This window comes from Flavobacterium sp. HJSW_4, assembly GCF_042436695.1.
GTDB lineage: Bacteria > Bacteroidota > Bacteroidia > Flavobacteriales > Flavobacteriaceae > Flavobacterium.
Genome location: NZ_JBHNPP010000003.1, coordinates 230687 through 321653 on the forward strand (window position 1 = coordinate 230687; position 90967 = coordinate 321653).

Here is a 90967-nt window from a genome sequence, read left to right on the forward strand (position 1 = left end):
GATAAAATTGTAAAGTCTTTTGTATTTGGTAATTATTTAAATTGATAGTATTGAAAAAAGTTATAAAAAAAGGAATTAAATTTTTAGTAAGCATTTTAGTTTTATGTCTTGTCTATAGCTTTTCTTTGAAAAATTATGATGCATATTCCGGAGAGGAAACTTTACAATATTGGAAGAAAAATAAACAACTTTTTGAATCTGTTAATCAAAATCAAAACTTATCTTTTAAAAATTTAGATCCTTATTTGCTACAAAATAATCTTTTTTTGCTTGGAGAATTTCATGGTGTAAAAGAGACTATTAAAATCGATGCCGATCTTATTAAATATTTGAATCTTAAAGTAGGTATGCGATCTCATTTAGCTGAAATTGATTTTAGTCAGGCGTATTTTCTCAACCAATATTTGAATACCGGAAATGAAGAGTTGTTAGATTATGTTTTAAATACGTGGATAATTTATCACGGTCACAACAACAAAGATTATAGGGAAAAATGGATTGAAATTTATAAGCTAAATCAGTCTAATTTACCAAACTTAAAAATACAAGTTTACGGAATTGATAAGATTCAGAATTTAAAACTAACTCAAAAGCATTTGAAAATTTTATTGAAGAAAATAAATTTTTCTGATAATTTTCCCATACAAGATTCATTATTTATTAATTGGGCGAAAGAAAAATTGCCCAAAATGATTTTAGATGCAAAAAATGAAAATAATGAAAATAATGATGTTATTAAAGATCTTTTGTTTATTCAAAAAAACTTAATGGAATTTAATTCAATTTCTAGAGAAGATATTCTGTATTCTAATTTTAAGGCTTTATGCGAAAGATATAATCTTGAAAATGAAAAAATTTACGGCTATTTTGGAGAAGCTCATGTTTTACAAAAACAATTAGGTAAAAAGAAAGATTTTGGCGTTCTATTAAAGGAAGATAAATACTTTGGAAACAAAACCTATACAATAATCTCTAGATATTTAGATTGTAACATGTCTGCACCTTCTAAATATTTGCCTTTCTTTTTAAAAAGCGGAAAAGAACACACAAAATTAGGTATAACCTGCGATAATCCTTTTCTTCTTTATCATAGCGGCATAGCCGAGTTAAAAGAATTAACCAATAGCAATACTAATACCTTTTTTGATTTGAATCAAGAAAACTCTCCATACAGAGAGTCAAATAGATTGATTAAAAGTTTCGGTTTAATGAGTATCGTTTCAGGAATGGGAATCGAAAACAAAAACTGCTCAACCAGCGATTATGTTCAAGGGCTATTACTAATTAGAAATTCAGATTGGGCTCAACCTATTGAATAAGCTTCGGTGATTTAAAGCAAAAAACTCCAAAATCTTAAGACTTTGGAGTTTTGTAATTCTGTGGGCGATGAGGGGTTCGAACCCCCGACCCCCTCGGTGTAAACGAGGTGCTCTGAACCAGCTGAGCTAATCGCCCTATTTTACTAGGTTGCTATCGTTTGTGATTGCGAGTGCAAATATACAGCTAGATTTTATATTTCCAAGCCTTTTTTGGAAAAATGTGAAAAATAATTTCAATAAAATATTTAGAAATCTATTTTTCAAGGAATTAAAAAAGTGAAAAAATCTGTAATTTCTAAATTTTAGTTAAAAATTGAATCCTCCAAAGCTAATTCAGAATATTCTTTTTGTATTCATTTGCTATAGTCATACCTTTGCGCACCTTAATTGTATATTCAAATGGCAAGATTTCAAGAAAATGATTTACCGAAAGCTAAATTAACCTCTAACTCCCTTCAAAAAGCACTCAGAATTTTTAAATACGCTAAAAACCACAAATGGAAATTCTTCTTAGGTTTGATTTTCTTATTTTTAACAAGTGCCACTGCCCTAGCCTTTCCTAAATTAATGGGAATGTTGGTAGATTGTGTTACCAACAAAGATCTTTCTAGAGCAAACGAAATCGCAATGGGATTAATGGCGATCTTAATTCTTCAAGCCATTTTTTCTTTTTTTAGAATTTCGTTATTTGTCAATTTTACAGAAAACTCACTTTCAAACATTCGTTTTGCTTTATATGAGAATCTTATAAAATTACCAATGTCGTTTTATTCTCAGAAACGTGTTGGAGAACTTAACAGCAGAATTAGTGCTGATATTTCGCAATTGCAAGATACTTTCAGTACCACAATCGCTGAATTTTTACGTCAGTTTATTCTAATTATTGGAGGTTTTATAATCTTAGGAAATATTAGTCCAAAATTAACCTTAATGATGTTGGCAATTGTTCCTATTGTGGCGGTTGCTGCTGTAATTTTTGGAAGATTTATTCGTAAATACGGAAAGAAAACACAAGATAAAGTTGCCGAAAGTCAAGTTATTGTTGAAGAAACGTTGCAAGGAATTAGTAATGTAAAAGCTTTTGCTAACGAATGGTATGAAATTCAGCGTTATAAAAACAAGATTAGAGAAATTGTAAAAATTGCCATCAAAGGCGGTCAATACAGGGGGTATTTTGCTTCATTCATTATTCTCTGCCTTTTTGGATGCGTTGTTGCTGTAGTTTGGTACGGAATCACTTTAACGATCAAAGGCGAAGTTGAAGGTGTTGGAGATTTAATCTCTTTTGTATTGTATACGACTTTTATTGGCGCTTCTTTTGGTGGTATTGCCGAAATGTATGCGCAGATTCAAAAAGCGGTTGGTGCAACAGAACGTGTTTTCGAATTATTAGAAGAAACTCCGGAGGAAATTAATGCTAAGCCAAGACTTTCTGCAGTTGAGAAGATAAAAGGAAATGTAGCTTTCAATAATGTTGCTTTTAGTTATCCGTCAAGAAAAGAAGTTCAAGTTTTAAAAGATGTAAATTTCAATGCCGAATTTGGACAGAAAATAGCGATCGTTGGACCAAGTGGTGCCGGAAAATCTACGATTTCTTCTCTTCTTTTACGTTTCTACGATATAACTTTTGGAGAAATATTAGTTGACGGAAAAAATATTTACGATTATGATTTAGAAGATCTTCGCGGAAATATGAGTATCGTTCCTCAAGATGTAATTTTGTTTGGTGGAACAATTAGAGAAAATATAGCTTACGGAAATCCAAATGCTTCTGAAGAAGAAATTATTACAGCTGCAAAACAAGCCAATGCTTTCAATTTTATTGATGGATTCCCTGAGAGATTTGAAACTTTAGTTGGAGAACGCGGTGTGAAGCTTTCTGGAGGCCAACGTCAGCGTATCGCAATTGCAAGAGCATTGCTTAAAAATCCAAGTATTTTGATTCTAGATGAAGCTACATCGTCTTTAGACAGTGAAAGCGAAAAACTAGTTCAAGAAGCGTTGGAAGTTTTAATGGAAGGAAGAACAAGCATTATCATTGCGCACCGTCTTTCTACAATTAGAAATGCAGATAAAATCTTGGTTTTAGATAGTGGAAAAATTTCTGAAGAAGGAACGCACCAAGAATTAATAAACTTAGAAAACGGAATTTATAAAAACTTAAGTAATTTACAATTTAGCAACTCTTAAATGTAAATTCAAAAAAAAACTCCAATCTTATCGATTGGAGTTTTTTTTATCTGCAAACTGAGACAGAAAACTGAAAACTAAAAAATTATTTCCCTTTTCTTCTCTTACGTTCTGCTTTAATCATAGATAATTCGCGGCTTGTTTGCCCTGCTACTGAAGTATTTTCTTCAGCACGACGAATTAAGTACGGCATAACATCTTTTACAGGTCCGAATGGTAAATATTTAGCATCGTTATAGCCGTTTTCTGCCAAGTTATAGCTAATATTATCACTCATTCCGTATAATTGACCGAACCAAATTCTAGGATCGTTTTTAGCGATTCCTTTTTGAGCCATCATTTCCATTAATTTGTATGAACTCAATTCATTGTGAGTTCCTGCAAAAATGGCCATTTTGTCGATGTGCTCCAACATATATTCTACAGCACTATCATAGTTAACGTCTGTCGCTTCTTTAGAAACGCAGATCGGAGAAACATAACCTTTTTCTTGCGCTCTTTTATTTTCTTTTTCCATGTAAGCGCCACGAACCAATTTCATTCCGATGTAGAAACCTTCAGCTTTTGCAACTTCATGAAGTTTTTTCAAATAATCTAAACGATCCCAACGGTACATTTGTAACGTGTTAAATACAATCGCTTTTTCTTTATTGTATTTACGCATCATATCGGTAACCAATTCATCAGCAGCATCCTGCATCCAGCTTTCCTCACCATCAATTAATAAAGCAACATCTTTTTTATGCGCTTCGCCACAAACTTTATCAAAACGAGCCACTACTCTATCCCATTCTGCTTGTTCTGTTGGATCAAGAGTTTGTTTTTCTCCTAATTTCTCATACAATTCGAAACGGCCTAAACCAGTCGGTTTGAAAACTGCAAACGGAATTGCCAAACGTTCTTTAGCAAAATCAATAGTTCTTAAAGTCATTTCTAAAGCAGCATCAAATTGCTCTTCTTCTTCTTTTCCTTCAACAGAATAATCCAAAACAGACGATACTCCTTTTGTAAACATTTTGTCTACAACAGTAAGACAGTCGTTTTCGTTTACACCACCACAAAAATGGTCAAAAACAGTTGCACGAATTAATCCTTCTACTGGTAAATGAGCTTTAATTGCAAAATTAGTTACAGCAGTTCCAATTCTTACAAGAGGTTCGCTGTCAATCATTTTGAAAAGGAAATAAGCTCTATCAAGCTCAGTGTCGCTTTTTAGTGAAAACGCAACTTGAGTGTTGTCGAATATCTTTTCCATTAAATTTATTTTTTATGCAAATATAGAGAGTGTTTTGAATATTCTTTATCAAACGGCATCATATTTTTGTATATTATTAATAAGAATGTCAAAAGCATCAATTTATGACGTAAATGTTTACTACATAAAAGAATTTTATCTTAATTTTAAAGAAGCAAACCCGCATTTTACACAAATTAGCCTTAAAGTTTGAATATTATTAAGCTAAAAATGCCTTATTTTGCGCTTTAAATTAACTAAAAGAACTATGCAATCTATTCAAGCCAATAATTATCTCGTACATTTTAATGAGAGTGCTTACGAAGCTTTAAATAAACATTTAAGAGAAAGTAAATATTCTAATATATTTATAATTGTTGATGATCAGACTAATGAATATTGTTTGTCTAGGTTTATTCCACTTTTAGAAACTGATTTAGCAATCGAAATCATTGAATTTGAAGCTGGAGAAGCAAACAAAAATATAGAAACTTGTATCGAGATCTGGAATATCTTGACTGAACTTGGTGCCGACAGAAAATCTCTTATTATTAATTTAGGTGGTGGCGTTGTAACAGACTTAGGTGGTTTTGTTGCTTCTACATTTAAAAGAGGAGTAGATTTCATTAATATCCCTACTACTTTATTATCTATGGTTGATGCTTCTGTTGGAGGAAAAACAGGGGTTGACTTAGGAAATCTTAAAAATCAGATTGGAGTGATCAATGTGCCTCAAATGGTATTAATTGACACGCAATATTTAGAAACTTTGCCGCAAAGCGAAATGCGTTCTGGTTTGGCTGAAATGCTAAAACATGGTTTAATATATGATGCGCCATATTGGAGACAGTTTTCAGATTTAAAGTCAATTGTTTTTGATGAATTGGATCAATTAATTTATCGTTCTGTTGAAATTAAAAATGAAATCGTTATTCAAGACCCAACAGAGAAAAACATTCGTAAGGCTTTAAATTTCGGACATACTTTAGGACACGCAATTGAAGGTTACTTTTTAGAAAGTGAAGAAAAGACGACTTTGCTTCATGGAGAAGCTATTGCTGTCGGAATGATTTTGGAAAGTTATATCTCACTTCAAAAAGAATTAATTTCTCAAGAAGAATATAGAGAGATCAAAGCTGTAATTAAAGACATTTATGACGATGTAATTTTTGAAGAAAAAGACATTGATCCGATCTTAGAATTGCTAATTCACGACAAAAAAAATGAATACGGTTTAATTCAATTTGCATTAATTGAAGGAATCGGAAAAATAAAAATTAACCAATCCGTTGAAAATAAATTGATTCTAGAAGCGTTTGAGGATTATAAATCTTAAACTTTTTTTAATCAAAAGCATTGCATTTGGTATATATTATTTTTTACATTTGCCCCATGAAAACAAACAAGCAGCAAAGGCATTTTAGCTCTTACCGAAACAGACTCAACAGTTCTTTATTAAGAATGTTGAACCGTTTTTATAATAGTAAAAGTCCTTTTTGTTTTGATGTTTTCCAATGTACAAAAGCGGAGCATGAAAAGCTTCCGATTATATTTGCCAATATTAGAGTTTGAATTTAAGATTACGTCCCAAAAAAGCTAAAATTAAATACAATTACAATCTCTAAACATTGATAAATAAATGAATACAAAATATTCTGATCTAATAAACCAAACATACTACTTTCCACAAGCGGAATTTAAACTGAACAAAGACAACTTACAATTTCATAATATTGATCTAATGAAGTTGGTTGAGCAATATGGCACGCCATTAAAGTTTACTTACTTGCCTCAGATTTCTGAAAACATCAATAAAGCAAAAGCTTGGTTCAGAAAGTCGATGGAAAAGAATAAATACGACGCAAAATACTACTACTGTTATTGTACGAAAAGCTCTCATTTTGAATATATTATGAATGAAGCTTTCAAGAATAACATTCACATCGAAACTTCATCTGCTTTTGACGTGAACATTGTTGAGAATTTGTTAGAAAATGGAAAAATCAACAAAAGTACGTATGTAATTTGCAACGGTTTCAAAAGAGATGAATACATTACTAATATTGGTAGATTAATCAACAACGGACATAAAAACACTATTCCGATTATTGATAACTACGAAGAATTAGATTTGCTTCAAGCAGAAATTAAAGGAAAATTCAAAATTGGAATCCGTATTGCTGCCGAAGAAGAGCCTAAATTTGAGTTTTATACTTCAAGATTAGGTATTGGTTACAAAAACATAGTTTCTTTCTATAAAAAACAAATTCAGGAGAATGATAAATTAGAGCTGAAAATGCTTCACTTCTTTATCAATACCGGAATTAACGATACGTCATATTACTGGAACGAGCTTGTAAAATGTATTAAAGTTTACATTGCTCTTAAAAAAGAGTGCCCTACTCTAGACGGTTTGAACATTGGTGGTGGTTTCCCTATTAAAAACTCACTTGCCTTTGAATATGATTACCAATATATGATTGATGAAATTATCAATCAGATTAAAATTGCTTGTGATGAAGCTGAAGTAGATGTTCCAAATATTTTTACGGAATTTGGTTCATTTACAGTAGGTGAAAGCGGTGGTGCAATCTATCAGATTTTGTATCAAAAACAACAAAATGATAGAGAAAAATGGAATATGATCGACTCATCTTTCATTACCACTTTGCCAGATACTTGGGCTATAAATAAACGTTTTATTATGCTGGCTATCAACCGCTGGAATGATACTTACGAACGGGTTCTGTTGGGAGGTCTGACTTGTGATAGTGACGACTATTATAACTCTGAGCAAAACATGAATGCAATTTACTTGCCTAAGTACAATAAAGAGAAACCTTTATATATTGGATTCTTTAATACTGGTGCTTATCAAGAAACAATTGGAGGATACGGCGGTTTGCACCACTGTCTGATTCCACAGCCAAAACATATCTTAATTGATCGCGACGAAAACGGAATTCTGGCAACAGAAGTGTTCTCAGAACAACAGACTTCAGACGATGTTTTAAAGATTTTAGGCTACAAAAAAAAGTTATAAAAAAACGGCAGGTTAAGTAAAAGAAGTTATTTAAAATTCTTAATTTGCATTAACATCCAAAAAGGTTAAACTTTTTAATTCAAAAAAAAAACAAAAAAAATGAAAGGACCAATCAGTCAGTTTATTGAAAAACATTACTTGCATTTTAACTCTGCTTCATTAGTAGATGCTGCAAAAGCATACGAGCAGCAATTAGCTGATGGTGCTAAAATGCTGGTAAGTATGGCTGGCGCAATGAGTACAGCAGAAATTGGTAAAATTTTCGCTGAAGTAATCAGACAAGACAAAGTACATATTATTTCATGTACTGGAGCAAACTTAGAAGAAGATATCATGAATTTAGTAGCTCATTCTCACTATGAGAGAGTTCCTAACTACCGTGATTTAACACCAGAAGACGAATGGGCTTTGTTAGAAAGAGGATTAAACCGTGTTACAGACACTTGTATCCCTGAGCATGAAGCTTTCCGTCGTTTACAAAAACATATTTACAAAATTTGGAAAGATGCTGACGATAAAGGTGAGCGTTACTTCCCACACGAATTTATGTATAAAATGTTGTTGTCTGGCGTTTTAGAAGAATATTATGAAATTGATCTAAAAGATAGCTGGATGTATGCAGCTGCAGAGAAAAACTTGCCAATTATCGTTCCAGGATGGGAAGATAGTACAATGGGTAATATCTTTGCTTCATACGTAATTAAAGGAGAATTGAAAGCATCTACCATGAAATCTGGAATTGAATACATGACTTTCCTTGCGGATTGGTATTCTAAAAACAGTTCAAACGGAATTGGATTCTTCCAAATCGGTGGTGGTATTGCGGGTGACTTCCCTATCTGTGTAGTGCCAATGCTATACCAAGATATGGAAATGCATGATGTTCCATTTTGGAGTTATTTCTGTCAAATCTCAGATTCAACAACTAGTTATGGTTCTTACTCTGGGGCAGTTCCAAATGAAAAAATCACTTGGGGTAAATTAGACATCAAAACCCCTAAATTTATTATTGAATCGGATGCTACGATTGTTGCTCCGTTAATTTTTGCATATTTATTAGATTTATAAAATAATTTATGAAAAGAGTTATAGTAGACTACGCCAAACTTACCAATGAAATTTTAAACCTTTTGGTTGAAAAATTTCCTGATGGTTATGATGATTCGGATGTAATCCGTTTTAGAAATGCTAAAAACGAATTGGTTGAAGCTGTAGAAGTTCGTACTGAAGATACAATTTACTTGGTAAAAATTAGTACTAAACTTGCTGACAGAATTGAAAACTACGATGAAGATGATGATTTAGATGTTGATGTAGATGCAATTGCACCAGTTAAAGGTATGGATCTTGATGATGATATCAGCAACGACGATGACGAAGATGATGATAATCTTGACAAACCTGATTCTGATGGCGGTGACGATGATGAGGATGATGACGATGACAAAGCAGATACTGATTATGACGAAGAAGACGAAGACGATGAAGATTAATTCATTTTCTTTTGAATAAATTAAAAAGGAACTCTTTCGAGTTCCTTTTTTTGTGAGAGATCACCACTAAACTAAATGAATTATTTATTTTAAAGTTTGTAAGATTATTTTTATATTTAAATCTTTAAACTAAGAAATACAAGCCTATGACTTCAGAGATTTTACACGCAACATTAAAAGAAAATTTTGGTTTCGAAAAATTTAGACCCAATCAAGAAACCATTATTACAACTATATTATCTGGTCAAGATGCTTTGGCAATTATGCCAACTGGTGGAGGAAAATCTATATGTTTTCAACTTCCGGCTCTAATTTTACCAGGAATTACGATTGTAATTTCTCCACTAATTGCTTTAATGAAAGATCAAGTCGATAGTTTAAAAACTAACGGAATTTCAGCTTGTTACATTAATAGTTCACAATCCTCACAAGAACAGCAATATTATATAGATAATTTAAAATCAAATCATTTCAAATTAGTTTACATCGCACCTGAAAGTCTTTCTTATTTAGATATGGCTTTTAATGAATTGAATATTAGTTTGATAGCAATAGATGAAGCGCATTGTATTTCATCTTGGGGTCATGATTTTAGACCAGCTTATACAAATTTAGGTTATTTGAAAAGCCGCTTCCCTTCTACTCCAATCTTAGCATTGACTGCTACAGCCGACAAAGCAACGAGAACAGATATATCCAAACAATTAAACTTAAAAAATCCGAAGACATTTATTGCTTCTTTTGATCGTAAAAATTTAAGTTTAGAAGTTCGTCCTGCTCTAGATCGCGTAAAACAGATTATTGATTTTATTGAAAATAAACCCAATGAATCTGGAATTATTTATTGTTTGAGTCGTAAAACGACAGAAGAACTTGCTGAAAAACTGAAAAAAAACGGAATTCAAGCTAAAGCATATCATGCGGGTTTAGATAATGAAACGCGTGCAAAAACTCAAGATCAATTTATCAATGATGATTGTCAGGTTGTTTGTGCAACAATTGCTTTCGGAATGGGAATTGACAAATCTAATGTTCGCTGGGTAATTCATTATAATCTTCCAAAAAATATAGAAGGATATTATCAAGAAATTGGACGCGCCGGCCGAGATGGTTTGCCAGCTGAAACAGTTTTGTTTGAAAGTTACGCTGATGTAATTCAATTGCAGAAATTCGCATCAGATGGATTGAACTCTGATATTCAGCTTGCGAAATTAGATCGAATGAAACAATATGCAGATGCTGTAAGCTGTCGCAGAAAAATTCTACTTTCTTATTTTGGAGAACTGGTAATTGAGAATTGCGGAAACTGCGATATTTGCAAAAATCCTCCAACTTTTTTCGATGGGACGATTCTCGCTCAAAAGGCTTTGTCTGCAATTGTACGTTTAAAAGAATCTGAACCACTTGCTGTAATTGTCGATTTTTTAAGAGGCTCGAGAAACGCGTATATCTATGAAAAAAATTATCAAGAGCTAAAAACGTACGGAATTGGCGATGACGTTTCTTGGTACGATTGGAATCAATATCTTATTCAGTTAATTAATTTAGGATATTGCGAAATTGCCTTTCATCAGCACAACAAAATCCTCCTTACTCCATTCGCAAAAAAAGTTTTGTTTGAAGGAGAAAAAGTAAAATTGACAACGGTTGTGAAAAAAGTAATTGATAAAAGTGAGATCAAGGAAGCAAAACCAAAGGTGGTTAAAAATTCTCTTTTTGAAACACTTAGAAAATTACGCTCCGAAATTGCTAAAGAAGAAGAAGTTCCTGCTTATGTCATATTTAGTGATGCTTCATTAAGACAAATGGAAGTTTTAAGACCAATGTCTGATGAAGATTTCCTTGCTGTTGAAGGTGTCGGAAAAGCTAAGCTAGAAAAATATGGCGATACTTTTATAAATGCAATTATTGAATTTCATCGAAATAAATCGGTTGTCAAAAAAGAGAAAAAAGATAATACTTATAAAAAAACGTTGGAGTTATTTGAGAACGGAATTTCTGTAACAGAAATTGCCGAACAACGAAATTTAAGCCAAACAACTATTATTTCTCATTTAGCAAAATTATATGTTGATGGTTATGATTTAGATTTAAGTCAATTTGTTTCTGAAGAAGAAATTTCGCAAATAGCAAAAGCGCAAATTGAATTAGAAAATCCTAATGCTTTAAAGCCTTATTTTGATCATTTCGAAGAAAAAATGTCTTACGATAAAATCAGGTTTGGTTTAGCATTCATTGAGAAAAAAAATCAAAAAGCATAAAAAGCTTCGACTCCGCTTAGATAGACATATGATAATTGATAAATACTATTTTTTATCAGGCTGAGCAGAGTCGAAGCCTCATTTATAAAAGCAAAAAAGCTGTACCTTTAAGTACAGCTTTTTTTATATAAGCATATTTTACAAATATCTTTCTTCAAAAACTTTTTGATGATGCTTGGCATGTCCAATAATTACAAAACCTAAAGCTCGAACAGAAATAGGATTATTAGAAGCAGTTCCAATTCTCTTAAGCTGTTCTTCAGATAAACTTTTATAAAATAGTAAAGTTGAATGTCTTAGAGCTGAAAACTCAGTAAGTAATTCTTGAATACTTCTTTTGTTTGAATCTGTATTATCTGCATAATCGTTTTCTTCAAAACTTGGTAAAGGCGTTTTATCGTTTCTTGAAAAACGTAAAGCACGATAAGAAAAAATTCGTTCCGTATCGATAACATGCTGAATAATATCTTTGATTGTCCACTTCCCTTCCGCGTAGCGATAATCAAATTTATCCATCGGAATATTTTGAACAAAGCGAATAAACTCGTGAAGAGAAATTTCCAATTCTTCAATCAGAATTCCATCTCCTGCTGCTTTCACATAAGTACCAAAATGACCCGAATATTCATTTTCCAATAATTCTGTTGCTCTCATTTTTTATATTTTTAAGCTGAATTTCTACTTGCATTAGTATTTCCGAAAAGAGATCTCGTTACGATTTTTTCATAAACTTTAATCAATTCCTCGTCTGGAGTTTGCTCTTTATTCAACTCATTGATTCTCAATAAAGCATATTGCTGAATTGTCAATAAAGGTAAAACGATACGCTCTCTAATTTGAATTGAAGCAATACCATCAGGATAATTTTCCATCAAAGTTTTGTGATCTGCAATTTTCAATAAAAGGCGTTTTGTTTCTGAGAATTCATCGTAGATAATCTGCCAGAATTCACCAAACTCAGGATCTTTTCTCATGTACGCAGTCAATGGCAAGAATGATTTTGCTAATGACATCATACTATTTTCAAGTAATGTCTTGAAAAATAATGAATTGTGATACAAATCGCTTACTTTGTCCCATTGTCCAGTTTCTTCAAAATGTTTTAAAGCTGAACCTACTCCAAAGAATCCAGGAACGTTTTGTTTTAACTGACTCCAAGATCCTACAAACGGAATTGCTCTTAAATCTGCAAAATCTAAAGATTCAGATTTGCTTCTTTTTGAAGGACGGCTTCCAATGTTTGTTTTAGAATAGTATTTCAACGTACTCATTTTCTCTAAGTACGGAATAAACTTCGGATGATTTTTAAAACTTAAATATTTCTCATAACCTAAATTGGCTAAATCTGTCAAGATTTGAGTTTCTTCAGCGCTCAATTCATTTTTCTCTTTACTAAATACCTGATTTGTAACACCGGCACTCAATAAGTTTTCAATATTATAACGGCAAGAATCTAAAGTTCCAAAATTAGAGCTAATAGTCTGACCTTGAACCGTAATCTGAATTTCGTTGTTCTCAATTTTTGGTCCAAGAGATGCGTAAAACTTGTGCGTTTTTCCACCACCACGAGCTGGAGGTCCACCACGTCCGTCAAAGAAAATGGCTTTAATTCCGTATTCTCTAGAAATTTTAGTCAATGAAATTTTAGCTTGGTAAATACTCCAGTTTGCCATTAAATATCCACCATCTTTAGTTCCGTCAGAGAATCCAAGCATAATCGTTTGCTTGTTTCCTCTCGCTCTCAAGTGTTTCGCATATTCTGGATTGGTATACAATTGCTCCATAATAGTATGTGCATTTTGTAAATCATCTACAGATTCGAAAAGCGGAATAATATCAACAGTTGGTTTTTCCCAATCATTCAAACGAATCATGGCAAAAGTTTCCATTACATTTAAAGCACTTTCGTTATTACTAATGATATAACGATTTGCACCTTCTTCACCATTATTTGCTTGAATAGTTTTAATTGCTTGAACTGACTCTAAAGTTAGTCTTGTAATTTCATTTTCGAAATCAGCAGGATTTAAATTTCCTTTAACTTTAGATAAAACTTCAATTTTTTCGTTTTCTGTTAAATCAAAATAGTTTTTAGGAAAAATATCTGAACCCGAATTTAAATAATAATTGACAACATCCTTGAAAACCGCATTGTGAATTTTACTATTCTGACGAATATCTAAAGTCGCAAAATGGAAACCAAATAAATTGATTTTTACCAGAAATGCTTCCAATTCGTCCAAATATAAAGATTGATGTTTCTCAATAATTATAGTTCGAATTTTGTCTAATTGGGTAAGTAATTCTTCTAAAGTAATAAAAATATCACCTTTAGAATAGAACACAGAACGATAAAGTTTATTTTCAAGTTCGGCTACCAAAGTATCTACGCCTGAGAAAGTTAACTTACGTTTTAAATTTCTCATTTCTACATAATAGCATTTCAAAATTGAAGTACGCAAACGGTCTGCAACTTTAAGCGTAATATCTGTAGTAACAAAAGGATTTCCGTCACGGTCACCTCCTGGCCAGAAGCCAAGTTTTATTAATTGGTTTTGGATTGGATTTCCTTCTAAAATGTTTTTCTGCAAATAATGTACAATTTCTCCAGCAGTAGCATAAAACACATTTTCCAAATACCAGATTAAGCTTACCGCTTCATCGTAAGGATTTGGTTTTTCATTTTGAATGAAAGGCGTTTTACCAAGTTGTGCTAGTAATTGTTTAATTTGAAGTAAATCGTTCTGACGAATTGCTTCAGTCAAATCATTTATAATTCCTAAAACAGGACCAGGATAAAACTGAGTCGGATGTGCTGTTAAAACCGTACGAACATTGAAATTTTCTAAAAATTCACTTAATTCGTCATCTTTTTCTTTTGCATCTGATTTTTCTTTAATATCACGAAGAGATCCACGTCCTTCCATGTTGTTTACTTCTGGAAAAGCAGCATCTTCAATTGCATCAAACAATACAATTTGGCGCTCTATATATTGAATAAATCGAAACATTAGATCGATTTTTTCAGCTTCAGAAGCATTACTTAAGAATTTATTAGAGAAAAAATCGACAATTTCTTTTGGTGTTTCTTGTTTTTTAAAGCCCGTTTCGCAAGTTTCTGTAAATAAAGGAAGTAAAACTCCCGTATTATCTATGGAATCAAAAGGTAATGTTATAAAAACACTATTATAAATGTGGTATTTTGAGAGAACATCTTGATTAAAACGTTCAATTTTTGGCAACGTATACATAATCGTGTTATAGTTGGTTGGTTAATTAGTCATAAAAAAACCCCAAGAATAAACTTGAGGTTATATTTTAATATAGCATTCAAGAAAAGTTATTACATATTTTTGAAAATAGTATGCATCAAACGCTTCTTATCGTTTATACTTTCCTCTAATGAAATCATTGTTTCTGTTCTGTAAACACCTTCGATATCGTCAATCATAAAGATAACTTCTTTCGCGTGTTTAGTATCTTTTGCTCTAATTTTGCAAAAGATGTTGAATTTTCCTGTAGTTACAGACGCTACAGTTACGAATGGAATTTGATTAATTCTTTCTAAAACAAATTTAGTTTGAGATGTATTATTAAGAAAAACTCCTACATAAGCAATAAATGAATAACCTAATTTATCGTAATCCAAGGCTAATGAAGACCCCATGATGATACCGGCATCCTCCATCTTTTTAACTCTAACATGTACTGTACCAGCAGATATCAATAGTTTTTTTGCAATGTCAGTAAACGGAACTCTCGTATTGTCTATTAACATATCTAAAATCTGGTGATCTACTTCATCTAAACGAAATTTACTCATAATTGTTTAATTAATATTACTAATTGCTATTACAAAGTATAAAATTATATATAAAAAACAACAAATTCACATAAAAATTAACTTTTTATTAATCCGTTAACAAATTTAACATTTTTATTTAAATAAAAATTTGCTTTCTGACCCGTTTTAGGAAGATTTTGGAAATCGTCCGAATATTCTGCGCCTTTTGCATCGTATTCGTAATGCCCAAAATAATTTTCCAACTCGCCTACTTCAACAATGTAAGCGTTAAAATGAATCTTATTTTCGATTAATTCTTCTTTGTATTGAGCGACAAAATTCGTAATAATTTCGATACCATCATAATTTATTTTGACATTTTTATATATAAAATCATAAAAAACCACATTATTTTGTGAAATATTCAAATATTCACCAAATCTGTTATCAACTAAATCGTTTTCGAAAATAAGTTTAAAGCTTAAAATTAACGAGAAAAATATGTATTTCCTTGTAATTTCGCGCTCATAGTCGCCTGGAAAGTGTCCTGCCTCAAATAAGATGGTTGGAACTCCCAAAAATTGAAAAGTGTCTCCTATACAATTAATATTGAACGAGTCATCAAAACGGCCGACCTGTCCCGGAATGTATTTTTGAAGCTCTTCGTTGATTCCAGCAATGATATTTATGGCTTTTAATCTGTTATCGTTTACTTCTCTCTCCTCATTATAAGAAGGAGCTAAAAAAGATACTGTTGCTGGTTTCCCAGTTCTACCTGCCCCAAAGATGGTGCGCTGATCGTGAAGATTAAAACAAAAATCAGGTTTGAACTTCTCAAATGCTTCGCGCAGAACTTTACTTTCGGGCTGTGTTAAGTCTTGTGAATCTCGATTTAAATCTATTTCGTTTGCATTTGCTCGTGTATAAAGTCTTGCTCCATCTGGGTTTAAAATCGGAATACAGTAGAATGTGAAAGTATCTAGCATTTGCTTAGCAAAATCAGTATCGTCATTCAATAGATTAATGAAATCAAATAAAGCTTTCGTTGTAGTACTTTCGTTTCCGTGCATTTGTGACCACAAATAAGCGCGCGTTTTTCCTGTTCCAATTTGGTAACTATATATAGGTTCACCCAAAACAGATTTACCAATAATCTCTACCTGACCATTAGTATTCAACTTATCTAAAAGCGGTTTAATATGATCTAGCGTAAGATACCTTCCAGATATTGACTGTTCTTTGTATTGTATAAAAAGCTGTTCTAAATTCATTGTGTTTTGATTAGTTTACAAAAGTAAATATCTTTATTTTTACAATTGTAAATTTAAAAAATATTTTGAAATTTAGATTTGTAAACAGTTTTATAAAGTATTTATTAGTTAAAGCTTTAAGTTGTTTCAATAGAGTAAATTAACTTATATAATAATCGATAAATATATTAATTTCAGTAAATTATAAATATTCATCTAAATTTTATATTTAACATAAAACTAAAGTACTATTAAAATTGCAACAACAGGATTGAAGTGTTATTTATTTTTGTTTACATTTGTAAATACTATAATTTAAAACATAAATTTACAATGGTAAACATAGATGATTTTGTAAAAAGACTCGAAACCATACTAGATTATTATGGTTTAAATGCTTCTGCCTTTGCTGATAAAATTGGAGTACAGCGTTCAAGCATGTCGCATCTTCTATCTGGAAGAAACAAACCAAGCTTAGATTTTGTAATGAAAATTCTAGAAGTTTTTCCAGATGTCGATTTATATTGGATTTTAATTGGTAGAGGAAATTTTCCTAAAAGCAATGATGAAGATTTCGAAATTCCACAATCTTCTACTCCTATTCAATCCAATCAAAATAGTGGTGCAGATTTATTTTCTTCTGTTGGAATAAATGAAGAAGAAAAAAGAGAAACAAAAAAAGCATCAGCTCCAAAAAATGTAAATATCAATTTGGAAGATGATGAAATTGAAAAAATCGTCTTATTTTACAAAAATGGCACTTTTAAAGCCTATTCTCCGTGACGCAAAAATTAGCGAGTATTTGAGTATTGGTTCAGAAAATTTTCAAATACGCGATTCTCACGCGTTTGAAAAAATCCTTAAAAATTATAATTTTACTCCATTTTCAGGAATTTTACCCAAAACTCCTTTGTAGTGTTTTTTCAAAATTTCGAAATCGGCTTCATAATTTCCAGTCGGAAAAAATGGCTCTCCAAAATTTACTTCTTTTTTACCCCAATTAAAAGTTACGGGAACAATCGGAACATTCGCTTTAAGCGCAATAAAATAAAATCCTGTTTTAATTTCTTTGACTGCTTTTCTAGTTCCTTCTGGAGCTACAGCCAAACGAAAGATTTCTTTTCTTTCAAAAATAGCAGCAATTGAATCTACTTTGTTCAATCCTCCAGAACGATCTAAAGGTTCGCCTCCAACATTTCTGAAATAATAACCAAACGGAAATCGAAATAATTCCTTCTTTCCTACCCAATTCATTTGTAGACCAGAGATTCCACGAGTAAAAAGTCCGATATAAAAATCATGATTACTCGTGTGAGGCATCACCATTAGTATACATTTTTTAACTTCGGCATTTTCTAGACCTACTATTTTCCAGCCCATTAGCTTGAAAAATATGAATTTGTATAATTGTTTTTTCATTAAAGATTCAATATTTGGTGCAAAATAAAAGATTTAATGGTAAATTTGAGTAAAAGCATAAAAAATGATTCAAAAAATTTTCAGTTACATAATTCCAATAAAAATATTTAAGAAAAAATCAGCTAGAAGTAAAATGATCGAAGTCACCTGGGCAAATGGTGAATTAGTATTGGATACTGAAAACACAAATTATTCATACGGAAGTTTGCAACGTATATTAAGGTACGGTTTACGAAATATAGGTTACGACAAAATTTTAGGAATGGAGCACATTCTGTTATTAGGAGTGGCCGGCGGAAGCGTAGTAAAAACATTAGTAAACGAGATAGAATACAAACAAAAAATAACTGGAGTAGAAATTGATCCAGATATGATTCAGATTGCTAATCAATATTTTAATCTTAACGAAATTAAGCAGTTAGAAGTTGTTATTGATGATGCTTTTGAATTTGTTTTAAAAACAAAAGAAAAATACGATCTTATAATAATTGATATTTTTGAAGATACGAACATGCCTAACTTTTTGTTTGAGAAGTTTTTTGTTGACAGAATCTGCACGATTTTAAAAGACAATGGTTTTGTTTTATTCAATACTATGATTTTAGACGAAGCGCATAATGTTCGAAACAGAAAGTATGTTTCAGAAGTAAATCCCAAATTATTTCAAACCAAAATGCTTCCTCGAATTGAAGTACACAACGAATTAATAATTATAAATAAAGTTGCCTAATTTTATGAAACCCCTAACCTCAATCTTAAATTCTCAGCCGCCTACTAAAGTTATTGATGCCTCAATTAATGTTTCAGAATATACGCCGTTAAATTTATCGGTTGCAAATAAAGAATTAGTAAGTCGAAAATTGGACACTTCAGAAGATTTTGAAAGATATATTTCAAATTTTCTAAAAGAAAATAACGCGAAAGTTGCATTTGGCGGTTATATCGAGGGTCGATTTTTATATCAAAGAAGTCCCATTTTCTTAGATGCCTCAAAGCCTGAACGTAATATTCACATCGGTTTAGATTTATGGGCAGAAGCAGGAACAGCAGTACTTGCCGCGCTTGACGGAAAAGTTCACAGTTTTAAAAATAATGTTGGTTTAGGCGATTACGGACCTACTATTATATTAGAGCATGAAGTAGAAAACGAGAAATTTTATACTTTATACGGACATTTATCGTTAGAAAGTATAGAAAATTTAAATATCGGAGACCAATTTAAGAAAGGCGAAAAGATTGCGACTTTAGGAAATGCCTCAGTAAATGGAGATTACGCACCTCATGTCCATTTTCAGATTATCCATAATATTGGTGATTATTGGGGAGACTATCCAGGTGTCTGCAATACAAAAGACCTAAACTTTTATATCGAAAATTGTCCCGATCCTAACTTATTATTAAAAATTACTTAAATAGTTATGAAGAAAGCAGGATTGATTATATGTTTGTTATTATTAATTGGATGTAAATCGAAAACAGTAAGTAGAGATACGGAAGATTTGAAAATTAAAAAAGTTTCTAACGCAGAAGTAAATGCAAATCAGCAGCGAAAAGCGTATGATTTAGGTAAGAGAGTCTTAGAAACTTGTAATACTTCAAAATTTAAACCTTTTAATGAAACTGAAGTAACTAAATCGGTTATGGAAAACACTACAGAAGAACGTTTAACCAAAACCTGCCAAAGATTTAGACAATATTATGGAAGCTTCATAGACTTAAAATTAGATGGAGTTTACAAAACCAAACATGAAGTCATTTACCGCTATCATGCATTGTACACTAAAAAAGTGGCCAATAAAGAATTACGCATTTTTGTAAATGAAGATAATCTTATTTCTGCCATAAAATCAATGGATTGGGATGAGAAATTTGATGCCAAATTAGCCGATCAATAAATACTATATATATGAATTTTAAACTACCGCTACTCCTATTATTATTTATTTCAACTTTTGCTTCAGCGCAGCAAACTATCAGTGTAAAAGGTTCAGCTCCTTATCCAGCGACGCAAGAATATACTTTTATCTGTGATAAATATGCTTACTCTGGCGAAATCAATGTTCAAATAGCAAAAACGGATAAAGGAGGTGTTTTAAAATTAACCGTTTCTACAGCAAGCGATAAAGCAAAAATTGCAGGTGGAGTTTATGTCGATTTGACTAATGCAGATGTTATTGCCTGTACAGACAAAAATGTAAAAGAATCTGCAGATGGAAAAACAACTGCGTACTATTATTTTACACCTGCAGAATGGCTTAAGCTTAAAAAGACTGATATTTATGCCATAAGGTTTATAATTGCCGGCGGACCAGATATTTCAGGTAATCTTACGGGACATTTTACAGCTTATAGCAAAGTGAAATATTTTTCAACTGCATTTGATAAGTCTAAAAAAACATTTGATACAGCGAAAGAAATTAGTGTTTTATAATGATTTTTTAATCTAATAAATCTTATATTTAACATAAATATATTTCTTATGAATTCAAATGAAGCCTTAATTACAAAATTCTATACCGCTTTCGCGAATGCTGACGCCAAAACAATGAGTGAATGCTATCATCCGAAAGTTCATTTTATTGATCCAGCTTTTGGTTTATTGAAAGAAGAACAGGTTTCTAAAATGTGGGAAATGTTGCTTTTAAAAAGTAAAGGAAATTTAAAAATTGAATTTTCAAACGTAAAAGCAGATGACTCTATAGGTTCGGCAAATTGGACTGCTACTTATAATTTTAGCAAAACCAACAGAACAGTCGTCAATAAAATCGTAGCCGAATTTATCTTCCAAGATGGGTTAATAATCAAACATACAGATAGTTTTGATGTCTGGAAATGGTCAAAACAAGCTTTTGGTCTGACAGGATATTTATTGGGATGGACAGGATTTTTCCAGAAAAAAGTTCAAACACAAGCACTATCAGCACTCAAACAGTTTCAGAATATCAAATAAACAGGATTTAAATATCACTATCAGCCTTACGCTCGATTATAATTATTTTGTTACTTAATTTTACTAAAAGTGTTAATTCTAAATACTGATGAAAGAAATCGTACACAAAAAATTAAATCAATTACAGGCAACTGCAATTTGCGGGAATGATATTAGCTCTTCTTGTCTATATGTTTCAGCTTTAACCATTTTGTATGCAGGCCAATACGCATGGATTTCGCTTCTAATTGTTGCTGTAGTATTATTTCTTTTCAGAAAAATTTACGCTGAAGTTGTTGGCGCAATTCCCTTAAATGGTGGAGCTTATAATGTTTTATTGAACACTTCAACAAAACGATTGGCATCTTTAGCGGCTACTTTAACGGTTCTATCCTATATGGCAACCGCTGTAATTTCAGCCTCTGAAGGAATGCATTATCTGCACGGAATTTTTGAAGGCCTAAATGTTACTATCGCTACAGTAGTTGTCTTGGTTCTCTTTACCGGATTAGCCATTTTAGGAATCGGTGAATCTGCATTTGTGGCCGTCATTATTTTCATGACACATATAGGAACCCTGACCCTGCTTGTTTTAGCATCAGCTTGGTTTGTTTTAACTCATGGTTTAGACACTTTTCATATCAATTGGCAAACTCCAATTGCTTCAGGAAGCATACAGACAGCGCTTTTTCTTGGTTTTTCTGCAGCAATGTTAGGAATTTCAGGTTTTGAAAGTTCGGCCAATTTCGTTGAAGAACAAGAACAAGGTGTTTTTTCTAAAACACTTCGCAATATGTGGGGAATCGTAAGTTTCTTCAATCCCATAATTGCGATTTTATTAATTAGTATAATTCCGTTAACAGAAGTTGGAGAAAATAAAGAATCTCTTCTAGCTCATTTAGGCGAAACAACAGGTGGCTCATGGCTTGCTTGGTTAATCTCTATCGATGCCGTTATGGTGCTTTGTGGAGCTGTGCTAACTTCATTTGTAGGTGTCTCTGGACTTTTAAACCGAATGACATTAGATCGAATTCTGCCAAACTATTTTCTAAAGCAAAACAAAAGAGGATCTCATTATCGAATAGTTTTAAGCTTCTTAATTCTTTGTATTTCAGTTCTTTTTGCTACAAGCGGACATTTAGAATCATTAGCAGGAGTTTATACTTTTTCATTCTTAGCCGTTATGGCGCTTTTCGGAATTGGAAATCTACTCCTGAAATACAAACGAAGAAAACTCCCAAGACCAGAACGCGCAAAAGGTATTGCAGTTGTAACGGCTGTGGCTTTTGTAATTGCCGCATTTTTCGGTAATATGTTCCTCAATATCAACTCGTTTTACACCTTTTTGCAATACATGGTTCCAGCCTTAATCTTTATCGGAATTATGCTGAATCGCGTTACTTTAATACGTTTATTGATCGAAGCTTTAGAATATTTCTATCAGCCACTGCGTAAAATGGTGATTCTGAGTAATCGTTATTTAGAAAAACTTAGTTCAGAAATCAATTCACAAGAGTTTGTTTTCTTTACAAAAGGTGACGATATAACAATCTTGAACAAAGTTTTGCAATACGTTGAAGACAACGAAACTACAAAGAAATTAAAAATCGTTCATGTCAAAAAGGACACTGTAGACAACGAAGCGCTCAAAAAAGATCTTGAAGTTTTAGATCGTGCTTATGGCGCTTTAGATATTGAATATATAGAAATCGACGGCGTATTTGGCCCAGAAATGATCGACGAACTTTCTGAGAAATGGAAAATTCCAAAAAACTTCATGTTTATCGGATCTCCAGGAAACCGATTCTCTTACCGTGTAGCCGATCTTGGTGGCGTACGATTAATTATGTGATTTTTTTAGAAGCACAAATTTCTATTTTCTTAAGAACATCTGTCCCGCTATCCGTTTCAATCTTTTATGCCGAACCCCGGCACAAAAGGATTTTCACTTCTATCGGGGCTAAACCAGAAGTCTATTTTTCATAAGAAACATAAAATACGCTTAATTATCTTCGTCAAAGCTTAAAACTTTGACGAAAATTGGTTTCATAAGTTAGCTTTGTGATCTCAAAGATAACTTACATTCACCTCAAAAAAACTTCCAAAACTCTGCGAAAATCCTTTGCGATCTCCGCGCTAAAAAAAAGCCACAGATTCAAATCCATGGCTAAATTTATTTAGAAACTTTTTTTAAGACTTAAACCAGCTCTCAACCAATTCATCTTCAAAAGAAGTCGCATCTTTATGAATAAACTCGTTTCGATTTTTATCATAAGAATAATCCAAAGCCCAAGTTTTATGATTTGCCGCTAATTCTTTTATACTCTTACACACAAAAGCAATTTCAGCATCAGTAGTCGTTGGGTGAATCGACATTCTAATCCATCCCGGTTTTTTAATTAAATCACCAATTGTAATCTCATTAACCAATTTATTAGAAGTTTCCTGATCAACATGCAATAAATAATGACCATAAGTTCCTGCACAACTGCATCCTCCTCTAGTCTGAATTCCAAAACGATCATTCAAGATTTTAACACCTAAATTGAAGTGAAGATCATCAATAAAAAACGAAATTACACCAAGACGTTCTTTATGTTGCCCAGCTAAAATTTTAATATTTTCAATTGGCTCTAGTTCAGAAAAAACATAATCAACGATTTCATGTTCACGTTGCATAATGTTCTCAATTCCCATTTCTTCTTTTAATTCAATGGCAAGCGCAGTTTTTATAACTTGAAGAAAACCTGGAGTTCCGCCATCTTCACGATCTTCAATATTATCAATATATTTGTGTTCTCCCCAAGGATTTGTCCAACTTACAGTTCCTCCCCCAGGACAATCAGGAATCATATTGTTGTATAATTTCTTATTGAAAATTAAAACACCAGAAGTTCCAGGCCCGCCTAAGAATTTATGCGGAGACATAAAAACAGCATCCAAATATGATTCTGGATCAGCAGGATGCATATCAATTTCAACATAAGGGCCAGAACACGCAAAATCTACAAAACAAACACCATTATATTGGTGCATCAATTTTGCTGCTTCGTGAAAAGGAGTTCTTAATCCCGTAACATTTGAACATGCTGTAATAGAAGCAATTTTGATCGTTCTATCTTTATATTTTTCTAATAAAACTTCAAGATTTTCTAAATTGAAAAGCCCTTTATCGCAAGATGGAATAATCTCAACATCTGCAATAGTCTCCAACCAAGAAGTTTGATTAGAATGGTGCTCCATGTGCGAAATAAAAACAATTGGCTTTTTCTCAGCAGGAACATTCGTAAAGCTTTTCAAGTTTTCAGGAATTTTCAATCCTAAAATACGTTGGAATTTATTGATAACTCCCGTCATTCCAGTTCCATCCGTAATTAAAACATCATCATTATTTGCATTAGCATGACGCTTAATAATATGTCTTGCATGATGGTAGGCTTTTGTCATAGCAGTACCAGATACAGTAGTTTCAGTATGTGTATTGGCTACAAAAGGGCCAAATGCATTTAGCAGTTTTTCTTCAATCGGACGATATAATCTTCCGCTGGCAGTCCAGTCGGTGTAAATTATTGATTTTCTGCCATAAGGTGACGTAAATTCTTGGTTTATACCGACAATATTCTTTCTAAATTCCTGAAAATAAGTTTCCAGTGTCATGGTACTATTTTTGCTATCCATTAGTTGTGCCTTGTGTTTGACTGCAAATATATAGTTTTTTTATAAAATTGCGAATTTATCAATACTAAACTTCAAACACTACATTACCGTTTGGTATTTTTAGTTAAAAGAACTTTTTTTTAATAAATTATCATAATATCCTATCGAATTAATAGGCATTAAATTTAAAGAAAGCATTATTTATGGGAAATTTATCAGTTGCTACCTTTGGTGGCGGATGTTTTTGGTGTATTGAAGCTGTAATTCAGCGTTTAAACGGTGTAGAATCCATAAAATCGGGTTATTCAGATGGGTTTATTAAAAATCCGGCTTATCGCGAAGTATGTACAGGAAGAACAGGACATGCAGAAGTGATTCAAGTGACTTTCAACCCTGACATAATTTCATATCATGACTTAATTTTCATATTCATGACAAGTCACGATCCGACAACTTTAAATCGTCAAGGTGGAGATAGCGGAACGCAATATCGTTCTATCATTTTATATCATAATGATGAACAAAGAGAAATTGCTGAGAAAGTATTTGAAGAAGTACAACCAGCTTATGCAGATCCGATTGTGACACAATTAAAACCTTTTGAAGTATTTTATGAAGCCGAAGATTATCATCAAAATTATTATAATGAAAATCAAGAAGCTGGATATTGCCAAGTTGTAATTGATCCAAAAATTCAAAAACTTAAAAAAATGTATGCTGATAAATTAATCAGCTAATTTTAAGTTTCGCTACAGGTTTAAAATATTTATAATCCTTTAAATCTGTGGCAAAAAAGAAAGAAAAACTAAAATGAAAAATCTTAAAATAAAAAATCGTTTTACTGCCGAATTACCAGCAGATCCAGATTTGACCAATGAAATTCGTCAAGTTAAAAATACGTTGTTTTCGTATGTAAATCCCATAAAACCTTCAAATCCAAAATTGATTCACGCTTCTGAAGAAGTTGCTGAATTAGTTGGGATTTCTAAAGATGAAATTCAATCAGAAGAATTTCTAAATGTTGTTTCTGGAAAAGAAATTCTTCCAGAAACACAACCGTATGCCATGTGCTATGCAGGACACCAATTCGGAAATTGGGCTGGACAATTAGGCGACGGGCGTGCAATCAATTTGACAGAAGTTGAAAACAATAATCAGTTTTACACGCTCCAATTGAAGGGAGCTGGAAAAACTCCATATTCTAGAACTGCAGACGGTTTGGCTGTTTTACGATCTTCTATTAGAGAGTATTTATGCGCCGAAGCCATGCATTATTTGGGTGTTCCTACTACTCGATCACTTTCACTTGCTCTTTCTGGAGATCAAGTTTTAAGAGATGTTTTGTATAACGGAAATCCTGCTTATGAAAAAGGGGCTATTGTTTGTCGTGTGGCTCCATCTTTTATTCGTTTTGGAAGCTTCGAAATGCTAACAGCTAGAAATGAGCTGAAAAACTTAAAACAATTTGTAGAATATACCATTCAGCATTATTTTCCTGAAATAAAAGGAGAACCAAAAGAACAATATTTACAATTCTTTCAAAAAGTTGCTGATGCAACCCGCGAGATGATTTTGCATTGGCAACGTGTCGGATTTGTGCACGGAGTAATGAATACTGATAACATGTCGATTCACGGAATTACAATTGATTATGGTCCATACGGATGGTTAGAAAACTATGATCCAAATTGGACTCCAAACACAACAGACAGCCAAAACAGAAGATATCGTTTCGGAAATCAGCCTTCAGTTGCCCAATGGAATTTGTTTCAATTGGCTAATGCGCTCTATCCTTTAGTTAACGAAGCTGCTCCTTTAGAAAAAATCTTAGATTCATTTATTACAGATTTTGAATCTGATTATAAAGAAATGTTTTTAAGTAAATTAGGAATCTTTACTTCAAGTGAAGCTGACGAAAAAATAATTAAAGGATTAGAGGAAATTTTGCAATTATCAGAAACTGATATGACGATATTTTTCAGAAATCTAAGTCAGATTAAGAAAACGGATTCTGTTGAAGATGCCATTAAAAAAATCGAATATGCATTTTATATTCCTGAAGAAATCAAAGAGAATATTCTAGATGCTTGGCAAAAATGGTTCACGGTTTATTTGAAAAGGCTTAATTTGGAATCACTTTCAGATGAAGAAAGAGCTTCAAAAATGAATCAAATTAATCCAAAGTATGTACTGCGAAATTATATGGCACAATTGGCTATTGATGCCGCAGATAAAGAAAATTATGCTTTAGTTGATGAATTATTTCAGCTTTTGAAGAACCCATACGATGAACAGCCAGAATCTGAAAAATGGTTCGCAAAACGTCCAGATTGGGCAAGAACTAAGGTTGGATGTTCTATGTTGTCTTGCAGTTCTTAAAGTTTTTTAGCCACGAATTTCACCAATTTCCACGAATAAAATTAAAATTTGTGCAATTCGTGAAATTCGTGGCTTATTTTTTTATTTGGAGCTAATATAATCCACAATCAGATTAGCATGAATTCTTGAGTTTTCAATAAACCATTTATGCGTCTGCATTCCACCGCAAACTACTCCTGCTAGAAATAAACCTTCAACATTAGTTTCCATTGTTTCAGGATTGTACGACGGAATTTTCTCCTCATCATCAGAAAGCATAATTCCCATTTTTTCTAGGAAACTCAAATCAGGTTTATAGCCCGTTAACGCGAGAACAAAATCATTTTCGATCGTAACCTTTCCTTCTGGAGTTTCAATCTCTACTTCATTTTCTCGAATTTCAGTAATATTCGACTGAAAATAAGCTTTAATGCTTCCTTCTGCAATACGATTTTCAACATCAGGTTTTACCCAATATTTCACACGATTATTAATTTCGTTTTTACGAATTACCATTGTAACCTCTGCTCCTTTTCTCCAACATTCTAAAGCGGCATCTACAGAAGAATTATTGGCGCCTACAACCAAAATCTTTCTAAAAGCATATTCGTGTGCTTCTTTGTAATAATGGCGAACTTTCGGCAGGCTTTCTCCTAAAACATTCATTTCAATCGGAATATCATAAAAACCGGTTGCGATTACAACGTTCATAGCTTCATAATTTTGTTTGTCAGTTGTGATCTTGAAGATTTCGTTATCCTTTTTTACATCAAGAACTTTTTCAAATAAATTAATATTGAATTTAAAGTAGCGATGAATATTTCTATAGTATTCCAAAGCTTCTTGACGTCCAGGTTTTGGAGCTAAACAGTTAAATGGAATCTCACCAATTTCTAATCTTTCTGCAGTAGAGAAAAAGGTCATATACAACGGATAATTAAAAATACTATTAACTATCGCGCCTTTTTCTATAATTAAATAATTTAAATTTTTCTTTTGAGCTTCTATCGCACAAGCCAGACCAATTGGCCCGCCTCCAACAATAATAAGGTCGTAATTTGATTCTGTCATTTTATTTTTGCCAGTCTTTATATGGATTTTTGCTTAAATAAGCATTGTAATATCTTTCGTCGTTTGTTACTTCCTCACCAAGCCATTCTGGTTTTTCAAAAACTTCATCTTCGGAGTTTAACTCAATTTCAGCCATTACTAGACCTTCGTTTTCGCCATAAAACTCATCTACTTCAAAAACATGGCTTCCAGATTTTATTTCGTAACGTGTTTTTTCAATTTTACCCTTTTCGCATAACTTTAATAATTCCTGAGCTTCCTCTAACGGAATTTCGTTTTCCCATTCAAAACGGGACATACCGCCGCTATGGCTTATCCCTTTTATGGTTATAAAGCCTTTATGTCCTTTAATTCTAACCCTAACTGTACGTTCAGGAGCAGAACTTAAATAGCCCTGAGCAATATTATTCTGAGCAAAAGCTTGTTTCTTGAAATCATCAGATTTTAGAAGAAACTTTCTTTCTATTTCGACCATTTTAAATGTAGATTATTTTTTATGCAAGTTACTCATTTTAATCAAGCCTTTCAGATTATAAAAAATGAAAAATATGTTAATTCGTTTCCTTTATCAAAAGTAAGAGGCATCAAAATAACTGATTGTTAACATCTTGCAATTATTATTTTAAGTAATTTTGATAGCATCTAACACCTCATTAAACATCTAGTTATGAATAAAAAACATTTTTTCATAACTAAAATATTCTAAAATATAACGATCATGAATGTACCTTATGTAATACCAATAGCACTAGGTGTAATCTGCGGGATTTTAGGTTACATACTAGGAAAAATTACTTTTAAGAATGATAATGCTCTTTCAGCATCGCTTCAAGCTGATTTAGATGTTTGTAAAGCGCATACAAAAAACTTGAACACGAGAATCTTAAGACTGGAAGCAGAACTCGCTGTTAAAAACAAAACAGAAATTCCGACAATAATTCCCTTTGAAGCTACATTGGCCGCAACTGCTTTAGGTAAAAAAATAAAAGAAAATGACTTAAAAATAGTGGAGGGAATCGGCCCTAAAATAGAATCTCTATTTATTCAAGCAGGAATAAAAACTTGGCAAAATCTTTCTCAGGCTTCAACTGAAAAATTACAATCCATTTTGGATGCTGGCGGAGAAAACTACGCCATGCATAATCCAAGCACTTGGGCTCGACAAGCATTAATGGCATATCAAGGAAAATGGTTGGAATTGAAAGATTGGCAAGATAGTTTGTTGGGCGGGAAAGAGTGAAAAAAAGATTCTAAGATGCTAAGGTTCTAAGATACTAAGTCTTAAAAGGATCAAAAGTTAAGATTTTATCAATTTTGACAAATAGAAATAAAATCTTAGCACCTCAGAAACTTAGCAACTTAGAATCTCAGAGGCTTAGAATCTTGACCACCCCTTAGAAGCATCATACCATAACTGGCCATTTTTTACTTCAAGTGGGCAATCTATATTATTAGTATATAAAGCTCCGGTTCCTAAACCTTGTGGCATATCTGAATTTAAAGTGAATGTCCATTGTGCGATTGCATTCAATCCGATATTGCTTTCTAGTGCTGAAGTAATCCACCAGCCAATGTTATACTTTTCAGCTAAAGTGATCCATTCTTGTGTGCCAAGAAAACCGCCAATAAAACTTGGCTTTAAAATAATATACTGCGGTTTGATTTCTTGGAGTAATTTTTCTTTTTCTTCTAATGAAAAAACTCCAATAAGTTCTTCATCTAATGCAATTGGAAATGGAGTTTGTTTACAAAGTTCGGCCATTTCTAGAACTTGACCTTTTTTAATTGGCTGTTCTATGCTATGAAGCTGGAATTGATTTAATTGATTTAATTTATCTAAAGCTTCTATTGAAGAAAAAGCACCGTTAGCATCGACTCTAATTTCTATTTCTTCTGGTGAAAAATGGCTTCTGATAAACTGCAATAATTCTAATTCTTTATTGAAATCAATAGCCCCTATTTTTAGTTTTATGCAATTAAAACCGTCTGCTAATTTTTCTTCAATCTGCTGTTTCATGAAAGCAGCTTCACCCATCCAAACCAATCCGTTTATGGCAATTGATCTTGAATTATTTGTAAAATCTGATGGAAATAAAATGTACGGATTTTCGCTTTTAAGAGATAAAAAAGCCATTTCTATTCCAAATTGGATCGAAGGAAATTCTAGTAATGCATCCCAAAGCGCTTTTTCTCCTAAATGAATATTATCGCATGCCCATTTTAGTTTTTCTTCGTAATCTGGGCGATCGTCTGCACTTAAGCCACGTAGTATTCCGCACTCTCCTATTCCTTTTTTACCATTTTCTTCTAGCGCTATAAACCAAGTTTCTTTTTCGGTCATGATCCCTCTAGACGTTCCAGACGGACGTTTGAATTCTAGTAAATATTTTTGGTAAGATGCGTTCATTTTTTTTAGGTGCTGAGATGCTAAGGTTCTGAGGTGCTAAGTTTTCTTTAAGTCTTTAAAAGCGCTTCGCTCTTAGTTATATAGTTTTAAGATTTTTTCAAAATCTTTTGATGGCAAACCTGCTTTTTCAAAAGCTTGAAAATCGAGTTTTGTTTTTTCAATCCAGCTTAAACTGTCTGTTACGTTTTGATTTTGATACTTTTTGTAAATCGCTTTGGCTGCGCTATAATCGTCGCTTACCAAATAAGTATGCGCTAAATTTAATTTGACCAATAATTCTGTATCATCCAATTTCTCACCTTCCTGAAGCACTTTTAATGCTTTTGCATATTGCTTCGTCAAAATATAGCAATAACCTAACGAATTGTAATCTAAAGCAGTTGCTTTGCCTTCGCTTACAATGGTATTCAATTTTGGAATTGCCTCATTGTATTTTTGAATTTTGATTAAAGAAGCTATTTGCATTCTTAAATCATTGAATACATTTTTAGATATATCGGCATCTTGGTAACAGCTGTTTCCAAAATCTTTATAAACTTTTGTTTTTTCTACAGCCAATAATTTCTGAAACTCATCATAACGATATTGTTTCATGATTTTGTTTAAAATACAAACACAGAAATCATCTGAATTGGCCATTTTTTGTGCCATTGTAGAAGTTTTGCACAAGCTAATAATTTCGTTTTTATTGTCTTGATTCCAACCGCGGCTTAGTTTTGTGTCAACCCACGGCACTACTTCTAACACCACTTTCTGACTCAAAATCCAGTTTTTGCTTTCAAAACCAAACCAAATCGTGCTGATGTTTTCTTTTAAACAAGAAGATCTGTTAACAGATAAACGTTTAGCGTCTTTACTTACTGGTTCTGCTTGAGAATAGCAAGCTTTATCGATTTTACCATCTGCAACATATTTTTTAGCATTTTCATCAGAGGTAAAAATCGAATAGGTACATTCATCATCACCTGAAATTTTTGACATCAGGAAAACAGCACCTGCAGATCCTTGACTTATGCCTGTTGGATCTGGAATAGCTTTTAAAACAGAGACCAAACTATTGGCCATTTCTTGATTTTTGTCTAAAAGTGTGATTCTATATACAATTTCTGTAGTTCCAACGGGTAAATCTTCTGTTGGTATAGAAATTCTATCGCGCGCAGGAACCATAATTTCTTTGGTTGTTGCTCGCTCTTTGTCCCAATAACCATCTTTTTGCGCAAATGCGTTAAAGGAAACTGTAATAAGTAATGATAAAATAATTTTGAAAGTTATACTGCGTGATGATGCTTTAAGTGCCACGGATTTACAGATTAAAATGATTTTTTACTTTAAAAACTCAAAATTCAAATAACATAGATTATGCCAAATAACTTTCTTATGGAATCGAGTACCCTAGCCCCGATGGAGGCGGTATCCTTTTTAAGGCAATTTTTCTTTGCCTTAAAAAGATATAGCCGAGAGCGGGATTAGCTCCTTATAATTCAATAGAATCTCCGATTGGTAAAAGCATTAAATCTTTTCCTTTATCAAAAAATTTACGGATTGATTCTTCGTGATTGATTTCAATATAACCAAAAGTATCGTAGTGATATCCTAAAACTTTGTCACATTCTACAAAATCTGAAGCAATAATTGCATCTTCAACATCCATTGTGAAGTTGTTTCCGATTGGAAGAATTACTAAATCTAATTTTGTACGAAGCGGAATTAATTTCATATCGTAAGTCAAAGCAGTATCTCCAGCAATGTAGATATTTTTGTGTTCTCCTTCGATTACAAAACCTCCAGGATTTCCTCCGTATGTACCATCAGGAAAGCTGCTTGAGTGAATTGCGTTTACATATTTTACTTTTCCGAAATCAAATTTCCAGCTTCCACCGTGATTCATTGGGTGCGAATTGAATCCTTTTTTTGCGTAATAGCTTGCAATTTCAGCATTAGAAACGATAACTGCTTTTGTGTTTTGAGCAATAGCTTCAACATCTAAAACGTGATCTCCGTGAGCATGCGTCAATAAAATATAATCTGCTTTTATTGTGCTAAGGTTGATTGTTGCTGCTTGTGGGTTTCCAGTAATAAATGGATCCACAATAATATGTTTTCCTCCTACTTCAATTCCTAATGAAGCGTGTCCGTAGTATGTAATTTTCATTTGTTACTATTTAAATTAAACATTTGTTTTTATCTTCCTCCTAAAAAGAGGTTTACAATAATGTCTGAAATCAATGAAATCATACATACTGTAAGCAATATAGAAAGCAAAAATGTGCTTAATGCCAGTTTTTTCAATTCTGGATCTAATAATTTTGGATCTTGATTTTTGTAAACCGTGATTAAATGTTTTGTCAATGGAATATACGCCAGTAAAAACAAGTATTGATCGAAGTTATAATCACTCAAAATAGCGAAAATAACCACCAAAAGCATTGCACCGCCAATCAAAGTATAATGGTATATTTTAGCTTTTTCAGCTCCCATTTGTACTACAATTGTGTTTTTACCTGCTTTTTTGTCTGATTCCTGATCACGCATGTTGTTTAGGTTTAAAACCCCAACACTTAATAATCCGATTGCTACTGCTGGAAGAATTAAAAGCGGATCAACTTCTTTTGCGTATAAAAAGTTTACTCCTAAGGTGCTTACCAATCCGAAGAAAATGAAGACGAATAAATCTCCTAATCCTCTGTAACCATAAGCTGAATTACCCACAGTATATTTAATTGCCGCTACAATAGCTGCGATTCCTAACAATAGGAAAAAGATTGAATATCCGAAATTGTCTTTTCCGAAAGCAAAATAAATCAATATAATTGCAGACAATAAAGTCAAAAACGAAGTAATAATAATGGCTTTTTTCATTGCCTGAGGCGTAATAACACCACTTTGAATAGCGCGTTGTGGTCCTACTCGATCTGCGTTGTCAGTACCTTTTACTCCGTCGCCATAATCGTTTGCAAAATTGGATAAAACCTGTAATCCTAGCGTTGTCAATAGAGCAAAACCAAAAACTTTCCAGCTGAATACTTCTGTTGGAGTGTTGATCGTTTCTGTTGGATTTGACAAAGCATAAATACTTCCAACTATAATTCCGGAAACTGATAAAGGTAATGTGCGCAGTCTTGCGGCTTCAATCCAATGTTTCATTCTATTTTTTAGTTTATATGGTTTAAAGTTTCAGGTTTCAAGTTTATCACAGAACGTGTAACATGAAACTTGAAACCTGGAACAATTTTATTTAATTATGGTAACCACTTATTTTCACCAAAGTTTGGTTTTCTTTTTTCTAAGAAAGCGTTTCTTCCTTCTTTAGCTTCTTCGGTCATGTAAGCTAAACGTGTTGCTTCTCCTGCAAAAACTTGTTGACCAACCATTCCGTCGTCTGTTAAGTTCATTGCAAATTTTAGCATTTTTATAGATGTTGGCGATTTTTGAAGAATTTCCTGCGCCCACTCGTAAGCAGTAGCTTCTAACTCATCGTGAGGAATTACAGCATTTACCATTCCCATTTCAAAAGCTTCTTGAGCAGAATAATTTCTACCTAAAAAGAAGATTTCACGAGCTTTTTTCTGACCTACCATTTTAGCCAAATATGCCGATCCGTAACCACCGTCAAAACTTGTTACATCTGCATCAGTTTGTTTGAAAATAGCGTGTTCTTTACTTGCAAGCGTCATGTCGCAAACTACGTGCAAACTATGTCCGCCACCTACAGCCCATCCTGGAACAACCGCGATAACAACTTTAGGCATAAAACGAATTAAACGCTGTACTTCTAAAATATTTAAACGGTGCTGCCCGTCATCTCCAACATATCCTTGATGCCCACGAGCATTTTGATCTCCACCACTGCAGAAAGAGTAAACTCCGTCTTTTGTTGAAGGTCCTTCAGCAGAAAGTAAAACAACTCCAATTGAAGTGTCTTCTTGTGCATCGTAAAAAGCTTGGTATAATTCTGAAGTAGTTTTAGGACGGAATGCATTTCTAACATTTGGTCTGTTAAAAGCGATTCTCGCTACTCCATTGCATTTTTTATAAGTTATATCTTCAAATTCTCTGGCTGTAATCCAATCCATTTTGATTTTTTGTTTAAATAATTATACGGTAAAAATAAAGCATTTTTACTACTTTACCTACTCAATACGTCTTAAGTCTTTGCTAAATTGGCTTCCAATGTTAACAATTGGTATTTACTTACAAAAAATAACATTTTTTAACATTAGTTTAGAAAAATAATAATTAATTTTACACCCTAGAAATCAATGAGATACAATTCATTTCAAAGATTTCAGATTGATTTTCTTTCACTGATTTATTAACCTAAAAAATGATTTTTTTGAGAAAATTTAAAAAATTTGTCGCTCATTTTTTTAGGGTTTTAAGCAATAAACCTCAATTAAAGGAGCAAATGATTTATGTGTTTGTCGAAACTTCAAAAAGAAAAAAGTAACACCTAAGGTTAAATGTTAGAATTGTCTATTAATTAGTATAGAAATGATAACGAAAAGAGGAAAAAGTACTAATTCACCACTTTCTAAAAGTTATTTTATCAACCAATGGATGAGCCGTGAAATTCTCTTTTTTGATTTTAAGATAGGTGCATTGATTATTTAAAAGACATACCGTCGATGGAGCGATTTCTAAAATTTGTAAAGCTATTGTTCTGAGATGGATTCGAATTATTTTATTTCTGTTTTTTTTTAATTACAATTTTTTTTAAAACTGAATAAAAAGCGAAAGGCTGCCTGTAATGGGCAGCCTTTTGTGTTATACTAATTTTGCTGGCGCAAAATAAATCTCAAATTTTAATATTGGAATTTCTTGATCTTTACTCCTTCACAAGATAAATCCCGTCTTCTTTAATTTCAATCAGTTTTTCTTTATACAAAGAACCAATTGCTTTTTTAAATGATTTTTTACTCATCTTCAAAACTGTCTTAATGTCTTCTGGATGAGAATTATCGTTTAAACGAAGAAAACCTCTGCTGGCTCTTAATTCGCTTAATATTTTTTCTGCATTTGGCTCAATACTCTCAAAACCTTGAGCTTGAAGCGCAACATCTATTTTGTTGTCAGGACGAATGTTTTTAATATAACCACGCATTCTGTCTCCAGTTCTAATTGCATCATCATAAACTTCGTCTTTGTACAAAAGTCCTTTATGACGTTCGTTTATAATCACATTGATTCCCATATCGGTAATATGCGAAACAATTAAATCAACTTCTTCTCCTTTTTCAACAGTTAATTGATCGTTATTCAAAAACTGATTTGTTTTACTTGAAGCTACCAAACGATTGGTTTGTTTGTCCAAATATAAATAAACCAAATAGCGTTTTCCTTTTTCCATTGGGCGCGCCTGTTCTTTAAACGGAACCAGAATATCTTTTTCCATTCCCCAGTCCATAAATGCACCAACATTATTGATGTAGTTTACTCTCAAAAGTGCAAATTCATTCAGTAAAATGTACGGAACCAAAGTTGTAGCAACTGGTCGCTGTTCGTGGTCTAAGTAAACAAAAACGATTAATTCTTCTCCAATTTCAAATACTTTTGGCACATATTTGTTTGGAAGTAAAACATCGTGAACTCCATCTGGATCATTTTCAGGATCTCCTAAAAACAAACCAACTTTGGTATCACGTAATATAGTTAAGGTGTTGTATTTTCCTATTTCTAGCATTTTAATATATTTCTAAGCAGTCAAACTGCTAAGTTTCTGAGGCGCAAAGGTACGAAGTTTGAAGCGGTACAAAGAAATTAATTTTAACAAAACTTAATTTGTAGGTAAAAATTAAAAAATCCCTTTATATACAGATGTTATAAAGGGATTTTAGGTTATGGTAAATTTTACTTTTTAATGTAAGTATTTGAAATACTGCTTCAAAATCTGATCATTCTCAAATGTCGGCGTGAAAATTTCTAAAATGCAAGGAGCTTCATTTGAATTATATAAAGACTGTATTCCATTTTCTAATGACTGGACATCTTGCGCTGTGAAATAATTCAATCCGTACATTTTTGCTAAATGCTCCGCTGTCAGCTTATGTGATGTTTCGAAATAAGTATTGAAAACTGGTTTTTCTTGGTGTCCAGGCAAAATTCTAAAGATTCCCCCTCCTCCATTATTAATCAAAATAATTTTGAAGTTTTTAGGAATATAAGAATTCCATAAAGCATTGCTGTCGTATAAAAAGCCAATGTCTCCGGTAACAAAAACGGTTTGCTTGTCGTTTCCAACCGCAGCACCAATTGCTGTAGAAGTGCTTCCGTCGATTCCGCTTGTTCCTCGATTACAGAAGACTTCAATAGAAGCATCAATATCGATTAATTGCGCATAACGAATAGCAGAACTATTGCTTATTTGTAGTAAACTATTTTTAGGCAACGATTCAATTATTTTTTCGAAAACCTTGAAATCTGAAAAACCTATTTTACTCAAATATTTTTTTCTTCTTTCAAGTCTCGTTTTGTAAACTGTATCAATGTTTTTGAAATAATTACTTTTTACAAAAGATGTTTTTGAAAATAGATCTTTAAAAAAATCATTTGGCTGCATTACAAAATGTTTTGTCAATGCATCAAACGTATCATAAGCACGCAAAGTGTCAATATGCCAATGCTGTTTTGGTTTGTATTTTCTAAGGAATCCTTTAATTCTTTTTGAAACCACCATTCCGCCAAAAGTCACTAAAACTTCTGGATTAAATTGCTTAAAATCAAAATCATCGAAAGGTGTAATTAAAGTATCAATTGAATTGATAAAACTTTCGTGATGAAGATTTGAAGTCGTTTCTGTAAGCACTACAACTGACGGATCTGAAGCAAGATTCTCGATAATTTCTTGATCGATGCTATTGGCTTCATTTACTCCAACCAAAATCAATTTTCGCTTTGCATTATCCCAAATAGAAACAAATTCTTCACTATTTTCTATCGTTTTTGGAGAATTATCCGTTTCTGGATTTGTTATTTTTGATTGTACTGAAAGCTCTAGTGTTGTTTCATATAAAGGTTCTTCAAAAGGCGCATTAATATGGACTGGCCCTTTTTTTAGAATAGCTGTTTCAATTGCCAAATTGATTTTCAAGTCATTTTCTTCAGATGCTTCTTCGGTTAAATTGGCATTGAAAACAGAATGATTAGCAAAAACATTTTCCTGACGAATCGTTTGTCCGTCACCAATATCTATTTTGCTTTGAGGACGATCTGCCGAAATCACAATCAATGGAATTTGGCTGTAGAATGCTTCTGCAAAAGCTGGATAATAGTTTAATAAAGCTGAGCCTGAAGTACAAACAATTGCAGTTGGCTGTTTGGTTTGCTGCGCAATTCCTAAAGCAAAAAAAGCGGCACATCGCTCGTCTGCAATACTGTAACAGGTGAAGTTTGGATTTTGCGCAAATCCGATAGTTAACGGTGCATTTCTAGATCCTGGAGAAATTATAATATTAACAATGCCTTTGGCAGATAAAATTTCGATAATGCTTTGTGCAAGCGCTATTTTGGGGTAAATCATTCCGGTCGTGTATTACTTTTTTCAAAGAAAAACCTTTGTCTAATTTTTCTTCTTCTTGCTTACAAAGTTACAAACTTCGCACTTGATTTATATTATAATTAGGAATATATTAAGGCTGTTTCTCAAAAAAGGGAATATATTTGTAAAATCGAATAATTACCAAAAGCCAGACCTAATATGCGTTTTTTACTTATACTATTTTTATCTGTTACTTTTCAAACCATAACTTCTCAGAATCAATTTGTTCCTGTTGATGTTCCGTATCAAACGGCTTTAGAAAATGCTAAAAAAGAAGGAAAACCGCTTTTTGTTATGCTTTACGCTGATTGGTGTCCACATTGTAATTTAATGAAAACCGAAGTTTTGAGTGATCCAACAGTTATGGATTTTTTGAATAAAAATTTTGTCTGCACTTATAAAAATATTGAAAAGGAAGAAGGAATTGCTTTAAAGAATAAATTCAATACCAAATCGCTTCCTACTTTTTTATTTATTGATGGTAATGAAACGCTAATTTATGCTTTAAAAGGCGAAATGAAAAAGCCTGAATTTCAGAATGAACTAAATAATGCTTTAAATCCGAAGATGCAATTGCCTCATTTAGAGAAGCAATTTCTTGCCGATCCTAGCAATTCAGATAAATTCTTTTATTATTTAAACACTTTAAGAAAAGGAAAAGACAGAACAGAATTATCAGTGCCAACACACATTTATTTGAACACACAATCTGACAGACAATTGGTTAGCGAATTGAACTGGCGCGTAATTGCTAACGGAGTTACCGATATTAAATCTAGAGAATTTCAGTATGTTTTAAACCATCAGAAAGAATTTGCTGCAGTAGCTTCTCAAAGTCGTATTGATCGTAAAATTGAAAGCATTGTAAACGAATTGCTTCGACCTTTGGTTGACAATTTAGACACTGTAAACTATTATAAACAAAGAGAAATAGCTAAATCTATTAGATTGCAAAAAACTGATTCTTTGGTTTTTAAATATGATTTAACCTTGGCTGAAAGAACCGAAAAATGGAATTTTTATAAAAAAGTTACTCTCGAAGACACTCAGAAATTGGTTTGGAACGATGCAAGTTTCTTAAAAGATATCGGAAATACTTATTTCAAACACATTAAAGACACTGAAAGTTTGAAAAAAGCAATTTCTTGGGTTGATCGTTCTTTAGAATTAAATGATTCTTATGATGGTAACTTGCTTGAAGCCAAGCTTTACAACAAAATAAAAAACAAGAAAAAGGCTTTAGAATATGCCAATAATGCCAAAGCCATAGCCAAAGAAATGGACTGGAATTCTAAAGAAGTAGACACTTTATTAGCTGAATTGAATACCAAATAACTACAATAATTACCAATGAGCATTATTTTAAGACCTGCAACAACAAACGATTTACAAAAAATTCTAGAAATTGTAAATCATTCCATTTTGCATACTACTGCAAATTATAGCTACGAAACTCAAACTTTAGAAGTTCAGACAAAATGGTTTGAAGATAAAACGGCCAAAAATCTTCCTGTTGTTATAGCCGATTTAGATGGCGAAGTGGTTGGTTTTGGAAGTTACGGGCAATTTAGAGAAAAAATAGGCTATCAATATACCGTAGAACATTCTGTTTATGTGGTAGATAATATTATCGGAAAAGGAATTGGTTCTAAACTTTTGACTGAATTAATTCGTTTAGCAAAAGAACAAGGATATCATGTTATGATTGGCGCGATTGACGCTGATAATGCTGGAAGCATTGCTTTTCATGAAAAATTCGGATTTGTTGCTACAGGTACAATTCGCGAGGTTGGCTACAAATTTGACCATTGGTTAGATTTGGTTTTTATGCAATTAATTTTATCCTAACCGCAAAGAGCGCCAAGAATTACGCAAAGTTCGCAAAGTATTTAAAAACTCTGTCCCTTTGCCTCTTTGTAACTTTGAAACTAAAAAAAAACTCAAATTTTGAATATTCAAAATTTGAGTTTTTTTTATGTCTTAGCTTTTAATCCAATTGATTACTTCAGGATCTGTTGGTAAAGTTTTTGGTTTAATTACCTTTACCAATTCACCTTTTTCGTTGATTAGGTATTTTTGAAAATTCCATTCTACTTCAGAATCTTGCAAACCGTTTTTCGATTTTTCAGTTAAGAATTTGTACACATCGCACATGTCGCTTCCTTTAACTGAAACTTTACTCATCATTGGGAAAGAAACTCCGTAATTCTGTTGGCAGAATGATTCGATTTCTTTATTTGATCCTGGCTCCTGAGATGCAAAATTGTTTGCAGGAAAACCAACAATTACAAATCCTTTATCTTTATATTCTTTATAAATAGCTTCCAAATCTTTGTATTGTGGAGTTAGTCCGCATTTTGAAGCCGTGTTGACAATCATGATTTTTTTACCTTTTAAAGAGGCAAAATCAAAAGTGTCTCCTGATAAATCTTCTACTTTGAATTGATAAATTGTTTCTTTTGCCATGGCTTTATCTTTTTTAGATAATTTGTTTGTACTGGTTTGAGCATTTAATCCTGTCGCCGACAACATAACTGCTCCAAATAGCATCAATAATATTTTTTTCATCTGATAATTTTTTATAAAATTAGCTAAAATCCATTTCACAAAAACTATTTTAAGTCTTTAATTTTTGCCAATCAAAAGTTAAATAAAAAATGAAGCCTAACGTTAATCAGACGTTAGGCTTCTCCCCATACAAACAAATCAAACCATGAATTAATTATTATGCAATCTTTTATAAGTTATAGTTGATGACTCGGTTATTTCGAAAATTTCTTTAACCCCCATATGTCAAACGTCTTTCAAAAAAATATTTTATTGGCTTGTATGATGTAGAATTTAAATTCTAAAATAATCGCGAGACATATTAAAAAAATCTTCTGTTTGGAAGTCCGAGTGCATCAACTATTTAATATTTTCAATTCTTGATATTTGTAACGCTTGCTAAAGCATCTTTCAAAAAATCTTTCTCTGTAAAAACAGTCAGTGTCAAAACTGTTGTTAATCCAACTATTAATATTTTGACTATTATTTTGCTATCCATATGTCTTTAATAATTATTATAACAACAGTTTTTGAATTTAAAATAAAGGCATGTAAGATCTTTCTTGGCTTATTAAATACATTTACGTAATTGGATTGTTTTTGGTTTTAAAAAAAGTAAAAAAAAATGCACTTTTTTTGCGAACCCTTTATTTACTTAGGTTTTGGACTATTAAAAAAAATAAAAAAGTGAGGAAAAAATAATTTAATTTTATAACAGGTTAACATATAATGCTTCAATTTCTAATGTTTAAACTTAAAAATACCAATCTATGAGTCAAGAAGAACTGCTAGTTTTAATTTACAAAAAGGACGAAAAAGCTTTCACGCATTTGTACGATATGTACTCAAAAAGTTTATTTTCAGTAATTCATGTCCTAATCAAAAATCGCGAAGAAGCTGAGGATGTACTTCAGGATGTTTTTGTCAAAATCTGGAAAAACATTGATTCTTATAACGAAAGCAAAGGACGATTTTATACTTGGATCTTAAATATCGCTCGAAACACATCGATCGATAAACTTCGTTCTAAAGATTTTAATAACAGCCAAAAAAACCTTTCATCAGATAATTTCGTAAATCTATTAGATGAGAGCAATAAATTGAGCCATAAACTTGATGCAATCGGAATTCAGGAATTTGTAAAAAAACTGAAACCAAAATGTATCGAAATAATCAATTTATTATTCTTTAAAGGATATACCCAGCAAGAAGCTTCAGAAGAATTGGCGATGCCACTGGGAACTATCAAAACGCAAAATAGAAACTGTATTAACGATTTACGTAATTATTTAAAGATATAATGGAAGCACAAGAATATATAGAATCAGGAATTTTAGAGCTGTACGTGTATGGCTTATTAAGCGAAAAAGAAAATCTAGAGATTGCCGCACTAACAAAAAATAATCCTGATGTAGACCAGGAAATTATTTCGATAGAAAAGGCTATTATAGCTCTTTCGTCTAGCTTTTCTCCTTTCCATTCTGTGGAGAACTTTGAGAAAATTAAAGCTCGCCTGGAATTGAAACACGGAAAAGTAGTTGAAATGAAACCCGCTTCAAACTGGTCACAATATGTGGGTTGGGCAGCGGCAGTACTTTTACTGTTAGGTTTAGGATACCAAACTTTAGAATTAACAAAAACAAAAGAAGCTATCTCTACTGTTGGAAATGAGAAAAATAAAATAGAAAGAGAGTATGCCTATTTAGGAGAGCAAAATAAGGAAATCCAGAAAAACTTAAACATTGTAAGAGATGTTAAAAATACAGGTGTAACCCTTGGCGGTCAAGCGGTATCTCCAAAATCTTATGCAAAAGTATACTGGAACCAACAAACTAAGACTACTTACATTGATGCGGCTGGTTTACCAACTCCACCAAAAGGAATGGTTTATCAAGTTTGGTCTTTAAAATTGAGTCCGGTTCTTACGCCGACAAGTATTGGTTTATTGGATGATTTTGAAGGAAATTCTCAGAAAATCTTTGCTGTAAGCCAAACCGATTCTGCTGAAGCATTTGGAATTACGTTAGAGCCTGCTGGCGGAAGCCCTACTCCAACAATGACACAGCTTTATACTTTAGGAAAAGTTTAAAAATCAGAGTTTTATAAAAAGTTAAAAACGCGTATTAGAAATAATATGCGTTTTTTTATTATTTTTAATTGACTAAAAAAACAAATCATGTCTGGAACTTTTCTTTTAAGAATAGCTGTTGCCATAATACTTCTCACACATTCTGTTTTTGGAATGTTTAATAATGGTATTAATGATTTTGGAAATTTATTTCTAAACCAAATCGGTTTTGCTCCTTTTGGTGTATTTCTGGCTTGGAGCATCAAATTATCTCATGTTGTTGCTGCAATTCTTCTTTTAAGCAATAAATACATCAAAGCGGCTGGATTTGTAACGATTTTTGTTCTCGTTATGGGAATTATTTTGGTCCATTTTAAAGAAGGCTGGTTTGTTGTTGGCGGCGGAAGAAATGGTGTGGAGTACAATTTCCTTTTAATAATTGTTTTGTTTGCAATAATGTACCCGAACGGTTTAAAAAAGAGTCAAAATACTAATCTTTAAATTCGGTTTTAGAAATGGAAATAGAATGCAAAAATTGTCATCAGATTTTTAAAGGTCATTATTGCAACAACTGTGGCCAGACTTCAGAAACTCATAAAATAAATGCTCATTTTTTGTGGCATGACATTCAGCATGGTTTATTGCATTTTGATAAAGGAATTCCATATTCGCTAAAACAATTATTTACTAGACCAGGGCATTCTGTCCGCGAATTTATCGAAGGCAAAAGAGTTCATCATTTTAAACCTTTGTCTTTGGTTGTTCTTTTAGCAGCGTTATATGGGGTTTTATATCATTACTTTCACATTAATACTTTTCCTGAGTCTGACGGAAAATCAGTAAATTATCATGAATTTAATGAATGGATGGCAACGCATTATTCCTGGGTAATCATTGCAACAATTCCTATTTATACGATTGGAACTTATACCGTTTTTAGAAAACAAGGATATAATTATTTTGAATTTTTCGTATTAAATACTTTTAAAGCATCACAACGCCTTTTTGTCCAGATTTTAACGTTTCCTATATTGCTTTATTTGAATGGAACACCTCAGATTCAAAAATTTTCATCTTTAACTTATTTTATCGGACTAATATTAATTTTTTGGACTAATATTCAGTTCTTCAATAAAATATCAAAAACAAAGGCATTCTTTTTAAGCATCTTAAGTCATATGATATTTTTGATTTGCTTTTTTATAATTGCAGTCATCGTATATACTGTTATAGAAAATTATTAAACTATTAGCTTTAATTTTTCATATAAACCTTTTTCGCCACTTGCCGTAATTAATACCGCTCTTGAATTCTCGATTCTTCTAATCCAGTTTAATTCAAACATTTTATTTAAAAATGCTGCAGCTAAGGAGCCCGAAAAATGATGCTTTCGTTCGCTCCAATCCAAACAAGGCTTTGCAAAAAAGCGTCTTTGTTTTTTTAAAGCTTCTAAATCGATTCCTAAACTTGCAAAAAAGAGTTCTCCTTTTTCAGTAACAACAAATGTCTTATTGTCTAATGCAATATATTCGTGTTCTATAAATTTCTCGGTAATTTCAACTCCAATTTTCCCTGCCAGATGATCATAACAAGTACGACAATATTTTACTCCTGAATTATTATCGATCACATTCTTTCGTCTATTTTGCGGTATTAAACTAGCAATACCTTCAATAACAGTTGCTATTTCCGGATTCAATAACTTATAATATTTATGTCTTCCCTGACTTTCAACTGTTAGTAAATCGGCTTTAATCAGTTTCGATAAATGAATACTTATGTTTTGTGGTGAGGTTTCAGCAATATTTGCCAATTCAGTTGCAGTGTAAGCTCTGTTGTCTAACAATGTCCATAATATTACAGATCGCACAGGGTCACCAATTAAGGTGCTTATTCTTTTAATTTCATCATTCATATTGCAACAACCATAGTTAAGTTTCAATTTAAGTCTCAAAGTTATTTCTATTTTATTTTTGTTTAAAAAAATATGAGAAAAAACATTACATATCTTTTCTTGGCGCTAAGCTATTTCATCTATGCACAAACAGAAAAATCTATCCTTAATTCAAAAAAAAACAATTTCTATGGAAATATTAAGAACCCAAAGTCATATTCCCGAACTAAAAATAGCGCTTAACCACCTAGCTCCAGAAATGCCAGCAAAGAATTATCCTGTACTTTTTCTTCATGGTTCATCATTTCCTTCTTCACTTTCATTTGGTTTTGAAATGAATAATTCATCATGGATGAAAAATTTATCTGAAAACGGATATGATGTTTATGCGCTTGATTTTCTAGGTTATGGTAATTCTGATCGATATCCCGAAATGAAAAAACCTTTAACAAAAGTTGTTGGAAGAGCGGTCGATGCTTTTGAAGATGTACAAAAAGCAGTAGATTATAATCTTGAAAGAACAGGAAAAAATAAAATTTACTTGATTGGGCACTCGTGGGGAGGCTCAGTAGCAGCCTTATATGCTTCTAAAGTTCCCGATAAAATAGAAAAGCTAGTTTTATTTGCTGCAATAACTGTAAAAAATGAGGATTCGGAGATTGAAAAAGTAAATGCTTCAAGTGAAGAAATGAGTCCGTCTCAACGAATAAATGCCATGAAAAGTTTGACTCCTTCTGATAAAGAGTGCCAATTAGAACCCGAAATATTTGAAACATGGGGAGAAAATTGGAGAAAAAGCGATCCTTTAGCTTTGAATTTAAAAAATTCAGTTGTTAAATATCCTTCAGGACCTTCAGCTGATGTTGAAGATTTGTTACATAATAATCCTTATTATGATCCAAAAAAGATTACAGCGCAAACAATGATTATCAGAGGTGAATGGGATAAATATCCTAATAATAATGACGCAGAGGGCTTGTTTCTATCATTAGAAAATGCAAAATCAAAAAAATATGTTGTCATACAAAAAGGCACTCATGTTATGCAACTTGAAAAAAGTCGAATTGATTTGTATAATGAAACACTTCATTTCTTCAATGATGAAAAATTCATTTCTGATAAAAAACAACATGATATTGCAGTAATTTTTGAAGTTATTCCGAATAAAGATTGCAAAGAAAACTATCTTGAAATTGCCAGTAATCTTAAGCCTCAGTTAGAAAAAATAGAAGGTTTTATTTCAATTGAAAGGTTTTATAGCATTTCTAATCCCGACAAAATATTATCATTATCATTTTGGAAAGATGAAAAAGCAATTCAAGAATGGCGCAATCTTGAGAATCATCGAAATGCACAATCAAAAGGTAGAGATTTTATTTTTAAAGATTATCATTTAAGAATTGCAAATGTGGTCAGAGATTACGGAATGTTTGATCGAAATGAAACACCAACTGACAGCAAAAAAGCCCATCACTAAAAAACAAAAAGGTTCAACATAAAGTTGAACCTTTTTTATTTGAATTAATAATTATTGTGAATTATTATTTCTTTACTTTTTTAGTTTTATAGTATTTTCTATACTTAGGATAAGTAATAGCTCCAATTACAGTAATTGTAATCAAGCAATAGTAAATCCAGCTTAATGAATGCGCTTCACCACTTGCATAAGAGTGTAAACCAACTAAGTGGAAGTTTACTCCATAATATGTAAACAAGATCGAAACAAAAGCATACATCGTCATTAAGTTAAAGAACCATTTTCCTCTTAAAGCTGGTACAAAACGAGCGTGAATTACAAATGCATAAATCATGATCGAAATTAAAGCCCAAGTTTCTTTTGGATCCCATCCCCAGTAACGTCCCCAGCTTTCATTTGCCCATTGTCCTCCAAGGAAGTTTCCAATAGTTAACATGATAAGACCAATTGTAACGGCCATTTCGTTAATATAACTTACCTCTTTAAGATGTAAATCCATTTTGGCTTTGTTTTTATCATTCGTAAAGAAAATCAATACTAGGCCAACAAATCCTAAAATCATTCCTAAAGCAGTTGGACCATAACTTCCAACAATCACGGCAACGTGAATCATTAACCAATAAGAATTCAAAACTGGCTGTAAGTTTGCAATTTCTGGATCGATCCAATTAAGGTACGCCGCCATTAAAATCATTGCTGTAACGAATGCTGATGAAGCAACAGTTAATTTTGATTTTCTATCAAAAGCCAATCCGAAGAACATCGTTGACCAAGCTACATACACTATAGATTCGTAAGCGTTACTCCAAGGTGCGTGACCAGAAATATACCAACGAGCTATTAATCCTATTGTATGAACAACAAATAACAATCCTACAAAAACATGGAACCCATTTATAACATAACGAATCCACTTTTTCTCAAAAAAGATATTGATAATTGTAAACATCAACATAAAAATTGAAACTGTAATGTACCAATAAGGCAACACCTTGAAAACGTCATATTTATTATATGCTATTTCGGCATCAATTTTCTGTTCACTTGGTCTTACTTTAGCTCCAAATTTCTTTTGAAAACCATTTATACTTTCTACTAAATTATCTGCTGTATCGAAGTTTTTTTCGATAGAACCGTTATTTAAAGCACTAAAGTATAATGGAAGAATTTGTTTCACATAAGTAGAATCCATTCCTTTAAAACCAGCACTTTCACGTTCTAAATAAGAAACCCATTTATGATTTGGATCATTTGGAATTGGGAAGATTCTTAAAATGCTTCCGCTTAATGCAGATTCCATTAAGTTTACTTTCTTATCTGTTTCAATAAAGTCTTTTTCAAAACTATTTGGATTTCCTGCTTTATAAGCAGCATCTAAATAAGGAGATAACTTATAATTTCCTTGCTCATCAAAGAATTTTACAAACGGTGCAAATTTATCTTTAGAATCAATTCCGATAATTTTACGAATACTATCATTTTTAGTATTAATATAGATAATTGGAACTTGAATCCAAACCTGAGCATACTGCGTCATAGATAAGAAAACCTGATCAGAATTCATTCCGTTATAATGATCATCATGACTTACTTTACGAAGTAATTCAGATGAAAACGTATTAATCGGCTTCATTCTTCCTCCAGCATCCTGAATAATCAAACGACCAAATTTTGCTGCGTGTGATTCTGGCGCTTTATAAATATTCAATAAAGAATCTAATTGTTTCTTGCTTGGTGCAGCTGTAACGTGATTAGCATGATCATTTGGATCTGCACTATGATTATGTTCGTGTTCATGAACATGCCCTGGAGTATGAACATGTGGCGCTTCTTGAGCAAATCCATTTAAACCAATCAATAAAAATAAAATAGTGATTAGCTTTTCTTTTTTCTTCTGAATCGCTTCCAATTTCTTTTTCAAATCGCCAAAACGAGAATGTTTAGTAAACATAATTGCCATTAAACCAATGTATAATAGAAAATAACCTAAATAAGTAATATTAGTTCCCCAAAAATCATGGTTTACAGATAAAACAGTTCCTTTTTCGTCTGGATCAAATGAAGATTGGAAGAAACGGAATCCTTTATAATCTAAAACGTTATTCATAAAAATATCTGCATCAAAAGTTTCTGTAGAATCCTGAACAGTCACTTTACTTTTGTATGAAGAATAACTTTTTTCTGTACCAGGATATTTCTCTGCGATAAAGTCGTTCAAACGAATTTTAAATGGTAAAACATAAGCTTTACTTCCGAAGAATAAAGAATATTCTATATTACCGATTTTAACCGTTTTAGCTTCTCCAACCTGACCTTTGTTACCAAAAACCATTACTTCTTTTTCTTGCCCTTCAGCTTTAACTTTAACAACCAAAGCATCTGTATGAGATTTAGCTTTAAAGTCATTATTAGATTCATAATCCACTTTTCCTTTCAATGGTGGCTCTGGGAAAACAATTCTAATATCTCCAATGCTGTACAAAGAACGCATCATTAAAGGCTGTACGTTGTCTTTAGTAACTTTTCCTTTAAACTGATCTGCCATTCGCATAAACTCACCTTCAAAAGGAGTTTGAATAGTGTATTCTTTGCCAGTTGTATTGATGTTAATTGCTCCGTCAGTTGGCTTATTTAAAGCGAATAAAACATTGTGAATGTTCTGAACTTCACCCTCTTTTAGGTAATGTTCTTCACGTCCGCCCGCTCCTGCTTCAACTAATTTTAAGTATAAAATTCCGTTTGGATCTGGTTTTACAACTTCTTTAGCTCCCATGATGTAATTTGAATACGTAATTTCAAAAGGAGTTTCGTCAAATTTACCTGAAAGAGAAAAGTCATTGTTAGTCACAGGGGAAAGCAACAGATTTTTCTCGAAAACTCTACGTTTCATTTCGCCTTTATATTCACCGTCAACAAAAACAGTCAAGAATGTTTTATCTGAATAAACTTGATTTTCTGCAGCGCCTTCGCGAATTGGCATCATTCCTTCGTAACTAATATAACGAGTAATAAAAGCTCCTAAAATGATAAAAACAAAGGCAAGGTGAAGTAAAAGAGTTGCCCATTTTTCTTTTTTATGCAGTTGATATTTTTTGATATTTCCGAAGAAATTAATCATAAAGATGGCCATAATTGCCTCAAACCACCATGTATTGTAAATTAGTATTCTAGCCGTATCGGTATTGTATTTACTTTCGATAAAAGTTCCAACACCCATTGCAATTGCGAATGTTAAAAAAAGAACGGCCATTAAACGTGTAGAAAACAAAAAAGAGAATATTTTTTTATCCATTTCTTAGGGATTACATTGTATAAAAGTGCGACAAAAGTACTTAAAAATGTTGATTAGCAGGCTCTGGCTTTTGTTAATAAAAACCAAAAATAAAGACTATTTTTCAAACAAATTGATAATACAGAAAGTTTAAACTTACAAAATAAATCAATTTTTATTAAACAATGATTTTTATCAAAAAAGTGTTATAATTCAAACAAAAAAGAGAACAATAAAAACTTCGAAAAACCATTATCAATAATCGATAGACTCTTAACATTAAAAAAATAATACTAATTTTGCTTTCATGATTCAGATAACAATAATCGGTTCCGGCAATGTTGCGCAGCATTTGATAAATGCTTTTTCTGCTAGCAAAATTATTGAAATAAAACAGGTTTTTTCGCGAAAGAAAGAAGCCTTACTTCATTTGATTGATTCTGAAAAGATTGTAACAGATTTTCAAGCATTAGAACCTGCTGATTTGCATATCATTTCAGTTTCAGACAACGCGATTACAGAGGTTTCAGATCAGCTTCCTTTTAATAATCAATTGGTTGTTCATACTTCGGGAACATCTTCAATAGAACTTTTAAATCCAAAAAATCGTCGTGGCGTTTTTTATCCGCTTCAGACATTTTCTAAGAATAAAGAATTAGACTATTCTGTTGTTCCTTTCTGTTTAGAAGCAGAAAATACAGCCGATTTCAAGCTTTTGGAAACCATTGCAAAAAGCGTTTCAACAGCCGTTTATTCAATAAGTTCAGAACAACGTAAAGCGCTTCATGTCGCAGCTGTCTTTGTGAGCAATTTTACTAATCATTTATACCAATTAGGACACGAAATCTGTGAGGAAAACCAAGTTCCTTTTGCTGTTTTAAAACCTTTAATTCAAGAAACAGCAGACAAAATCAATACGCTTGATCCTATTGATGCGCAAACAGGTCCTGCAATTCGCCACGATTCTAATACAACCGATGCGCACATGGCCTTTTTACAAGACGAAAACAAAAAAAATATCTATAAAATCCTAACACAATCTATACAGCATAATGGGAAAAAGTTATAAAGAAATAATGAATGACATCACAACGTTTGTTTTTGATGTAGATGGCGTACTTACAGACGGTTCTGTTTTTGTAACCAATGAAGGCGAAATGTTAAGAACAATGAATATTCGTGATGGTTACGCAATGAAAGCAGCTATTGAAAGCGGTTATCATGTTTGCATTATTTCTGGAGGAAGCAATGAAGGCGTTCGTGTTCGTCTACGTAATTTAGGCGTTAACGATATTCATTTAGGAACTCCTGACAAAGTGAAAACTTTTACAGCTTACTGCGAAACCAACAATATCAAACCTGAAAATGTATTGTATATGGGAGACGATATTCCTGATTTTCATGTTATGAAATTAGTTGGACTTCCAACTTGCCCGCAAGATGCGAGTCCAGAAATTAAAACGTTATGCCGATACATTTCACACGTAAAAGGCGGACGAGGCGCAGCAAGAGACGTAATCGAACAAGTGATGAAAGTACAAGGAAAATGGATGGATTATTTTAACGGAAAACACGATTAAAGTTTTCAGTCGCAGTCACAGTTTTCAGTTAGCTATAAACCTTTGAACCATTGTTTCCCCAAAACCTTTGTACCTTAGAAAAATGAAATTTCTCAAACTTATTCGTTATAAGAACCTTTTAATGCTTGCTTTTATGCAGCTGCTTTTTCGTTATGCCTTTTTAAAACAACAAAATGTTCCGTTGGCATTAGCTGACTGGCAATACGGATTGTTGGTTTTAAGCACTGTTTTATTAGCTGCTGCAGGTTATGTAATTAATAATATTTACGATGTAGGAACAGATAGCATCAACAAACCAAACGATGTTGTTGTTGGAAAAGGAATTACAGAAACTGCTGCTTACAATATTTATATAGGTTTGAACATTTCTGGTGTTGCAATTGGTTTTATTCTTTCGAATATTATCATGAGACCGACTTTTGCTTCTCTTTTTATTTTAATTGCTTCACTTCTATATTTTTATGCTACGAGTTTAAAACAAATTATGATTTTAGGCAATTTTGTAGTGGCTCTTCTTTTAGCAGCAAGCGTATTAATAATTGGAGTTTTTGATCTTTTTCCTGCGACAACAGGCGAAAATCAAGCGCAAATGGCAAGTCTTTTTTCTATTTTAACCGATTATGCTTTATTTGCTTTTATAATTAATTTTATTCGTGAAATTGTAAAAGATATTGAAGATGTAAATGGCGATTATAACATGGGATTGAATACTTTGCCTGTTGCAATTGGAGTTAACAGAGCTGCAAAAATTGCTTTAGGTCTTACTATTATTGCGTTTATCTTATCTGCGCTGTATTGCAATACTTATTTCATGCAAAATAAGCTTTACATTACTGTATTTTATTCTTTTGCAACAGTTTTAGCTCCGTTGCTTTATTTTGTTGTGAAAATATTCAGTGCAAAAACTCAAAAAGAATTTCATCACTTAAGTAACATCTTAAAACTCATTTTGTTCTTCGGAATTTTATCAATCTTGGTTATTGCCTTAAATATCAAATACAATGCTTAAAGAAAAACTAAAAAAATATAAAATCATTTTAGCTTCGGGTTCTCCTCGCAGACAGCAGTTTTTTAAGGATTTAGATCTTGATTTTGAAATTCGTTTAAAAGATATTGAAGAAATTTATCCGCCAGAATTGAAAGCAGCTGAAATCACCGATTATCTTGCTGAATTAAAGGCAAATGCTTTTGAAGGCGAATTGGCAGCAAACGAAATCTTGGTTACAAGCGATACAATCGTTTGGCATCAAAATAAAGCTTTAGGAAAGCCAAAAAGTGCTGAAGAAGCTTTTGCAATGATCAAATCGATGTCGAATACAACGCATGATGTAATCACTTCAGTTTGTTTTAAAACGAAAGACTCCTCTACTCTTTTGCACGATATTACCAAAGTAACTTTCAACGATTTGTCTGACGAAGCTATTTTATATTACATCGAAAACTATAAACCTTACGATAAAGCTGGCGCTTATGGCATTCAGGAATGGTTTGGTTTTATGGCAGTTGCAAAAGTTGAAGGCTCTTATACGAATGTTATGGGACTTCCGACAGCCAAAGTTTATGAATTTTTGACTACATTAGTGTAAAAAATTTATTTATGTTTTCTGTTAAAGAGTATAGCCGAGAGATAATTGCCACAATCGTTCTTATTGTTGTTTTGATTGTGCTGCGAATGGTAATCGCCAAATTAATAAAGCGTTTTGCTTATACAAGCCAATTGTTTGAACATCGTACCAATTTGGTTATCAAGTATATTAATATTTTGATGAACATTCTAGTAGTAACAAGTTTAATTGTAATTTGGGGAGTTCAAACAGAAGATATTTTTATTACGATTTCTTCTATTGCAACCGTAATTGGCGTTGCTATGTTTGCACAATGGTCTATTTTGAGCAATATTACTTCTGGAATGGTTTTGTTCTTTTCTTTTCCTTTTAGAATTGGAGACACAATTAAAATACACGACAAAGATTTTCCTATTGAAGCTGAAATTGAAGACATTAATACTTTTCACGTAAGTTTAAAAACAAAAGAAGGAGAAAAAATTGTTTTCCCAAATAATTTACTCCTTCAAAAAGGAATTTCTATTATTCCTGCAAAGTATGAAGAACGCGAATTTTTTGATTAAAATGTAATGGGAATTTTATAACGGGCACGAGAAAAGCTAGAACGTAAAATGACAAATAAAGCGTAATATTTGTTATATAAATTCAGCTAAATAAAATCAAAATGACTCGGCCCATAACATTACCCTTTTATGCAAAACTTTCCTTTATTCTTGTTACTTTAATTTGTTTTGCATTTATTTTTTGCATCGGAAAAGATATTCTTACGCCCGTTTTAATGGCGTTTCTTTTTGCAGTTTTACTGTTGCCAATCTTTACTTTTTTAAACACAAAACTTAAATTTCCAAGGCATCTTGCCGCGATTATTTGCCTGGCTATATTTATATCTATAATTGTAGCAGTCCTAGCTTTTATTTCTTATCAAGCGACTTATATGGCAAATGATTTTGATACGATAAAGAAAAACGCAAATTCCTTTATTCTTGAAATTCATAAATTTATAAGAGAAAATTTCCAAGTAAGCATTGGCGATCAAAAGAAATATTTAGATTCTGTTACCCAAGACTCCGTTAAAACTGGACAGGCAAAACTAGGTTCGTTTATAGTTTCTATAAGTGATGTTCTTTTAGACAGCACTATTATGATTGTTTACACCTTTCTATTTTTAATTTATAAAGAACATTTTAAATTATTTTTTGCCAAATTAATAAAACAAGAACATCATGCTGTTTTACAGGATATTTTGTCTCAGATAAAAGTTTCGATCAACAATTATATCGTGAGTTTAATTATTGAAATGATTGTTGTTTCAGTATTGACGAGTTTAGGTTTGTGGATCATTGGCGTAAAATATTTCATCCTTCTCGGATTGATTACAGGAATTCTGAATCTGATTCCTTACATCGGAATTTTTGTTGCTGGAGTTATTACCGTTTTGGCTTCATTAACAGGATCTGGCGAAATTTCAGTAATTGTCGGAATTCTTATTGTTAATATTATTGTTCAGTTTATTGATAATAATCTGCTTGTGCCTTTAATTATAAATTCTAAAGTAGAAATAAATGCTTTTGTTTCCATCATGGGAATCATTATTGGAGGTGCCGCCGCAGGAATTGCAGGAATGTTTTTAGCAATTCCGCTTCTAGCAATTCTTAAAATTATTTTTGATCGAATTGACTCGCTTTCTGCTTGGGGATACCTTATGGGAAATCATGTTCCGCGGAAATTTGTCTGGAGAAAAAGAAAAATCACAACAGAAAATTAAAAATAACGTTATGCTAGCATAACATTTATTTATTCCTTATATTCATATAAACTTAAAACTATTAGAAGAAAACTACCGAATGTCTTTACACAAAAAAATACTGTTTTTTATTTTGTTGTGCTTTTGTTTACAAAGCGGATATGCTCAGGTAGATAAAACAAAAAAAGAGCCAAAAGCACAAAAAGACACTACAGAAATATATACCAAAATCAGGAATTATTCTAAGAAAAATAAGTTTACGCAAACCATGCATAAATTGTTCTTTAGGTCTAAAAAGCCAAAGAAAAAAGATGAATTGCTCGTGCCTATCGATTCAACCAATTACGAAGGGAAAATTATTCGAAAGATCGATATTATCACTTTAGATCCTTTTGGACATTCTGTTGCTGATACAATGCAGGTGCCCAAAAATTGGGGAGAAAGAATGGGTAATCGGCTTCATTTGAAAACCAAGAAGTTTGCTATTTATAATTTATTGCTTTTCAAGAAAAATACTCCGTACAATACCTATAAAGTTCTCGAGACAGAGCGTTTGATTCGTGCACAGCGTTATGTTACAGCAGTTCGAATTTCCAACCAAACTGTTGGACAAGCTTCAGATTCTGTAGATGTTACGATTCGTGTTTTAGATTCGTGGAGTACAATTCCGAGATTTTCTATTTCTAGCAATCAAATGTCGATTGGTTTTAAAGAAAAAGATTTTTTTGGAACTGGACAGCAATTAGAATATCGTTTCACCAATCGTTTTGATGATGGACGAAATGGTAATGAAGCAACATATACAGTTCCAAATATTAAGAATACTTATATTGGTACTGTACTTCATTATAACATGGATTTAGACAATAACTATATTAAAAGTATAGATGTTGAGCGAGACTTCTACTCTCCTTTAACTAAATGGGCGGGCGGAATTTATGTTGATGAAAGTTTTAGAAAAGATACGCTTCAAGCGCCAGATATGACATTTGCCTATCAGCCAAAAAAATATACGTCGCAAGATCTTTGGGCTGGATATGCTTTTAAAATGTACGAAGACCAACATAAAGCGATAACCAATCTAATTACAACAGCGCGTTTTTTGAATGTCAATTACACCGAATCACCTTCAGAGATTTATGACCCAAATCATTTTTATTCTTCTGAAAAGCTAATTCTAAGCGGAATTGGATTGAATACTCGAAAATTTATAAAAGACAGTTATATTTTTAGAAATGGACAAACAGAAGACGTTCCGATTGGACGAATTTACGGTGTCACTTTTGGCTATCAATATAAAAACACTTTCTGGCGGCCTTATGTTGGAGCGCAGTTTTCTTTTGGAAATTATTATCGATTAGGATTTCTAAGTATGAATTTTGAAGCGGGAACTTTTTTCCATCAATCCAAAACATATCAAACTTCATTTTTGTTTGAATCCAATTATTTTACAAAATTATATAGCGTCGGAAATTGGAAAATTAGACAATTTATAAATCCGAAAGTTGTAATCGGAATCAACCGAGATGATATTATTGGAGATCAATTAAATATTAATGAACAAAACGGAATCGCCGGTTTCAACAGCTATTTGTATGGAACGAGTAAAGCCGTTTTGTCATTGCAGACACAGACTTATTCTCCGCATTCTTTATTAGGTTTCCGTTTAAACCCATTTTTCAATTATTCTATTGCAGTTTTAGGAAGCCCAGAAGTTGCTATGACAAAAAATAAACCTTATTCTAAATTAACTGTCGGATTGCTAATCAGTAATGACTATTTGGTTTTCAGTTCATTCCAACTTTCACTTTCATACTATCCAAGTATTCCGCAACAAGGAGATAATGTTTTCAAAACAAATACTTTTGAAACTACCGATTATGGGCTTCAAAGTTTTGAACTTGCAAAGCCTAGAGTTGTCAATTACAAATAATTTTTTTTCTTTTTTTTCGAAAACTTTAAAAAACAATAAAGAAACCTAACATTCAATAATTTAAAGGGTTTTAGCTGTTTTATCTATTCGTTGAAATGCATTTTTATTCGACAAAATACATCTGCTTTATTTTTTTGGCACAGTATATGAATATCCCTATTCAAGATTAACATTTTAAAATTAAGAAAAGATGAAAACGATAAAATTAGCAATCGCCGGATTATTTCTAATGGTTGCAAACGCCACAGAAGCCCAAGTATCCGTAAACGTAAACATTGGAACTCCACCAGCTTGGGGACCATCGGGATATACAGAAATGGAATATTACTATCTTCCAGATGTTGAGGCTTACTACGATGTTCGTGCTTCTCAATTCATCTATTTCGGAGGAGGAAAATGGGTAAGAGCAAGATACTTGCCTAGACAATATAGAAACTATGATTTGTATGGAGGATACAAAGTAGTTTTGACAGATTATCACGGTAGAACACCTTATACTTATTTTGATCGTCATAGAGTGAAATATTACAAAGGATACCATGGAGCTCCTCAAAGACCATACAAACCAAGACCTGTATATGGTTACAGTGAGCGTCGTAACTACGATCGTAAAGATTACAAACACTACGACAAACACGACAAACATGATAAACACCATGACAGACATGATCATGACGACCACGATCACGGACATGGGCACGGAAGAAGATAATGCTAAATTACTAGCAATCAATGCAAGAGAGTATCAATAAAATGATACTCTCTTTTTTTTATGATTTGTTTAATCTAATCTTTTGTTAAAATGTTGTATATTTAATATAAATGATTGTGTTGCAATAAGTTTCGTCAGAGAAACCTCATATGTAATGCTTTTATGATATATATTTGCGCCGAATTTTAAAACCAAAAAAGAAATTTATGAAAAAGAATGTTTATTTGCTTTCATTTTTAGCAATGTCACTGTTAATAGGTTGTGACGATAACAATGACAACAAAAACGATGGACAGTCGTCAAATAACATTACCATTACCTCAGATCAATCTACGCTTAACCAAAGACTTGACTTAACTAATTCTGGGGTAATTTCGATCGAAAATGGATCTCTAACAGGTAAAGCTGCAGAGACAGCCAGCACTTCTTTTCCTCTTGTTCAAATTGCCGAAGTAAAACCGCCAGTTGATGCAAACGGAAGAACATTACAAGCAAGCCACGTTACAGTAAACGGAAATTATGCCTATGTTTCTTATATCATGAGAGGCGATGCTTATTCTGGAGCTATTGACGTGATTGATGTTTCAGATCCGTATAAACCAAAATTGGTTACTTCTGCCCTAATTCCAAGTACTGATATTACATCTTTAACTTTCTCAGGATCAAATTTAATTATCGGAGCTGCGAAAGATGTAGATAAAGATACTCAACTAGCAGGAAATCCGGCAATTGTATTTAACATGGAGTTAAGTTCAGGATTACTTACAGATAAATTAAAAACAAATTATTTAGAAAGCAGAGTTACAACAGACGTTGCGGCTAATGCTTCTAATTATTTTGCTGTAACGGGAGATAATGGAAGTTTATTCAAAATAAATAGTTCTACAAAAGCACTTGCAGGAAAAGCTGCTATGGCCGATCTACGTTCTATTGCTTTAACAAGTGATAAAGTAGTGACTTTGAGCGGAACTAAAGGAGTAAATGTTTACAATCAGTCGACTCTTGCATTGCAAAAAAGTTTTACAACATCTGTAGATGTTAGCGGAGCAAAAAGAACAATGGATGTTGATGGAACAAAACTTTTTGTTTCTGAAGGTCCAAACGGTCTTGGCGTATATGATATCAACAGCGGGTCAAAATTGCAAACTATCGGAATTACAACTGCTGCTGAAGACAATGTGACAAATGCTGTTTCTTTCAATGATGGTTATGCATTTGTGGCTAATGGAGCTTTGGGACTTAATGTTTATCAATCTACAACACAGCTTAATTTATTAGGTTCTGTTGGAATTGCAGGTTCTTCAAACTACGTAAAATCTAGCGGAAATTACATTTATGTAGCAAGCGGAACTGGTGGTTTGAAAATCATTAAAATGGAAAAACCAAGTACTACTTTTGCAAGCTGTTTAACTTACGGTTTGTATAACCAAGGTAGAGATTTGATTTTAAATTCTAATGAAGTTAAATCGTACCAAGGAGCAACAGCTATTAATTCTGCAATTGTAAATTCTGGAGCAATTTTAACACATTGCGGTTCTATTGCAATTCTTAGCAACTTGACTTTAAATAGTAATGGTACTTTCAATATGAGAGGAAGTTTATCTCAAGGTAAATACCAACAATCTTCTCCAACACAATTAATTATCAACTCTGGTGCAAAATTAGTTGTTGAAGGTTCAGTTGTAATCTGGGGTGATTTAACATTGAATAGTGGTGCTCAAATTGAGTTTGTTGGTAACACTTCTTCTATTACTATTTATGGAAAAGTAACAAAAGGTACTGGCGTAACTATCAAAGGAAACTACGTTGATACAGAAAATAAATTGAAATAAGCAGAAACGGCATCAAATATATATTTTAGAAAAAGCTGTCAGATATAAACTGGCAGCTTTTTTTGTTTTATTCTTAAAATATTGTTCAAATAATCAATCATTAACATTTCATTTAAATACTGTTCCGTAAAATAATTAGTATTTTTGAGGCACTTTCAAAAAAAACATTAACCAGAATATGCGAAAAATACAGGTTCAAATCTTTCTTTTATTTTTTATAGGTTTTCAAATTTCATTTGCACAACAGCCACAAAAACTAAATTCAGTTGAAATTTACAATCAAATCAAGAAACTAAACTTTTTAGGTTCAGTATTGTATCTTGCGGCGCATCCTGATGACGAAAACACTAGGATGATTTCGTATTTAGCGAATGAAATGAATGCGAGAACGGGTTATTTATCTCTAACTCGAGGAGATGGCGGACAAAACTTAATTGGCCCGCAATTACGCGAATTACTTGGCGTAATCAGAACTCAAGAATTAATTGAAGCTCGAAAAATTGATGGCGGAGAACAGTTCTTTTCGAGAGCAAATGATTTTGGTTTTTCGAAAAACCCTTCAGAAACTTTAGATATTTGGGACAAAGAAAAAGTTCTTGCTGATGTAGTTTGGACAATCAGAAAATTTCAACCAGACATTATAATCAATAGATTTGATCATCGTTCACCAGGAACAACACACGGACATCATACTTCTTCTGCGATGTTGAGTGTTGAAAGTTTCAAATTAACAAACGATCCTAAAGTTTATCCTGAACAATTAAAATATGTTACGCCTTGGCAAGTAAAACGTCAATTCTTCAATCCTTCTTGGTGGTTTTACGGAAGCCAAGAAAAATTTGATGCTGCTAATAAATCAAAATTTACAAAACTAGAAACAGGCGTTTACTATACTGGAATTGGAAAATCAAACCAAGAAATTGCCGCTTTAAGCCGAAGCCGTCACCAATCGCAAGGTTTTGGTAGCACGGGAGTTCGCGGTGAAGAAACAGAATATTTGGAACTAATTAATGGTGAAAATCCAAAAGAGCGCGATAATTTATTTGATGGAATCGATACAAGTTGGAATCGTGTTAAAAACGGAAAACCAGTTGGAGATTTAATCGCTACAATTATTTCAAAATACGATTTCAGCAATCCATCTGCAAGTATTCCAGATTTAGTTAAGGCTTACGCTATGATTCAAGCTTTAGAGGACACGCACTGGAAAACGATTAAACTTTCTGCTATAAAAAATATCATTGCATCATGTTCTGGTTTGTATCTTGAAGCTGTCGCTAATGAGCAAGAAGCAACTCCAGGAAGCACAATTAAATTGAGTCTTGAAGCTATTAATAGATGTGCCGTAGGAATGCAATTAATTAGTGTGACGACACTTCCAGACAATCAAACTACAGCTCAAAATATTATTTTAAAGAATAATAACGATCAGAGAATCAATCTGCAGATACAGCTTCCGAATAATATTGAATACACTCAGCCGTATTGGCTAAAAGAAAAAGCTTCGGTTGGAATGTACACGGTTTCTAACCAAGAAATCATTGGAACTCCTGATATTATAAGAGATGCAAAAGTGGTTTTTAATGTAAAAATCAATGATGTTGAAATTCCGTTTGAGCGTACTGTTGTTTATAAATACAACGATGGTGTAAAGGGAGAAATGTATAATTTCCTTGATATTGTACCAGAAGTTACGACTTCTATTTTAGAACGAGTTTTAATTTTTGGAAACACAAAAAGCAAAATGGTTCCTGTTAAAGTTCGCGCAGGAAAAGACAATATAAAAGGAAATTTGCAATTAGAATTACCTAAAAGCTGGACAGTTTCTCCAAAAGAAATTCCGTTTGCTTTAGACAAAAAAGGCAACGAACAAATCTTTTATTTTGAAGTAACTCCGCCTGTTAATCCAGAAGAAGTTACAGCAAAAAGTGTTGCTATTGTAGACAATAAACGTTTTGATAAAGATCAAACCAATATTGAATTCAGCCATATTACTAAACAAATGGTTTTAAAACCAGCGGAATCAAAATGCATTAGAATTGACTTGAAGGTTTCTGGTGATGCTATTGCTTACATTATGGGCGCTGGAGACGAAGTTCCAGAAAGTTTGACCCAAATGGGATACAAAGTTTCGATTTTAAAACCAGAAGAAATTACACCTGAAAAATTAGATTCTTTCAGCACCGTAATTACTGGAATTCGTGCTTACAATACCGTAAATGCTTTAGCAAACAAACAAAATATACTTTTCAATTTTGTAAAAGGCGGTAAAAACATGATTGTTCAATACAATACAAACGGAAAATTGGTAACAGATAAAATCGCTCCATATCCGTTGAAATTGTCAAACGATCGAGTAACAGAAGAAAATGCTAAAATTACATTCTTAGCACCAAATCATCCCGTTCTAAACACGCCAAACAAAATCTCTGAAAAAGATTTCCAAGGTTGGACGCAAGAACAAGGTTTATATTATCCAAACGAATATGATCCTGCCTTCACTCCTATTATCTCATCGCACGACAAAGGAGAATCTGCTAAAGATGGAGCTTTGCTTGTCGCACCTTACGGAAAAGGATATTACATTTACACTGGTTTGAGTTTCTTTAGAGAATTACCAGAAGGTGTTTCTGGAGCATACAGATTATTATCGAATATTATTTCTCTAAAACAACCAATTGAAGCTCCTAAACAAGATTTAAAGCAATAAAATATGGAAGCTAAAAAGACAAAAAAATGGAAAAAAAGCTACACTTATGTTTTGGTAGCTAATGCAATTTATATTGCTATTTTTTTCTTAATCATGCAATTATACTCATAACCTATGCAGCTATTTGACTGGATCGTACTTATTGTCACTTTATTATTTATTGTTGGATACGGCTCTTGGAAAACTCGAGGCAGTAAAAACGTAGAAGATTTCATTTTAGGAAATAACGAAACGCCTTGGTATACTGTCGGGCTTTCAGTAATGGCTACACAAGCCAGTGCCATCACATTTTTATCTACCCCTGGACAAGCTTATCATGACGGAATGGGTTTTGTGCAGTTTTATTTTGGTTTGCCAATTGCGATGATTGTCATTTGTTTGACTTTCATTCCATTATATCATAAAAGCAAAGTTTTTACCGCTTATGAATTTTTAGAAAGAAGATTTGATGTAAAAACACGTTCGCTTGCAGCTATTCTATTTTTAGTGCAAAGAGGTCTAGGAACTGGTTTGACGATTTATGCTCCGGCTATTATTTTATCTGCTCTTTTAGGATGGAACTTAACCGTAATGAACATTATAATTGGTGTTATGGTCATCATTTATACTTTTTCGGGAGGAACAAAGGCGGTGAACGTTACGCAAAAACAACAGATGTTTGTAATTATGTCTGGAATGTTTATCACGTTTTTCTTGATTTTGCACTACTTGCCAAACGATATGACTTTCAACAGCGCGCTGCATATTGCTGGTGCTAATGACAAAATGAATATCGTTAATTTTTCTTTTGATCCTGAAGAAAAATATACTTTTTGGAGCGGTATTACGGGTGGTTTCTTTTTGGCTCTTGCTTATTTTGGAACAGACCAATCTCAAGTTGGACGTTATTTATCAGGAAAATCAGTTCGTGAGAGTCAAATGGGATTAATAATGAACGGACTTTTAAAAGTTCCGATGCAGTTCTTTATTCTGTTGACGGGAGTTATGGTTTTTGTCTTTTTTCAATTCAATCCGGTTCCTTTAAATTTTAATCCAAATAATAAAATAGCGATTGAGAAGTCGGCTTATAAGCAAGAATATCATGTTTTAGAAGAAAAACTGGTTAAACTTTCAGAAGACAAAAAGGTTATCAATTTATTGTATATCGATCAGTTAAACCAAGATTTTGACAATCCGATTTTACGTAAAGAATTGGTTGCTTTATCAAATAAAGAAAAAGATCTTCGCGATAAAGCTAAAGAAATTATTTCGAGGGCTGATAGTCATACAGAAACCAATGATAAAGATTATGTCTTTTTCCATTTTATTCTTAACTATTTGCCAAAAGGTCTAATCGGATTGTTATTGGCCGTTATTCTTTCGGCAGCAATGTCTTCAACAGCTTCTGGATTAACTGCTTTGGCTTCTACAACGGCGATTGACATTTATAAACGAAATCAGAAAGAAGAAAAATCAGAGAAACATTATTTGAATGTAACTAAATTTTTTACTCTATTTTGGGGAGTTATAGCGATACTTTTTGCTTGTGTTGGAACTTTATTCGAGAATTTAATTCAGCTTGTAAATATTATTGGTTCTATTTTCTACGGAACAGTTTTAGGAATATTCCTTGTCGCTTTTTACACCAAACGAGTTCAGGCAAAGCCAATGTTTATTAGCGCGATAATTAGTCAGCTTACCATTTTTGTCATTTATTATTTTATGATTTACAGCCAAGAAAAACTGGGTTATTTGTGGTTAAATTTCATCGGAGCTATTTTGACGATTGTATTGGCGGTTTTAATTCAGTTTTTGTTTTTTAAAAAAGACGACATAAATAACAGTCTAGAATATTAAAATTTCTATCTTTCAATTATAAATTGATAGAGAAAAATGAAAATTAAATTTTGTCTGGTATTTGCTTTTGCAATTACAATATTAAACGTTCATTCGCAAAAACTTAATGTTGCAAAACTTGACAGTTTATTTAAAGCTTTAAATGATAAAAACCTTTTTATGGGAAGCATTTCCATTTCTAAAAATGGAAATCAGATTTATTCAAACGCTATCGGTAAAGCAGATATAGCAGATAATATACCTTTATCAGCGAATACTAAATTTCGTATTGGTTCTACAACCAAAATTTTCACTTCAGCTTTGGTATTAAAAGCTGTTGAGCTAAAGAAAATCAGTCTTGACCAGACTATTCATTCGTTTTTTCCAACAATTGTAAATTCGCAAAAAATTACTATCCGCAATTTACTAAATCACAGAAGCGGAATTCATGAACTTTTAGCGGCAGATGAATTTGCTAATGGATATACCGAAGCAAAGTCACAAGAAGAAATGATTTCAATTTTAAGCAAATTTCAAAGTGATTTTGAACCCAATACAAAAGCCGATTATAGCAATTCTAATTATTATTTGCTTACTTTAATTCTCGAAAAAACGTATAAAAAAACGTATTCAGAACTATTAGAAGAACAAATAATAAAGCCTTTAAAGCTAAAAAACACCTATTTTGGAGGTAAAATTAATATTCAAAATAACGAATGTTACTCCTATTATTTCTCTAATAAATGGGAAGAAGATACAGAAGGAGATATGTCGGTTCCTTTAGGTGCAGGTGCAATCGTTTCGACTCCATCTGATTTAACTCTTTTTATTGAAAAACTTTTTCAGGGAAAAATCATTAGTCTTAAAAGTTTAAAACTGATGACTCAGATTCAAGATAAATACGGAATGGGAATTTTCGCTCTTCCTTTTTACGACAAAAATGGATTCGTTCATCGCGGTCAAATCGACAGTTTCAGTTCTGTTTTATCTTTTTTTCCTGAAGAAAAGTTAGCTATCGCAATAATTACAAACGGTTCTGTTTATGATAAGAAAAAGATTTTAATAGCGGCATTGAGCAATTATTTCAACAAACCTTATTCTATTAATTTTGAAGGCTACGAACCTGCTAATGAAGATTTGGAAACCATAGTCGGTACTTATAAAAGTCCTGATAGCCAACAAAAAATCATTATTTCGATCAATAATAAAAGATTATATGCAAATTTCACCAATCAATCTCTTTTTCTTTTAGAACCATTATCAAAAAATAAATTTGAAAATATCTGGGAGGGAAATAAATTTGATTTTGGACTCAAAAACGAAATAATTTTTGAAGCTAATGGAAAACAAATTAAATTCTATAAAATCTAAAATTCAATAGATTAGCAATTTCTTTAGAATGCGATTCGCGTTTATTTTAAGTAAAAAATATTATTTTAGTGTATCGCAAGATTGCTATTGTAACTTCTAAAATCATCATTATGAAAGATTCAAAAAAATACAGCAACAAAACCAAAGCTGCTTTTGTTCTGCTAATCGTGATGCTGATTATTTTACTTGGAAATTTTAATACGCTCCGAAATTCCAAAAATGTAAATGATAATATCAATGCGATTTATAAAGATAGATTGGTTGTAGCGCATTATATTTTCCAATATTCTAAAGAACTTCATTTTATAAAAGCGGAAGCTGAGAAACTGAATCTAAGCGACAACATCAAAAAAAATGAAATCATTCATACGCTTGATATCATTCATAATATTGACGATTTGTATGCTAAAACAGTTTTAACGAACAAAGAGAAACAGTATTTTGACGCCTTTTTAAGTTCATGCAAAGAAATCAACAAGCAAGTTGAAAATAAAAATTGGGACAAAATAGCCAATTCTAGTACCGAAGCTTTAAAAACATTAGAGGCACTTTCTCAAATTCAGATTGAAGAAGGAAAAGATAAACTTGCCGTTGCAAATGCAATGTATAGCAGAAATAATGTACTTGGCCAACTTCAAATTGGGCTTCTTATTATTTTAGGAGGAATTACTTTTTATCTTTTAATAAAGAAAATCAAGAAGACGGTCAAAATTCCTGAGCCTCCGAGTTTGAATTAATTTTCTTAACCGCAAAGACGCAAAGAGATACGCAAAGTTCGCAAAGTTAATTTACCCATAGCTTTGCGAACTTTGCGTTTAAATAGGCATGCCATATATAAAACCTTGCGTGCTTTGCGGTTAAAAAAAACAGAAAAAAGAACAAAAAAAAATCCAAAGCCCGTCGACTTTGGATTTTCATATTTTAAAAATTGGAATTTAATAATTCGAAAGAATTATTATCTGCTCCACTCAGCGATACTGTCTTTGTTCAATTTTACGTAATCAGCATTGTTTGCTGCCTCAGCAGATGCTAAAGAAACTTTTGCTGTTTCAATTGCTCCTTTTTTATCACCTTGTTTTGCTTGAATCAACGATTTTAATCTTGAAACATAATATGGTTTATCAGAACTCATATCAAGAGCTTTGTCTACGTAATTTCTTGCTGTTTCGATATTTCCGTTTGATTGGAATAAATATTGAGAAGCATTAAAATAATCGTTCCAAGTTGGACCTGCTAAAGCTTTATCAATACTTGCTACAGCAATTTTAGCCGTTGGAACTTCAAATTTTAAAGCAACATGAGAGTTTTCCCAAGCGATGTCTAAATATCCAAAATTTGGATCTAAACCGTTAATACCGATTGTAAATGTTTCAATAGGAGTTGGTAATGCTTCTTCTTTTACAGTAGTTTTTAAAGCTACATAAGCATCGCTCCAGTTTTCTGGCAATCCCCAGTTATCTGTAGAAAGATAGAAAATGACATCCCAGCTTTCGATTCTAGGAACTGTATAAATTGCATATTTTCCTTTCTTTAGTGTTTTCCCGTCAATTATTACGTCGTCACTAAAATTAATGATTGTATTTTCGTTAGCTCCTGTTCTCCATAATTTTCCAAACGGAACTAAATTTCCGAACACAGCTCTTCCTCTTGCTCCCGGTCTTGAATATGTAACTTCAACATCGGTTAGACCAACAGTTTGTTTAATATATCCTTTTGGACTTGCTTGCGGTGTTTTTACTTGTGCTTCTGATGCTAATGGTGCTAAGATCAGGGCTAAAGCAATAAGTAGTTTCTTCATTATTTTAAGTTTTATTTTTTTCAAATTTACAAATTCAATCAGCTACAAATGTTAAATTTTATATAATTCAAGCCTTTAGCTGTGATATTTTTTTTGCATTTAATTCGTTAAAATGATCAATAACCAAGTCAGCTTCTGATAAATCCTGATGATGTGAATGCTCGCTCTTGTATCCTACACAATAAATTCCTGCACCTTTTGCCGCTTTTACACCATTTGTGCTGTCCTCAATTATAATACACTCTTCTTTTGGCGCCACAGATAATGAAGCCGCATGAATAAATATCGCTGGATTTGGTTTCGATTGAGGAAAATCTTCGCCACTTACAATATGAGTAAAATACTGGTGCAGATTGAATCTTGTAAAAACACGATCGATCGTTACTTTTGATGCAGACGAAGCTAAAATCAATTGCATACCGTTGTTGTACAAATCTTTAATTAAATCTTCAACACCGTCTAAAAGATATAAATCCTCTTTAGTATCAAACGCATCATTAAAAATAGTTCTTTTTCTCTGAATCAAATCTTCCACTTCCTGATCTACAGTTGGAAAATAACTTTTTAAAGTTTGAAAAGTATTTCGAGTCGAAAATCCTGTAAATGTGGTGTACATTTCTTCTGGGACTTCGATATTCAATTCTGAAAATTGTAAATAATAAGCATAACGATGAACTGGCTCTGTGTCAACAATTACGCCGTCCATATCAAAAATTACTGTTTTAATCATTTTTTTTAGAGGTACTAAGGTTATGAGGGACAAAGGTTCAAAGGTTTGCTCTCTTTATGTTTTAACTTTGTCAAAGTTTCTTTTTTAAAGGAACAAAGGTTCAAAGATTATTTTTTACTGAAAACTGAGACTGTGACTAAATTACTTCGAAAGTATATGTCTAATCACTGTTTCTGCAGCGTGTAAGCCGAATAATCCTGGCATGTAGCTATTTGTTCCGTAGAAAGATTTTTTGAAGTTTTTTCCGTCTGTCAATTTTAAGCTTTTTTCATCTTGAATTTCAGAAGAGAAAACTACTTTTAATTTGTTAATTTTTGCTTCTTTTAAACGCTTACGAATCGTTTTAGAGAAATAGCAGTTAATTGTTTTAGAAATATCTGTAACTTTTACTTTAGAAGCCAACATTTTACCGCCAGCGCCCATGCTGCTGATGATTTTTACTCTTTTGCGTTTTGCGGCAATAATCAGATTTAATTTTGGAGTAATACTGTCAATGCAATCTAAAACATAATCAAATTCTGGAGAAACGATTTCAAAAGCACGTTCTGGAGAAAGAAATTCTTGAACACGAGTTAGATTTAATTCTGGATTAATATCCATCAAACGATCGCCTACAATTTTAATCTTTGGCTGACCAACTGTTGAATGCAAAGCTGGCAATTGACGGTTGATATTGGTAATATCTACAACGTCTCCGTCTACAATCGTCATGTTCCCCACTCCTGCTCTTGCTAAAAATTCTGCTGCAAAAGATCCAACTCCTCCCAGTCCAACGACTAAAACATTCGATTTTTGTAAATTTTCTAATCCTTCTTTAGTAAACAAAAGCTCTGCTCTTTCTGTCCATTCTGCCATTATATTCTTTTTTGTTGTTTTTAGTTTTTATATTTTTTGTTTCAAGTTTAATGTTTCAAGTTTTACTGGTTTGTCACATTTTACTATTCAAATAAACTTTTATAATTACTTGAAATAATTCCTTGTAATTCTTTTATATCTAATTTTTTATATTCCGAAGCTAATTCATAAACATCCTTAATCGATTCTTGAATTGTATCAGTTTCTAAGAAAAAACGATCATTTGGAACATTCAGAAAAACCGTTTTTAAATCTGGATTTTTCAATAAATATTTTCCAAACGAAAGATAAAATCCAGCGGCGATTAATTGTTCTGCAAGCTGATTATTCTTTGAAAAACCATGAATAATCATTGGAACTTTTATCTTCATTTTTTTCTTAATTGCCATTACTTCCTGAAAAGCTGCAACACAATGAATTACTACAGGTTTATTGAATTTTTCTGCTAATTCTAATTGTTTCTCAAAAACCGAAATCTGCAAATCAAACGGAACTTCGATTCTTTTATCTAAACCACATTCGCCAATTGCCAAACAATTTTTAGTTTGCAGTTTTTCTTCTATAATTTTCAAATCTTCATCAATTCGATTTTCGTCAATGTACCAAGGATGAATTCCGATAGAATAAAACGGAATCGTTGCATCAAAATCTTTTGGATACTGATTAACCAACTCTAAAACACTAGATTGATTGGTAAATTGATGTGTATGAAAATTAAAATATTCCATTAATGAAAATCTTTTACCCCTGCTTTAATTGCAATTTTCAAATCATTTTCTAGAGGAACAAGCGGACAAGAATACTTATAATTATAAGCACAATACGGATTGTAAGCTTGATTAAAATCGATTGCTATTGTATTCCCTTTCGGAACTTCTAAATCAATATAACGGCCGCCAATATAGCTTTCTTTACCAGTTGTTAAATCTGAAAAAGGTAAGAAAAGATGATTTTTATACTGTTCCTGAACTAGCAATTCTAAACTTTGGTAAACTGCTAATTGATAAGGCTTTCCATTTATTTTAAAATGTAAAGTTCCGTATTTAGTATATTTTGGAGTACGAGTTCCAGATGTTTTCATTTCAAAAGCTTTTCCGCCTTTAGCTTTCACCAAAGTAGCGTTTACAAAATAAGTTTCAGAAATAGGGAAAAATTCTAAGCTTTTAAAAGTCTTCAAATCTTCAGCCATTAATGGACTCGTCTTAGGATCAGCATATTCAGAGTTAATTTTCTTTTGGAATTTTTGAGCATCGGCTTTATTAAACTTTTTTTGAGCAAAGCCAAAATTAAATACCAACAATAAAGCTAGGGCGTTTATAGTTTTCATCTTAGAAATTTTATGCAAAAATAGTTCAAAATCAACAAAACAACAACCACTTAACGAGACAAAGTTTGCTAACTTTGTGACGATAATTTATCACACAAAATGCTTAAAAACGCGCTTACCCATTACATTAACAACTTCAGAGGTTTTACCAGAGAAGTTTGGATTCTTGCCATCATCACTTTTATTAACCGCGCTGGAACAATGGTTCTCCCTTTTTTATCCAAATATTTAAAGGAAGATCTTCATTTTAGCTACAATCAGGTTGGATGGATTATGGTCGCTTTTGGATTAGGATCAATGTTGGGTTCTTGGCTTGGAGGTAAACTATCAGATAAAATCGGGTTCTATAAAATCATGATTTTTAGCTTATTCACCAGTGGAGTTTCCCTCTTCTTTGTACAATATATTACTACTTTCTGGGCGCTTTGCGGTGCCATGTTCGTTCTTATGACGATTGCCGATATGTTTCGCCCAGCGATGTTTGTGTCTCTTGGTGCTTATGCGAAACCAGAAAATAGAACTCGTGCGCTTACATTGGTGCGTCTTGCAGTAAATTTAGGTTTTGCCGCAGGGCCAGCACTTGGAGGTTTAATTATTATGGGAATGGGTTATTCTGGCCTTTTCTGGGTTGACGGAGCTTCTTGTATCATTTCGATTTCGATTTTTGCTTTATTAGTAAAAGAAAAGAAAAAAGCAACTCACGACGATAAAACTGAAAGTGCTACTAATGTAAAATCGGTTTTTCATGATAAAATTTTCTGGGTTTTCTTGTTCGTAAGTTTCATTACAGCGATGATCTTCTTCCAGTTATTTACGACTCTTCCTTTATATCATAACGAAAAATTTGGCTTAAGCGAATTCCAAACAGGTCTTTTAATGACCTTAAACGGATTATTAATCTTTACTCTCGAAATGCCAACGGTTGGATTTTTGGAACGAAAAGCTTTTCCAAAAATCAGAATCATTGTTATTGGATCTTTTGTGATGGCTAGCAGTTTCTTTTTGCTTCTCATTAATTTCTGGGCAGGAATTTTAGTCGTAAGCATGGTTTGTATTTCTATTGGAGAAGTTCTTACTTTTCCATTTTCCAATGCTTTTGCATTAAGTCGCGCGCCACGCGGACAAGAAGGCCGATATATGGCACTTTATACTATGAGTTTTAGCCTTGCTCATATTATTAGTTCTAAACTTGGATTTGAAATTATCACCCGATTTGGCTACCAAATCAATTGGCTTTTTATGGCATGCATTGGCGTTGTTGCAACCGGATGTTGCATTTGGATTAAAAATGCCTTACTCAACGAGAAGATCTCTTAAAAGAAACTTTTAACTTTTTAAAACCCTATAATTCAATTTATTACCATTAAATTTGAATAGCATTTCTGCGCTCAAAATCGAAAGCAAACTTAATTTTTAGTTAAATAACTATTTTTATAGTTGTGTAACTAAAAAAATAGTTGTACGTTTGAATTATAAAATTAAGATGATGCAGAAGTTAACAAACAAAGAAGAAGAAATCATGATGATTTTATGGAAGCTGAAAAAAGCTTTTGTAAAAGAAATTCAAGCAGAAATCACAGAAGATCAGCCACATTACAACACATTGTCTACTATTGTGCGTAATCTGGAAGAAAAAGGATATGTTGGTCACAATGCTTTTGGAAACACACATCAATACTTTCCAATCGTAGCAATTGAAGATTACAGAAAAGGATTTATGAAAACCGCAATCGATAATTACTTTAATAGTTCTTATAAAAGCATGGTTTCCTTTTTTGCTAAGGAAGAAAAAATTTCAGCAGATGAATTGCGTGAGATTTTATCAATGATCGAAAATAAAAACGAAAATAAATAATCGGCTTATGGAAGCACTTTTCATTTACATCGCCAAATCAAGCAGTTTAATGCTTATGTTTTATTGCGCTTATTATTTCTTACTTCGCAAAGAAACATTTTTTAACAGCAACAGATGGTTTCTATTATCTGGTTTGATTGTCTCAGTAATTTTACCATTATTGACTTACACAAAAGTAATTTGGATAAATGCTTCTCCCGATTTAAATACAAATTTTCAAAATGCATTATTAAATAAGTCGCATCAAGAATCGGCAGATTGGAATTGGAATTATATCATTCTTGGGCTTTACGGCCTTGGGCTTTTGATCTTCATTATAAAATTGGCAATTGATTTTTACAGTTTAAATTCAATCATTAAAGGAAAAAAAATCAAACAGCAAGCCGATTTCAAATTCATAGATATAAACGAAAATATTGCGCCTTTCTCCTATTTCGAATACATTGTGTACAACTCATCACTGTATACAGCTTCAGAATTAGAAAGCATACTTGAGCATGAAAAAGTGCATAGCGATCAAAATCATACTTTAGATGTATTGATTTCTAGAATATTCAGCATTATTTTCTGGTTCAACCCAATCGTTTGGTTTTACAAAAAAGCAATTTCTCAAAATCTTGAATTTATTGCTGATAGTGAAGCCTCTAAGAAACTTTCAGACAAAAAAGCTTATCAGTATACGCTTTTAAAAATAACAACACATGAGAATTGTGTTGCAATCACTAATCATTTTTATCAATCATTAATCAAAAAACGAATCGTCATGTTAAACAAAAATCAATCAAAAAAGAGAAATTCATGGAAGTATTATGCTGTAATTCCAGCTTTGGCAGCCTTTGTATTATTATTTCAAATTGAAGTAGTTGCAAAAGAAAGACAGCAGAATGTAAAAGTAGTTTCAAAAGAAATCGAATCTGTTGATGTCTACAAAATTTGGAAAAGTTCTTCAGATTCAGATTTAAAAGAAATTAAAGAGAAATTAAAATCAATTCACAATATTGATTTAAAATACTCGGATATCAAAAGAAACGCTGAAAACGAATTAACATCAATTAAAGTTGATGTAATTAATGGAAAAGACAAATCTCAATCAATCCAAACAGGAGATAAAACCATTAAAGGCTTTGGAATAGTTGTCATTACAAACAAAGACGGAAAGAAAAAAGCTGGCATTCAGACTACTGATGAAAAAATCGCTGTTAGCAAAAAACTAACCATAAATGACAAAACCAACACTACAGAAATTAAAAATGTAAATACTAATACAGACACCAATGTTAACGTTAATTCTACTACTAGTACAAAAACTAACAGTGATACTAATTCAAATACTAGCGCTACTGTAATTATAAATAAAGACAATAACACTAAAGTTATTACGTCTGACGAAGGCTCAACTGTTGCTGTTTCAAATGGCACAAAAACTAAAGTAAAAATAGGTTTCCCACTTGTAATTGTAAACGGAGAACAAATGCCATCTAGTTTTGATATGCATAGTATTCCAAATGAAAATATCGAATCTGTAAATATTTGGAAAGGAGATAACGCAACTGCTAAATACGGAAGCAAAGCTGCTAATGGAGCAATTGAAATTGAAACTAAAAACTAATTACTTTTCTAATTTTAAATAGACAAGAAATGCAAAAACTAACCAACAAAGAAGAAGAGATCATGCATATTTTATGGAAGCTTAAAAAAGCTTTCGTAAAAGAAATTCAAGCAGAGATTTTAGAAGATCAGCCACATTACAATACTTTGTCGACCATTGTTCGTAATCTGGAAGAGAAAGGTTATGTGGCGCACAATGCTTTCGGAAATACGCATCAGTACTATCCAGCCGTTAGCATCGAAGATTATAGAAAAGGTTTCATGAGCACTGCAATTGATAATTATTTTAATAGTTCATACAAAAGCATGGTTTCTTTTTTTGCTAAAGAAGAAAAAATCTCAGCAGATGAATTGCGTGAAATCTTAAATATGATCGAAAATCCAAAAGAAGGTAAATAATCAAAATAGTTATGGAAGCACTTTTCATTTTTATCCTAAAATCAAGCGGGTTACTAGCAATGTTTTATTTTGCTTACATTTTGTTACTTCGCAAAGAAACTTTTTTCAACAGCAGCCGTTGGTTTTTACTAGCTGGATTAATTACTTCAGTAGTACTACCTTTTGTAGTTTACACGAAAGTGATTTGGGTTGAGGCTCCGCCAGCACCTGCTCCAGATCCGATAATTACGACTACTACAACGAATTTAGAAAATGTTCCTTCAAATTATGATGTTGCTTTTTATAAAGCTCATCATGTGCCTACAACTGTATCTGTTGTTGAAGAAGAAAATTTTGAAATTAATTGGAGTTTAGTTTTAGCGGTCACTTACGGAATGGGATTCTTAGCTTTTATGATCAAATTTGCGCTTGATTTCTACAGTCTTAACTCTGTTTTAAAAGGAAAAAAGATTGAACAGCAGGAAGATTTTAAATTTATTGATGTTAATGAAAACATCGCTCCTTTCTCCTATTTTGATTACATTGTATATAACTCATCACTATATACATCGGCAGAATTAGAAAGTATTTTGGAACACGAAAAAGTGCACAGTGACCAAAAGCATACTATTGACGTTTTGATTTCGAGGATCTTTTGTATTCTATTTTGGTTTAACCCAATTGTTTGGCTTTACAAAAAAGCTATTTTACAAAACCTTGAATTCATTGCTGACAGCGAAGCTTCTAAAAAAATTGCCGACAAAAAAGCGTATCAATACACGCTTTTAAAAATAACAACGCATGAAACTTGCGTTGCAATCACCAATCATTTTTATCAATCATTAATCAAAAAACGAATTGTCATGTTAAACAAAAATCAATCAAAAAAGAGAAATTACTGGAAATATTCGGCCGTAATTCCTGCTCTTGGTGCTTTTGTTCTTTTATTTCAAATAAGAACTATTGCACAAGAAAAGAAACAAACTGAAGTTGCAAGCATCCAAAAAGACACCATCAAAGATACTGAAGAGACTATCAAAATAACAAAAAACACTACTGACAAAGAATTGAACGAATTGCCAGGAAAGTTAAAAACAAACCATAATCTTGATGTTGAAATTTCGGATGTAAAAAGAAATACCAAAGAAGAATTGACTGGGATTCAAATCAAAGTAAAATCGGATTCTGGTAAAAAACAAACCATCAAAATTGACGGTGACGAAGCTATTAAAGACTGCGAATTAGCAATTGGAACTGATGAAAATGGAGCGAAATCTATCAATATTAATACAGATAGAAACCTTAGAATGCCAATGATGATTAGAAATGAAAAAGTTATTGTTCGCAATCATGGAGAGTCTGATGTTGTAGCTCCAGTTCCTCCAACTCCGCCAACGTTCCCTGCTGGCCCAATGCCTCCTGTTCCAGCAATTGACATGTCAAGAATGCCTAGACCTCCAGTTGCTCCTAAAAATCCAACTGACAAAGTAGCAATGGCTAAATTTGAAAAAGATATGGAAGCTTTTGGAAAACAAATGGAATCATTTGAACCGCAAATGAAAGAATACGAAAAACAAGTTGAAGCTATCATGTCGCAAAGAGCTGAAGTTTATGAAAAAGAAATGGCGAAATACGAAATTGCTATGGAAAAATTCAGCGCAAACATGGAAAAATTCAACTATAATTTTAATTTCAAATTTGGAGATGATTCTAAGGACTATGAAGAGAATATGAAGCAATACGAGCAAGACATGAAGCAGTATGAGCTTGATATGAAACAACATGCTAAAGAGATGAAGCAGCACGCAAAGGACATGAAACTGCACGAGAAAGATATGAAGCTTCGTGAAAAAGAAATGAAAGCTATGGAAAAAGAGAATAAAAAGGCTTAAATTATTTAATTCGAATTTAAAAACCAGTGCCAAAACACTGGTTTTTCTATTTAATGCATCAATCAAAATTTAAAACACCACACATGAAAAAATATATTTCAATTTTATTTTTGTGCATTAGCTCATTAATTCTTGCACAGAAAAATACAGCTGAAAAAAGTATTTTCATTGCCATGGATAAAACCGCCTCTATCCTTTCTCAAAAATCAAAAGCAAATTCGATTTCAATAGGTGTTATCAAAAACGGAAAAACTTATACCCGACATTATGGCGAAATTGATAAAGGAAAAGAAAACATCGCCAATAACAATACTGTTTTTGAAGTCGCATCTATAACCAAGCTTTTTACAGGATTGCTTACCGCACAAGCTGTTTTGGAAGGAAAACTAAATCCAAATGACGATATCAGAAAATATATCTCAGGCTCTTATCCAAACTTAGAATACAATGGAACACCAATAACAATTAAAGATTTGGTTTCTTTTAGAACTGGCTTTAGCAAAGATTTGCCCGATACTGAAGAATTACGAAAAAACCGAAACGACAGCAGTTATTTAGCATTCAAAAAAATAGACGAAACATACAGTCGTGAGAAATTCTTTGAAGATCTGAAGAACATGAAATTAGATACTTTACCTGGAACTAAATTCAAATACAGCAACGGAAGTCTCAATCTTACGGCTCATATCTTAGAAAACGTTTATCAAAAAAGTTATGAAACGCTTTTGAAAGAAAACATTTTTTCAAAACTCGATATGAAATCAAGCGGAATTAATCTAAGCTCAAATACTGCTATTGCAAATGGCTATAATCTTAAAGGAGTTTTGATGCCAACCATTTCCGATAATCTTTGGGGAGCCGCCGGAATGCTAAAATCTACTTTAGGTGACTTGACTAAATTCATTGTTTATGAATTAAATACTAAAAATAAAATTGTTCAAGAATCACAACAAAATCTCCTAAATAGTCCAACAACTTGGAACGGTTATTTCTGGGATTATATTCAAGTCGATGAAAACGGAAAAAATTGCTGGAAACACGGAGGAGCTTTCGGAACTCAAAATATGCTTGTTGTTTATCCCGAACGTCAATTAGGAATTTCAATTATTGTGAATATAAGTGATGAAAATACTGCAAACGCACTTGGAGAAGCTATTGTTCGACTTTCTAACGATTTATTGAGCGAAAACAAAAAACAAACTGGTATTTACGGCTACAAAATCGTTGATGACAATGTTGTATTTGTTTATGAACACGATAAAAACTTAGATCCTAATTTAGTTAAAAGTGTTTCGATTGCAGGTTCGTTTGACAAATGGAATCCAAATGATCAGAATTTTCAAATGATTCAGAAAAGCAAAAATACATTTGAATTGTCTGTTCCTAAATCACAATTTGAAAAAGATAAAATGCATTTTTTCAAATTTGTAATTAATAAAACTGGATGGATGGAAGCTCCAAAAAATGCCATAAACCGAGAAACCGATGGCGACGAAAATCTAATTCTAAGAATTTAAATACTTTACATTTTACTACTTAAAAGACTTTGTTTCAAACGCAAAGTCTTTTTTTATATCTTTGAAAAAACAAATCTACTATGTATAAATTATTAGCTAAACTAAATAAACTACTTTTGCCAAGCTTTACCAAACAAGGTCTAGATATTTCAAAAGCAAAGAAATGGCAAATGGCTATTATTGGTTATCGCGCTTATGTCACCAAAAAAGCCTTAGGCAATTAATTTACAATACATTTTATTTATCCGACAGCAATAAATCTTTTACGATTCTGTCTTACTATTTATGAAAAACAGAGAAATCAGCCTACCTCCTGTTCCAGCAGTATTATTAGCAATTATTAGTGTACAATGCGGAGCTGCAATTGCAAAAACTTTATTTCCTGCAATTGGCGCAGCAGGTACAGCATCTATACGTATTGGAGTTTCAGCAATAATTTTGTTATTGGCCTACAGACCAAATTTTAAAACTGTAACTGCACAGCAATGGAAAATTGTAATTCCGTATGGCCTAGCTTTAGGCGCAATGAATTTGATTTTTTATTTTGCAATAGAAAGAATTCCGATTGGTTTAGCCGTTACCTTAGAGTTTGTTGGACCGTTGTTACTCGCTATAGCGGGCTCAAAACGAATGGTTGATTATTGTTGGGTTTTGCTGGCAGCAATTGGTATTTTGTTGATTGCGCCTTGGACAAACGATCGCTTAGATCCTATCGGAATTATATGTGCACTTTTGGCAGGAGCTTTTTGGACAGCATATATAGTCTTAGGAGGTAAAATTTCAAAAATAATGAACGATGGTTACGCCGTTTCAACAGGGATGCTGTTTGCCGCACTTTTGGTCTTGCCTTTCGGCTTTCTAGAAAGCGGATTAAACAATCTTACTCCGAAATTATTCGGAATGGGAGTTGCTCTTGCGCTTTTATCGAGTGCTATTCCTTTTACTTTAGAAATGAAAGCTTTAGGAAAACTTCCTCCGCGTACTTTTAGCATTTTAATGAGTTTAGAACCGGCCGCGGCTTCTATTTGTGCTTTTATTTTTCTACAAGAAAATTTAAGTTTCTACGAAATCTTAGCTGTAGTTTGTGTAGTAATCGCTTCAGCAGGTAGTACTTTAACAGCTAAAAAATAAACTGAAAAAATTTCAAAATAAAAAATCCAAATCCCAATTAAGCTTGGAATTTGGATTTTTGTTTTTTGGAGCTTTATATATTATTTTTTAGGAAGTAAAACAGCATCAATAACGTGAATCACACCATTTGACTGATTAACATCTGCAATTGTAACTTTCGCTTTATTGCCATTTTCATCGCTAATATATAAGTCTTTTCCTTTCATCCAAGCAGTGATCGTACCACCAGCAACCGTTTTAATGCTTGCTTTGCCTTTACCCTCTTTAATTGCTTTTGCAATATCAGCTGAACTCCATTTTCCAGCTACAACATGATAAGTCAAAATTCCTTGAAGCATTTTTTTATTCTCTGGTTTCAATAATGTTTCTACGGTTCCTTTTGGCAATTTATCAAACGCTGCATTTGTTGGAGCGAAAACAGTAAACGGACCAGCTCCTTTTAATGTTTCAACTAAATCTGCTGCTTTTACTGCCGCAACCAAAGTGGTATGGTCTTTTGAATTGACAGCATTTTCAATAATATTTTTATTCGGATACATCGCTGCACCACCAACCATAACTGATTTTTGTGCATTTGATGTAAATGCAAATCCTAAAGCTAAAACTGCAAGGGCTAAAAATTTTTTAGTTTTCATATTTAATGATTTTAAGTTATAAGCTCATTTACGCAGGAAAAATTGTTTTGGTTTTAAATTAAAAATATTTTCCTCGAGAAAACGTCACTTAATACCTTAAATCTTCAACAAAATCAACGCTTTAGAATACTTAAAAAATTTCTAAAAATTTTAAGAATATTTAATTTTCGCTTCTGTTTTATTATTAAATTTAAATCAAAACTCATCGATATGAAAAATATGCCAAAGAAAGTCAGAAGCAAAAAACTAAGTTCTAGAGTAGATTTAACTGCAATGGTCAGTGTTTCATTTCTGCTGATTATATTTTTTATGGTTGTTGGAGAATTATCGAAGCCTAATGGGGCAAATTTGAATCTTCCAGATCAAGATGGAATAACATGTGGCCTAATTGGGCATATTAAACCGAATCGCTTATATACGATTTTACTTGATGATAACAACAAAGTAATCACTTATTCTGGAATTTTATCATATCCGCTTGAAAATCCTAAAGAATTTGAGTTTGGAAAAAAAGGTATTAGAGAAGAAGTTTTGCTTAAAAAGAAACAAATACAGGAATATATGACATCTGTAGGAAAACCTAAAAGCGGGATAATTGTTGTTATAAAACCAAGCTCAAAAAGTAATTTTCAAAATCTAGTTGACATTTTAGATGAAATGACAATTTCAAAAATTGATAATTATGTAATTGAAAATGAATTTAGCATTGAAGAAGCAAAATTATTAGCCTCAAATTAAACCTATAAAATTTAAAATCATGCAAAACCTTCCAAAAAAAGTCAGAAGTAAAAAACTAAGTTCTAGAGTAGATTTAACTGCAATGGTCAGTGTTTCATTTCTGCTGATTATATTTTTTATGGTTGCAACTGAATTACGAAAATCCAAAGCTATGGATTTAAGTTTACCAGATTATGACGCCTATACATGTGGATGGACAGGTGGATGCGGAGAGAATAGATCTTATACGATTTTACTTGGAGAAGAAAACAAAATAGTATCTTATATGGGATTTTTAGAGGTTCCCAAAATTGCTCCGAAAAAATTTGAATATGGCAAAGATGGAATCAGGAAAGAGCTTTTAAAACAAAATAAAAGAATGCTTGATTACTCTGCGCAATTAGGAAGACAAGGAACAGGAATGGTTGTTATCATTAAACCTAGCAAAAAAAGTAACTTCAAAAACTTGATAGATATTTTAGATGAAATGGCAATAGCAGATATAAGTACGTATGTAATAGTAAATGATTTTACTCCAGAAGAATCCAAATTACTAGCTTCAAAATAAATTCAGAAAATATCATTAAAAAAAGTTCTCGATTCCAATCAAACTGACAGAACTTGAAACGTCAAACTTTAAACAAAAAAATAAAAAAGTCCCACATTTCTGTGGGACTTTTTTTAATTCTTAATGAATTTCATACTCGAACTTCCTTTATCCGATTTTACTTTTATAAAGTAATTACCAGTTCTAAGGTTTGAAATATCAATATTCGAGGTTGTTTTTGCGTTAGGAATCGCAATTACCAATTGCCCTAAAATATCATAAATTTCAAATGAATTTATTTCAATACTTTCGTTCTGTGAAATATTTAAAAGCTGATTTGCCGGATTCGGATACAAACTTAAATATCTAGAGAAATTGAAATCTTCAGTTGATAAAACACTTTTAAATGTTGAAGTTGCTTTATTAGTCAAAATAGGAAAATTATAATCAAAATAAATATTTGCATCGTTAGTAAACGTATCCCCTACTTGTAATGTTGATTTTGTTTTTATTTTAAAAGCAATATAACCATCATTATTCGCATCATCAAAAGGTAGATTAATTCCTTCAAAAATAAACTCCACTTTGTTTCCTTCCGAAATTTTAGTTATAAAAGAATGACTAGAACTTGTTGTAATTAGTGATGAAATATGAAATTTAGATAAATCAATCATATCTTTTACAACAATATTTTGTGCCATGTAAGTTCCTGTGTTTTCAAAACGAATCATGTAATGCACATACTCCCCTATTAATTTTGAAGTAATCACCGAACCTTCTAGACACGTTTTATCATTTGGATCGTAAGAACCTACAACAGTCTGATTTAAAGAAAATGTATTATCTAAAGGTGTTTCATCGTTGTCTTGCGATGAGATAACGGCTGTGAATTTTAGAATATCTCCATTATTTACTGCAGGTGTACTTGTTGGTGAATTTACTTTTACTGTTAAAATAATTTCTTTAGATTCATATGGTCTCAGGTTTCCAAAATTCCATAATAGATTATTTGTCGCTTGCGAAGATGTTGCCGGACTTGCTAAAATTACATCTAAAACAGAATCATCAAAAGTAAGATTTACTGTTCCAGATTGCGCTACATTTCCTTTATTCTTGTAAATAAGCTTGTAAGACGCGTTAAATCCTGGTCTGGCTGGATCGATTGGTAAAACGGCTACTTCTACGTCAGAATGTGTGCCATTTGGTGTAATACAAAATTTTTGATTCAAAGGACTTGTCTGTGCTGGAAAGTCAACATTTATAACTGATGGCGTAATCAAAAAATAAGTAGGATTTTCTAAAACAGGTGTTATAGAATGCGTTCCTGCTGGTAAGGCAATAGAATAATTATTTCCATTCGCTATATAACTTGAAGTGTCAGTTCCGTTAGATATATTAAGCTTTAAATTTGGCAAACTTAAATCTTGAGTATCACAACCGTTATTATCTGCATCTATTTTATTATCCCCTGAAACAATAAAATATTGCCCAACTGGATTAAATGAGCAATAGGCATTTACACTACAGTTGGTATACCCATAATCATTTAAAAGACTTTGAACTTGCGGCAATTGGCTTTCATCTGCACAAACGTATAACAAGTTTGGGTTTTCAGAAAAATTTAAATTTTTAGCTTCGTTACTGCCATTTCTTATATACAAAAAGTTAAGCCCATTGTTAGAGCAGTTAAGCTCTTCCAATTTACCCAAATCACTTACATCCAACATTTTCAATTGGTTATAAGAACACTCTAATTTTGTTAAACTTGGTAATTGCGCTAAATCTAAAGCTGTAATCTTGTTGTTTATACATCTAAAAGCTTTAAGCTTAGGCAATCCATTTATATTTAAATATTGTAATTGATTAATACTGCAATTTACATATTCGAGTTTTTCTAAACCATTCAAATTTAATGATGAAATAGCATTTCCATCACAATAAAGCTCAATAAGATTAGCTGAACCGCTTACATTAAGGCTCATTAATTGATTAGAATAACACTGTAAATAAGCAAGATTATTTAAGCCACTAAGATCTAATTGTAACAGTTTATTATAATTACATGATAATGAATAAAGTTTTGTTAAGCCATTCACTTTTAGCGATGTCATCTGATTACTACCGCATTCCAAACCTTCTAGGTTTATCAAACTTGTGACATCCAATGTAGCTAATTGATTTCCTCCACAATATAACTTTTTAAGTGCAGTTAATCCTTGTAGGTTTAAGACGCTCAATTTATTATTTGTAGCTCCAATTTCAGTCAGATTAACTGCCCCATTTATACTTAATGTTCCTAGTTTTGGATTTCCTGTGATTTGAAGGTATTTCAAATTCGTTAGTCCATCAGCTACTATTGTGGCTAACTCTGGTAAATTTTCAATTAGTAAATATTCTTTGCTTTGAATATTAGAATATTCTAGATAGACCAATTTCTTTAAGACATTAAAATCAATATCATTCATAATTGGATTATTACTGCAATTTAAATACTGAAGATTAGTAAAATATTGCAATCCTTGTAAAGAATTAATATTCTGATTGCTAATATCTAAAAAACTTACATTAAGCGCTTCATTAAACTCTATTTGAAAATTAGAATTTGTATCTACATTAAGCGCAAATAATCTCATTTTTAGGTTAATATCTGGAATGTCAATGATTTGTGCATTCGCAACATTAAAAAAGCATAAAGTCAGAACAAAAAAGTAGAGTTTTTTCATATGTGGTATTTTCATACAAAAATAACTTTTAAAGATAATAACACAACTTTTTTTGTTAAAATAATCTAAAATTAAAAACGATTGAATAAAAAAAAATCCCACATTACTGTGGGACTTTCTCTTTAATTCTTAATGAATTTTATACTTGAATTTCCTTTATCTGATTTTACTTTTATAAAGTAATTACCCGTTTTAAGCTTTGAAATATCAATATTCGAAGTTGTTTTTGCATTTGGAATCGCAATTACCAATTGACCTAAAACATTATAAATCTCAAAAGATTGTATTTCGATACTGTCGTTCTGCGAAATATTTAAAAACTGATTTGCTGGATTTGGATATAATGCAAGGTACTTTGAAAATTCAAAATCTTGAACTCCCAATGTTTTAAATGTAGAAGTTGCTTTATTGGTTGAAATTGGAAAATTATAATCGAAGTAAATATTTGCCTCATTTGTAAAAGAATCTCCCACAACAAGTGTTGGTTTAGTTTTGATTTTAAAAGCTACATAACCATCATTATTTGCATCGTCAAAAGGAAGATTGATATTTTCGAATATAAATTCTACTTTGTTTCCTTCTGATATATTAATTACAAAAGAATGGCTTGAACTGGTTGTAATTAAACTTGAAATATCAAATTTAGATAAATCAATCATGTCTTTTACAACAATGTTTTGTGCAGCATAAGTTCCTGTATTCTCAAAACGGATCATGTAATGTACATATTCGCCAATTAAACTTGGTGTAATAACTGTTCCTTCTAAGCAGGTTTTGTCGTTTGGATCATAAGAACCAACAACAGTTTGATTAAAAACAAATGTATTATCAATTGGAGTTTCATCTGTCACAGCACCTGCTATTACTGTTTTAAATTTTAATATATCATCAATATTTAATGCTGGCTTTTCTATTGGAGAATTTGCATTTAGAGTAAATTTAATTTCGCGCGTTTCATATGGCAATAAATCAGCAAAATTCCAAGATAACTTATTAAAAGAATTAGTCACTGGTGTAGGTTTTGCAGTAACGAAATCTAAAACAGCATCATCAAAACTTAAATTTACTGAGCCAGATTGTATAGTATTTCCTTTGTTTTTATAGACAATTTTATATACAGCATTAAAACCTGGTCTTGCGGGCTCTAATGGTAATAAAACAACTTCTAAATCCGGATGAACACCGTTTGCAGTAATACAAAAATCTTGAGTAAGTGGACTGGAATCTGTTGGAAAAGTAACTTTAACAGTCGTTGGATAAACATTAAAATAAGCTGGGTCTTCTAGTATTGGAGTAACATCATAAGATCCCGATTTAACATAATAATTGTAATCACCATTTTCATCAGATGCAGAACTGTTTGTTGTGGTTTGATTTGCAATATTAACTTTCATATTTTGAAATTTAATATCTCCATTGTCACATCCATTATTATTTAAATCTAATGTATTATTACCTTTAATTGCATAAAACTTACCTCCTGGTTTAAATGTACAATACGAATTGACATTACAATCCTTAATATTTGCTAATAATAGTTGTGACTGTATGGCTGGAATTTGAGATTCATCGGCACAAATATATTTTAAATTGGGATTTTGAGTAATATAAAGTCGATTTTCATTTATTCCATTTTTTATCATTAATGATGACAATTGGTTTGCAGTACAGTCAAGATGGTTTAAATCGGTTAAATTACTAAGATCCAAAGATGTTAAACTATTTGAAGAACAAATAAGTTGTTGAATTTTTGTTAAACCACTTATATTTAATGAAGTTAAACCATTACCCTGACATTGAATATATGTTAATTTTGATAAATTACTAACGTTAAGCAATTTAATCTTATTAAAATAACAATCTAATACTCCCAAATTTACAAAATACTCAATTCCAAGTAAAGAAGAAATATTACTTTCATTCAAAGTCAAAGAATAAACATTCAATGCTTCGCTCATTTGTATTTCTTTATCATTATTGGCATCAATTTTAAAATAAGAACCAGATAAATTTCTTGCAACATAATTTTGATTAGTTGCAGATAATAATTTTGCTTTAAAAATCGGATCTGGAAAATTAATAATTGCATCACTACAAGCACCAACACAACTACAACTAGAATCTAATAAAACATTATTTAAACCACTTAAATCTATGCTTTTTTGAATAACATTAAAATCTATAATATCTGCACAAATATGTTTAAGGTTTGAATTCCCAGTTATGTTTAATGTCATCAAATCCTGAGAAGGATTATTATTTTTAATAAAAATATCAGTTAAAATAGTATTATGTGCACAATCTAACTCTTTTAGAACAGGTAAATAGGAAACATCTATTTTTGAAGCTTTTGTACTTTGACATACAAGTTTTTGCAAATTATTTAACCCCGTTAAATCAAAAGTTACTATTGGATTTGCAGAAAAATTAAGCGTTTGCAAATTTACAAATGGTAAAAAATTAAAAGAAGTAATTTTATTCCCAGAAAAATTTAAATCAATTAAATTTGTTGTAGAACCAGTGTTTAAAGAAGTTATATTATTATTACTGCATTTAATGGATTTTATGTTTGTACCATTTAATAAATCCAAAGATGTAATAGCATTATTTGAGCAATCAATAGTTAATAAATTAGAAGCGTTTTTCATTTGAAAAACAGATAAATATTGATTAATATTACATTTAACATTGTTAAGATTTGTAAGTCCATTTGCATACAAACCAAACAAATTATGATTATTATTAATATTTAAAGTCTTTAAACTAGCTAAATTATCAATTTTTAATGATGATAAAGAACTGTTCCATTGTACAGTCAAATTTTCTAAATTAACCAAACTGGTTAAATCTATTGTTCCTCCAATTTGAGTGTTATCAATAGTTAAACTTTTTAAATTGGTAAAATACTGAATTGTATTAATTGACTTAACATATGGAGCGATACTCATTGTAGTTACTTGTAATGCTTCAGAAAATTGAATTTCACCATCAAAATTTAAATCAATAGTTGTATTATTTAAAATAGAGTTTTTAAAGTTTTCATCATCAAAACATATTGTTCCTGCCACACATTGAGGTACAGCACTACAAGAATTTACTACTGTAACATTAGACATTCCATATTCTACCAATTTATTTTGAATTAATGAAATATCACTTTGATATGCACAAATAGAGTTTAGATTTAAATTATTATTAAACTCTAGAGAACTAAAAGTGTTATATAGTCGATTTAAAACTAAACTTGAAATGTTATTATTTGAACAGTTTAAACTAGTTAATGCGTTTGTATCTGAAAAATATAATGCAGTCAAATTATTATAACTACAATTAACATTAACGATATTATTGGTATTATCTCTTTTAATAAAATTCAATTGATTATTAGAACAATCAAGAGTTGACAAAGAAGTCAGATAAGTTAAAAGCAAAGATTTTAATTGTGAATTATTATTTATTTTTAAAATCCTTAATGAACCAAAATAGGAAAGGCTTATTTTAGTTAAAGAAGTATTTTTAATACTCAAGTTTTTCAATCCTGAAAAAATATTAGAGTCAAAACCTTCTAAAGAGCTGATATTTCCATCCAAATATAGATTGTTAATTACACTAGCTTCACTATAATCAATCTCATTATCATTATTTGTATCAGCATCACTATCAGCTATGCCATCATTATTATTGTCGACACAATTTGTAGAAATCAAAATATTTTTTAAAACTGCATCAGGAAAATTAATAACCTGCGCACTCAAACCGTTAAAAAAGCATAAAGCAGTAACTAATAAGTAAAGTTTCTTCATAAGTGGTATTTTCATACAAAAATAATTTTTTATGACAATAACACAACTTTATTTGTTAAAATAATCTAAAATTAAAAACGATTTAATAAAAAAAAAGTCCCACATTACTGTGGGACTTTCTATTTATAAAAAAGCTAAGAATTATTTTTTCTCAGTTTTTTCCATTTTAGCTTTTAAAGCAGCTAATACATCATTGTTATCTCCTAAAGTCGCAGCTGGTGCGTTAGTAGATGCAGATGTAGTAGTTTCAGCAGCAGCTTTCACGTTTTTCTCTTCTTCTTCTCTGAAGATAGCAGTGTGAGAAGCAACAACTCTTTTGAATTCTTTGTTGAATTCGATTACTTTGAAATCAGCTGTATCACCTTTTTTCAATTTCTTTCCGTCTTCTTTTTCAAGGTGACGAGTTGGAATGAAAGCAACGATATCATCTCCGAATTCTACAGTAGCTCCTTTGTCAACGATTTCAGAAATCTCACCGTTGTGGATAGTTCCTACAGCGAAAGAATCTTCGTATTGATCCCAAGGATTAGCAGTAGTTTGTTTGTGACCTAAAGATAATTTACGTCCTTCAACATCTAATTCTAATACAACAACATCAAGTTTTTCACCAACGTTTACAAACTCAGATGGGTGTTTGATTTTCTTAGTCCAAGATAAGTCAGAGATGTAGATTAATCCATCAATTCCTTCTTCTAATTCTACGAAAATACCAAAGTTTGTGAAGTTTCTAACGATACCTGTATGTTTAGAACCTACTGGGTATTTAGAAGTGATATCAGTCCATGGATCTTGAGTTAATTGTTTGATACCTAATGACATCTTACGATCATCTCTATCTAAAGTTAAGATAACAGCTTCAACAACATCTCCAACTTTTACGAAATCTTGAGCAGAACGTAAGTGAGTTGACCATGACATTTCAGAAACGTGGATTAAACCTTCAACACCTTCAGCAACTTCGATGAAAGCACCGTAATCAGCGATTACAACTACTTTACCTTTAACTTTATCACCAACAGTTAAGTTAGCATCTAAAGCATCCCATGGGTGAGCGTTTAATTGTTTCAATCCTAATTGAATTCTTGTTTTCTCATCATCGAAATCAAGGATTACAACGTTTAATTTTTGGTCTAATTCAAGAACTTCACTTGGGTGGTTGATTCTACTCCAAGAAAGGTCAGTAATGTGAATTAATCCGTCAACACCACCTAAGTCAATGAACACACCATAAGAAGTAATGTTTTTAACAACACCTTCTAATACTTGTCCTTTTTGTAATTGACCGATGATTTCTTTTTTCTGTACTTCAATATCAGCCTCGATAAGAGCTTTATGAGATACAACAACGTTTTTGAATTCGTGGTTGATTTTTACCACTTTGAATTCCATCATTTTGTTTACATATACATCGTAGTCTCTAATTGGCTTAACGTCAATTTGAGATCCTGGTAAGAACGCCTCGATACCGAATACGTCAACGATCATACCTCCTTTAGTTCTACATTTAACAAAACCGTTAACAATTTCTCCAGTTTCATTAGCTGCAATAACTCTATCCCAAGATTTGATAGTACGTGCTTTTCTGTGAGATAATACTAATTGACCTGTTTTGTCCTCACGGATGTCGATTAATACTTCAACTTTGTCACCTACTTTTAAGTTTGGGTTGTAACGGAATTCATTTAAAGAAATAACACCTTCAGATTTAGCATTGATATCAACGATAACGTCTCTATCTGTAATTCTAACAACAACTCCTTCAACTACTTCTTCTTGATCTGTAGCGATGAAAGTTTTTGATACTAGTTCTTCAAACTCTTGTAAGTTTTTCTCATCTACTGCATCAATTCCTTCTTGGAAGTTATGCCAGTTAAAATTTGCTAAAAACTCTTCTTGTGATTTTAATTGTTCAGACATGCTGATAAAAAAATTTGTATTCTGTTTTTCTCGAGTTTCTCTATGCGATAGAAAATACAGAAGTTGTTTTACATAAATGGTTGATTCCTAATGGAAACTCTTCTCTGCCAAAAGGACTGCAAAATTAATACATTTTTCTGAATTAACAAAACAAAACCGATATGATTATCAATATGATAATAAGAAGCAGAAGATTTTCGGTTTTTTAAGAAGTTTAGTCCCGCTATCCGTTGCAATCTTTTGTGCCGAACCCCGTCACAAAAGGATTTCCACTTCTATCGGGGCTAGATTAGAAAGTTTTGTTTTTATAAGATATCTAAAAGCGTTAATCTCACATCACAGATTTAAAAAATTGGCAAATCTTTAATGCTAAATAACAATGTTTCTATTTAATCTTATTTAAAAAAATCAGCCCAAATCTGATCATACTCAGCTCTATTAAATTTCATTTTACTATCTGAAAATGGGCCTAACTGTTGTAGCATATAAACTTTAACCTTCTCATTCATTCTAACACAAGGAGGATGATAAACCTCTAGATATTCATTATCACTTCGATGTTTGAATAATAATTCTCGAATTTTATAATAATCTTTCTCCACCAACATCTTGAATGCAAAACATCTAACAATAGGTTTTTCACATTCTGTCATTAAAATTAAATCACTAATACTTGTTTGCTCACGAAATTTGATAAAACTTTGACGCTTCTCAATTCCTAAATATAAATAAACATTATCAAGCCTGAATTCATTGTAATCATTCTTCAATTTCTCCTTTTTTAAAATCGTGTCAAGCTTAACTGTTGGCTTAAAATCTTGTTTTCTGCTACAGCTAAATATTAAAAATAAAAGAACAAAATAAGTTAATCGAGTAATATTCATCTCTTTAGTTTTAAAAGCTTTTTTCGTTTTTAGTTAAAATATCTGTTTCCTTAAAAGAAAATAAAAAGCATCACAAAAACAACAATGATGACAACAACCGCCATTACAAAAGCTGCAGAGTTTAAATCTTCTCTTCGCTTCTCATAATCCACTTCGAAATTATTTGGATTTATGTAATACAAACTAAAAGCTTTAGAATGAACTTTTAAATCTGGTCTAAAGTGCGCGAGACCTAACAACAATCCTCTAACTAATTCCAGTTTATTAGAATAAATCGTACTAAAAATATGATTTCCTGAAAATGTTTCTTTATGAACTTCTACTTTATCATTTTCTAAAACAAACCAGAAAAATGTTTCTTGACTATACTTGCCACTTCCGACCATTTTAGAAAAAATATCATATTTTAAAAGATCTGCATCCGAAGAAGAACTTACTCCTCTTATTTCACCTTTAAAATCTTCAACTTTCTGAAAATCATTCCAAAGTATAACTTTTATAACCTTTTTATTAAACTTATTTATATAATGAATACCTAGGTTATCAATTATTGTAGTCGTATGCTTCATTGTTTTTCTAACATGAAGTACTATTAATACAATGACGAGAAACATCAGAAAACTAATAACTAAAATATTTTTATCGGCCTCAACTAAAAACGGAAGTGCAAATAATATAAAAGCGACAAAAATAGCTGTAAAAACAATCATTATCCCATAACCATAATTATGGATCTTTGAAGACTTTGATTCTACAGATTCGAATGTAGGAAGGTTTGTTGTTTGATTGATCATATTTAAATTAAAACACTAAAATATTCAAAGTTCACAAATAAAAAAAATCCTATTTCCAAACTGAAAATAGGATTCAAATATTTTAAAAGAATTATTTAATGACTTAAATTCTCAATCTCTTTAGGATCGTGTTTATGCTTAAATAAAACAGCAAAAGCAATAGCAATCACCAAAGCATAAGCCGCAAATGACAACCAGATGGTATGCCAGTCTTTCATCAAAATTGGATTTGTAAAAATTCCGTCTGCAGAAATTGAGTTCCCTTGACTTTTTACAAACTCAATCATTTTTTCATTTGTAGCGTCTGTTTGCAAAAATCCAGCTAATTCAGTTGTATTGGCAAACGATTTTGTAAAGAAACGATCAATTGCCCAACCTGAAGTCAAACTTCCTAAAACTGCTCCTACTCCATTGGTCATCATCATAAATAAACCTTGTGCAGAAGAACGAATTTTAGAATCTGTATTGCTTTCTACGAATAAAGAACCTGAAATATTGAAGAAATCAAATGCCATTCCGTAAACAATACAAGACAAAATAATCATCCATAATCCACCAATTGGATCTCCAAAAGCAAATAATCCGAAACGAAGAACCCAAGCCAGCATACTAATCAACATAACTTGTTTGATTCCGAAACGTCTCAAGAAAAACGGAATTGCCAAAATAAATAATGTCTCAGAAACCTGAGAAATCGACATAATGATAGTCGAATATTTAATTACAAATGAATCTGCATATTTTGGAAAATGCTTGAATTCATCTAAAAACACATCTCCGTAAGCATTTGTCAATTGAAGCGCTCCTCCTAAAAACATAGAGAACACAAAAAACAAAGCCATTTTATAGTTTGCAAACAATTTAAAAGACTCTAAACCAAAAGTCTCTGTCCAAGTTGCATTTTCTTTAATTAAACGTTGTGGTTCACATTTTGGCAAAGTAAAAGCGTAAACTCCAAGAATTAAAGCTCCAACTCCAGCAATATAAAACTGATATTCAGTCGCTTTGCTTCCACTTAAATTCGTAATCCACATGGCAACAATAAAACCAATTGTTCCCCAAACACGAATTGGCGGAAAATCTTTTACAATATTTTTATTGTTTAATTTAAGCGAAGTGTAAGATATTGAATTACTTAAAGCGATTGTTGGCATATAACAACACATTGCCAACAGCATTACAATAATAAAAGTATCTGGTGTAGTAACTTGCGCAATTGCAAATAAAACTACTGCGTATAAAATATGAAGAACACCGTAAAGCTTTTCAGCATTTACCCATCTGTCAGCGATGATACCGGTTAATGTTGGCATAAAAAGCGAAGCGATTCCCATAGTTCCGAAAACTAGTCCAAATTGCGTTCCTTCCCAGTTTTTTGTGCCAAACCA

79 protein-coding genes and 1 tRNA gene (1 of these 80 only partly in view) are annotated in these 90967 nt (G+C 32.0%); 48 read left to right on the forward strand and 32 right to left on the reverse strand.

Going from position 1 to position 90967, the window contains the following annotated elements:
* Both ACE01P_RS04360 and ACE01P_RS04365 read left to right on the forward strand, forming a co-directional pair.
* Nucleotides 1-13, forward strand: the final stretch of a protein-coding gene (locus ACE01P_RS04360) for a hypothetical protein (RefSeq protein WP_379694629.1). The gene continues 509 nt to the left of window position 1, outside the view; 13 of the gene's 522 nt are visible here — the last part of the coding sequence; its start codon lies off the left edge, out of view; its stop codon occupies nucleotides 11-13.
* A 37-nt stretch (nucleotides 14-50) separates the two neighbouring features.
* Nucleotides 51-1319 carry a hypothetical protein gene (locus ACE01P_RS04365; RefSeq protein ID WP_379694632.1) on the forward strand — a complete coding sequence of 423 codons (1269 nt, stop codon included), beginning with the start codon at nucleotides 51-53 and terminating at the stop codon, nucleotides 1317-1319.
* A 61-nt stretch (nucleotides 1320-1380) separates the two neighbouring features.
* Here ACE01P_RS04365 and ACE01P_RS04370 read toward each other — a convergent pair.
* Nucleotides 1381-1455, reverse strand: a tRNA-Val gene (locus ACE01P_RS04370).
* A 263-nt stretch (nucleotides 1456-1718) separates the two neighbouring features.
* On the opposite strand from ACE01P_RS04370, the gene ACE01P_RS04375 reads away from it, so the two are divergent.
* Nucleotides 1719-3509: an ABC transporter ATP-binding protein gene (locus ACE01P_RS04375; protein WP_379694634.1), complete on the forward strand. Its 1791-nt coding sequence runs from the start codon at nucleotides 1719-1721 to the stop codon at nucleotides 3507-3509.
* Nucleotides 3510-3594: 85 nt separating this feature from the next.
* Here ACE01P_RS04375 and ACE01P_RS04380 read toward each other — a convergent pair whose 3' ends face one another.
* Nucleotides 3595-4764 carry a proline dehydrogenase family protein gene (locus tag ACE01P_RS04380; RefSeq protein ID WP_379694636.1) on the reverse strand — a complete coding sequence of 390 codons (1170 nt, stop codon included), beginning with the start codon at nucleotides 4762-4764 and terminating at the stop codon, nucleotides 3595-3597.
* Between the two features lie 247 nt (nucleotides 4765-5011).
* Between ACE01P_RS04380 and aroB the strand changes: the two genes are divergently transcribed.
* The 5 genes from aroB (at nucleotide 5012) to recQ (ending at nucleotide 11540) form a co-directional block, all read left to right on the forward strand.
* Nucleotides 5012-6079 carry a 3-dehydroquinate synthase gene (gene aroB, locus ACE01P_RS04385; protein WP_379694637.1) on the forward strand — a complete coding sequence of 356 codons (1068 nt, stop codon included), beginning with the start codon at nucleotides 5012-5014 and terminating at the stop codon, nucleotides 6077-6079.
* Between the two features lie 303 nt (nucleotides 6080-6382).
* On the forward strand, nucleotides 6383-7786 hold the full coding sequence (locus tag ACE01P_RS04390) for an arginine decarboxylase (protein ID WP_379694639.1): 1404 nt from the start codon (nucleotides 6383-6385) through the stop codon (nucleotides 7784-7786).
* A 99-nt stretch (nucleotides 7787-7885) separates the two neighbouring features.
* Nucleotides 7886-8854, forward strand: coding sequence for a deoxyhypusine synthase family protein (locus tag ACE01P_RS04395; RefSeq protein WP_095931202.1), 969 nt, complete (start codon nucleotides 7886-7888; stop codon nucleotides 8852-8854).
* 8 nt (nucleotides 8855-8862) lie between these two features.
* Nucleotides 8863-9279: a DNA primase gene (locus ACE01P_RS04400; protein WP_379694642.1), complete on the forward strand. Its 417-nt coding sequence runs from the start codon at nucleotides 8863-8865 to the stop codon at nucleotides 9277-9279.
* 146 nt (nucleotides 9280-9425) lie between these two features.
* A complete protein-coding gene (gene recQ, locus ACE01P_RS04405) occupies nucleotides 9426-11540 on the forward strand; it encodes a DNA helicase RecQ (protein ID WP_379694644.1) in 2115 nt (704 codons plus the stop codon).
* A gap of 138 nt (nucleotides 11541-11678) precedes the next feature.
* Here recQ and ACE01P_RS04410 read toward each other — a convergent pair whose 3' ends face one another.
* From ACE01P_RS04410 to ACE01P_RS04425, 4 genes are all read right to left on the reverse strand, one after another.
* Nucleotides 11679-12194 (reverse strand): DinB family protein, encoded by a 516-nt coding sequence (locus ACE01P_RS04410; RefSeq protein WP_379694647.1) that lies wholly within the window; start codon nucleotides 12192-12194, stop codon nucleotides 11679-11681.
* Nucleotides 12195-12205: 11 nt separating this feature from the next.
* The gene (locus tag ACE01P_RS04415; RefSeq protein WP_379694650.1) at nucleotides 12206-14791 is read right to left on the reverse strand and encodes a phosphoenolpyruvate carboxylase; all 2586 of its coding nucleotides are present in this window, start codon (nucleotides 14789-14791) and stop codon (nucleotides 12206-12208) included.
* Between the two features lie 92 nt (nucleotides 14792-14883).
* A complete protein-coding gene (locus ACE01P_RS04420) occupies nucleotides 14884-15363 on the reverse strand; it encodes an Lrp/AsnC family transcriptional regulator (RefSeq protein ID WP_007805990.1) in 480 nt (159 codons plus the stop codon).
* Nucleotides 15364-15440: 77 nt separating this feature from the next.
* Nucleotides 15441-16595 carry a M14 metallopeptidase family protein gene (locus ACE01P_RS04425; RefSeq protein WP_379694653.1) on the reverse strand — a complete coding sequence of 385 codons (1155 nt, stop codon included), beginning with the start codon at nucleotides 16593-16595 and terminating at the stop codon, nucleotides 15441-15443.
* A gap of 312 nt (nucleotides 16596-16907) precedes the next feature.
* On the opposite strand from ACE01P_RS04425, the gene ACE01P_RS04430 reads away from it, so the two are divergent.
* Nucleotides 16908-17357 carry a helix-turn-helix domain-containing protein gene (locus ACE01P_RS04430; protein ID WP_379694655.1) on the forward strand — a complete coding sequence of 150 codons (450 nt, stop codon included), beginning with the start codon at nucleotides 16908-16910 and terminating at the stop codon, nucleotides 17355-17357.
* Nucleotides 17358-17441: 84 nt separating this feature from the next.
* Here the strand turns inward: ACE01P_RS04430 and ACE01P_RS04435 are convergent, their stop codons facing one another.
* Complete coding sequence (locus ACE01P_RS04435; protein WP_379694658.1) at nucleotides 17442-17993, reverse strand: 1-acyl-sn-glycerol-3-phosphate acyltransferase; 552 nt, start codon at nucleotides 17991-17993, stop codon at nucleotides 17442-17444.
* A 64-nt stretch (nucleotides 17994-18057) separates the two neighbouring features.
* Between ACE01P_RS04435 and ACE01P_RS04440 the strand changes: the two genes are divergently transcribed.
* The 6 genes from ACE01P_RS04440 (at nucleotide 18058) to ACE01P_RS04465 (ending at nucleotide 22774) form a co-directional block, all read left to right on the forward strand.
* Nucleotides 18058-18723, forward strand: coding sequence for a spermidine synthase (locus tag ACE01P_RS04440; RefSeq protein ID WP_379694661.1), 666 nt, complete (start codon nucleotides 18058-18060; stop codon nucleotides 18721-18723).
* Nucleotides 18724-18727: 4 nt separating this feature from the next.
* The gene (locus ACE01P_RS04445; protein ID WP_379694663.1) at nucleotides 18728-19405 is read left to right on the forward strand and encodes a peptidoglycan DD-metalloendopeptidase family protein; all 678 of its coding nucleotides are present in this window, start codon (nucleotides 18728-18730) and stop codon (nucleotides 19403-19405) included.
* A gap of 6 nt (nucleotides 19406-19411) precedes the next feature.
* Complete coding sequence (locus ACE01P_RS04450) at nucleotides 19412-19888, forward strand: hypothetical protein (protein ID WP_379694665.1); 477 nt, start codon at nucleotides 19412-19414, stop codon at nucleotides 19886-19888.
* An 11-nt stretch (nucleotides 19889-19899) separates the two neighbouring features.
* Complete coding sequence (locus ACE01P_RS04455; protein WP_379694667.1) at nucleotides 19900-20424, forward strand: hypothetical protein; 525 nt, start codon at nucleotides 19900-19902, stop codon at nucleotides 20422-20424.
* Between the two features lie 48 nt (nucleotides 20425-20472).
* On the forward strand, nucleotides 20473-20943 hold the full coding sequence (locus tag ACE01P_RS04460) for a nuclear transport factor 2 family protein (protein WP_379694670.1): 471 nt from the start codon (nucleotides 20473-20475) through the stop codon (nucleotides 20941-20943).
* Between the two features lie 88 nt (nucleotides 20944-21031).
* Nucleotides 21032-22774: an APC family permease gene (locus ACE01P_RS04465; protein ID WP_379694672.1), complete on the forward strand. Its 1743-nt coding sequence runs from the start codon at nucleotides 21032-21034 to the stop codon at nucleotides 22772-22774.
* A 338-nt stretch (nucleotides 22775-23112) separates the two neighbouring features.
* On the opposite strand, the gene ACE01P_RS04470 is transcribed toward ACE01P_RS04465, so the two are convergent.
* A complete protein-coding gene (locus ACE01P_RS04470) occupies nucleotides 23113-24600 on the reverse strand; it encodes an aminotransferase class V-fold PLP-dependent enzyme (protein ID WP_379694674.1) in 1488 nt (495 codons plus the stop codon).
* 182 nt (nucleotides 24601-24782) lie between these two features.
* Here ACE01P_RS04470 and msrA point away from each other — a divergent pair, with 182 nt between their 5' ends.
* Nucleotides 24783-25316, forward strand: a complete 534-nt coding sequence (msrA, locus tag ACE01P_RS04475) for a peptide-methionine (S)-S-oxide reductase MsrA (protein WP_379694676.1) — start codon at nucleotides 24783-24785, stop codon at nucleotides 25314-25316.
* A gap of 73 nt (nucleotides 25317-25389) precedes the next feature.
* A complete protein-coding gene (locus ACE01P_RS04480; RefSeq protein WP_379694678.1) occupies nucleotides 25390-26958 on the forward strand; it encodes a YdiU family protein in 1569 nt (522 codons plus the stop codon).
* 81 nt (nucleotides 26959-27039) lie between these two features.
* Here ACE01P_RS04480 and ACE01P_RS04485 read toward each other — a convergent pair whose 3' ends face one another.
* Complete coding sequence (locus ACE01P_RS04485) at nucleotides 27040-28008, reverse strand: YpdA family putative bacillithiol disulfide reductase (RefSeq protein ID WP_379694681.1); 969 nt, start codon at nucleotides 28006-28008, stop codon at nucleotides 27040-27042.
* A gap of 1 nt (nucleotide 28009) precedes the next feature.
* Nucleotides 28010-28483: a CYTH domain-containing protein gene (locus tag ACE01P_RS04490; protein WP_379694684.1), complete on the reverse strand. Its 474-nt coding sequence runs from the start codon at nucleotides 28481-28483 to the stop codon at nucleotides 28010-28012.
* A gap of 243 nt (nucleotides 28484-28726) precedes the next feature.
* Between ACE01P_RS04490 and ACE01P_RS04495 the strand changes: the two genes are divergently transcribed.
* The gene (locus tag ACE01P_RS04495; protein ID WP_379694687.1) at nucleotides 28727-29248 is read left to right on the forward strand and encodes a hypothetical protein; all 522 of its coding nucleotides are present in this window, start codon (nucleotides 28727-28729) and stop codon (nucleotides 29246-29248) included.
* 135 nt (nucleotides 29249-29383) lie between these two features.
* On the opposite strand, the gene ACE01P_RS04500 is transcribed toward ACE01P_RS04495, so the two are convergent.
* From ACE01P_RS04500 to menD, 7 genes are all read right to left on the reverse strand, one after another.
* Nucleotides 29384-30415, reverse strand: coding sequence for an o-succinylbenzoate synthase (locus ACE01P_RS04500; RefSeq protein WP_379694690.1), 1032 nt, complete (start codon nucleotides 30413-30415; stop codon nucleotides 29384-29386).
* Nucleotides 30416-30487: 72 nt separating this feature from the next.
* Nucleotides 30488-31687: a tetratricopeptide repeat protein gene (locus tag ACE01P_RS04505; RefSeq protein ID WP_379694819.1), complete on the reverse strand. Its 1200-nt coding sequence runs from the start codon at nucleotides 31685-31687 to the stop codon at nucleotides 30488-30490.
* A 202-nt stretch (nucleotides 31688-31889) separates the two neighbouring features.
* Nucleotides 31890-32567, reverse strand: a complete 678-nt coding sequence (locus ACE01P_RS04510; RefSeq protein ID WP_379694693.1) for a metal-dependent hydrolase — start codon at nucleotides 32565-32567, stop codon at nucleotides 31890-31892.
* A 29-nt stretch (nucleotides 32568-32596) separates the two neighbouring features.
* On the reverse strand, nucleotides 32597-33559 hold the full coding sequence (gene menA, locus ACE01P_RS04515; protein ID WP_379694696.1) for a 1,4-dihydroxy-2-naphthoate octaprenyltransferase: 963 nt from the start codon (nucleotides 33557-33559) through the stop codon (nucleotides 32597-32599).
* A gap of 95 nt (nucleotides 33560-33654) precedes the next feature.
* Entirely contained in the window at nucleotides 33655-34488 is an 834-nt protein-coding gene (locus ACE01P_RS04520) for a 1,4-dihydroxy-2-naphthoyl-CoA synthase (protein ID WP_012024845.1), read from the reverse strand.
* 752 nt (nucleotides 34489-35240) lie between these two features.
* Nucleotides 35241-36095 (reverse strand): S1 RNA-binding domain-containing protein, encoded by an 855-nt coding sequence (locus ACE01P_RS04525; protein WP_379694698.1) that lies wholly within the window; start codon nucleotides 36093-36095, stop codon nucleotides 35241-35243.
* A 174-nt stretch (nucleotides 36096-36269) separates the two neighbouring features.
* Nucleotides 36270-37931 (reverse strand): 2-succinyl-5-enolpyruvyl-6-hydroxy-3-cyclohexene-1-carboxylic-acid synthase, encoded by a 1662-nt coding sequence (menD, locus tag ACE01P_RS04530; RefSeq protein ID WP_379694701.1) that lies wholly within the window; start codon nucleotides 37929-37931, stop codon nucleotides 36270-36272.
* Nucleotides 37932-38108: 177 nt separating this feature from the next.
* On the opposite strand from menD, the gene ACE01P_RS04535 reads away from it, so the two are divergent.
* Nucleotides 38109-39284 (forward strand): thioredoxin family protein, encoded by a 1176-nt coding sequence (locus ACE01P_RS04535; RefSeq protein ID WP_379694703.1) that lies wholly within the window; start codon nucleotides 38109-38111, stop codon nucleotides 39282-39284.
* Nucleotides 39285-39299: 15 nt separating this feature from the next.
* Nucleotides 39300-39797, forward strand: a complete 498-nt coding sequence (locus tag ACE01P_RS04540) for a GNAT family N-acetyltransferase (RefSeq protein ID WP_379694706.1) — start codon at nucleotides 39300-39302, stop codon at nucleotides 39795-39797.
* A gap of 132 nt (nucleotides 39798-39929) precedes the next feature.
* Here ACE01P_RS04540 and ACE01P_RS04545 read toward each other — a convergent pair whose 3' ends face one another.
* Nucleotides 39930-40517 carry a glutathione peroxidase gene (locus ACE01P_RS04545; RefSeq protein WP_379694709.1) on the reverse strand — a complete coding sequence of 196 codons (588 nt, stop codon included), beginning with the start codon at nucleotides 40515-40517 and terminating at the stop codon, nucleotides 39930-39932.
* Nucleotides 40518-41266: 749 nt separating this feature from the next.
* On the opposite strand from ACE01P_RS04545, the gene ACE01P_RS04550 reads away from it, so the two are divergent.
* The 4 genes from ACE01P_RS04550 to ACE01P_RS04565 all read left to right on the forward strand — a co-directional run bounded on the left by ACE01P_RS04550 (nucleotide 41267) and on the right by ACE01P_RS04565 (nucleotide 43808).
* Nucleotides 41267-41797 (forward strand): RNA polymerase sigma factor, encoded by a 531-nt coding sequence (locus tag ACE01P_RS04550; RefSeq protein ID WP_379694712.1) that lies wholly within the window; start codon nucleotides 41267-41269, stop codon nucleotides 41795-41797.
* Nucleotides 41797-42585, forward strand: coding sequence for an anti-sigma factor domain-containing protein (locus tag ACE01P_RS04555; RefSeq protein WP_379694715.1), 789 nt, complete (start codon nucleotides 41797-41799; stop codon nucleotides 42583-42585). Before ACE01P_RS04550 ends, ACE01P_RS04555 begins: the two co-directional genes overlap by 1 nt.
* Before the next feature lie 87 nt (nucleotides 42586-42672).
* Nucleotides 42673-43065 carry a DoxX family protein gene (locus ACE01P_RS04560; RefSeq protein WP_379694718.1) on the forward strand — a complete coding sequence of 131 codons (393 nt, stop codon included), beginning with the start codon at nucleotides 42673-42675 and terminating at the stop codon, nucleotides 43063-43065.
* A gap of 14 nt (nucleotides 43066-43079) precedes the next feature.
* The gene (locus ACE01P_RS04565) at nucleotides 43080-43808 is read left to right on the forward strand and encodes a DUF3667 domain-containing protein (RefSeq protein WP_379694721.1); all 729 of its coding nucleotides are present in this window, start codon (nucleotides 43080-43082) and stop codon (nucleotides 43806-43808) included.
* Here ACE01P_RS04565 and ACE01P_RS04570 read toward each other — a convergent pair.
* A complete protein-coding gene (locus ACE01P_RS04570) occupies nucleotides 43805-44479 on the reverse strand; it encodes an ArsR/SmtB family transcription factor (protein ID WP_379694725.1) in 675 nt (224 codons plus the stop codon). The two genes, ACE01P_RS04565 and ACE01P_RS04570, sit on opposite strands and share 4 nt — an antisense overlap.
* A 169-nt stretch (nucleotides 44480-44648) precedes the next feature.
* Here ACE01P_RS04570 and ACE01P_RS04575 point away from each other — a divergent pair, with 169 nt between their 5' ends.
* Complete coding sequence (locus ACE01P_RS04575) at nucleotides 44649-45935, forward strand: alpha/beta fold hydrolase (protein WP_379694728.1); 1287 nt, start codon at nucleotides 44649-44651, stop codon at nucleotides 45933-45935.
* Nucleotides 45936-45999: 64 nt separating this feature from the next.
* Here the strand turns inward: ACE01P_RS04575 and ccsA are convergent, their stop codons facing one another.
* On the reverse strand, nucleotides 46000-49227 hold the full coding sequence (gene ccsA, locus ACE01P_RS04580; RefSeq protein ID WP_379694731.1) for a cytochrome c biogenesis protein CcsA: 3228 nt from the start codon (nucleotides 49225-49227) through the stop codon (nucleotides 46000-46002).
* 286 nt (nucleotides 49228-49513) lie between these two features.
* Here ccsA and ACE01P_RS04585 point away from each other — a divergent pair, with 286 nt between their 5' ends.
* The 13 genes from ACE01P_RS04585 (at nucleotide 49514) to ACE01P_RS04645 (ending at nucleotide 65205) form a co-directional block, all read left to right on the forward strand.
* Entirely contained in the window at nucleotides 49514-50275 is a 762-nt protein-coding gene (locus ACE01P_RS04585) for a Rossmann-like and DUF2520 domain-containing protein (RefSeq protein ID WP_379694733.1), read from the forward strand.
* Nucleotides 50259-50786, forward strand: coding sequence for a KdsC family phosphatase (locus ACE01P_RS04590; RefSeq protein WP_379694735.1), 528 nt, complete (start codon nucleotides 50259-50261; stop codon nucleotides 50784-50786). The genes ACE01P_RS04585 and ACE01P_RS04590 overlap by 17 nt, the downstream gene beginning before the upstream one ends.
* 82 nt (nucleotides 50787-50868) lie before the next feature.
* Nucleotides 50869-51795, forward strand: a complete 927-nt coding sequence (locus ACE01P_RS04595) for a geranylgeranylglycerol-phosphate geranylgeranyltransferase (protein WP_379694738.1) — start codon at nucleotides 50869-50871, stop codon at nucleotides 51793-51795.
* Entirely contained in the window at nucleotides 51788-52372 is a 585-nt protein-coding gene (locus ACE01P_RS04600; RefSeq protein WP_379694740.1) for a Maf-like protein, read from the forward strand. The genes ACE01P_RS04595 and ACE01P_RS04600 overlap by 8 nt, the downstream gene beginning before the upstream one ends.
* Before the next feature lie 11 nt (nucleotides 52373-52383).
* Nucleotides 52384-52914, forward strand: a complete 531-nt coding sequence (locus tag ACE01P_RS04605) for a mechanosensitive ion channel domain-containing protein (RefSeq protein ID WP_379694742.1) — start codon at nucleotides 52384-52386, stop codon at nucleotides 52912-52914.
* 101 nt (nucleotides 52915-53015) lie between these two features.
* Nucleotides 53016-54116 carry an AI-2E family transporter gene (locus ACE01P_RS04610; protein WP_379694744.1) on the forward strand — a complete coding sequence of 367 codons (1101 nt, stop codon included), beginning with the start codon at nucleotides 53016-53018 and terminating at the stop codon, nucleotides 54114-54116.
* A gap of 79 nt (nucleotides 54117-54195) precedes the next feature.
* A complete protein-coding gene (locus ACE01P_RS04615; RefSeq protein ID WP_379694747.1) occupies nucleotides 54196-56028 on the forward strand; it encodes a hypothetical protein in 1833 nt (610 codons plus the stop codon).
* Nucleotides 56029-56218: 190 nt separating this feature from the next.
* Complete coding sequence (locus ACE01P_RS04620; RefSeq protein ID WP_379694749.1) at nucleotides 56219-56740, forward strand: hypothetical protein; 522 nt, start codon at nucleotides 56219-56221, stop codon at nucleotides 56738-56740.
* Nucleotides 56741-56946: 206 nt separating this feature from the next.
* Nucleotides 56947-58572, forward strand: a complete 1626-nt coding sequence (locus ACE01P_RS04625; RefSeq protein WP_379694751.1) for a hypothetical protein — start codon at nucleotides 56947-56949, stop codon at nucleotides 58570-58572.
* A 178-nt stretch (nucleotides 58573-58750) separates the two neighbouring features.
* A complete protein-coding gene (locus ACE01P_RS04630; RefSeq protein WP_379694753.1) occupies nucleotides 58751-61282 on the forward strand; it encodes a PIG-L family deacetylase in 2532 nt (843 codons plus the stop codon).
* A 114-nt stretch (nucleotides 61283-61396) separates the two neighbouring features.
* The gene (locus tag ACE01P_RS04635; RefSeq protein ID WP_379694756.1) at nucleotides 61397-63118 is read left to right on the forward strand and encodes a sodium:solute symporter; all 1722 of its coding nucleotides are present in this window, start codon (nucleotides 61397-61399) and stop codon (nucleotides 63116-63118) included.
* A gap of 36 nt (nucleotides 63119-63154) precedes the next feature.
* Nucleotides 63155-64468: a serine hydrolase domain-containing protein gene (locus tag ACE01P_RS04640; protein WP_379694759.1), complete on the forward strand. Its 1314-nt coding sequence runs from the start codon at nucleotides 63155-63157 to the stop codon at nucleotides 64466-64468.
* A 110-nt stretch (nucleotides 64469-64578) separates the two neighbouring features.
* On the forward strand, nucleotides 64579-65205 hold the full coding sequence (locus ACE01P_RS04645; RefSeq protein WP_379694762.1) for an MCP four helix bundle domain-containing protein: 627 nt from the start codon (nucleotides 64579-64581) through the stop codon (nucleotides 65203-65205).
* Between the two features lie 218 nt (nucleotides 65206-65423).
* On the opposite strand, the gene ACE01P_RS04650 is transcribed toward ACE01P_RS04645, so the two are convergent.
* The 5 genes from ACE01P_RS04650 to ACE01P_RS04670 form a co-directional block, all read right to left on the reverse strand.
* A complete protein-coding gene (locus tag ACE01P_RS04650; RefSeq protein ID WP_379694765.1) occupies nucleotides 65424-66266 on the reverse strand; it encodes a DUF2911 domain-containing protein in 843 nt (280 codons plus the stop codon).
* Between the two features lie 67 nt (nucleotides 66267-66333).
* On the reverse strand, nucleotides 66334-66996 hold the full coding sequence (locus ACE01P_RS04655) for an HAD family hydrolase (protein ID WP_379694768.1): 663 nt from the start codon (nucleotides 66994-66996) through the stop codon (nucleotides 66334-66336).
* A 141-nt stretch (nucleotides 66997-67137) separates the two neighbouring features.
* A complete protein-coding gene (locus ACE01P_RS04660; RefSeq protein ID WP_379694771.1) occupies nucleotides 67138-67851 on the reverse strand; it encodes a ThiF family adenylyltransferase in 714 nt (237 codons plus the stop codon).
* Nucleotides 67852-67934: 83 nt separating this feature from the next.
* Nucleotides 67935-68579 (reverse strand): TatD family hydrolase, encoded by a 645-nt coding sequence (locus ACE01P_RS04665; protein ID WP_379694774.1) that lies wholly within the window; start codon nucleotides 68577-68579, stop codon nucleotides 67935-67937.
* On the reverse strand, nucleotides 68579-69178 hold the full coding sequence (locus tag ACE01P_RS04670) for a DUF1684 domain-containing protein (protein WP_379694776.1): 600 nt from the start codon (nucleotides 69176-69178) through the stop codon (nucleotides 68579-68581). Before ACE01P_RS04670 ends, ACE01P_RS04665 begins: the two co-directional genes overlap by 1 nt.
* Nucleotides 69179-69277: 99 nt before the next feature.
* Between ACE01P_RS04670 and ACE01P_RS04675 the strand changes: the two genes are divergently transcribed.
* The 8 genes from ACE01P_RS04675 (at nucleotide 69278) to ACE01P_RS04710 (ending at nucleotide 77559) form a co-directional block, all read left to right on the forward strand.
* Nucleotides 69278-70495, forward strand: coding sequence for an MDR family MFS transporter (locus ACE01P_RS04675; protein ID WP_379694778.1), 1218 nt, complete (start codon nucleotides 69278-69280; stop codon nucleotides 70493-70495).
* Between the two features lie 169 nt (nucleotides 70496-70664).
* A complete protein-coding gene (locus tag ACE01P_RS04680) occupies nucleotides 70665-71033 on the forward strand; it encodes a BlaI/MecI/CopY family transcriptional regulator (RefSeq protein ID WP_379694780.1) in 369 nt (122 codons plus the stop codon).
* 7 nt (nucleotides 71034-71040) lie between these two features.
* Entirely contained in the window at nucleotides 71041-72642 is a 1602-nt protein-coding gene (locus ACE01P_RS04685) for a M56 family metallopeptidase (RefSeq protein ID WP_379694782.1), read from the forward strand.
* A 29-nt stretch (nucleotides 72643-72671) separates the two neighbouring features.
* Nucleotides 72672-73040: a BlaI/MecI/CopY family transcriptional regulator gene (locus tag ACE01P_RS04690; protein ID WP_202003003.1), complete on the forward strand. Its 369-nt coding sequence runs from the start codon at nucleotides 72672-72674 to the stop codon at nucleotides 73038-73040.
* Nucleotides 73041-73051: 11 nt separating this feature from the next.
* Nucleotides 73052-74911, forward strand: coding sequence for a M56 family metallopeptidase (locus tag ACE01P_RS04695; RefSeq protein ID WP_379694784.1), 1860 nt, complete (start codon nucleotides 73052-73054; stop codon nucleotides 74909-74911).
* 83 nt (nucleotides 74912-74994) lie between these two features.
* Nucleotides 74995-76428, forward strand: a complete 1434-nt coding sequence (locus ACE01P_RS04700; RefSeq protein ID WP_379694786.1) for a serine hydrolase — start codon at nucleotides 74995-74997, stop codon at nucleotides 76426-76428.
* An 80-nt stretch (nucleotides 76429-76508) separates the two neighbouring features.
* Nucleotides 76509-76652: an SsrA-binding protein gene (locus tag ACE01P_RS04705; protein ID WP_111368963.1), complete on the forward strand. Its 144-nt coding sequence runs from the start codon at nucleotides 76509-76511 to the stop codon at nucleotides 76650-76652.
* 61 nt (nucleotides 76653-76713) lie between these two features.
* A complete protein-coding gene (locus tag ACE01P_RS04710; protein WP_379694788.1) occupies nucleotides 76714-77559 on the forward strand; it encodes a DMT family transporter in 846 nt (281 codons plus the stop codon).
* Nucleotides 77560-77639: 80 nt separating this feature from the next.
* On the opposite strand, the gene ACE01P_RS04715 is transcribed toward ACE01P_RS04710, so the two are convergent.
* Nucleotides 77640-78194 carry a fasciclin domain-containing protein gene (locus ACE01P_RS04715; RefSeq protein WP_379694790.1) on the reverse strand — a complete coding sequence of 185 codons (555 nt, stop codon included), beginning with the start codon at nucleotides 78192-78194 and terminating at the stop codon, nucleotides 77640-77642.
* Between the two features lie 210 nt (nucleotides 78195-78404).
* On the opposite strand from ACE01P_RS04715, the gene ACE01P_RS04720 reads away from it, so the two are divergent.
* The gene (locus ACE01P_RS04720; protein WP_379694792.1) at nucleotides 78405-78932 is read left to right on the forward strand and encodes an ExbD/TolR family protein; all 528 of its coding nucleotides are present in this window, start codon (nucleotides 78405-78407) and stop codon (nucleotides 78930-78932) included.
* 19 nt (nucleotides 78933-78951) lie between these two features.
* A complete protein-coding gene (locus ACE01P_RS04725) occupies nucleotides 78952-79479 on the forward strand; it encodes an ExbD/TolR family protein (RefSeq protein WP_379694794.1) in 528 nt (175 codons plus the stop codon).
* Nucleotides 79480-79592: 113 nt separating this feature from the next.
* Here the strand turns inward: ACE01P_RS04725 and ACE01P_RS04730 are convergent, their stop codons facing one another.
* From ACE01P_RS04730 to ACE01P_RS04755, 6 genes are all read right to left on the reverse strand, one after another.
* A complete protein-coding gene (locus tag ACE01P_RS04730) occupies nucleotides 79593-82196 on the reverse strand; it encodes a T9SS type A sorting domain-containing protein (RefSeq protein ID WP_379694796.1) in 2604 nt (867 codons plus the stop codon).
* A 107-nt stretch (nucleotides 82197-82303) separates the two neighbouring features.
* Nucleotides 82304-85999: a T9SS type A sorting domain-containing protein gene (locus ACE01P_RS04735; protein WP_379694799.1), complete on the reverse strand. Its 3696-nt coding sequence runs from the start codon at nucleotides 85997-85999 to the stop codon at nucleotides 82304-82306.
* Between the two features lie 126 nt (nucleotides 86000-86125).
* On the reverse strand, nucleotides 86126-87901 hold the full coding sequence (gene rpsA / locus ACE01P_RS04740) for a 30S ribosomal protein S1 (RefSeq protein WP_144212501.1): 1776 nt from the start codon (nucleotides 87899-87901) through the stop codon (nucleotides 86126-86128).
* Nucleotides 87902-88296: 395 nt separating this feature from the next.
* Complete coding sequence (locus ACE01P_RS04745) at nucleotides 88297-88785, reverse strand: hypothetical protein (protein ID WP_379694801.1); 489 nt, start codon at nucleotides 88783-88785, stop codon at nucleotides 88297-88299.
* A gap of 50 nt (nucleotides 88786-88835) precedes the next feature.
* A complete protein-coding gene (locus tag ACE01P_RS04750; RefSeq protein WP_379694804.1) occupies nucleotides 88836-89579 on the reverse strand; it encodes a hypothetical protein in 744 nt (247 codons plus the stop codon).
* Between the two features lie 95 nt (nucleotides 89580-89674).
* Nucleotides 89675-90967, reverse strand: a 1293-nt coding sequence (locus ACE01P_RS04755; RefSeq protein ID WP_379694807.1) for a nucleoside permease, incomplete at its 5' end; no start/stop codon positions are given.

What these genes read in the sequence shown, in the direction of transcription:
- ACE01P_RS04375 (WP_379694634.1), top strand. Translation starts at nt 1,719, where the DNA reads ATGGCAAGATTTCAAGAAAATGATTTACCGAAAGCTAAATTAACCTCT.
- ACE01P_RS04380 (WP_379694636.1), bottom strand. Translation starts at nt 4,764, where the DNA reads ATGGAAAAGATATTCGACAACACTCAAGTTGCGTTTTCACTAAAAAGC.
- aroB (WP_379694637.1), top strand. Translation starts at nt 5,012, where the DNA reads ATGCAATCTATTCAAGCCAATAATTATCTCGTACATTTTAATGAGAGT.
- ACE01P_RS04390 (WP_379694639.1), top strand. Translation starts at nt 6,383, where the DNA reads ATGAATACAAAATATTCTGATCTAATAAACCAAACATACTACTTTCCA.
- ACE01P_RS04395 (WP_095931202.1), top strand. Translation starts at nt 7,886, where the DNA reads ATGAAAGGACCAATCAGTCAGTTTATTGAAAAACATTACTTGCATTTT.
- ACE01P_RS04400 (WP_379694642.1), top strand. Translation starts at nt 8,863, where the DNA reads ATGAAAAGAGTTATAGTAGACTACGCCAAACTTACCAATGAAATTTTA.
- recQ (WP_379694644.1), top strand. Translation starts at nt 9,426, where the DNA reads ATGACTTCAGAGATTTTACACGCAACATTAAAAGAAAATTTTGGTTTC.
- ACE01P_RS04410 (WP_379694647.1), bottom strand. Translation starts at nt 12,194, where the DNA reads ATGAGAGCAACAGAATTATTGGAAAATGAATATTCGGGTCATTTTGGT.
- ACE01P_RS04415 (WP_379694650.1), bottom strand. Translation starts at nt 14,791, where the DNA reads ATGTATACGTTGCCAAAAATTGAACGTTTTAATCAAGATGTTCTCTCA.
- ACE01P_RS04420 (WP_007805990.1), bottom strand. Translation starts at nt 15,363, where the DNA reads ATGAGTAAATTTCGTTTAGATGAAGTAGATCACCAGATTTTAGATATG.
- ACE01P_RS04425 (WP_379694653.1), bottom strand. Translation starts at nt 16,595, where the DNA reads ATGAATTTAGAACAGCTTTTTATACAATACAAAGAACAGTCAATATCT.
- ACE01P_RS04430 (WP_379694655.1), top strand. Translation starts at nt 16,908, where the DNA reads ATGGTAAACATAGATGATTTTGTAAAAAGACTCGAAACCATACTAGAT.
- ACE01P_RS04435 (WP_379694658.1), bottom strand. Translation starts at nt 17,993, where the DNA reads ATGAAAAAACAATTATACAAATTCATATTTTTCAAGCTAATGGGCTGG.
- ACE01P_RS04440 (WP_379694661.1), top strand. Translation starts at nt 18,058, where the DNA reads ATGATTCAAAAAATTTTCAGTTACATAATTCCAATAAAAATATTTAAG.
- ACE01P_RS04445 (WP_379694663.1), top strand. Translation starts at nt 18,728, where the DNA reads ATGAAACCCCTAACCTCAATCTTAAATTCTCAGCCGCCTACTAAAGTT.
- ACE01P_RS04450 (WP_379694665.1), top strand. Translation starts at nt 19,412, where the DNA reads ATGAAGAAAGCAGGATTGATTATATGTTTGTTATTATTAATTGGATGT.
- ACE01P_RS04455 (WP_379694667.1), top strand. Translation starts at nt 19,900, where the DNA reads ATGAATTTTAAACTACCGCTACTCCTATTATTATTTATTTCAACTTTT.
- ACE01P_RS04460 (WP_379694670.1), top strand. Translation starts at nt 20,473, where the DNA reads ATGAATTCAAATGAAGCCTTAATTACAAAATTCTATACCGCTTTCGCG.
- ACE01P_RS04465 (WP_379694672.1), top strand. Translation starts at nt 21,032, where the DNA reads ATGAAAGAAATCGTACACAAAAAATTAAATCAATTACAGGCAACTGCA.
- ACE01P_RS04470 (WP_379694674.1), bottom strand. Translation starts at nt 24,600, where the DNA reads ATGGATAGCAAAAATAGTACCATGACACTGGAAACTTATTTTCAGGAA.
- msrA (WP_379694676.1), top strand. Translation starts at nt 24,783, where the DNA reads ATGGGAAATTTATCAGTTGCTACCTTTGGTGGCGGATGTTTTTGGTGT.
- ACE01P_RS04480 (WP_379694678.1), top strand. Translation starts at nt 25,390, where the DNA reads ATGAAAAATCTTAAAATAAAAAATCGTTTTACTGCCGAATTACCAGCA.
- ACE01P_RS04485 (WP_379694681.1), bottom strand. Translation starts at nt 28,008, where the DNA reads ATGACAGAATCAAATTACGACCTTATTATTGTTGGAGGCGGGCCAATT.
- ACE01P_RS04490 (WP_379694684.1), bottom strand. Translation starts at nt 28,483, where the DNA reads ATGGTCGAAATAGAAAGAAAGTTTCTTCTAAAATCTGATGATTTCAAG.
- ACE01P_RS04495 (WP_379694687.1), top strand. Translation starts at nt 28,727, where the DNA reads ATGAATGTACCTTATGTAATACCAATAGCACTAGGTGTAATCTGCGGG.
- ACE01P_RS04500 (WP_379694690.1), bottom strand. Translation starts at nt 30,415, where the DNA reads ATGAACGCATCTTACCAAAAATATTTACTAGAATTCAAACGTCCGTCT.
- ACE01P_RS04510 (WP_379694693.1), bottom strand. Translation starts at nt 32,567, where the DNA reads ATGAAAATTACATACTACGGACACGCTTCATTAGGAATTGAAGTAGGA.
- menA (WP_379694696.1), bottom strand. Translation starts at nt 33,559, where the DNA reads ATGAAACATTGGATTGAAGCCGCAAGACTGCGCACATTACCTTTATCA.
- ACE01P_RS04520 (WP_012024845.1), bottom strand. Translation starts at nt 34,488, where the DNA reads ATGGATTGGATTACAGCCAGAGAATTTGAAGATATAACTTATAAAAAA.
- ACE01P_RS04525 (WP_379694698.1), bottom strand. Translation starts at nt 36,095, where the DNA reads ATGCTAGAAATAGGAAAATACAACACCTTAACTATATTACGTGATACC.
- menD (WP_379694701.1), bottom strand. Translation starts at nt 37,931, where the DNA reads ATGATTTACCCCAAAATAGCGCTTGCACAAAGCATTATCGAAATTTTA.
- ACE01P_RS04535 (WP_379694703.1), top strand. Translation starts at nt 38,109, where the DNA reads ATGCGTTTTTTACTTATACTATTTTTATCTGTTACTTTTCAAACCATA.
- ACE01P_RS04540 (WP_379694706.1), top strand. Translation starts at nt 39,300, where the DNA reads ATGAGCATTATTTTAAGACCTGCAACAACAAACGATTTACAAAAAATT.
- ACE01P_RS04545 (WP_379694709.1), bottom strand. Translation starts at nt 40,517, where the DNA reads ATGAAAAAAATATTATTGATGCTATTTGGAGCAGTTATGTTGTCGGCG.
- ACE01P_RS04550 (WP_379694712.1), top strand. Translation starts at nt 41,267, where the DNA reads ATGAGTCAAGAAGAACTGCTAGTTTTAATTTACAAAAAGGACGAAAAA.
- ACE01P_RS04555 (WP_379694715.1), top strand. Translation starts at nt 41,797, where the DNA reads ATGGAAGCACAAGAATATATAGAATCAGGAATTTTAGAGCTGTACGTG.
- ACE01P_RS04560 (WP_379694718.1), top strand. Translation starts at nt 42,673, where the DNA reads ATGTCTGGAACTTTTCTTTTAAGAATAGCTGTTGCCATAATACTTCTC.
- ACE01P_RS04565 (WP_379694721.1), top strand. Translation starts at nt 43,080, where the DNA reads ATGGAAATAGAATGCAAAAATTGTCATCAGATTTTTAAAGGTCATTAT.
- ACE01P_RS04570 (WP_379694725.1), bottom strand. Translation starts at nt 44,479, where the DNA reads ATGAATGATGAAATTAAAAGAATAAGCACCTTAATTGGTGACCCTGTG.
- ACE01P_RS04575 (WP_379694728.1), top strand. Translation starts at nt 44,649, where the DNA reads ATGGAAATATTAAGAACCCAAAGTCATATTCCCGAACTAAAAATAGCG.
- ccsA (WP_379694731.1), bottom strand. Translation starts at nt 49,227, where the DNA reads ATGGATAAAAAAATATTCTCTTTTTTGTTTTCTACACGTTTAATGGCC.
- ACE01P_RS04585 (WP_379694733.1), top strand. Translation starts at nt 49,514, where the DNA reads ATGATTCAGATAACAATAATCGGTTCCGGCAATGTTGCGCAGCATTTG.
- ACE01P_RS04590 (WP_379694735.1), top strand. Translation starts at nt 50,259, where the DNA reads ATGGGAAAAAGTTATAAAGAAATAATGAATGACATCACAACGTTTGTT.
- ACE01P_RS04595 (WP_379694738.1), top strand. Translation starts at nt 50,869, where the DNA reads ATGAAATTTCTCAAACTTATTCGTTATAAGAACCTTTTAATGCTTGCT.
- ACE01P_RS04600 (WP_379694740.1), top strand. Translation starts at nt 51,788, where the DNA reads ATGCTTAAAGAAAAACTAAAAAAATATAAAATCATTTTAGCTTCGGGT.
- ACE01P_RS04605 (WP_379694742.1), top strand. Translation starts at nt 52,384, where the DNA reads ATGTTTTCTGTTAAAGAGTATAGCCGAGAGATAATTGCCACAATCGTT.
- ACE01P_RS04610 (WP_379694744.1), top strand. Translation starts at nt 53,016, where the DNA reads ATGACTCGGCCCATAACATTACCCTTTTATGCAAAACTTTCCTTTATT.
- ACE01P_RS04615 (WP_379694747.1), top strand. Translation starts at nt 54,196, where the DNA reads ATGTCTTTACACAAAAAAATACTGTTTTTTATTTTGTTGTGCTTTTGT.
- ACE01P_RS04620 (WP_379694749.1), top strand. Translation starts at nt 56,219, where the DNA reads ATGAAAACGATAAAATTAGCAATCGCCGGATTATTTCTAATGGTTGCA.
- ACE01P_RS04625 (WP_379694751.1), top strand. Translation starts at nt 56,947, where the DNA reads ATGAAAAAGAATGTTTATTTGCTTTCATTTTTAGCAATGTCACTGTTA.
- ACE01P_RS04630 (WP_379694753.1), top strand. Translation starts at nt 58,751, where the DNA reads ATGCGAAAAATACAGGTTCAAATCTTTCTTTTATTTTTTATAGGTTTT.
- ACE01P_RS04635 (WP_379694756.1), top strand. Translation starts at nt 61,397, where the DNA reads ATGCAGCTATTTGACTGGATCGTACTTATTGTCACTTTATTATTTATT.
- ACE01P_RS04640 (WP_379694759.1), top strand. Translation starts at nt 63,155, where the DNA reads ATGAAAATTAAATTTTGTCTGGTATTTGCTTTTGCAATTACAATATTA.
- ACE01P_RS04645 (WP_379694762.1), top strand. Translation starts at nt 64,579, where the DNA reads ATGAAAGATTCAAAAAAATACAGCAACAAAACCAAAGCTGCTTTTGTT.
- ACE01P_RS04650 (WP_379694765.1), bottom strand. Translation starts at nt 66,266, where the DNA reads ATGAAGAAACTACTTATTGCTTTAGCCCTGATCTTAGCACCATTAGCA.
- ACE01P_RS04655 (WP_379694768.1), bottom strand. Translation starts at nt 66,996, where the DNA reads ATGATTAAAACAGTAATTTTTGATATGGACGGCGTAATTGTTGACACA.
- ACE01P_RS04660 (WP_379694771.1), bottom strand. Translation starts at nt 67,851, where the DNA reads ATGGCAGAATGGACAGAAAGAGCAGAGCTTTTGTTTACTAAAGAAGGA.
- ACE01P_RS04665 (WP_379694774.1), bottom strand. Translation starts at nt 68,579, where the DNA reads ATGGAATATTTTAATTTTCATACACATCAATTTACCAATCAATCTAGT.
- ACE01P_RS04670 (WP_379694776.1), bottom strand. Translation starts at nt 69,178, where the DNA reads ATGAAAACTATAAACGCCCTAGCTTTATTGTTGGTATTTAATTTTGGC.
- ACE01P_RS04675 (WP_379694778.1), top strand. Translation starts at nt 69,278, where the DNA reads ATGCTTAAAAACGCGCTTACCCATTACATTAACAACTTCAGAGGTTTT.
- ACE01P_RS04680 (WP_379694780.1), top strand. Translation starts at nt 70,665, where the DNA reads ATGCAGAAGTTAACAAACAAAGAAGAAGAAATCATGATGATTTTATGG.
- ACE01P_RS04685 (WP_379694782.1), top strand. Translation starts at nt 71,041, where the DNA reads ATGGAAGCACTTTTCATTTACATCGCCAAATCAAGCAGTTTAATGCTT.
- ACE01P_RS04690 (WP_202003003.1), top strand. Translation starts at nt 72,672, where the DNA reads ATGCAAAAACTAACCAACAAAGAAGAAGAGATCATGCATATTTTATGG.
- ACE01P_RS04695 (WP_379694784.1), top strand. Translation starts at nt 73,052, where the DNA reads ATGGAAGCACTTTTCATTTTTATCCTAAAATCAAGCGGGTTACTAGCA.
- ACE01P_RS04700 (WP_379694786.1), top strand. Translation starts at nt 74,995, where the DNA reads ATGAAAAAATATATTTCAATTTTATTTTTGTGCATTAGCTCATTAATT.
- ACE01P_RS04705 (WP_111368963.1), top strand. Translation starts at nt 76,509, where the DNA reads ATGTATAAATTATTAGCTAAACTAAATAAACTACTTTTGCCAAGCTTT.
- ACE01P_RS04710 (WP_379694788.1), top strand. Translation starts at nt 76,714, where the DNA reads ATGAAAAACAGAGAAATCAGCCTACCTCCTGTTCCAGCAGTATTATTA.
- ACE01P_RS04715 (WP_379694790.1), bottom strand. Translation starts at nt 78,194, where the DNA reads ATGAAAACTAAAAAATTTTTAGCCCTTGCAGTTTTAGCTTTAGGATTT.
- ACE01P_RS04720 (WP_379694792.1), top strand. Translation starts at nt 78,405, where the DNA reads ATGAAAAATATGCCAAAGAAAGTCAGAAGCAAAAAACTAAGTTCTAGA.
- ACE01P_RS04725 (WP_379694794.1), top strand. Translation starts at nt 78,952, where the DNA reads ATGCAAAACCTTCCAAAAAAAGTCAGAAGTAAAAAACTAAGTTCTAGA.
- ACE01P_RS04730 (WP_379694796.1), bottom strand. Translation starts at nt 82,196, where the DNA reads ATGAAAATACCACATATGAAAAAACTCTACTTTTTTGTTCTGACTTTA.
- ACE01P_RS04735 (WP_379694799.1), bottom strand. Translation starts at nt 85,999, where the DNA reads ATGAAAATACCACTTATGAAGAAACTTTACTTATTAGTTACTGCTTTA.
- rpsA (WP_144212501.1), bottom strand. Translation starts at nt 87,901, where the DNA reads ATGTCTGAACAATTAAAATCACAAGAAGAGTTTTTAGCAAATTTTAAC.
- ACE01P_RS04745 (WP_379694801.1), bottom strand. Translation starts at nt 88,785, where the DNA reads ATGAATATTACTCGATTAACTTATTTTGTTCTTTTATTTTTAATATTT.
- ACE01P_RS04750 (WP_379694804.1), bottom strand. Translation starts at nt 89,579, where the DNA reads ATGATCAATCAAACAACAAACCTTCCTACATTCGAATCTGTAGAATCA.